114 protein-coding genes, 3 tRNA genes and 5 pseudogenes (2 of these 122 cut by a window edge) are annotated in these 111,926 nt (G+C 59.5%); 45 read left to right on the top strand and 77 right to left on the bottom strand.

The window, feature by feature from the left end:
- The 3 genes in view from trpE to trpD are tightly spaced (each overlapping or abutting the next) and all read right to left on the bottom strand, a layout consistent with a single transcriptional unit that may run on beyond the window.
- On the bottom strand, positions 1-696 hold the start of the coding sequence (gene trpE / locus SG26_RS02925) for an anthranilate synthase component I (protein WP_050036793.1). 909 nt of this gene lie to the left of the window's left edge; only the first 696 of its 1,605 coding nucleotides appear in the window; its start codon is at positions 694-696; its stop codon lies off the left edge, out of view.
- Positions 693-1,337, bottom strand: a complete 645-nt coding sequence (locus SG26_RS02930) for a phosphoribosylanthranilate isomerase (RefSeq protein ID WP_050036794.1) — start codon at positions 1,335-1,337, stop codon at positions 693-695. The genes trpE and SG26_RS02930 overlap by 4 nt, the downstream gene beginning before the upstream one ends.
- Positions 1,334-2,329: an anthranilate phosphoribosyltransferase gene (gene trpD, locus SG26_RS02935; protein ID WP_044952246.1), complete on the bottom strand. Its 996-nt coding sequence runs from the start codon at positions 2,327-2,329 to the stop codon at positions 1,334-1,336. Before trpD ends, SG26_RS02930 begins: the two co-directional genes overlap by 4 nt.
- 178 nt (positions 2,330-2,507) lie before the next feature.
- On the opposite strand from trpD, the gene SG26_RS02940 reads away from it, so the two are divergent.
- A tRNA-Val gene (locus tag SG26_RS02940) sits at positions 2,508-2,582 on the top strand.
- Between the two features lie 283 nt (positions 2,583-2,865).
- Complete coding sequence (locus tag SG26_RS02945; RefSeq protein WP_050007161.1) at positions 2,866-3,219, top strand: hypothetical protein; 354 nt, start codon at positions 2,866-2,868, stop codon at positions 3,217-3,219.
- A gap of 11 nt (positions 3,220-3,230) precedes the next feature.
- On the opposite strand, the gene SG26_RS02950 is transcribed toward SG26_RS02945, so the two are convergent.
- Positions 3,231-3,722: an HTH domain-containing protein gene (locus tag SG26_RS02950; RefSeq protein ID WP_050036795.1), complete on the bottom strand. Its 492-nt coding sequence runs from the start codon at positions 3,720-3,722 to the stop codon at positions 3,231-3,233.
- 181 nt (positions 3,723-3,903) lie between these two features.
- Entirely contained in the window at positions 3,904-4,224 is a 321-nt protein-coding gene (locus SG26_RS02955; RefSeq protein ID WP_050036796.1) for a lycopene cyclase domain-containing protein, read from the bottom strand.
- 108 nt (positions 4,225-4,332) lie between these two features.
- Here SG26_RS02955 and SG26_RS02960 point away from each other — a divergent pair, with 108 nt between their 5' ends.
- Complete coding sequence (locus tag SG26_RS02960) at positions 4,333-5,475, top strand: CBS domain-containing protein (RefSeq protein ID WP_050007162.1); 1,143 nt, start codon at positions 4,333-4,335, stop codon at positions 5,473-5,475.
- 17 nt (positions 5,476-5,492) lie between these two features.
- Here SG26_RS02960 and SG26_RS02965 read toward each other — a convergent pair whose 3' ends face one another.
- Complete coding sequence (locus tag SG26_RS02965; protein WP_050038238.1) at positions 5,493-6,506, bottom strand: NADP-dependent oxidoreductase; 1,014 nt, start codon at positions 6,504-6,506, stop codon at positions 5,493-5,495.
- A 188-nt stretch (positions 6,507-6,694) separates the two neighbouring features.
- On the bottom strand, positions 6,695-8,920 hold the full coding sequence (locus SG26_RS02970; RefSeq protein WP_008311543.1) for a CDC48 family AAA ATPase: 2,226 nt from the start codon (positions 8,918-8,920) through the stop codon (positions 6,695-6,697).
- A 200-nt stretch (positions 8,921-9,120) separates the two neighbouring features.
- Here SG26_RS02970 and SG26_RS02975 point away from each other — a divergent pair, with 200 nt between their 5' ends.
- The gene (locus SG26_RS02975) at positions 9,121-9,537 is read left to right on the top strand and encodes a universal stress protein (protein ID WP_050036797.1); all 417 of its coding nucleotides are present in this window, start codon (positions 9,121-9,123) and stop codon (positions 9,535-9,537) included.
- Between the two features lie 75 nt (positions 9,538-9,612).
- Positions 9,613-10,934, top strand: a pseudogene (larC, locus tag SG26_RS02980) (nickel pincer cofactor biosynthesis protein LarC).
- 55 nt (positions 10,935-10,989) lie between these two features.
- Here larC and SG26_RS02985 read toward each other — a convergent pair.
- Positions 10,990-11,739 (bottom strand): annotated as a pseudogene (locus tag SG26_RS02985) (hypothetical protein); the annotation flags it as partial.
- Positions 11,740-11,902: 163 nt separating this feature from the next.
- Here SG26_RS02985 and SG26_RS02990 point away from each other — a divergent pair.
- Together SG26_RS02990 and radB are read left to right on the top strand one after the other, a co-directional pair.
- A complete protein-coding gene (locus tag SG26_RS02990; protein WP_050036798.1) occupies positions 11,903-12,733 on the top strand; it encodes a hypothetical protein in 831 nt (276 codons plus the stop codon).
- A gap of 54 nt (positions 12,734-12,787) precedes the next feature.
- Positions 12,788-13,498 (top strand): DNA repair and recombination protein RadB, encoded by a 711-nt coding sequence (gene radB, locus SG26_RS02995; RefSeq protein WP_008311538.1) that lies wholly within the window; start codon positions 12,788-12,790, stop codon positions 13,496-13,498.
- A gap of 308 nt (positions 13,499-13,806) precedes the next feature.
- Here radB and phoU read toward each other — a convergent pair whose 3' ends face one another.
- The 7 genes from phoU to SG26_RS03025 form a co-directional block, all read right to left on the bottom strand.
- Complete coding sequence (gene phoU / locus SG26_RS03000; RefSeq protein ID WP_050036799.1) at positions 13,807-14,487, bottom strand: phosphate signaling complex protein PhoU; 681 nt, start codon at positions 14,485-14,487, stop codon at positions 13,807-13,809.
- Positions 14,488-14,612: 125 nt separating this feature from the next.
- On the bottom strand, positions 14,613-14,924 hold the full coding sequence (locus SG26_RS03005; protein WP_050007164.1) for a hypothetical protein: 312 nt from the start codon (positions 14,922-14,924) through the stop codon (positions 14,613-14,615).
- A gap of 57 nt (positions 14,925-14,981) precedes the next feature.
- A complete protein-coding gene (gene trkA / locus SG26_RS03010) occupies positions 14,982-16,313 on the bottom strand; it encodes a Trk system potassium transporter TrkA (protein WP_050036800.1) in 1,332 nt (443 codons plus the stop codon).
- 159 nt (positions 16,314-16,472) lie between these two features.
- Positions 16,473-16,601: a hypothetical protein gene (locus SG26_RS21860; RefSeq protein ID WP_255355535.1), complete on the bottom strand. Its 129-nt coding sequence runs from the start codon at positions 16,599-16,601 to the stop codon at positions 16,473-16,475.
- Between the two features lie 396 nt (positions 16,602-16,997).
- Positions 16,998-17,711, bottom strand: coding sequence for a hypothetical protein (locus SG26_RS03015; protein WP_050007171.1), 714 nt, complete (start codon positions 17,709-17,711; stop codon positions 16,998-17,000).
- Between the two features lie 485 nt (positions 17,712-18,196).
- A complete protein-coding gene (locus SG26_RS03020; protein ID WP_050036801.1) occupies positions 18,197-19,900 on the bottom strand; it encodes a hypothetical protein in 1,704 nt (567 codons plus the stop codon).
- A 108-nt stretch (positions 19,901-20,008) separates the two neighbouring features.
- Complete coding sequence (locus SG26_RS03025) at positions 20,009-20,767, bottom strand: helix-turn-helix domain-containing protein (protein ID WP_050038239.1); 759 nt, start codon at positions 20,765-20,767, stop codon at positions 20,009-20,011.
- Positions 20,768-21,305: 538 nt separating this feature from the next.
- Between SG26_RS03025 and SG26_RS21770 the strand changes: the two genes are divergently transcribed.
- The 3 genes from SG26_RS21770 (at position 21,306) to SG26_RS03035 (ending at position 23,553) form a co-directional block, all read left to right on the top strand.
- On the top strand, positions 21,306-21,419 hold the full coding sequence (locus SG26_RS21770; protein WP_218587543.1) for a DUF2089 domain-containing protein: 114 nt from the start codon (positions 21,306-21,308) through the stop codon (positions 21,417-21,419).
- 222 nt (positions 21,420-21,641) lie between these two features.
- Complete coding sequence (locus SG26_RS03030; RefSeq protein ID WP_050036802.1) at positions 21,642-23,057, top strand: DUF4330 family protein; 1,416 nt, start codon at positions 21,642-21,644, stop codon at positions 23,055-23,057.
- A 49-nt stretch (positions 23,058-23,106) separates the two neighbouring features.
- Positions 23,107-23,553 (top strand): hypothetical protein, encoded by a 447-nt coding sequence (locus SG26_RS03035; RefSeq protein WP_050036803.1) that lies wholly within the window; start codon positions 23,107-23,109, stop codon positions 23,551-23,553.
- Positions 23,554-24,216: 663 nt separating this feature from the next.
- Here the strand turns inward: SG26_RS03035 and SG26_RS03040 are convergent.
- The 3 genes from SG26_RS03040 to SG26_RS03050 form a co-directional block, all read right to left on the bottom strand.
- A complete protein-coding gene (locus tag SG26_RS03040) occupies positions 24,217-25,326 on the bottom strand; it encodes a glycosyltransferase (protein ID WP_050036804.1) in 1,110 nt (369 codons plus the stop codon).
- A 162-nt stretch (positions 25,327-25,488) separates the two neighbouring features.
- Positions 25,489-25,896: a hypothetical protein gene (locus SG26_RS03045; RefSeq protein ID WP_050036805.1), complete on the bottom strand. Its 408-nt coding sequence runs from the start codon at positions 25,894-25,896 to the stop codon at positions 25,489-25,491.
- Between the two features lie 76 nt (positions 25,897-25,972).
- Positions 25,973-26,794, bottom strand: a complete 822-nt coding sequence (locus SG26_RS03050) for an IS5 family transposase (RefSeq protein ID WP_050036806.1) — start codon at positions 26,792-26,794, stop codon at positions 25,973-25,975.
- A gap of 165 nt (positions 26,795-26,959) precedes the next feature.
- On the opposite strand from SG26_RS03050, the gene SG26_RS20665 reads away from it, so the two are divergent.
- Together SG26_RS20665 and SG26_RS03070 are read left to right on the top strand one after the other, a co-directional pair.
- Positions 26,960-28,078 carry a glycosyltransferase gene (locus SG26_RS20665; RefSeq protein WP_079980797.1) on the top strand — a complete coding sequence of 373 codons (1,119 nt, stop codon included), beginning with the start codon at positions 26,960-26,962 and terminating at the stop codon, positions 28,076-28,078.
- Positions 28,075-28,845 carry a polysaccharide deacetylase family protein gene (locus SG26_RS03070; protein ID WP_050036810.1) on the top strand — a complete coding sequence of 257 codons (771 nt, stop codon included), beginning with the start codon at positions 28,075-28,077 and terminating at the stop codon, positions 28,843-28,845. Before SG26_RS20665 ends, SG26_RS03070 begins: the two co-directional genes overlap by 4 nt.
- On the opposite strand, the gene SG26_RS20670 is transcribed toward SG26_RS03070, so the two are convergent.
- Both SG26_RS20670 and SG26_RS03075 read right to left on the bottom strand, forming a co-directional pair.
- The gene (locus SG26_RS20670; RefSeq protein ID WP_079980798.1) at positions 28,833-29,468 is read right to left on the bottom strand and encodes an IS6 family transposase; all 636 of its coding nucleotides are present in this window, start codon (positions 29,466-29,468) and stop codon (positions 28,833-28,835) included. The genes SG26_RS03070 and SG26_RS20670 overlap by 13 nt on opposite strands.
- A 307-nt stretch (positions 29,469-29,775) precedes the next feature.
- Complete coding sequence (locus tag SG26_RS03075) at positions 29,776-31,191, bottom strand: sulfatase-like hydrolase/transferase (RefSeq protein WP_058990832.1); 1,416 nt, start codon at positions 31,189-31,191, stop codon at positions 29,776-29,778.
- 80 nt (positions 31,192-31,271) lie between these two features.
- On the opposite strand from SG26_RS03075, the gene SG26_RS03080 reads away from it, so the two are divergent.
- Positions 31,272-32,090, top strand: a complete 819-nt coding sequence (locus SG26_RS03080) for an NAD(P)-dependent oxidoreductase (protein ID WP_050036812.1) — start codon at positions 31,272-31,274, stop codon at positions 32,088-32,090.
- A gap of 62 nt (positions 32,091-32,152) precedes the next feature.
- On the top strand, positions 32,153-33,952 hold the full coding sequence (locus SG26_RS03085; RefSeq protein WP_050036813.1) for an ABC transporter ATP-binding protein: 1,800 nt from the start codon (positions 32,153-32,155) through the stop codon (positions 33,950-33,952).
- Positions 33,953-34,082: 130 nt separating this feature from the next.
- Here SG26_RS03085 and SG26_RS03090 read toward each other — a convergent pair whose 3' ends face one another.
- Genes SG26_RS03090 through SG26_RS03105 form a run of 4 tightly spaced genes read right to left on the bottom strand, consistent with a single transcriptional unit; the run spans position 34,083 to position 37,660 of the window.
- Complete coding sequence (locus tag SG26_RS03090) at positions 34,083-34,412, bottom strand: hypothetical protein (RefSeq protein ID WP_050036814.1); 330 nt, start codon at positions 34,410-34,412, stop codon at positions 34,083-34,085.
- A 3-nt stretch (positions 34,413-34,415) separates the two neighbouring features.
- Complete coding sequence (locus SG26_RS03095; RefSeq protein ID WP_050036815.1) at positions 34,416-35,654, bottom strand: DUF563 domain-containing protein; 1,239 nt, start codon at positions 35,652-35,654, stop codon at positions 34,416-34,418.
- A 51-nt stretch (positions 35,655-35,705) separates the two neighbouring features.
- The gene (locus SG26_RS03100) at positions 35,706-36,659 is read right to left on the bottom strand and encodes a GDP-mannose 4,6-dehydratase (protein ID WP_050036816.1); all 954 of its coding nucleotides are present in this window, start codon (positions 36,657-36,659) and stop codon (positions 35,706-35,708) included.
- The gene (locus SG26_RS03105) at positions 36,656-37,660 is read right to left on the bottom strand and encodes a sugar nucleotidyltransferase (RefSeq protein ID WP_050036817.1); all 1,005 of its coding nucleotides are present in this window, start codon (positions 37,658-37,660) and stop codon (positions 36,656-36,658) included. The genes SG26_RS03100 and SG26_RS03105 overlap by 4 nt, the downstream gene beginning before the upstream one ends.
- A gap of 111 nt (positions 37,661-37,771) precedes the next feature.
- Here SG26_RS03105 and SG26_RS03110 point away from each other — a divergent pair, with 111 nt between their 5' ends.
- A complete protein-coding gene (locus SG26_RS03110; protein WP_050036818.1) occupies positions 37,772-38,770 on the top strand; it encodes an FkbM family methyltransferase in 999 nt (332 codons plus the stop codon).
- Positions 38,771-38,784: 14 nt separating this feature from the next.
- Here SG26_RS03110 and SG26_RS21495 read toward each other — a convergent pair whose 3' ends face one another.
- The 5 genes from SG26_RS21495 to SG26_RS03135 form a co-directional block, all read right to left on the bottom strand.
- Positions 38,785-39,546, bottom strand: a complete 762-nt coding sequence (locus SG26_RS21495) for a DUF563 domain-containing protein (protein ID WP_175055139.1) — start codon at positions 39,544-39,546, stop codon at positions 38,785-38,787.
- A gap of 460 nt (positions 39,547-40,006) precedes the next feature.
- Positions 40,007-41,395 (bottom strand): glycosyltransferase family 2 protein, encoded by a 1,389-nt coding sequence (locus SG26_RS03120; RefSeq protein ID WP_050036820.1) that lies wholly within the window; start codon positions 41,393-41,395, stop codon positions 40,007-40,009.
- An 82-nt stretch (positions 41,396-41,477) separates the two neighbouring features.
- Entirely contained in the window at positions 41,478-42,176 is a 699-nt protein-coding gene (locus SG26_RS03125) for a cytidylyltransferase domain-containing protein (RefSeq protein ID WP_050036821.1), read from the bottom strand.
- 3 nt (positions 42,177-42,179) lie between these two features.
- The gene (locus tag SG26_RS03130; RefSeq protein ID WP_050036822.1) at positions 42,180-43,250 is read right to left on the bottom strand and encodes an Ldh family oxidoreductase; all 1,071 of its coding nucleotides are present in this window, start codon (positions 43,248-43,250) and stop codon (positions 42,180-42,182) included.
- 51 nt (positions 43,251-43,301) lie between these two features.
- Positions 43,302-44,516 (bottom strand): glycosyltransferase family 4 protein, encoded by a 1,215-nt coding sequence (locus tag SG26_RS03135; RefSeq protein ID WP_050036823.1) that lies wholly within the window; start codon positions 44,514-44,516, stop codon positions 43,302-43,304.
- Positions 44,517-44,631: 115 nt separating this feature from the next.
- On the opposite strand from SG26_RS03135, the gene SG26_RS03140 reads away from it, so the two are divergent.
- A complete protein-coding gene (locus SG26_RS03140; protein WP_050036824.1) occupies positions 44,632-46,338 on the top strand; it encodes a DUF6716 putative glycosyltransferase in 1,707 nt (568 codons plus the stop codon).
- Positions 46,339-46,343: 5 nt separating this feature from the next.
- On the opposite strand, the gene SG26_RS03145 is transcribed toward SG26_RS03140, so the two are convergent.
- Positions 46,344-47,231: a hypothetical protein gene (locus SG26_RS03145; protein ID WP_050038240.1), complete on the bottom strand. Its 888-nt coding sequence runs from the start codon at positions 47,229-47,231 to the stop codon at positions 46,344-46,346.
- 499 nt (positions 47,232-47,730) lie between these two features.
- Here SG26_RS03145 and SG26_RS20675 point away from each other — a divergent pair, with 499 nt between their 5' ends.
- Positions 47,731-48,666, top strand: coding sequence for a glycosyltransferase family 2 protein (locus SG26_RS20675; protein WP_079980801.1), 936 nt, complete (start codon positions 47,731-47,733; stop codon positions 48,664-48,666).
- Positions 48,667-48,793: 127 nt separating this feature from the next.
- Here the strand turns inward: SG26_RS20675 and SG26_RS20680 are convergent.
- Both SG26_RS20680 and SG26_RS03160 read right to left on the bottom strand, forming a co-directional pair.
- Positions 48,794-49,637: pseudogene (locus tag SG26_RS20680) on the bottom strand (IS1595 family transposase).
- A 187-nt stretch (positions 49,638-49,824) separates the two neighbouring features.
- Positions 49,825-51,009 carry an O-antigen ligase gene (locus tag SG26_RS03160; RefSeq protein WP_079980802.1) on the bottom strand — a complete coding sequence of 395 codons (1,185 nt, stop codon included), beginning with the start codon at positions 51,007-51,009 and terminating at the stop codon, positions 49,825-49,827.
- Between the two features lie 250 nt (positions 51,010-51,259).
- Here SG26_RS03160 and SG26_RS03165 point away from each other — a divergent pair, with 250 nt between their 5' ends.
- From SG26_RS03165 to SG26_RS21075, 4 genes and pseudogenes are all read left to right on the top strand, one after another.
- Complete coding sequence (locus SG26_RS03165) at positions 51,260-52,252, top strand: IS5-like element ISHma6 family transposase (RefSeq protein ID WP_050036828.1); 993 nt, start codon at positions 51,260-51,262, stop codon at positions 52,250-52,252.
- Positions 52,253-52,365: 113 nt separating this feature from the next.
- Positions 52,366-53,001, top strand: a pseudogene (locus tag SG26_RS20685) (IS6 family transposase).
- A 288-nt stretch (positions 53,002-53,289) separates the two neighbouring features.
- Positions 53,290-54,174: an IS1595-like element ISHja1 family transposase gene (locus SG26_RS03175; protein ID WP_050038241.1), complete on the top strand. Its 885-nt coding sequence runs from the start codon at positions 53,290-53,292 to the stop codon at positions 54,172-54,174.
- Between the two features lie 37 nt (positions 54,175-54,211).
- Complete coding sequence (locus SG26_RS21075) at positions 54,212-54,376, top strand: hypothetical protein (protein WP_154020787.1); 165 nt, start codon at positions 54,212-54,214, stop codon at positions 54,374-54,376.
- Between the two features lie 30 nt (positions 54,377-54,406).
- On the opposite strand, the gene SG26_RS03180 is transcribed toward SG26_RS21075, so the two are convergent.
- On the bottom strand, positions 54,407-55,228 hold the full coding sequence (locus SG26_RS03180) for an IS5 family transposase (RefSeq protein WP_050036830.1): 822 nt from the start codon (positions 55,226-55,228) through the stop codon (positions 54,407-54,409).
- Between the two features lie 173 nt (positions 55,229-55,401).
- Positions 55,402-56,412, bottom strand: coding sequence for a glycosyltransferase family 4 protein (locus SG26_RS20690; RefSeq protein WP_175055140.1), 1,011 nt, complete (start codon positions 56,410-56,412; stop codon positions 55,402-55,404).
- A gap of 175 nt (positions 56,413-56,587) precedes the next feature.
- Between SG26_RS20690 and SG26_RS03190 the strand changes: the two genes are divergently transcribed.
- From SG26_RS03190 to SG26_RS03200, 3 genes are all read left to right on the top strand, one after another.
- A complete protein-coding gene (locus tag SG26_RS03190; protein WP_050038241.1) occupies positions 56,588-57,472 on the top strand; it encodes an IS1595-like element ISHja1 family transposase in 885 nt (294 codons plus the stop codon).
- 242 nt (positions 57,473-57,714) lie between these two features.
- Positions 57,715-58,752, top strand: a complete 1,038-nt coding sequence (locus SG26_RS03195; RefSeq protein ID WP_050036832.1) for a glycosyltransferase family 4 protein — start codon at positions 57,715-57,717, stop codon at positions 58,750-58,752.
- Between the two features lie 37 nt (positions 58,753-58,789).
- Positions 58,790-60,322: an alkaline phosphatase family protein gene (locus SG26_RS03200; RefSeq protein ID WP_050036833.1), complete on the top strand. Its 1,533-nt coding sequence runs from the start codon at positions 58,790-58,792 to the stop codon at positions 60,320-60,322.
- Here the strand turns inward: SG26_RS03200 and SG26_RS03205 are convergent, their stop codons facing one another.
- Positions 60,323-60,505, bottom strand: a complete 183-nt coding sequence (locus SG26_RS03205) for a hypothetical protein (protein ID WP_050036834.1) — start codon at positions 60,503-60,505, stop codon at positions 60,323-60,325.
- A gap of 101 nt (positions 60,506-60,606) precedes the next feature.
- Between SG26_RS03205 and SG26_RS20695 the strand changes: the two are divergent.
- Positions 60,607-61,241, top strand: a pseudogene (locus tag SG26_RS20695) (IS6 family transposase).
- Positions 61,242-61,546: 305 nt separating this feature from the next.
- Here the strand turns inward: SG26_RS20695 and SG26_RS22190 are convergent.
- From SG26_RS22190 to SG26_RS03340, 27 genes are all read right to left on the bottom strand, one after another.
- Positions 61,547-61,888 (bottom strand): transposase, encoded by a 342-nt coding sequence (locus SG26_RS22190; protein ID WP_079980805.1) that lies wholly within the window; start codon positions 61,886-61,888, stop codon positions 61,547-61,549.
- A 392-nt stretch (positions 61,889-62,280) separates the two neighbouring features.
- Positions 62,281-63,102: an IS5 family transposase gene (locus SG26_RS03215; protein ID WP_050036835.1), complete on the bottom strand. Its 822-nt coding sequence runs from the start codon at positions 63,100-63,102 to the stop codon at positions 62,281-62,283.
- Positions 63,103-63,195: 93 nt separating this feature from the next.
- Positions 63,196-64,659, bottom strand: coding sequence for a preprotein translocase subunit SecY (secY, locus tag SG26_RS03220; RefSeq protein ID WP_050036836.1), 1,464 nt, complete (start codon positions 64,657-64,659; stop codon positions 63,196-63,198).
- A gap of 6 nt (positions 64,660-64,665) precedes the next feature.
- Positions 64,666-65,163, bottom strand: coding sequence for an uL15m family ribosomal protein (locus SG26_RS03225; protein ID WP_008312927.1), 498 nt, complete (start codon positions 65,161-65,163; stop codon positions 64,666-64,668).
- Positions 65,163-65,627, bottom strand: a complete 465-nt coding sequence (gene rpmD / locus SG26_RS03230) for a 50S ribosomal protein L30 (protein ID WP_050036837.1) — start codon at positions 65,625-65,627, stop codon at positions 65,163-65,165. Before rpmD ends, SG26_RS03225 begins: the two co-directional genes overlap by 1 nt.
- The gene (locus tag SG26_RS03235) at positions 65,627-66,265 is read right to left on the bottom strand and encodes a 30S ribosomal protein S5 (RefSeq protein WP_004957374.1); all 639 of its coding nucleotides are present in this window, start codon (positions 66,263-66,265) and stop codon (positions 65,627-65,629) included. Before SG26_RS03235 ends, rpmD begins: the two co-directional genes overlap by 1 nt.
- Positions 66,262-66,825 carry a 50S ribosomal protein L18 gene (locus SG26_RS03240; protein WP_023843357.1) on the bottom strand — a complete coding sequence of 188 codons (564 nt, stop codon included), beginning with the start codon at positions 66,823-66,825 and terminating at the stop codon, positions 66,262-66,264. The genes SG26_RS03235 and SG26_RS03240 overlap by 4 nt, the downstream gene beginning before the upstream one ends.
- Complete coding sequence (locus SG26_RS03245) at positions 66,825-67,274, bottom strand: 50S ribosomal protein L19e (RefSeq protein ID WP_014040870.1); 450 nt, start codon at positions 67,272-67,274, stop codon at positions 66,825-66,827. Before SG26_RS03245 ends, SG26_RS03240 begins: the two co-directional genes overlap by 1 nt.
- Entirely contained in the window at positions 67,274-67,999 is a 726-nt protein-coding gene (locus SG26_RS03250; RefSeq protein WP_008312922.1) for a 50S ribosomal protein L32e, read from the bottom strand. Before SG26_RS03250 ends, SG26_RS03245 begins: the two co-directional genes overlap by 1 nt.
- The gene (locus SG26_RS03255) at positions 67,999-68,535 is read right to left on the bottom strand and encodes a 50S ribosomal protein L6 (RefSeq protein ID WP_050036838.1); all 537 of its coding nucleotides are present in this window, start codon (positions 68,533-68,535) and stop codon (positions 67,999-68,001) included. The genes SG26_RS03250 and SG26_RS03255 overlap by 1 nt, the downstream gene beginning before the upstream one ends.
- Before the next feature lie 2 nt (positions 68,536-68,537).
- Positions 68,538-68,930: a 30S ribosomal protein S8 gene (locus SG26_RS03260; RefSeq protein ID WP_004516956.1), complete on the bottom strand. Its 393-nt coding sequence runs from the start codon at positions 68,928-68,930 to the stop codon at positions 68,538-68,540.
- A 2-nt stretch (positions 68,931-68,932) separates the two neighbouring features.
- Complete coding sequence (locus tag SG26_RS03265; protein ID WP_008312921.1) at positions 68,933-69,118, bottom strand: 30S ribosomal protein S14; 186 nt, start codon at positions 69,116-69,118, stop codon at positions 68,933-68,935.
- Positions 69,115-69,648, bottom strand: a complete 534-nt coding sequence (locus SG26_RS03270) for a 50S ribosomal protein L5 (protein WP_004591562.1) — start codon at positions 69,646-69,648, stop codon at positions 69,115-69,117. The genes SG26_RS03265 and SG26_RS03270 overlap by 4 nt, the downstream gene beginning before the upstream one ends.
- Positions 69,645-70,391 (bottom strand): 30S ribosomal protein S4e, encoded by a 747-nt coding sequence (locus SG26_RS03275; RefSeq protein ID WP_050036839.1) that lies wholly within the window; start codon positions 70,389-70,391, stop codon positions 69,645-69,647. Before SG26_RS03275 ends, SG26_RS03270 begins: the two co-directional genes overlap by 4 nt.
- On the bottom strand, positions 70,388-70,750 hold the full coding sequence (rplX, locus tag SG26_RS03280; RefSeq protein ID WP_050036840.1) for a 50S ribosomal protein L24: 363 nt from the start codon (positions 70,748-70,750) through the stop codon (positions 70,388-70,390). Before rplX ends, SG26_RS03275 begins: the two co-directional genes overlap by 4 nt.
- A 4-nt stretch (positions 70,751-70,754) precedes the next feature.
- On the bottom strand, positions 70,755-71,153 hold the full coding sequence (locus tag SG26_RS03285; RefSeq protein WP_004516961.1) for a 50S ribosomal protein L14: 399 nt from the start codon (positions 71,151-71,153) through the stop codon (positions 70,755-70,757).
- Entirely contained in the window at positions 71,153-71,506 is a 354-nt protein-coding gene (locus SG26_RS03290) for a 30S ribosomal protein S17 (protein WP_008312918.1), read from the bottom strand. Before SG26_RS03290 ends, SG26_RS03285 begins: the two co-directional genes overlap by 1 nt.
- The gene (locus SG26_RS03295) at positions 71,497-71,781 is read right to left on the bottom strand and encodes a ribonuclease P protein component 1 (protein ID WP_050036841.1); all 285 of its coding nucleotides are present in this window, start codon (positions 71,779-71,781) and stop codon (positions 71,497-71,499) included. Before SG26_RS03295 ends, SG26_RS03290 begins: the two co-directional genes overlap by 10 nt.
- Positions 71,781-71,996 carry a 50S ribosomal protein L29 gene (rpmC, locus tag SG26_RS03300; RefSeq protein ID WP_004516964.1) on the bottom strand — a complete coding sequence of 72 codons (216 nt, stop codon included), beginning with the start codon at positions 71,994-71,996 and terminating at the stop codon, positions 71,781-71,783. Before rpmC ends, SG26_RS03295 begins: the two co-directional genes overlap by 1 nt.
- Complete coding sequence (locus tag SG26_RS03305) at positions 71,993-72,907, bottom strand: 30S ribosomal protein S3 (protein WP_050007738.1); 915 nt, start codon at positions 72,905-72,907, stop codon at positions 71,993-71,995. Before SG26_RS03305 ends, rpmC begins: the two co-directional genes overlap by 4 nt.
- Positions 72,907-73,374 carry a 50S ribosomal protein L22 gene (locus tag SG26_RS03310; RefSeq protein ID WP_014040875.1) on the bottom strand — a complete coding sequence of 156 codons (468 nt, stop codon included), beginning with the start codon at positions 73,372-73,374 and terminating at the stop codon, positions 72,907-72,909. The genes SG26_RS03305 and SG26_RS03310 overlap by 1 nt, the downstream gene beginning before the upstream one ends.
- Before the next feature lie 2 nt (positions 73,375-73,376).
- Positions 73,377-73,799, bottom strand: coding sequence for a 30S ribosomal protein S19 (locus SG26_RS03315; protein ID WP_004516967.1), 423 nt, complete (start codon positions 73,797-73,799; stop codon positions 73,377-73,379).
- Entirely contained in the window at positions 73,796-74,518 is a 723-nt protein-coding gene (locus SG26_RS03320; RefSeq protein WP_004957415.1) for a 50S ribosomal protein L2, read from the bottom strand. Before SG26_RS03320 ends, SG26_RS03315 begins: the two co-directional genes overlap by 4 nt.
- Before the next feature lie 2 nt (positions 74,519-74,520).
- Positions 74,521-74,778 (bottom strand): 50S ribosomal protein L23, encoded by a 258-nt coding sequence (locus tag SG26_RS03325; RefSeq protein WP_004591553.1) that lies wholly within the window; start codon positions 74,776-74,778, stop codon positions 74,521-74,523.
- On the bottom strand, positions 74,775-75,515 hold the full coding sequence (rpl4p, locus tag SG26_RS03330) for a 50S ribosomal protein L4 (RefSeq protein WP_050036842.1): 741 nt from the start codon (positions 75,513-75,515) through the stop codon (positions 74,775-74,777). The genes SG26_RS03325 and rpl4p overlap by 4 nt, the downstream gene beginning before the upstream one ends.
- Before the next feature lie 3 nt (positions 75,516-75,518).
- Complete coding sequence (gene rpl3p / locus SG26_RS03335) at positions 75,519-76,535, bottom strand: 50S ribosomal protein L3 (protein WP_004957423.1); 1,017 nt, start codon at positions 76,533-76,535, stop codon at positions 75,519-75,521.
- Positions 76,536-76,539: 4 nt separating this feature from the next.
- Complete coding sequence (locus tag SG26_RS03340; RefSeq protein WP_004957426.1) at positions 76,540-77,385, bottom strand: putative RNA uridine N3 methyltransferase; 846 nt, start codon at positions 77,383-77,385, stop codon at positions 76,540-76,542.
- 349 nt (positions 77,386-77,734) lie between these two features.
- Between SG26_RS03340 and SG26_RS03345 the strand changes: the two genes are divergently transcribed.
- The 6 genes from SG26_RS03345 to SG26_RS03370 all read left to right on the top strand — a co-directional run bounded on the left by SG26_RS03345 (position 77,735) and on the right by SG26_RS03370 (position 82,369).
- Positions 77,735-77,806 (top strand) — tRNA-Gly (locus SG26_RS03345).
- A gap of 283 nt (positions 77,807-78,089) precedes the next feature.
- On the top strand, positions 78,090-79,493 hold the full coding sequence (locus SG26_RS03350) for a hybrid sensor histidine kinase/response regulator (protein ID WP_050036843.1): 1,404 nt from the start codon (positions 78,090-78,092) through the stop codon (positions 79,491-79,493).
- 349 nt (positions 79,494-79,842) lie between these two features.
- The gene (locus SG26_RS03355) at positions 79,843-80,493 is read left to right on the top strand and encodes an HVO_2922 family protein (RefSeq protein ID WP_050007733.1); all 651 of its coding nucleotides are present in this window, start codon (positions 79,843-79,845) and stop codon (positions 80,491-80,493) included.
- Positions 80,494-80,575: 82 nt separating this feature from the next.
- Positions 80,576-80,908, top strand: a complete 333-nt coding sequence (locus SG26_RS03360; protein ID WP_014040878.1) for an MTH1187 family thiamine-binding protein — start codon at positions 80,576-80,578, stop codon at positions 80,906-80,908.
- A 24-nt stretch (positions 80,909-80,932) separates the two neighbouring features.
- Positions 80,933-81,865 carry a methenyltetrahydromethanopterin cyclohydrolase gene (gene mch / locus SG26_RS03365; protein WP_050036844.1) on the top strand — a complete coding sequence of 311 codons (933 nt, stop codon included), beginning with the start codon at positions 80,933-80,935 and terminating at the stop codon, positions 81,863-81,865.
- Between the two features lie 6 nt (positions 81,866-81,871).
- Positions 81,872-82,369 carry a hypothetical protein gene (locus SG26_RS03370; RefSeq protein ID WP_014040880.1) on the top strand — a complete coding sequence of 166 codons (498 nt, stop codon included), beginning with the start codon at positions 81,872-81,874 and terminating at the stop codon, positions 82,367-82,369.
- 12 nt (positions 82,370-82,381) lie between these two features.
- Here the strand turns inward: SG26_RS03370 and SG26_RS03375 are convergent, their stop codons facing one another.
- The 3 genes from SG26_RS03375 to SG26_RS03385 all read right to left on the bottom strand — a co-directional run bounded on the left by SG26_RS03375 (position 82,382) and on the right by SG26_RS03385 (position 85,570).
- The gene (locus SG26_RS03375) at positions 82,382-84,013 is read right to left on the bottom strand and encodes a GTPBP1 family GTP-binding protein (protein WP_050036845.1); all 1,632 of its coding nucleotides are present in this window, start codon (positions 84,011-84,013) and stop codon (positions 82,382-82,384) included.
- Between the two features lie 266 nt (positions 84,014-84,279).
- A complete protein-coding gene (locus SG26_RS03380) occupies positions 84,280-84,963 on the bottom strand; it encodes a phosphoglycolate phosphatase (RefSeq protein ID WP_050036846.1) in 684 nt (227 codons plus the stop codon).
- Between the two features lie 37 nt (positions 84,964-85,000).
- A complete protein-coding gene (locus SG26_RS03385) occupies positions 85,001-85,570 on the bottom strand; it encodes a J domain-containing protein (protein ID WP_014040883.1) in 570 nt (189 codons plus the stop codon).
- 574 nt (positions 85,571-86,144) lie between these two features.
- Between SG26_RS03385 and SG26_RS03390 the strand changes: the two genes are divergently transcribed.
- Both SG26_RS03390 and SG26_RS21080 read left to right on the top strand, forming a co-directional pair.
- Positions 86,145-89,246 carry an adenosylcobalamin-dependent ribonucleoside-diphosphate reductase gene (locus SG26_RS03390; RefSeq protein ID WP_050036847.1) on the top strand — a complete coding sequence of 1,034 codons (3,102 nt, stop codon included), beginning with the start codon at positions 86,145-86,147 and terminating at the stop codon, positions 89,244-89,246.
- A gap of 261 nt (positions 89,247-89,507) precedes the next feature.
- Complete coding sequence (locus SG26_RS21080; protein ID WP_154020788.1) at positions 89,508-89,939, top strand: hypothetical protein; 432 nt, start codon at positions 89,508-89,510, stop codon at positions 89,937-89,939.
- Between the two features lie 61 nt (positions 89,940-90,000).
- Here SG26_RS21080 and SG26_RS03395 read toward each other — a convergent pair whose 3' ends face one another.
- On the bottom strand, positions 90,001-90,291 hold the full coding sequence (locus SG26_RS03395; protein WP_014040885.1) for a hypothetical protein: 291 nt from the start codon (positions 90,289-90,291) through the stop codon (positions 90,001-90,003).
- 43 nt (positions 90,292-90,334) lie between these two features.
- Complete coding sequence (locus SG26_RS03400) at positions 90,335-91,855, bottom strand: sulfite oxidase (RefSeq protein WP_050036848.1); 1,521 nt, start codon at positions 91,853-91,855, stop codon at positions 90,335-90,337.
- Between the two features lie 105 nt (positions 91,856-91,960).
- Here SG26_RS03400 and SG26_RS22115 point away from each other — a divergent pair, with 105 nt between their 5' ends.
- Both SG26_RS22115 and SG26_RS03405 read left to right on the top strand, forming a co-directional pair.
- The gene (locus SG26_RS22115; RefSeq protein ID WP_004591539.1) at positions 91,961-92,083 is read left to right on the top strand and encodes an HVO_2523 family zinc finger protein; all 123 of its coding nucleotides are present in this window, start codon (positions 91,961-91,963) and stop codon (positions 92,081-92,083) included.
- Positions 92,084-92,129: 46 nt separating this feature from the next.
- Complete coding sequence (locus SG26_RS03405) at positions 92,130-94,709, top strand: PAS domain S-box protein (RefSeq protein ID WP_014040887.1); 2,580 nt, start codon at positions 92,130-92,132, stop codon at positions 94,707-94,709.
- On the opposite strand, the gene SG26_RS03410 is transcribed toward SG26_RS03405, so the two are convergent.
- Positions 94,687-95,346, bottom strand: coding sequence for a TVP38/TMEM64 family protein (locus SG26_RS03410; RefSeq protein ID WP_050036849.1), 660 nt, complete (start codon positions 95,344-95,346; stop codon positions 94,687-94,689). The two genes, SG26_RS03405 and SG26_RS03410, sit on opposite strands and share 23 nt — an antisense overlap.
- Positions 95,347-95,397: 51 nt before the next feature.
- On the opposite strand from SG26_RS03410, the gene SG26_RS03415 reads away from it, so the two are divergent.
- Positions 95,398-95,787, top strand: a complete 390-nt coding sequence (locus SG26_RS03415; RefSeq protein WP_008312872.1) for a DUF5830 family protein — start codon at positions 95,398-95,400, stop codon at positions 95,785-95,787.
- A gap of 129 nt (positions 95,788-95,916) precedes the next feature.
- On the opposite strand, the gene SG26_RS03420 is transcribed toward SG26_RS03415, so the two are convergent.
- Positions 95,917-96,927, bottom strand: coding sequence for a hypothetical protein (locus tag SG26_RS03420; protein ID WP_014040890.1), 1,011 nt, complete (start codon positions 96,925-96,927; stop codon positions 95,917-95,919).
- A gap of 145 nt (positions 96,928-97,072) precedes the next feature.
- Here SG26_RS03420 and SG26_RS03425 point away from each other — a divergent pair.
- Positions 97,073-97,217 (top strand) — tRNA-Met (locus SG26_RS03425).
- Positions 97,218-97,412: 195 nt separating this feature from the next.
- Here SG26_RS03425 and SG26_RS03430 read toward each other — a convergent pair.
- Positions 97,413-98,003, bottom strand: a complete 591-nt coding sequence (locus SG26_RS03430) for a HalX domain-containing protein (protein ID WP_014040891.1) — start codon at positions 98,001-98,003, stop codon at positions 97,413-97,415.
- A 193-nt stretch (positions 98,004-98,196) separates the two neighbouring features.
- Between SG26_RS03430 and SG26_RS03435 the strand changes: the two genes are divergently transcribed.
- The 4 genes from SG26_RS03435 to SG26_RS03450 all read left to right on the top strand — a co-directional run bounded on the left by SG26_RS03435 (position 98,197) and on the right by SG26_RS03450 (position 100,341).
- Positions 98,197-98,634, top strand: coding sequence for a pyridoxamine 5'-phosphate oxidase (locus SG26_RS03435; RefSeq protein WP_050036850.1), 438 nt, complete (start codon positions 98,197-98,199; stop codon positions 98,632-98,634).
- Between the two features lie 33 nt (positions 98,635-98,667).
- Positions 98,668-99,078, top strand: coding sequence for a hypothetical protein (locus SG26_RS03440; RefSeq protein WP_014040893.1), 411 nt, complete (start codon positions 98,668-98,670; stop codon positions 99,076-99,078).
- A 213-nt stretch (positions 99,079-99,291) separates the two neighbouring features.
- Positions 99,292-99,537 carry a hypothetical protein gene (locus SG26_RS03445; protein ID WP_014040894.1) on the top strand — a complete coding sequence of 82 codons (246 nt, stop codon included), beginning with the start codon at positions 99,292-99,294 and terminating at the stop codon, positions 99,535-99,537.
- A 105-nt stretch (positions 99,538-99,642) separates the two neighbouring features.
- Positions 99,643-100,341, top strand: a complete 699-nt coding sequence (locus SG26_RS03450; RefSeq protein WP_050036851.1) for an SDR family NAD(P)-dependent oxidoreductase — start codon at positions 99,643-99,645, stop codon at positions 100,339-100,341.
- A gap of 20 nt (positions 100,342-100,361) precedes the next feature.
- Here SG26_RS03450 and SG26_RS03455 read toward each other — a convergent pair whose 3' ends face one another.
- The gene (locus SG26_RS03455; RefSeq protein WP_014040896.1) at positions 100,362-100,613 is read right to left on the bottom strand and encodes a hypothetical protein; all 252 of its coding nucleotides are present in this window, start codon (positions 100,611-100,613) and stop codon (positions 100,362-100,364) included.
- A 94-nt stretch (positions 100,614-100,707) separates the two neighbouring features.
- Between SG26_RS03455 and SG26_RS03460 the strand changes: the two genes are divergently transcribed.
- On the top strand, positions 100,708-100,944 hold the full coding sequence (locus SG26_RS03460; RefSeq protein ID WP_014040897.1) for a hypothetical protein: 237 nt from the start codon (positions 100,708-100,710) through the stop codon (positions 100,942-100,944).
- Between the two features lie 48 nt (positions 100,945-100,992).
- Positions 100,993-101,643: a hypothetical protein gene (locus SG26_RS03465; protein WP_050036852.1), complete on the top strand. Its 651-nt coding sequence runs from the start codon at positions 100,993-100,995 to the stop codon at positions 101,641-101,643.
- 32 nt (positions 101,644-101,675) lie between these two features.
- Here the strand turns inward: SG26_RS03465 and SG26_RS03470 are convergent, their stop codons facing one another.
- The 4 genes from SG26_RS03470 to SG26_RS03485 all read right to left on the bottom strand — a co-directional run bounded on the left by SG26_RS03470 (position 101,676) and on the right by SG26_RS03485 (position 107,736).
- Positions 101,676-102,779: a site-2 protease family protein gene (locus SG26_RS03470; protein WP_050036853.1), complete on the bottom strand. Its 1,104-nt coding sequence runs from the start codon at positions 102,777-102,779 to the stop codon at positions 101,676-101,678.
- An 87-nt stretch (positions 102,780-102,866) separates the two neighbouring features.
- Positions 102,867-103,832, bottom strand: a complete 966-nt coding sequence (locus SG26_RS03475) for a ScpA family protein (protein ID WP_014040900.1) — start codon at positions 103,830-103,832, stop codon at positions 102,867-102,869.
- A complete protein-coding gene (gene smc, locus SG26_RS03480; protein ID WP_050036854.1) occupies positions 103,825-107,412 on the bottom strand; it encodes a chromosome segregation protein SMC in 3,588 nt (1,195 codons plus the stop codon). The genes SG26_RS03475 and smc overlap by 8 nt, the downstream gene beginning before the upstream one ends.
- A gap of 21 nt (positions 107,413-107,433) precedes the next feature.
- The gene (locus tag SG26_RS03485) at positions 107,434-107,736 is read right to left on the bottom strand and encodes a hypothetical protein (RefSeq protein ID WP_008312751.1); all 303 of its coding nucleotides are present in this window, start codon (positions 107,734-107,736) and stop codon (positions 107,434-107,436) included.
- 143 nt (positions 107,737-107,879) lie between these two features.
- Between SG26_RS03485 and gatB the strand changes: the two genes are divergently transcribed.
- Positions 107,880-109,397 (top strand): Asp-tRNA(Asn)/Glu-tRNA(Gln) amidotransferase subunit GatB, encoded by a 1,518-nt coding sequence (gene gatB / locus SG26_RS03490; RefSeq protein WP_050036855.1) that lies wholly within the window; start codon positions 107,880-107,882, stop codon positions 109,395-109,397.
- Positions 109,398-109,440: 43 nt separating this feature from the next.
- Here gatB and SG26_RS03495 read toward each other — a convergent pair whose 3' ends face one another.
- Together SG26_RS03495 and SG26_RS03500 are read right to left on the bottom strand one after the other, a co-directional pair.
- Complete coding sequence (locus tag SG26_RS03495) at positions 109,441-109,737, bottom strand: hypothetical protein (protein WP_050038242.1); 297 nt, start codon at positions 109,735-109,737, stop codon at positions 109,441-109,443.
- A 170-nt stretch (positions 109,738-109,907) separates the two neighbouring features.
- On the bottom strand, positions 109,908-110,453 hold the full coding sequence (locus SG26_RS03500; RefSeq protein ID WP_050036856.1) for a hypothetical protein: 546 nt from the start codon (positions 110,451-110,453) through the stop codon (positions 109,908-109,910).
- Between the two features lie 223 nt (positions 110,454-110,676).
- On the opposite strand from SG26_RS03500, the gene SG26_RS03505 reads away from it, so the two are divergent.
- On the top strand, positions 110,677-111,926 hold the 5' end (the start) of the coding sequence (locus SG26_RS03505; RefSeq protein WP_050036857.1) for a DNA topoisomerase I. It continues 1,276 nt past the right edge of the window; the window shows 1,250 of its 2,526 coding nt (coding positions 1-1,250); the start codon lies at positions 110,677-110,679; the stop codon falls past the right edge of the window.

The following is a 111,926-nucleotide window of genomic DNA, read 5'->3' on the forward strand; positions in this document are numbered from 1 at the left end:
GGCGAGGTCCGAGAGGATGCCTTCGACGCGCTCGGCCTCGGTGACCAGTTCGTCGTAGCGGTCACCGGCGTCCTCGCCCTGGCGGACGACCGGCGTGAACACAAGCGAGACAGTGTCCTCGACGTGGTCGAAGCGGACCGTCGATGTCGTGAGCACGAACTGGGCGTCAGGGAACCGCGAGTCGGGCCGGTCCAGACCGACTTCATCGAGCCAGAGGTCGTAGACTGCGTCGTACGAGAGGAAGCCGACGAGGCCGCCTTCGAGGTGCTGGCGGTCCATCTCCGGGAAGTTCCGCAGCGCCACGTCAGGCATCGCCGCCCGGAGGTCGTCGACCACGTCGCCGCCGTCAGTCGTCACGAGGTCGGCGTAGCGGTCGTCGAACGCCTCGACTTCGCTCTCGTCGCCGGTCACGGTGACCACGGCGCGCGGGTCGTAGCCGACGAAGGAGAAGCGGGCGTGGCGGTCGTCGGTCTCCGGCGCGAACGCGCCGTCGGGGTCGCTTGAGGCGACCTTCTCGGCGCTTTCCAGCAGGAACGTGTAGTCGTTTGCGGCCACGTCGCTCGTGCGGCCGGTCAGCGCCGAATACGCGGTCAACGGCTCCACGTCGACAGCCAGCTCTGCGGCGGTGCGGACGACGACCGGGCGGTCGGCCTTGGCGTGTTCGACGAACTCCGCGCGGGAGATATCGAGGGTCATACCCCACCCTCCGACGCTCGCGTGGCGTTCCGGACGAACCGCTCGACGGCGTCGTGGTCTTTCGTGCCGCCCGAGGACTCGACGCCGCTCGCCACGTCGACGGCGAACGGCTTGACAGTCTCGACGGCCTCAGCCACGTTCTCGGGAGTCAATCCGCCGGCCAGCACGACGGGGACGTCCAGCGAGTCGACGAGGTCGCGCGTACGCTCCCAGTCGTGTGTCTCGCCCGTGCCACCGCCGCCGTCGGCGTCGACCGAATCGACGAGCAAGGCGTCGACGTGGTCGGCGTAGTCTTCGATGGCCGGCGCGTCTGCCTCGACCACGGAGACGATGTCCTGAGTGATTCGGCTGGCGAGAGCCCCGAGCTCGGCCGGTGAGAGGCCGTCGTGGACCTGCACTGCGTCGGGTTCGACCCTGTCGATGCGCCTGACGGCCTCCTGAACCGTCGTCGGCATCGTCACCAGCACGCTCGTCACGAACGGCGGGACGCCATCGACGAGCGTCGTGGCTGTCTTCTCGTCGACCTCTCGGGGCGTGTCGACCGGGACGCCGTGGATGACGCCGACCGCATCAGCGCCAGCCGCGATAACGGCGTCGCGGTCCTTGTTGTCCGTCACGCCACAGATCTTCACGCGCGTCATGCCCCGATCAGGTCGTCGAGTTTGTCGGCCGCCGCGCCCGATTCAATGGCCTGTCGGGCCTGTTCGACCCCCGCTTCGTGCGTGTCGGCGACGCCGGCGACGTAGATGGCCGCGCCGGCGTTCGCGAGAATGATATCCCGCTTTGCACCGGTCACGTCGCCAGTGACGATGCCACGGAGGTCGGCGGCGTTCTCCTCGGGCGATCCCCCGGAGATGGTCTCGATGTCGTGCATTTCAAGCCCTATATCCTCCGGAGTGATGGTGTACTCCTCGATCCGGTCGCCGGTGACCTCCGCGACAGCCGTCTCGCCGTGGATAGCGATCTCGTCGAGGCCGTCACCGTGGACGACCAGCGCTCGTTCGACGTCCAGTCGGGCCAGCGCCTCTGCCATCACGGGCACGAGGTCCGGGTCGTAGACACCAAGCACCTGCGCGTCCGCGTCAGCGGGGTTCGTCAGCGGGCCGAGAATATTGAAGACTGTCCGCATCCCGAGCTCCTGGCGCGGGCCGATGACGGCCTTCATGGCCGGGTGGAACACGGGAGCGAGCATGAAACCGATGCCGTCTCGTTCGATAGTCTCCTCGACGGCCGGCGGTTCGGCCTCGATGTCGACGCCGACTTCTTCGAGCACATCGGCACTCCCCGAAGATGAAGAAACAGAGTAGTTGCCGTGTTTGGCGATGGGGACGCCAGCCCCGGCAGCGACGATGGCGCTCGTTGTCGAGACGTTGATCGTGTTGTAGTCGTCGCCGCCGGTCCCGCAGGTGTCGACAAGCCCCTCGCGGTCCGGTCGAATGGTCCGTGCGGCGTCACGCATCCCCTCGGCGAAGCCGGCGATCTCGGCCTCCGTCTCCCCCTTCGCCCGCAGTGCCGTCAGGAGCGCACCGATCTGTGCCTCTGTCGCATCCTCGAAGACAGTCGTCGCAACGGCTCGGGCCTCGTCCTGTGTCAGGTCGTCACCGTCAGTGACGCGTTCAATATACTCTTTCATTGTATTCACCAATGGACTTTTTCGTGTTGTGATGTACAAATCCGTACATTGACTTAAGCCTATCGGGACCCCTGCTCGCCGACGAGTATGTGTGGGCAATCAACAGACAACGTGGTGATACGGAATTCGAAACCTTCAATTATACCCATCGGAAACAATGTGGTGTACCTCGCAGTGAGGGTTCGTGGTCTAGGTCGGTTATGACACCTCCTTGACATGGAGGAGGCCGGCGGTTCAAATCCGCCCGAACCCACTACTTCTGTCGCAAGCAAACCGCGAGCGACGAATCTACGCGTGAGTGCGGATTTGAACCCTGAAAGACGAACGAAGTGAGTCTTTCTCTGGTTCACAATCCGCCCGAACCCATTTCTGACGACGTAGCCGACGAGCGTAGCCAGTCGCGTTCGTCGTCTGTCTCTACTATCGTCGAGTAAGTGATTCCGACGGATGTGCGTTTCAACAGAATCGGAATGAGATCACCGGACCGACAGAGTCGTCCCATAGTTTCTTGCCCCAACCGCGTTAGAGTCATCTATATGAGAGATCAGGTCCAGTCGGCGGACGCGTTCGAACAGTTCGTGCTACTGGCGGTTGCAGAACTCGAAACGGCCGGCGAAACGCCGGCCCACTCCTATCATGTGACCCAGACGGCGAAGGCACATCTCGCGGATATCGACCGACAGCCGTTCGGCGGCGTCGAGCGCCAGAAGGTCATATCGGCGCTGGGCCAGCTCGCCGACAAGGGGCTGTTACGAACCGAACAGACGGAGTCACCGACGGGGAAAGGACGGCCTGGGTACGAACTGGCTGGCGACCCGGACGAAGTGCTCGAAGTGCTGTCGGCGACAGACGAGTTCACGTCGTATATCGAAACGGTCCGGTCCTCGTAACCGATCCCTCGTTAGACGACGCTCACCCCGCCGTGCTCCTGATCAAGGGCGGGTGGCTGGCCCGCTTCGAGGCGTTCGAGCCGGTCCGTAATCGTGTGGACGACATCGCCTTTCGTACAGGGTGCGACGTGGACGAGTTCGTTGCCGTCGTACTCAGCCAGCCCCATGACTGGTAGCGCCATGGTGTCGTACGCCGATTCCGCCACTTCTGAGTCAACGGTCGTGTCCTGATAGAAGGATTCCAGCGAGACGTTGTTGGTCAGCGCCCACTGCTTGAACTCGGCGACGCGGTTCAGGATGTACGTCCCTTCCTCCGTCCGTGCGGCGGCCGACTGGGGTGCGATCTGCTTGCCCCAGACGATGACGTTGAACCCGTCGATGTGGTCGTTCTCGTCGAGCGTCTGGAGACGGTCGATGACCGCCTCCTGTCGTTCGTGTGCGCCGTCGGGCAGCATCGACCGAACGTACAGCTCGATGTGAGGTGTCGGGATAGTATCACTCATAGCTATCAGACAGCACTCCCGGCTGACACATATAGGTACTGTGAGAGATGTCTGCATAGGACAGATTGTGTCTTCAGGCCCTGATACGCACGAAATCCCCATTTCTTGTGAGATGGTCTACTTCCAGTTGTAACGCTAACGCAGGAGTAGTTAACAACTGAAACCAGTATTCGATTACTGACTATTCGGCGTTTGACCCGGACGAAAGACCGTGGAGGTTCTCGTGGATGCCGAGGATGAGCGCGGGAACCACGATCATGAAGATGTGCTCTTCGATGGGAATCCCGAGCAGGTCGACACCGGTCCGGAGTTTGATCGCGAAGACACCGACGGTGAGGGTGTACCAGTCCCAGACGTAGGCAATCGGATAGAGCACGACGATGGTCTTGGCCGCCATCCGGAGGGCGTTCGCACGCCAGAGCAGCACGAGGGCAATACTCCCCCAGACCACCTCTGTGACAAGATATGTGTAGGGACCGAAGACGCCAATGTCGGGCAGCATACACTGACCTTAGACCCAAGGGCCTAAAGCTTAGTTCGTCTCTCGGTTTCCGGGGACTAAACCAACCTTGATAACCCCACACGTCGAATCTACGAACTGTGAAGAACGATGGATATTGCTGATATCGCCACCAGAGAGTTTGTCGAGGTTGACGCCAACAAGCGCCTGGGGAAAGTCCGGTCTATCTTCGAACGCGAGAACCCCAAGGGTATCATCGTCACGGAAGACGGTGACTACGCTGGCGTTATCACGCAGAAACAGCTGGTCCAGTCCCACGTCGAGGACAACGCGAAAGCGGGGGCGATGACGCGCTCGGCACCGAAAGTCGAGCGCACCGACGACGTGCGCGAAGTCGCGCGCGTCTTGGTCGAGGGTGGAGTCAAGCTCGCGCCGGTGTTCGAGGCGGACGAGCTCTGGGGCATCGTCACCGAGGACGATATCCTCGACGCGGTTCTCGACAACCTCGACGCGCTGAGCGTCGAGGACATCTACACGCGAGATGTCATCACGGTGTCCGAGGATACCAACGTCGGGCAAGTCGTCAATCTCCTCCGGAAACACGGCATCTCCCGGCTGCCGGTGCTCGGTGACGACGACGGCCTGACCGGAATGGTCACGCGCCACGACATCGTCGACGTCGTCGTCCGGGACATGAACAAGACGACGCGGGGCGACCGCTCCGGCGAGATCGAGCGCGTGCTCGACATGCCCGTCTACGACGTGATGAGTAGTCCGGTAGAGACGGCGAAGCTCGGCGACTCCGTCGAGGACGCCGTCGCGCGGATGCTGGAAAACGACTTCGCCGGGCTCGTCGTCACGCCGGAAGACGACGACACCCACGTCGCCGGCATCCTCACGAAAACCGACGTGCTCCGCGCGCTGACCTACACCGAGGAGGAACACATGGACGTCCAGATTACGAACATCAAACTGCTTGACACCATCTCCCGTGCGGACATCCGGTCCGACATCGAGGCGGTCGCGGACAAGTACGGGGCGATGCAGGTCCAGCACGCCCACGTCCGGTTCCACGAGCACAAGGAGAAGCTCCGTGGCACGCCGCTCATACAGTGTCAGATCCGCCTGCGAACCAACAAAGGCCAGGCGGCCGGCTCCGGCGAAGGCTACGGCGCTGAAACCGCGTTCAACGTCGCGCTCGACAAGCTAGAGCGCAACGTCCTCGAACTGAAAGGCGTCCAGGCCGACGAGGAGTACCGCGGCCAACTCCTCCGTAAGCTCGGCGAACTATAACCGGATACTCGCTTTTTCTATCGCTCGGCGACCTGCACGAGCTGCTTGCCGATGTTCTCGCCCTCGAACAGCCCGAGGAACGCGTCGGGCGCGTTCTCGATGCCTTCGGTGACGGTTTCTCGGTAGGAGATGTCGCCCGAGGCGACCCACTGACCGAGCTGCTTCGTCGCTTCCTCGAACCGCGGCTCGAAGTCGGAGACGAGAAGCCCTTCGACGGTCGCCCGGGACTGGATGACCTGAGTCAGCTTGCGCGGCCCCATCGGGACTTCCTCGCTGTTGTACAGCGAGATCTGTCCGCAGACGGCGACACGCGCGTCGGTGTTGAGTCGCGTGAACACCGCGTCGGTAATCGGTCCGCCGACGTTGTCGAAGTAGGCGTCGACGCCGTCCGGTGCGGCCTCGTCCAGCGCGGCCCGATAATCGTCGGTCGTCTTGTAGTTGATCCCCTCGTCGAAGCCCAGGTCGTCTTCGAGGAACGAGACCTTCTCGTCGGAGCCGGCGAAGCCGACGACGCGTGCGCCCTGGAGCTTGGCGAGCTGGCCCGCCACGGAGCCGACGGCCCCGGCAGCCCCGGTGACGACGAACGTGTCGCCGGCCGAGGGCTGTGCCACGTCTCGGGTGCCGAAGTACGCTGTCAGGCCCGGCATCCCCAGAACACCGAGAGCCGTCGAAATCGGTGCGAGTTCCGGATTGACCTCTGTCAGTACCGGTCCGGGTGCCGTGGCGTACTCCGCCCATTCTAGCTCGCCGGTGACGACGTCGCCCTCGTCAAACCGCGCACCGTTGGATTCGACGACCTCACCGACGACGGCACCGCGGAGCGCGTCGCCCACGTCCCACGGCTCCTCGTACGATTCGCTGTCGCGCATCCGGTCGCGCATATACGGGTCCACAGAGAGGTACAGCGTCTTGATGAGCACCTCGCCAGGCCCCGGTTCCGGGATCTCTTCCTCGGAAAGCTCGAACGTATCGTGGTCGGGAGTCCCTTCGGGCCGCTTTGCTAGCCTGTAAACGCGGTTAGTGTTCGACATCATCCCCTATACACTTGGGACCCGAAAGGGGGCTTCGAAAGGAGAAACAAACACCGGTTGTATAGTTTATCTAATAATTATCCACAGGTGTTGTGCGGCCGGCGGCAGGGGCATCGCTGATCGGGGACAGCAAAACCGAAAAATCGCGCTCGAATCACAGCGAGGAGCAGGAACCGTGAGCGCCGGAGTTACTGGAAGCCGATCCGGCCGCCGGTCCCGGCCTGGCGCTGCGGACTGGAACCGCCTCTGAACTCCTCTTCCATCTGCTCGTAGTACTCCCGGATGTCGTCGGTGATGGTTGGCCGCACGCTGTCCATCGCCTGCCGGAAGTGACGCATCTCGACTTCCTCCGCGTCGTCGTCCTCGCGGAGCGCCTCGATGGCGGCTTCGCGGGCGATGGATTCGAGGTCCGACCCGACGAACCCGTCGCTGACTTCGGCCAGTTCGCGCAGGCTCACGTCGGGCGACAGCGGCGTGTCGTCCGTGTGAATTTTCAGGATTTGCTCGCGGCCCTCGACGTCGGGCTCGCCGATCATCACCAGGCGGTCGAACCGGCCCGAGCGGATGAGCGCCGGGTCGATCATGTCCGGCCGGTTGGTCGCGCCGATGACCATCACGTCCTCCATCTCTTCGAGCCCGTCGAGTTCGGTCAGGAGCTGATTGACGACGCGCTCGGAGACGTTCGACCCCATCTCGCCGCCCCGACCCGGTGCCAGCGAGTCGAGTTCGTCGAAGAAGATGATGGTCGGGGCGACCTGGCGGGCCTTCCGGAACGTCTGCCGGATGGCCTTCTCGCTCTCGCCGACCCACTTCGAGAGCAGTTGCGGGCCACGGACTGAGATAAAGTTCGCGTCGGTCTCGTTGGCGACGGCTTTCGCCATGAGTGTCTTTCCGGTGCCGGGCGGGCCGTACAGCAACACCCCCGAGGGCGGCGTCACGCCCATGCGCTCGAACTTCTCCGGGGAGTTCATCGGCCACTCGACGGCCTCCTGGACCTGCTCTTTGGGGCCGCTGAGGCCGCCGACGTTGTCCCAGGACATCTTCGGGAGCTCGACCAGCACCTCCCGCATCGCCGACGGACTCACCTCGTTGAGTGCGCCCTTGAAGTCGTCCCGCTTGATGATCATCCGGTCGATGAGGCTCGGCGGGATGTCCTCCTCGTCCAGATCGATCTCGGGAAGGTAGCGCCGGAGCGCCTTCATCGCGGCCTCCTTCGTGAGACTCTCGATGTCGGCTCCGACGAAGCCGTGCGTGTCCGTCGCCAGCTTCGCCAGATTCACGTCGTCCGACAGCGGCATGCCGCGGGTGTGAATCTGGAGGATCTCCTCGCGACCGACTTCGTCCGGGACGCCGATCTCGATCTCGCGGTCGAAGCGGCCCGGGCGACGCAGCGCCGGGTCCACGCTGTCGACGCGGTTCGTCGCGGCGATGACGATGACCTGCCCCCGCGATTCGAGGCCGTCCATCATCGTCAGCAGCTGGGCGACGACCCGGCGCTCGACCTCGCCGGTCACGTCCTCACGCTTGGGCGCGATGGAGTCCAGCTCGTCGATGAAGATGATCGAGGGCGATTCCTCGCTCGCGTCCTCGAATATCTCGCGTAACTGCTGTTCGCTTTCCCCGTAGTACTTCGAGATTATCTCGGGGCCGGCGATAGAGAAGAAACTGGCAGAGGTTTCATTGGCGACGGCCTTCGCAAGCAGCGTCTTCCCGGTGCCGGGCGGGCCGTGGAGCAGGACCCCCTGTGGCGGCTCGATGCCGAGCTTCTTGAAGATCTGGGGGTGTTTCATCGGCAACTCGACCATCTCTCGCACCCGCTGGATCTCGTTTTGCAGCCCGCCGATATCCTCGTAGGTGATGCCGCCGCCGGTCTTCTCGAAGCCGGAGATCGGTTCCTCGCGGAGTTCCACCTCGGTGTCTTCGGTGATGAGACAGACGCCCTCGGGCTCGGTCTCGACGGCGATGAGCGGGATGGCCTGTCCGGGCGAGCGCATGAACGGGTGGTTCGTCGAGGACATCACCGGGACGATGTCGCGCTCGACGACCGGCCGTTTCAATATCTGCCGCTTAACCATGCCAGCGGCGTCGGAGCCGAACTGGACCGACGCTTCCTCGGGCGGCGCGAGAACGAGCTTGTCGGCCTTCTCGGCCTCGGCCTTCCGGATTGTGACGCGCTCACCAATACCCACGTCAGCATTCTGGCGCGTGAAGCCGTCGATGCGAACAGTGTCAGTGTTCCAGTCCTGCCGGTCGGCCCGCCACACCTTGGCCGCGGTCGTGTCGCTCCCCTCTATCTCGATGATGTCTCCGGGGGAGAGCTTGAGATGCAACAACGTATCGGGGTCGAGTCTGGCGATACCGCGTCCCGAGTCGTTCGGGTACGCCTTCGCCACTTCCAATTGAACTTCGTTCATAGTAGAGCCTGCTTACAATGAACTCGGGTAGCCCCGGAGATATGCTTTATGCTACCGGCGGCCAAGACGCAGGGCGACGGGTTTATATGATACCTAATAGCACACCGCACAGTAGGGGGTAATAGCCACCGGTCTGGGTTGCCGTGACACAGGCTGCCGCCATCGCCGCGTTTCATAAGGCTGGACGCGATAGCGCCGGTATGGTATTTCTCGTTCCCTTCGATGGGTCACCGCTTGCAGATGCGGCACTCAACCGCGCCGTCACCTACGCTGAAGCGCTTGACGAGGACGTCGTCGCTGTCGCGTTTATTCCGACTGGCGCCGACTACGCCGAGCGCCGCCGCCGCGTCGACCCGACCGAGGACTTCGCCGCCGAGACCGCTGCGGACGACCTCCGGCGCAAAATCGAGGAGGCGACCGACGACTCCGAACTCCGCTACGACGACGTGAGCGCCCACTCCACCAGCGAACTGTCGACGACGATCAGACAGACTGCCCGCGACGTCGACGCCAGCGTCGTGTTCCTCGGCAGCGACGACACCGAGGACATCGTCGTCCCTATCGACGAAGTCACCGACGGCGAGACCTACGACATCCACATCGTCCGTCAGGCCTGAGCGGTTCAGCGACTCGACACGCTGGGTGGAATCGTAGTATGAGGGCTTTTACTCGCGGGGCGCGACGCCCCGTGTATGCGAACACTCGCTTTCGACGGCCGGATGGGCGCAGCCGGCGATATGCTTCTGGGGGCGCTACTGGCTGCCGGGGCCGACCGCGACGCCCTGGCGCCGGTCGAGGACGCACTCGCTATCGAGTACGCCGTCTCCGAGGTGGACCGATGCGGCATCGCCGCCACGCGCGTCGAGGTACTGCTGACCGACGCTGATAGCGACGGCGCTGGGGGCCACGACCACTCACATTCTCACTCCCACGACCATGACGAGGAGCGCAGCCACGCTGAAGACGCCCACTCACATTCCCACGATCACGGCGACGATAAGCACGACCACACCCACGCCGAGGGCCACGGCCCGAGCCGAACGTACGCCGAGGTGGTCGAACTCGTCGAGGAGATGGACCTCTCGAAGTCCGTCAAGGCGGACGCGCTGGCCATCTTCGAGATCCTCGGCGAGGCCGAGGCGTCGGTCCACGGGACGGACCTCGACGGGACGCACTTCCACGAGGTCGGGGCCGACGACGCCATCGCCGACATCGTCGGTGCCTGTCTCCTGCTGGATGACCTCGACGTCGAGCGGGTCGTAACGACGCCGCTGGCGACGGGCGGCGGGAGCGTGGAGATGAGCCACGGCACCTACCCGGTTCCGACTCCCGCGGTAGTCGAGATCGCCGAGCGGGCCGACTGGTCGCTGCAAGGCGGCCCTATCGACAGGGAACTGGTGACGCCGACCGGCGCGGCGATTCTCGCCCACATCGCGGACGGCACTGAGTCGCTGCCACCGCTCGATATCGACGCGTCGGGCTACGGCGCCGGCGGGTGGGACCTCGACGACCGGCCCAACGTCCTGCGGGCGCTGGTCGGCGACGGCGCGGGCGGCTCCGCCGCGACGAAATCACGGTCCTCGAAACGAACGTCGACGACGCCCCGCCCGAGGTACTCGGCGACCTCCAACGTTCGCTTTCAGAGGTCGGCGCACGCGACGTGTCGATCGTGCCGACGACGATGAAGAAGTCCCGGCCCGGCCACATCGTCAAAGTCATCTGCAGACCGGACGACGCCGAACGGGTCGCGCGTCGGCTTGCCGAGGAAACCGGGACGCTCGGCGTCCGCGAGTCCGGGGCCGGTCACCGCTGGGTCGCCGACCGCGAGTACGAGACGGCCGCGCTCTCCGTCGACGGCGAGGAGTTCGAGGTCACGGTCAAGATCGCAAGCGACACCGACGGTACGGTGTTCGACGTGAGTACGGAGTACGACGACGCCGCGGCTGTCGCGGATGCGACCGGACTTCCCGTCCGTGAAGTGATGCAGCGGGCCGAGCGGATGGTTTCGCGTTAACCGCTCTCGTCGGCTGCTTCGTCTTCTGAATGGGCCGCTTCCTCGCCGGCTTCCCCTCGCTCTCGTCGGCCGGGCTATCGCTGTCGTGTTCCGCCAGCGCCTCCTCGACGGTGAGCGAGCCAGTCGCGACCTGCCGGGCGAGGTCCTCGCTGATCGCCCGGTTCGTGTCGCTTTCCTCCCGGGAGCGGTCCTTGATCTTCTGGAGTTCTCCAGCCGTGGGCTCGATAGTCCGACTCTCGATTTCTTCGCCGTCGAGGCGGGCGATGTTGACCGCAGCCAACACGTCGCCCATCCCGCGCGCCCCGGAGCCGAGATACGGCGTCGTCCCCGTTTCGTCGACCAGTTCCACCGGCACGGATTGGATGTCGTCGATGATGCGCGCGCCGACGAGCCGTGCGCCGTCGCCGATGCGAACGACCGGATTGACAGCGTCTTCGACCTCCTCGCGGACGATTTCGCCGACCTCCGCCGCGGGCACCTGAAACGCTGCCACGACCATGTCACCGTGGAGAATCGCGACGCCCGGTCGCTCGCCGGGGTCGATGCCGATGACGGTGCGACCGTCGCCACCGCGGAGTGTCGAAATAACGGCTTCGACGGCCCGCCGCGGCGCGTCCGGGTCCGCCTGCACGACGTCGACGCCGTCAGGGATCTCGACCGACTCCCCGGCTGCGATGACCGCGACGTCGGCCCCCTCGGGCCACTCGTCGCCCGGTTCGATAGTCGTGAACGCTACGCCGCGGTCGCGGAGTTCGTTGACGACGCCGTGGTACACTTCGAAGTCCTCGGTGGCGACGACAATCACGACCGGATTTCGGCCGCCGATTACTTACAAATGTGGGGGTACAGTGGTCCGCGTATATGTTGCAGATAATTACGAGGTACTTGATAATACATCCAGATAAGAATCTCCCCGATCCCTATTACGTTTGACAGGATTTTTATAACAGCTAACTGGAGTGTCAGTGATGGGTCCAGCGGCCAGCACTGATGGAGAAGACGCGGCGTCAGACCCACTGTTCGGTGGTGTCAGTGGTGCCTATCTGGGCTTAATTCTAGCACCGCCAGTCATACCGCTCATCGAGCGTGTCGGCGTCACCGAAGCCTGGACGCTGTATCTGGCACTGATCGTGACGTTCGGGCTTGTAACCACCGGGACGGCCTGGATACTCACCAGTCGACCGACAGTGGCTGTTACACTCGGCGCGACTCGCGCACGCTGGCTTCTGCCGGTGATTGCGGTTGGGTACGCTGTCGTCGGCTTTGCGTCGCTGGAGACGACTGGAATCAGTGGCGTGCTGGCGTTCTTCTTCGGCCTGCTGGCCTTTTTACTCGGAGTTGCTATCGCGACCATGGCACAGACGCGGTACGCCGCTGCGGTCACCGCAGACACGAACGAGCTGACCCGCTGGCGAGCGAGCTGGCCCGAGTCTGCACAGCGCCGGCGGTTGCACGTCGGCGGAGCCATCGCTGGCGTCGCGACCATTGGCTTCGCCGTCGGTGCGGTGTTCGATATCGCCCTGCTCCAGTACTCCGGCCAGGTGCTGTTCCCCGCTGGGTTCGTCCTCCTCTCGACGGGCGGGTCCCGAACCGCCGTTGCGACCGAACGTGGTCTGGAAATCAGACTGCCGGTCGCCAGGCGGTTCTATGCCTGGGAAGACCTGGAATCCTACGACCTCGACGCCGAATCGCTCGTCGTCACCCGCAAATGGGGGTCGGACCTGCGGTTTGCGACGGCCGAAATCGACGATGTGTCGCTCGTCGAATGGACGCTGGCCGAGCGGCTTTCGGACGACTGACAGTAGCGCTGCCAGGTACCAGCGTTTTTATCGGAACCTGCCCAACCCTTGCCCGTGAGCGAGTACGTCCCGACCGGGTGTGATGCAATCGACGACCTCCTGGGTGGTGGGCTGGAACGCGGCGCGGTCACGCAGGTGTACGGCCCGCCAGCGGCCGGGAAGACTAACTTCGCCCTCTCGGCGGTGATGGAAGTCGCCGCCGCAGGCGACGCGGCGCTGTACATCGACACTGAGGGGCTCTCCGCAGACCGCATGGAGCAGGTCGCCAAAGGTCGCGCACGCGGGACGGCCCAGACGGTGGACGACCTCGCTGGCCGACTCATCATCACCGAGGCGCTGGACTACGACGAGCAGGCCGAGGCCGTTCAGGACGCCGCCGAGTTCGCGGCCGAGGTCGAACTCATCGTGCTGGACAGCGCGACCGGGTTCTATCGGCTCCGCCGGGACGACGAGGACGGCGGCGAGACGCTGCGGGACGTGGCCCGCCAGATCACCCACCTGCTCTCGCTGGCCCGCAAACACGACATTGCCGTCTTGTACACGAACCAGGTGTTCACCGACCCGGACAGCGACCGCTCGACGGCGCTTGGCGGCCACACCCTGAACCACTGGTCGGGCGCAATCGTCCGTCTGGACCGGTTCCGCGGCGGCAACCGTCGCGCCACGCTGGAGAAACACCGTGCCAAACCGGCCGGCGACACGGCCCAGTTCCGCATCACCGACGCGGGACTCGTGGGCGACGACACGCCCGAGACGCCGAAGTAGGCTTTTCGTCGAGAAGCAGTGCTGTCAGGCGCGCGCCGTCGCGGCGACGGCCGCGTCGTAAGCGCGAGGGACGAGTCGCACAGGCGAGCGGAGCGAGCCGAGCAACGCAGTCGGCTGGGGAGGCGTGTGGCTGTCGCGGTTTTGTGGCTGTCGTAATTAATGCATACCGCGCGAGCGGAGCAAGCGCGGTTTCGCTCCGAGCGCGGCCCTGGCCGCGACTCGGAGGTCGTTTTTAGCGTAGATTTTTGCAAAGGGGGTTCCCGCAGCGCCGCAGGCGCGAGGAAACCCCCTGCAGTAAAAAGGTACTCTCAGTAGATGAGGTCGTCGTCGTTCTCGACCATGTACAGCGTCCGCGCGGCGATGTTGACAGCGTGGTCCCCGACCCGCTCGATGTCCCGAATCGTCAGCAGCAGGCGGGATACGTCGGCCATCAACTGCTCGATTTCGGCCTCGCTGGAGTCGGCGTCGATCTCACGCTCGATGAGGTCGCGTACGACCGTCTCGGAGGCGGCCTCACAGCGTTCGTCCACCTCGTCGTCGATGTCGGCGATAGCGTAGCACTGGTCGGCGCTCTCGTCGCCGTAGGCTTCCATGGCGTTCTCGACCATCTCGATGGTCACGTCGGCGACCTCCTGAATGTCGACCTCGGGGTACACGTCGCGTTCGGCCTCCAAGGAGTACTCGCCGAGGTTCGTGGCGAGGTCACCGATACGTTCGAGGTCGGTGATGATCTTGAACGACGCGGCGATAAAGCGGAGGTCGGACGCGACCGGCTGTTGCAGCGCCAGCAGGTCGATACAGTCCTGTTCGAGGTCGAGATACAGCTGATTGATCTCGTGGTCACCCTCGATGACCTCCCGGGCCATCTCCTCGTCTTTCTGTTCGAGCGCATCCAGGCCAAGCCGGAGCCGCTCGAGGACGATCTCTGACATATAGAGGACATCCTCGCGGAGCGAGTTCAGTCCCTCCTGATAGGAATCGCGTGGCATAGTCCGGAATGTGCTAGTGGTATGCATCAGCCTTTCCCTTCTCCCAATATCTCCCGATACCGACCGGCGCGACGGTTGCAGCCGGCGTGCTATGCGGGGACAGGGAGCTCGACAGCGAGAACCGGCTACTGTGGCACCGTCTCGGCGTCGTCACGGGGACGAACGTCCAGCGTCGTCGCGTCGCCGAGTGCTGTCCCGCCCTCGACGCGCTCGACGCGCAACACCACGTCCTGTGGCGTTGCACAGCCACAGCTGACGAACTCGTCCCACTCATCGCCAACAGCCACTGGGCCGCCGTGGGCGCGTCGGAGGTACTGTTGATAGGTGTCCCCGCGGAGTTCGTCGGCTATCCACTCGGTATCGACGCCTGACCACGGGTCCCCATCGGCGATGCTGGGGGCAAACGAGAGCACGAGACGGTCCGCAACGGGAGCCATACACTGGCTGAGGCGGGAGACAGGCTTAGTCCCTTGGGAGCGACCGCCTCGGCGCGGCTACAGTTTGTCGTTGACCGCTTCCAAGCAGTCGGCGTCGACGAACACCACGACGTGATCGCCGGGTTCGATGACGGTGTCACCACGGGGGATGACCAGTTCGCCGCCGCGGCTGATGGCCCCGATGACCACGCCGGTCGGCAGTTCCTGCACCGATTCCTGAATCGGCCGCCCGGCGAGGACGCTGTCGGCGGCTACCTCGATTTCCAGCACCTCGGCGCGGTCGGATTCGATGATAGCAACCTTCGTCGCGTCGTACTCCCGGGTGAACCGCGTAATCTCTTCGGCGGTCGTCTCGCGGGGATTGACGGCCACGTCGACGCCGACGGCCTCGAACAGGTCGACGTACTCGCCGGAGTTGACGACGGCGACGGTTCGCTCCGCGCCGAGCCGCTTGGCCAGCAGCGTCACCAGGAGGTTCTTTTCGTCGCTGTCGAGCGTCGCAACCACGGCGTCGGCGTCTGAGACGTGTTCGCGCTCGAGGAACTCGCTATCCGTTGCATCACTCTCAAGCACGGTGGTTCCCTGCAGGTCCTCCGCGAGTTCGCGCGCTCTGTCGTGGTCTTGCTCGATGAGCCGTGGCTTGATGCCGCGATCCTGGAGCAGTCGTGCGGTGTGATAGCCGACATCACTCCCCCCGACGATGAGGACGTTCTGGGTCGCCTCCGACTCCGGTGCGATCTCGGTCGCGAACTGGCGAACGCTCTCGCAGCTGCCGATGACGACGAGATCGTCGCCTGCTTTGATGACTGTCTCCCCACGCGGGATGATGACTTCGTCGTCACGCAATACGGCAGCGAAGGTCAGGGATTCGTAGCGGTCAGCCTCCGCGACGGTCAGGTTCGTGATTGGACTAGACTCACGAACCTCGAACTCCCCCATCTGGACCTGCCCGTCGACAAACGTTTCCACGTCACGCGCGCCGGGGAGCCCGATGACGCGAGCGATGTTCTCCGCGGTGAGCAGGTTCGTCGCAACCATGTGGTCCACGCCGAAGGCGCCACCGGACTTCTCCCAAGTCCGGAGGAACTTCGCGCTCTTGACGCGGGAAATCGTGAACGGGTCGGCGGCCGTTACCGCCGTCCCGCAGGTGACGATGTTCGTCTCGTCGTCGTCGGTACTGGCGATGAGTACGTCGGCTTTCTCGATACCGGCCTCTGCGAGCGTGTCGAGTTCCGCGCCATCTCCTTCGACGCCGAGCACGTCAGCCTCGTACATCAGGGCCTCCACACGGTCAGGGTCGATATCCACAACGGCGACTTCGTGGCTTTCGGCGAGGCTCTCGGCGATGTTCGAACCGACCTCGCCCGCACCGACGATTACGATATACACGGCTGTGCCTCCGCCTGATACATGTGCATCAGCTTTCCACCGATAGGTGAAGTGTATTTTCATCCGGCTGGCAGGCCAACTCCATCGGGGCGGCCGGGCTATCGAACCCGGCGATGAACGAGTGCTGATCTATCGGTGAAGATGCAGCCTTCGAGCCACTTACGGCTCATCTCGGAGCGGCACGTCTAACCAGGGACAGAGGGCTGACCGACGCTGGAACCGTTCGACCGCATCGAACGACTCTTTCGTCTCTTCGATAGCCTTTCGCATACTGGCGTAGTCGGTCATACACACTTCCTCTGTCGCCCCACCGTTTGATTATATGCTTCTTTACGCCCGCTACCTGGCCGGTAGACACGTACTTCTGTCGGTCGCTCGCGTCGGTCTGTTCGTCGAACCGACCTCGGCGACTGCGACGCGATAGCTACACAGATCTTGTCCAAGATTCTGGCCAACGCGTGGCGGACACTTGGCGGACCGTTCGCTTAGTAGCAGGTGACTACTCTCCCGTCGCTAGTCGGCGTGACTGCCACTCACCGTCACGCTGGCAGCTTAGTGACTATTTGTAGACGTGGCTGTGGACGCGAGTACGAGAAGATGGACTGCACTAGATCTGACTGTCGGCAGCAAGCGTTATCCGCCTCCGGGTGTGCCACTGTGTCACGCATCTCTCCAGTACGTAGCTTATTTCTCCGTATCGAGAGCGGCCCGCAGACGGTCAGCAAGTGACTGTGGTGCCGACAGTGAGAGCCGATGGCTCACCGCCAGTGCTACAAACACCACGCTCACGACGAGCGCGACGGCGATGCCCGGCACTGTGACCCCGCTAAGTGCGAGTCCGCCGACCGTAATCAGTGTGGCACACGCGGTCCCGAGATACCGACCTGACCACCGCTCATCGGCCGAGGTGTGAGCACCTGTCCGGTCGTGATCGATGACGGACTCAGTCGACGGCGTCGACTCCGCGTCCGGCGTCGACAGGAGCGATGGTTCCTCGTCGAGATACCCGTCGAAGGAGTCCGCGAGTGCGGTCGCTTCGACGAGTCCGCGGTCCTGATTGTAGTTGATGACGCCCGCGTCGTCCATCTTCGGGAGGTGGGACTGGTACAGCGCGATGTAGACGCGCTGGCGCTGTTTCGAGCGGAGCGAGTCGACTGTCGTGTCGTGTTCCAGCGCCGCGATGTGTTCTGCGATATCGCTCATATCGGCCGGCTCGTCGCCGGGGTGTTCGTGGAGGTACTTGAGGACTAAGCGGCGGCGACGACACTGGAGGACGTGGAAGAGGTCGTCGCGGGTGAGTTCGTCGCTCGATGTGGACTCCGAAGACGACGACTCCTCTGTCGCGGACTCCTCGGCCTCAGTTGTCGTGGGGTCGGAAGTCGTTTCAGCTATGGACATGTTCGCTCGTTCCTTTTCCAGCAACCGACATATACCGGGTCGACTGTTCCGCCGATTGCGACTGTTTCACCGATTTAACGGGTCGATAATGGCCGACTTACCCGGGGCCAACGTGCGATAAAATAACGTTCTGAAGTGCCTACACCTATTTGCTGGGGGTTTCGGGTCAAGAACTCTGTTCCACGGCTGTTTCACACAGCATACTAAATTGTTTCATCACTACGACGGTAAATAATGTCTACAAATACACATATGTGCAGTTGCGGTAGGCGTTGTTTCTCGGGCTAATTCTGCCGTTTGTCGGCCATAGAAGGGTCAGAGGGCGAAAGTTATCGTTTCTATGTGTCTGTCGGCTATCGGTGTGGCTTCAGTTGCGACTGTCGTGACAGTGGCGAATAGTTTCACTTGGCGGAGACACACCCGAAAAACGCCGGTAGTGAACAGTGATGCCACTATCGACCCGGCTATCCGAGCCGTGAGCCAGTTTATCCGCCGGGCGTCGGTGGCTTGATATCGCCTGCGTGTGGCGAGTTCGCGGCTGCGGGTTTCGCCCGCTCCAGACAGATGAGGTTCTCCCTGCCGAGACGGATCTTGACGACCTCGTCGTCGTTGACCATCCGCGAAAGGAGGCGGCTGACCTTCGCTTTCGACCAGTCCGTCGCCTCGACGATGTCGGTCTGGTGCATACGGCCGTTCTCGACTTGCAGCATCAGTTTCACGAGCCGCGCGTCAGGGGTGAGTTCCCAGTCGGCTTGCTCGAAGGCTTCAGCCGCGGTGTCCGCGTCGATGTCTGCACGGTCAGCTTCGGCCACCCTGTCCGTCGCCTCGATTTCACGGTTGACCTCGATAATCTCTCGGTCCAGTTCGAGGCGGCGATAGATGTACAGTCTGGCCGCCACGGAAAGCTCCGTGACCCAGCCACGCCTGATCGCCGCGATTGCCACCCCGATCCCAATGAGGAACCCAAGAAGCGAACTCGTCACCCAGACTGGCGTCAGCATGCTGTTCGGATTCGTTCCCCAGGCGACTTCCTGGCGATCGGTCAGGAAGTCACCGTCCGAATCGGCCGCGAGCGGGTCCGTTCCGAGGTCCGAAACCTCGCGCCCGTCGCTGAGACCATCGCCGTCGGTATCAGCGGTGGTCGGGGACGTGCCAGCCGCCAGTTCCTTTCCGTCGTCGAGGCCGTCATCGTCCGTATCGCTCTCGGTAGGTGCGGTGCCCGTTTCGAGTTCTGTCCCGTCTGTTACCCCATCTCCGTCAGTGTCTGCGACTGTCGGGTCCGTGCCTATGGCCAGCTCTCGCCCGTCGGCGACCTCATCGGCGTCAGTGTCAGCCTGTACTGGGTTCGTGCCAATTTCCAGCTCCCGACCGTCGAGAACACCGTCGTCGTCCGTGTCTGCGTCGGTCGGGTCGGTCTTGCCGGACGCCTCTCGCTGGTCGGACAGCCCATCGCCGTCAGTATCGGCGACGGTCGGATTCGTCCCAAGTGACAGTTCGCGCTCGTCCGACAACCCGTCGCCGTCCGTGTCGCTCTGTCGCGGGTCGGTACCCTGTTGAAGCTCAGTCCTGTCGGCGACACCGTCTTCGTCAGTGTCTTCGGCCGCTGGGTCCGTCCCGTGCTGGTGGACTTCCGCACCGTCCGTCAGCCCGTCTCCGTCAGTGTCAGCATCAGTGAAATTTGTCCCCTGAGAGACCTCGTTGCTGTTGTTGAGCCCGTCGTCGTCAATATCACCGGCACGCTGAATCGGCTGTAGAGACACCGACTGCCGATCTAGCGTGGTGTTAGAGCTCGTGTTGGAGAGCGAGATAGAGAGATCATCGAGCCCCGCCGTTCCGGGGGTTGTGAGGGCTGCGGTTCCGTTCGGGCCGACCGACGTACATGTCGCCGACCCGTTCGCACGCGCACAGACTGAGAGGTTTTCCTGCGGCGAACTGACAGTCACTGCGATCCGATACCCGCTGACCCGCTCGCCGTCTATCCGTTCCCAGACGAACGCGGTTCCGTTCGGCCCGTCCGCAGCAGCCTGTGTGGGCTCGGCCGACTGTATCGCCGGCGCTGTTTCGTTGCCCGCCGCTGTGTATTCAGCATACTGCCCGGCGTCCGCTGCGGTAGCGACACCTACGGAGACAGACGCGACTGTCAAGAGGAGGAGTAAAGCGCAGATCCCGCTCACGATCCGGTGTCTCATACAGTACGAGTGTCACAGCGGGACAATATCCTTTTTGGCACATAGTCTCCTTGTCACTTCTAGACACACCTGATAATTCAATGATGGTTTCGGCTGCGTCCCAACTACTTACTCATCGGATAACCCGAGCTCCGACCCAACGACCTGATCCATCCCCCGCCGAATCCGCTGTGACATCGCCGATGGCGAAATGTCGAGTTTGTCCGCCAGCTCAGCCTGTGAGATGCCACGGGGCACGTCGAAGTACCCCTCTCTGTGTGCCGTCTCGAGCGCGACTTGCTGGTCTGCGGTCAGTCCGCATACGCCGGTGTTTGCCTCCCCAGAGGTCCAGTACAGTCGATCAAGTCTAAACGTGATACTCCGTTCAGAGCACTCAGATCGGAACTGCGACAGTGCCGCTCGCGACCGAAACTGCGCCTGTACCTGCCACTGTCCACCCGTCCCTTCGATGTCGAGCACCCGTCCACCGGCTCGGACGAGCGAGGGCGTGAGTCGGATGGCGCTGTCGGCCACCCTAACCCGATAGACGCGGTTCGTCTCCGTCCAGTCTAACACGACAGGCTCGTATACCGTACTATCCCTCTCCAGTTCTGCTTCGAACTGGTCAAGGCCCTCACCGACGGCTTCTATCACCAGAAAGCTCGACGTCCCGTCGTCGACCATCTGTTCCGGACGGACTGTTATGTCCGGCGTGCTCTCGACTGCCTCCGTCAGAACCAGCTCCGGATGACTCAGACACAGATCGACACCGAGGCTGTTCTCCCGTGGTGTCCCATCCGTCTCCGATGGGCTTGCCGGCCCGTGTCCAGCACCATCGACTGGCTGGTCTGCCTCGGTTGCCGATCCCTGGTCGCCGGTGTTGCGCATGTAGACACCAATCGAATCGGGCACAAGGACATTATCACTATATAGATAGTGTCTGATAATAAAGAGACTATACTAATAGCCACTCTGTGGGTCCGGTGTTTGACCACCTGTCGAGACAGAACAGTATCTTCCAATAGCAGGTTTCGCTGGGACAACTCAAACTGAATGAAATAAGTCCTACTTCACGGTGGTTCCGGACTGGCTTCGAGTAGGGTGCTGTCCCACGAAATCAGCCATATTGGCCGATCAGATACGGCATACGCCGGCTGGGTCATCCACCGATCTAGTCAGATACGACAGCGGTCATTCACCTTGTTCCGGTGGTGTTGACGTGGGGTGGACACCCGCAGATTGGCAAAGGACGGTGTTCGGTCGGTTTGTCGGTCTCAGCTGGTCTATTCCACCCTTGCAAGTCATACGAAACGGAGGGGTCGGTGCAGTCGAGCAGTGGTTGCCGGTTGCTATACTTGCAACTTCGCTGCGTTGACTGGCCGCAGTCGGGGCAACGTTCTCAATCCATTGGAATGTATAGACGATTATGGGCGACCCAGCGTGTTACCGCGACTACTGTCCTGCATGTGACGCGCAGGTAACGATCACTGACGGTGAGTGTCCGGACTGTGGCACGAGCTTAGAGTCGTACGAGGCATAGAACCGATTGAGATTTCACTCGTTGTGGGGTCTCCATAGTTCAGTTGGAGCGAGACCTGAATGATTGTGACGACTAACTACACTCGGCCCGGGAGATGAGGAATCAGTCAGAACGGTATCTTTACTGACGGACTGGAATTACTTAGAGAAGTGCAAATTGAGAGGTGCACAGTCATAGTAGTACAACGAAACAGCCAAACCACTCCGAAAAAATGCCTACAGTATGGCAGATAGTCGTTCGCCGGCCCTCCTCGACGAGGATGGAAACCTCTTCGGCCTCGTCAACGTCGTCGATGCACTGGCCGTCCTGCTCGTCATTGCGGTCGTTGTGGCAGGCGCCGCACTTGTCCTCCAACCGGAGCCAGAGCCACCTGATCCAAATACTACCAACGTCACCCTCGATCTCGGGACACAACCCTCATACATCGTCTCAGAAATCACCGAGGGAGATACGTACAGTCCAAGCGGTAATTCACAGCTCACGATCACAGACGTCCATCTGACACCGCAGGGCAACCAGACACGTGTCATCTTACGCGCTACGCTTCAGGGACCGCCTGACGGGGACAGTCTCACATATGCGAATGCGCCCCCGCGCCTCGGACGACCGCTGACCATCGCGACGAGTCGATACGAAGTAGACGGTCAGATCCGTGCAGTGGGTGGTGACAACAGCTTCATTCAGGAAGACACGACGGTGGTTCTCAGAGACACCATGGCCACCGCCGAAGCGCGAGACGTCACTCCCGGTGATGAGATCCGACTCAGCGGACGCACTGTCGCGACTATCGAAGATGTCGCCGCGTACGCGACCAGTGATTCAACCGAACAGACCGTCTTCGTCGAAGCAGAACTCGACACACACAGACAGCAGTCTGACCGTCGGTTCGGCGGCACACAGATGCGGCGCGGGCAGACGGTCACGCTCCCGGCCGAAGACTACACCTTCGATGGTCGCATTGAAAAGGTGGATAGCGGCCTCCAGCCAACGACTACCGATGTGCTCCTCGAGACAACCGTCGATGCAGAAACGGCTGGCCGTATCGCTGCCGGCGACGTCACTACCGTCGCCGGGTACGAGGCAGCCGAAGTACGAACGGTTACCACGTACGCGACACAGAACCCCGACCGCAAACGCGTGCTCGTGGGGCTCTCGTTGGCCACTCTCGAAAACGCCGGTCGTCAGCAGTTCGGTAGCGCCGCCGTCCAGCGTGGGAACAACATCACTATTTCGACCGAAAGCTACGAACTCTCCGGCACCATCGAACGTGTTGGCGCACTCGAACCGCGTGGAACGCTCACCAATCGGACGGTAACCCTGCGGATGACCGACATGCGTGCGGACATGGCGGATGCGATCGAACCCGGCATGACCGAGACCAGTGGTGGCGAAACAATCGCTCGCGTCAGCCGCGTCAATACCGAGCCATCTGTCATCATTACGACGGGCGATAACGGCACGGTAAACGTCGCTGATCATCCGTACTTGCGTGATATCACTATCACGACTGAACTCCGGGTCCGCGAGTCGACAAGCGGTGTCCAGTTCAAAGGCGAGTCTCTCCAGCAGGGCTCGACAGTTGTGATCAATCTGGGGACAATCACTATTGAAGCGACGGTCGTGAGTGTTGGGCTCTGAACAACATCATAAACGGTATGGTAGATCACTCAAACCAGTATGTAATCGGATGTCCGAGGAATCCGGGTCGCTAAACCCTGACACTGTCGGAGAGAAAATCAGCGCGATTAGCGACGGGTCACAGGTCATCAGCACCGGGCGAGCGATCGGCACTCGTGTAAGTGAGTTCGTTCGGGAGTCGTATTGCTATCGCTGGCTCACGAAGGAACCTGACCCAGACATCATCGTTATCGATCTTCGAGAGACGTACACTGTCGGTCCGTTTATTACGCTGCTGGATACGCTTATTCCACATATTGAAGACGCTTGGAATCAGTCGCGTGTGGAGTCTGCCGCGAGCCGAGTGTTTGAACGGCTTAGTGAGGAGGTGTTTGACCCGCTTGCCGAGACGCGTGGCTACAAACTCGTAGTCTCGGTCTTGGCACCACCGGAGCCTCCGGAACGAGAACGCACCGTAGCGGATGATCCGGAGCCTGACGAAGACGAACCGTCCTGACTTTCCAGAACATTCCGTTCAGTACTCTACCATGCCGGCATTTCGAGTCCCTCAAAAAACAGCACCGACAAAGTAAGCGGATGACAACCTATTGGTTCCGAATCAAGTTCGGGTACGAACCGACTTCGCTTTGGCGTGATATCGTCCACAGGTCAAACAAGTAGTCAAACGAGAGATAACGACGATCCTCCGAGACACGCGGAACGGCGTCCGTGGGCGTTCGACTGCTACCCTGTCGAAACACGCGACGTGACTCTTTTCCCCCGGCGGCTACACTGTGACGGCAAAGCGTAAAGCCCATTGCAGTGATATCATATAACATGCCGAGGCAGATGAATACCGTCGTCTCGGGTGACGAGTCGGAGATTCATGACGAGCCCCACATTCGGGACCGGCGAATCGATTCGATTGACCTATGAACATATGTGACCGGATTCCCCAGTTGTGATGACCCCGGATTCGTAGCACTCGGAAACCAACATTCGAAATAGTTGCTGCACTGCAAGGATCTACATGTGAGGGGAGAGTACGGGGACGTGACGAATCAAATGGCATGGTAATCAGGTGTGGATAAAAATAGAAAATAAACATATTCAGTTATAATTTCCACCATCTGTATAACACTCTGTCCTTAGTGAAAACCATCTTCAATTTAAATAGGTATTAACTATTAATAGTGAGTTCTTGTCGATAGATGGTTTGGATTTTCTCCAGCATTTGATTACGAGTGAAAGATCTTTCAATCCGTTTTCGCGCTTGTGCACCATAGCGGCGGCGTTTAGCATCATCTTCAAGCAGAGTGTTCACTGCTTCAGCTAAAGCAACGCTATTACGTGGCGGGACGGTGAGCCCTGTTTTCCCGTCCTGACTTACCCACGGTACTCCTGTCGGAAGCGACGTATTCACCACGGGAAGGCCTCGAGCCATCGCCTCAAGCTGAACGATTCCAAATGCCTCACTGGGCTCGGTAGAGGGAAGGACAAAGACATCGGCCGCTCGATAGGCACTTGCCAGTTGTGAATCAGGGACGTATCCGAGGAAGTGAATTTGGCTAGCAACACCCTGTTTTTGCGCGCGCTGCTCTAGTTCTGATTTCTTATTTCCGTCTCCAGCAATCAACAGTGTTGCATCAATCTGTTTCATGGCGTCAACCAGATACTCAACGCCCTTGTAGTAGTTGAGCCGCCCGACGAACAGGATAACTGGACTGGTAGTGTCTATACCAAGTGGTTGCGGATTCTCAGCATCTATAGTATCGAGATCGATTGAAAGAGGAATAACATCACATTTTTCTTTATATTGATCGAGTATTGTTGAGTGGTCGAGCATGGGCTCAGATGTAACGAGAATACGGTCAACACGGTTGAGAAACCGTTCGAGAATGGGTCGATACGCTTTGAGTGCAGTTGCTTGTCGAACTATGTCGCTGTGATACGTTGCGATAACTGCTGCATCGCCAGTCCCGGCGGTCAGTTGTGAAACAGTCGAAAGGGGATTTGGAAGATGATGGTGGACAATATCGGCGTTTCTAGCTGCAACCCGTAGTTGCACTGGAAATGTTGGTGCAAGTGGAACCGACATAGTGACTCCAAGACTTGATGTCTTTGTTACACTAATCCCGTTATGTCGTTCTTTGCCTCCAAATCCCTTTGGGCGTGCGGCTAAAACGCGTGTTGTATACGAACTTGGGAGCCCTTCAGCAATGTTTTGGACGACGTTTTCGATACCACCCACCTCTGGGTAGTAGAATTTATTAACTTGAAGAATGTCCATGTTTAGTAGTGAGATTTTGTGGTGATTGTCTATGTCTTGACACAGCAGGCTCAAAACAGGTTCGATATCTCTCTTGTTTAGGGAATTCCAAGTTTATGGCTCTGTTGAAATCCTATTCTTCAGACACAACACAGCATGAAACAGCCGTTCGCTGAAGAGTGGTTATCTATCGGCCACAAATCGGAGGGTTCGGCCGATCGCATAGCCGGTTACACCAATCGGGAGACCGAATAGCAGAGCCAAACCAAAAGCCTCGGGCACAGATGGATGCGACGGGCCACTCATTCCGAAGAGGGAGAGAGAAAGGTAGTATCCGATCGCGGGAGCTACTGCGAGTATGACTGAAATGAGGAGACCGCGGTTGCTGTATGCCTGAAACCCTGAGAAAATCAACATCACCGCGACTACTCCGAGATGCCACCTGACTGGAAGCGTGACCCAATCTATCTGACCAACAAGAACGAACCCACCAAAGAACAGTACAGCAAGGGCTACAGCGACGCCAGAATATAGTGTGCTGGTCGGTCGGTCGTCGCCAGCGACCAAGCGGGTCACACTAATTTCGACCATACTACATCATACCAATTAGTGGAGGATATCTTTTGTGCCCAGCACTCGTGATACAACAACCAACTATACTAACCGTTTAGAGTGATCGGTCAATATTGTGACTGAGACAGGCGATAGTGAGTTCACGGAACTGCTTCCACCATCGTCGTGAGCGGACGAATGCACCGTACTTCCGCTTGAGTGTTGAGTTGACAGTCTCTGATTGACTCCGTTGGCCGTAGAGATCAGCGTCTAAGCGTGCGTTCCATGCTCGGTGGAGTGACGTGAACTCACGATGCTTAATCAGTGGACGAACCTCGTGTTGACGGGCCAGTCGCCTGATTTTTTGGTCGTCGTACCCTTTGTCTCCGAGCAGAATATCGATGCTTTCGGGGTTGCGCTTGATCAAAGATGGGGCGATCTGGCTATCGTGCTTTCGTGTCGTCGTCACGTGTAGATCGAGAATTGCGTTCACTTTCGTATCGACCAGCAGTGTCACCTTGAGCTGCTGAATCGTGAGTTCGGCTCGTTTCGTGTAGTGTTTCGAGGCGTGACTGCGATCGAATCCTGACGCATCAACCCCAACAACGCCGCTTGTCGGAAGCAAAGTGGCTGAGAGAGTCAATATGACACGCCACACAGCCATATCAAGCCGGTTGAATGCCTTACAGAGAGTTGATGGCGTAGGAAGTTCGGCTAGTCCGAGAACACGACGGATGCGTGGCATCTCGATCAATTCGTCAAGCAGACCACGGTAGGTCGTATTCTTCCGAATTTTGAGGCACAACAAAACAACATGTTGAGGGAGTGTATAGCGGTGTTTGGAGAACTTCGAGGAGTATCGAGAGACGGCTCGGCGTGCCAGATGGATCGCCTTCTCAGTAAAACGGAGAATCTGCGACTTCGGGAGGGCCTTCATCTCGTGGAATTACAGAACGAACATGTATCTCTCTGAGGATTTCAACAGAGCCAAGTTTATCATAGATAACTCTGCGATTGAGGTAGGTGATCCAATCAAAGTGGGTATCTCCCTACTTCATACGACTCAGAAACACTCAAATATCCCCGAAATATAGCCGAACCCATGCACCTTCTCGTCTTCACCGAGGATTTTTATCCAAGCGTAAGCGGTGGGGCACACGCACGATGGCGATTTGCTCAAATTGCCACTCGACGCGGTCATGATGTTTCTGTAGTTACTCCCCGCCGTCCAAATACTTCTGCATTCGAATTCGTTGACGGTATTGAGATCACTCGTCCTTTCCCTGCTCATCCGCGCTCAATTCCACCAGCATCGCCGGTATCGACTACAACTCGACTCTTTCACTCAGGAGCATTATTTGCCTGGCTGCAATGGTGGGCTCGTGATCGGCAGTTCGATGCCGTCTATTCGGCGTCGAACACACTTCACTGGGTGGCCTCGGCATTCGGACATCAGCAAGAGATTCCAAATATCTCGTTCGTCGGCTATACGCCGTCAATGCGTCCAGAAGCGCAATCCCGTCTTCGGCTAGTTCTTGAACGACTTAACTTCACATACGGTCTGGCTGACACTGTCTTTTGTCGTCTCCCAGAGATTCGGGATCTGATTAAGCGGCATTCTGACGCTGATGTACGATTGATTCACGGGATACTGAATGAGGATCGCATCCGGGGTGCGTATACACGTGCTCAAGAGACCGACGTTCGCTCGGAATATGCTGGCCCCGATGAGCGACTTTTTGTTTTTGCCGGACGGTTGAGTGAGGAGAAAAACGTTCCCGGGGCAGTCAAGATCCTTTCGGAGCTTCCCCCATCGTATCGACTGGTAGTAATCGGCGACGGACCAGAGCGTGAAGCTGTACAACGTGCGATCGAGACCGAAGGGATGCAAGAACAGGTGATGATGTGTGGTCAACTCTCACATGAAGAGACACTGTCGGTCATTGCTGCGTCTGATGGGCTACTGTTACCTTCAGATGCCGAATCGTACGGTGCTGTCATATTCGAAGGGCTTGCGCTCGGTTGTACTGTCTTCGCGACACCCGTCGGCATTCTTCCTGAAATTGACCATCCACGTCTCCATCTGAACTCCGTAGAGAAGCTAAGTGACACGATTCAAGAAGCACAGCTCAAACAAACACGAGAAATCGACGAAGAAACGCTAGAACTGTATTCGATGGAGCGATTTGCAGACCAAATCCTAGGAGCGATCGCGACATGACCGACCGAACACCCTTTCTTATTACCGTCGATGTTGAGGGAGCTGTTGAATCCGGATCTTACCATAACGTCGGGCTGCTCGCCCAGACGCTTTCAAACTTAGCACTTCCCGCGACGCTGTTCGTCACACCCGATGTGATCCGAGAGAAAACATCAACCGTCGAACAATGGCTTGCTGATGGCCACGCGGTGGGTCTTCATATCCACCCCGAACGGCTGGGCGGGGACGAGGTATGGCTCGGAGAATATCATCAGGACACGGTTGAGTCTTTTCTTTATCAGGGAATCGATGTCTTTGAGTCGCATCTTGGGGAGCGCCCGCAACTCTTTCGGGCTGGACGGTGGTCATTCTCTGAGACGCTTCTGCGGGCTCTGGCTGCAACCGGTTTCGAGTATGACGCATCCCACCGACCGATTGAACATCGCGAGCCATATCGGATTCACGGCTTGGTTGAATTCCCGCTCTCAGTGTATGGTTCTCGGCTCTTCCGGAGTCGCTTCCTCTCGTGGAATGTCGAAACATTGCCACTCTCGATTGACGCGCTCCTAAGGAGTACACCCCGATGTCTCGCCTGTTACGCTGCGACTTGGCGAATCTTGGCTGCTAATCCGTCATATCTCATGGTTGGATTTCACGACTATGACCTCTCCGAACCCCCCGTGAGGCAACGTATTGAGCGGTATCTGGCTAGGGTTGGCGAGTTCACCGAGCCGGTGTCTCTAAACGGGTTGGCTGTTCGCTCCGACCATCGTGTTCAGATAAGCTGATTCCATGCGAAGCTGAACGATCTGAGCCAATCATCGGCTGTTTCCGCTTCGGCGTTGCTGAAACAGTTTGAGAAACAGACAGTTCGTCGTTTTATTTCTCTGAAGACACGTTCAACAGCATTCCGATTTCCATGTTTTTCGTATCTGAAATCGAAGCCATGTCGTTGACATCCAGCTTGTAACGATCTGGAGCCATCGACGAGAAACACGGCGTCGTCGACGTCGTGTTTCTCAGAGAGTTCGATGAGAAATGCATGGGCGAGAACCTTCGTTGTAGTTGGTCTAAGATTCGTATGGAGTAATTTGTTCGTTTGTGGATCGACAGCGGCGTACAGCCAATATCTCTCACCGTTGAGTTGGATCACAGTTTCGTCAACCGCAACGTGATCCGGTGACTGTCCATCTTTGGGCTGTAAATCTGCTTTGTGAACCCAATTATAGACCGTTGATCGAGCGCGTTGGACACCGAATACCTCAAGAACTGAGACAGTATTCGAAAGTGATAGTCCAGCCAAATGCAATTGAATACTCAGCTTCATCAGCAGTCGCGGTGTCGCTTCTCGCTCCACAAAATCTAAGTCGGTTTGGTCGATACTACCGCCGAGGCCGGCGTTTTTGGGCATAGACACTTCAAAACCGCCGTGCCTCACTCTTCAATCCTTATCTGAACACTATGCATTTTTTACGGAGGCAGCATTATATGGCGGAGATGCGTTCAAAACCTTTCGATATGGATCTTGACATCTGTAATTAACAACGGAATAACAGGCCAATCATAGCTAGAACAAAAGAGTATGAAGACAGAGCATAGGATCAAACTGAGGTGAAGTTTGCCGAAACCCGTGCAAAAATCAGACCGTCGTCAACGAATTCGCCGCCGCTACGCCGACTGCTTGTAGTCTGTTGTGAGGCCTCCCTCGCTCCGTCATATCACAGGTAACCGAGTTCCCGCAGACGATCCTCCGTTGTCTCGCTCACGTCAATTCCGGCCGAGTCGATGTCGGCGAATGTTCCGATCGGAGCGTCGAACGCTGTTTGTTCAACCTCTGGTGGCGAATTAAGTGACCGAACATGTGTCTGTCTTGTGGGTTTGTCTGGGTCAACCGTGTACTCATCACAGTGCCCGTTCGAGTCCCATACAAAACGTGTCTGACTGTCCCACAGCGAGCGGACAGCACGGTTAAGATGGGGTATATCTTCACTATCGGACCGTTTAATACCGCCGGCTCGTAGCACCTCTGCGAACACGCGGTCGCGTCCAATAGACTCGGGAACAGGGCAGTCGTTTGCAAACTCAACGAGGAGGTCACCAACATCTAAGTGAGATGTGTACTCGTCGATCAGTTCTGGCGACGAATCAGGAGGGTTTACGACGACGAAGGGGACATGAGCGATTGCCTCACACAGGTTTGAATGCCCGATCATGTACTCATCGTCCGGATAGCCGAGACTCTCACCGTGATCAGCCGTCACGACAACTGTCGTCTCATGATTGGCGGTATCGACGAGCCACCGGATGAACGGTTCAAGCGTTCGATCCAAATAGTCGATTGAGTTCGCATACAGGTCACGGTAGTAGTCACGGTCCTGTTGGTGGTCATCGAATGGCTCCGGGGTGATACGTACGTCGGTCGGTAGGGTGTCGCTGTGCCATTCGTTGGGGACGTCGTAAGGCCCTTCAGAAAAGAAGTTTTCGTCAGTGAATGGGGAGTGAGCGTCCATGTAGTTCATAAACAGAAAGTACGGCTCATCAGTGTTTGTTACGAGTTGGCGAGCCGTCTGTGACATCCTTGTGGCATCACCCCCTGACACAGTGACCCCGGGAAGGGCCGAGAGGAGCCAACGGCCCGCTGCCACCTTTGAATACACGCCGTTACCCAGCGTCCGAAGTGGGTACGGTTCGGAAAGTGACGTGCGAACGAACGCAGCGTATCGACGTATGGCACTGTCGATAGCGGGGTCGACAATGTCGCTGCGTAATTGACCACGCTGGAAAAGTTTGTATCCGGAGTAGGTAATGAAGTCGTCGAAGTACTGATCAAACGCAAATGCCTCGCTAGCAAAAGTGTTGCCGGAAACACCGATTTTCATGTGATTGGGGAGTCGTGACAGAAACGTCTCCGACAGCGGCAGTGCTTCGAATGTTTGCTGTCCTTTCGGAGAGATGCCGTGCTGGTGTGCCAATGTGCCGCTGAGAAGACTCGCGTGGCTTGGGAGACTCCAACCACTCGGCGCACGACACTGCTCAAACGATGTGTCTGCAAGCGCCGCTAGCCGTGGCGCATACTCGTCAAAGTAGTCCTTCCGAACAGAGTCGAGATAAATGAAGACGACGTTACGTGACATACTTGGTAACAAGCCCAGTTCGGACATCAAGGTTGTTGTTTCCCGGAAGCTTATCGGGCGACCAGCTAATATCTTGATCTATGAGTGTCCTGCTAACAGGTGCGTTCGGCCGTGTCGGGAGCGCATTTCTCGAACACCAAACCAACTCTTTCAATTGTACGTGCTTCGACCGTACGACTCATCCCGAGCACGAGAGCATCGTCGGGGACGTCGCTTCTTACCCCGACTTCGACGAGGCCGCTGAGGGTGTCGATGACATCATCCACCTCGCAGCGGCGTCGCGCGTCGATGCTGATTGGCCTAGTGTACTTCAGAGTAACGTCGTCGGCAGCTACAACTGCCTCGAAGTGGCCAAGCGAAATGGTGTCGACAGCGTCGTCCTGGCGTCGACCAATCATGTGATCGGAATGTCCGAACAGGAGCGTGCGCCCGAACTGTACAGTTTGGACTACGACTGGACTGCCGACAGGTCAACCCAGGTCCGGCCGGACTCGCTGTACGGTTCGTCGAAGGTGTTCCTGGAGGGAATGGGCCGCTACTACGTCGAAAACTTCGAGTCACCGGAACGAGTATACGTCCTGCGTATCGGCAGTGTTCGAGGACCGAGCGAGGACCACCCCTACGCTGACGCAGAGCGCGATGTCAGCGAAGGGGTATACGATCGCGAGAGCGAGGCATACCGACAGGCCGTCCGTCGGATGAAATCGACCTGGCAGTCGAGGCGTGACATCGCGTCGATGATCGCAGCCTGTCTCAACGACGACACAGTCGAGTATGATATATTCTACGGCGTCAGTGACAACGACCGGCGGTGGATGGACATCGAACACGCGAAAACAGTGCTGGGGTACGAACCTGTCGACAACGGTGACGAGTGGGCCGAGCCCCCAACGGCATAGTACACTGGCCCCGCGGAGTCGACAGATATTAGATGACTATCCCATTCTTGAGAATTAAACAGATGAGCGAGGACATAGCGGTTACACGCCGAGAAAAAATAGAGAGCCTGTTACGGGCAAGCAGATACAATCTGCCACTCCTCGGTGCGGTTCTGCTATTCAATTTGATTGCGGCTACCCTCGAAGGGTTCGGTCTCGGATTCATAGTCCCGATCATCGAACTCACGCGAGATCCCGCTAGCAGTGACATATCCGGTGTGACGGGGCTGTTCTTCGATTTGTTTGAGGTGATCGGTGTGCCGTTCACACTCGAATACATCATCCTTGGCGTCTCGGTCGTCCTGTTCACCCGGTACGCAGCGACGTTTATGGCGACGTGGCTCCGTGAGCGATTGCGAGTGCATTTCATGACGGATCTGAAACGACGGACGTTCGACAAAGCGCTCGCTGCGCCTGTCGAGTTTTATGACCGACACGGCAGTGACGAAGTGCTCAACGACATCATCACACACAACCGCAACGCTGGGAGTGCTCTCCAGAACACCATGTCGCTGATCCAGATAGTGACTATCTCTCTGGTCTATCTCGGCATCGCACTGTATCTTGCCCCCCTGCTGACCGTACTTGCAGTCGTGCTGCTCGGGGTACTCACGGTCGTGGTCCGCGTGGGACTCGAATCCGGATACGCTATCGGTGGTCGCCTTGCCGACGCCAACGAGGACGCACACAGGTACGCACAGGAAGGTGTTCAAGGGATCAGGGCAGTGAAGTTGTACGGTGTCAGCGATCACTTCAGGAGCCTGTTCGACGATGCCCTCTCCCGGTTTTCCGAGAACAAGATCAAAAAGCGTCGGAACGTCGCTGCGATACAGAACGTCTATCAGCTTTCGAGTGCAGTAACAGTGTTCTTTCTCGTCTACGCGGGGATTAGGTGGACATCGCTCTCGTTCGGGGAACTCGGGATGTTCCTGTTCGCCATGTTCCGGTTGGCACCGAACGCGAGTGCGCTGAACAACAAGTTCTACAATCTTGAATCTGATCTTCCGCATCTGGTTCGGTCGTACCGATTCGAGGAGACACTCAGCACGGTGGTGCTGTCCAGTGGCAACGGGAAACAAGTCCCAGAACGAGTACAGCGTATCGAGTATCAGGACGTGTCGTTCGCGTACGAACCGAACGAACCGGTACTTAACGGTGTCTCTTTTGCGGCAGAGCGTGGTGAATTCGTCGCCTTCGTCGGACAGTCTGGAGCCGGGAAGTCGACTATCGCCTCGCTATTGATCCGGATGTACGACCCCGACAGCGGGCAGATACTGGCAGACGACACACCAATCACGGAGTTCGATATCCAGTCATGGCGCGAAGAGATTGCATTCGTCAGACAGGACCCGTACATATTCAACGGGACACTGTGGTTCAACCTCACTATCGGAGCCGACGACCCGACAGAAGAGGAAGTCAACCGGGTGTGCGAGATCGCCAGAGTCTCTGAGTTTTTCGATGATCTGAACGACGGCTACCAGACAAAACTCGGCGAAGACGGTGTCCAGTTGTCCGGTGGACAGCGCCAGCGTGTTGCGCTCGCGAGGGCGTTGCTGAAAGACGCCTCCGTGTTGTTGCTCGACGAAGCGACCAGCGACCTCGATACGGGAATCGAACAGGACGTCCAGCGGTCGATCGAATCGATGGATCAGGATTATCTAGTGGTCGCCATCGCTCACCGCCTCTCGACGGTGAAAAATGCCGACCGAATCTACACTATCAAGCAGGGTGAGATTTCCGAGGTCGGTCCGCACGATGACCTCATCGACAACGGTGGAACGTACGCCGACCTGTACCAGTCACAGATTGCGTCCAATTGATCTCATCCGGCGGGGTTCTCAGGAAAGTATTAACATTCTGTGTTTATTCGAGTCTCAAAAGACGCTTTCGTATAATTTGAATGGGAGGTTGTCCGGTTATGACGCTAGGCGTACTTTGCAGCGCGGGCCGTCAGTCGACACTGTCCACTAACTCCCGTTGGCTGGCGGCCGACATCGGCGTCTTTACCGCGGCGATGGTCCCCGTACCGGTTTTCACCTCCACGACCCACCGTCGTCGCGGACTGAGATACGTACTATCGGCGTCCAAGCAACGGACGGCTTCGACAGCGCCAGCGATTACGTTGCCGAGAGCAGCATCGCCGAGCATCGAGACGCAGGCGACATCCGCCAAGCGCCGGAACTCGACCACGTCCAGATTGTCTTCTTTGTAGTACATGCTGACGTAGTCGAGTGCCTTACGCTTCAGTTCGTCATCGGACAGTATCGGATTCGCAGACATAGTTTAGTTCTCCTCGAGTCGTTCGTCGACCGCGTTACACAGAGCTGTGACGTCTATATCCACGCCGTCAACCCCACCCTTGGCAGTAATGAAGTCGTAGTCGTATCCGAGATTTCGTGCGAGACAATAGTAAGTCGGTCCCTGCAGATTCGTCAGTTTGTCTTCGGGGATCACTTCGATGATATGCGGATCATCCGACCATATCATGTTTGTGAGTCCGGCGCCGTGAATCCCTGCGACGACATCAGCACTGGCGAACATCGTCACCTGATCTTTGAACGACATTTCGCCAGGAGTTACCGACTTGAATCCGCGTTCAGAGAGAGCCTCGATAACTGCATCAGAGTTTGTGGCTTTTCTCACAGTAGCATCCTGTCGTGACACCCACACACGACTAGGGGCGTCTGCAGCGTCGACATTGTCGACAGTACAATCACGTAGCCACTCGTATCCAGAGGGATGCGGCTCGTACCGACCGCCGACATTGTGTCGACGATGAGTACATGCCACGAGCCGGTCGACTGCACTGATCCCCGTCGACGACATCGCCCACTCGTAGGAGTCGAAGCCAAGCAGTTCAAGCGACTCAGTCATGTACGAAGGGGGATCAGGACGCAACAATAGAGTCGGCTTGAGGCCGGTCTCGTCTACGTATGTCTTGACGCCTCGAAGTTTCGGAAGGTGCTCTGTTACCCATGTGTAGTAGTTCTCAGGGTCGGCCACCATCTGAAACACGACACTGTATGTCACATCTGGCGACCCTACCGACGGAAAAAGATACCGGGACCGTTCACGGATCCCGCCACTGCCCCCGGCAACGACTTCGTTGGCACGGACGAGTAGATTATGATGGTGGTTTCGAGCAAGATTTAGGAGTATGTCACCCTCGGCGTTGAATCCAATCGCTTCCTTTCCGATCAGTCGGCAGTTGGGGATTTCATAGAGATACGACGATCCTTCATCGTACACCCGTTCCCACTGGCGGAAATTCCACGGTAGTTTCTCCGACTCACGCACCGGGGTAACAGACGCTTCCCGTCCATTTTCGTACTGCCAGACACGACCGGTCGTTTGCGAGTACTTGTGGAGGTCATCTGAACGGAGAATCCGCTCCTCGGGAAAAAAGTACGGGCTAAAAATGAAGCGGCTGAGTAAAAACGGGGGGATCGCTGTAGCAACGCTCTCAGGTCCTTCGGCCAGGAATTTGGCTTTGGCAGCAGTAAACAGTTTCTGGAGATCCATCTTCGAAGATTCGAAGATGATCCGCGTATTTAAAACCAACGAGAGTGGCGGTTACGAACGGAAGTAATCGATAGTCCGTTCTAGTCCGTTTTCAAACTCAACTTTCGGTTCCCAACCTATGAGGTGCCGGGCTCGGTCGATATCTGGTCTACGGCGCTGTGGGTCGTCTTCCGGAAGCGGTTCGTACGTGATCTCGCTCTCAGTATTGACCAGTGACATGACATTCTCGGCTAGAGATTCTATTGTCACCTCCGACGTGGAGCCGAGGTTCAAGACCTGACCGTCAAGTCCGTCGCAGTCCATCGTTTCGGCGAGTCCCTGGCAAAGGTCACTCACATACAGGAACGACCGTGTCTGCTGCCCATCACCGTACACGGTCAAGTCCTCACCGGCGAGCGCCTGTGTCACGAACGTTGGGATGACTCGTCCGTCGTCTGCTTGCATCCGTGGCCCGTACGTATTGAACAGTCGAACAGTCCTGACGTCGACGCCATACTGACGGTGATATACGCCCGTGAGCATTTCTCCGAATCGTTTACCTTCGTCGTAGCACGCACGCGGCCCACGCGGGTTGACGTTCCCGTAGTACTCCTCGTGTTGAGGGTGGACTTCCGGGTCACCGTACACCTCACTGGTACTCGCGAAAAGGGCTCGCGCACCGGTATCAGCACAGAATTCTAGAATGAGACGTGTCCCTTCACTGTTGACGCGAGCGATGTCCAGCGGATGTTCTTTGAAATCAACCGGGGATGCGCGCGAAGCCAGATGGTAGAGTCGGTCGACCGACGCCGGATCACAATTGCCTTGACGGAGGACCGTCTCAACGCCGTCCAGTATATCGCCTTCGACGAAGGTGAACCGGCCATGGGAATGGAACTCGTCGAGGTTCTCGACTCTGCCGCTACTGCAGTTGTCGATACAGACGACTTCGCGTCCATCCTTGAGCAGGTGTTCACAGAGGTGACTTCCGACGAACCCAGCCCCGCCAACGACGACGCTCTTCATAGCTCCACCTCACTCCAGTCACCAATGTTGAGAGAGTTCGAGACGCCACTCACCTCAGAGTGGTCGCCGACGATACTGTCCGCGATGTTGGTCTCTCTCACACTCGATTCTTCGCCGATGATAGAGCATTTGATGCGACTGTCGACAATCTTAGCACCGGCGTCGATACTGACATCCGGTCCAACGACACTATGAACTACGTCGGCATCATCTGCGATGTCGACTGGCGGGATGACGACGCTAGACTCGGGTTCGGTGTCGTCTGTCCCGTTCCGCCGCAACAGTAGCTGGTTGGCTTTGAGTAGTGTCTCCGGGCGCCCACAGTCATACCAATCGTTGACCTCAAAAGTACGCAGGTTCAGTCCCGAGTCAACCATCCGACTGAGAGCATCTGTCAACTGGTACTCGCCGCCCGTACCGCGAATGTCCGACTCGATCAGAAACGCCAATTCCTCGAATAGGGCCGCAGAATCCTCGATACAGTAGACGCCACTGATGGCGAGGTCTGAGTCGGGATCGGTCGGCTTCTCGACGAGGTCAACAATCTGACCTTCCTCGTCAAGCGTCACGATGCCGTAGCTTGTCGGGTTGTCGACCTGCTTGACTCCCACAGTGCCAGCACAGTCCTCAATCCGCTCGTGGGCCTGCAGAAACGACTCATAGGTGTTATCGAACAGCATGTCTCCCAGAAGGATACAAATCGGTTCATCATCGACCACGGGGCGAGCTTGGTAGACACTGTGCCCAAGTCCTTCCGTCTGCTTCTGGTCGACGAAACTGAGTGTGAACAAGTCACTGTAGTTCTCTTCGACGTAATCAACGACCATGTCCCGCATCACGCCGACGATGATGATGACGTCGTCAATGCGACTCTCAACGAGGTTGTCCAGAATGTGACCGAGAAGTGGCTTCCCAGCAATGCATACCAGCGGCTTCGGTTTCGTGTACGTTTGTGGATAGAGACGTGTTCCCTGCCCTGCTGCCGGAATAACTGCCTTCATTATGTTTGCCCTCGTGAGGGGTATACAAATGGTTGTCGTCATTTATTATTCCAGAGAGCGACTGTTCTAGGAGGGGATACGTATATCTATGAATCCGGTTTTAACAAAAGTATGGCTCCGAGCCTACTGCAGGTCATCAAAGCGGTGTTCCGACCTATCTTGCGTCCGATTTTCGGTCAGATACCAACTCCAATCAAGAAGCACTGGCAGATACTCACCGTGAACGAGGGATATCTCGCACTAGATACCCACGACTACCAGAGGGAGTACGAACGTATAATACAACGCATATACGACAATTCAGACCTGCCGTCACCGACGATACATGTGCTCGATATCGGGGCTCGGGACGGACCGAAAGCACGCCTCGAAATCCTCGACACTCTCGGAAAATTAGAGTACACAGGAATCGAACCGGATACCGAAGAGTGTGCTGCACTGAACGAGCGCTATCCTGACTACGATTTCTACCCAATCGCGTTTGCCGAGCGTGAAGGCAAGCGGACGCTGTACCTGACACAGATGCGGAGTTGGTCGAGTCTGTACAAACCTAACGAGGACCTACTCACTCAATTTGACTCCTACGAGGGTCAAGGCGAAGTCGAGGATACTATGACCGTTGACGTAGATTCCGTCGATGCCTTCTGTAACTCTAACAACAAACGATTCGATTTTGTCCAAATGGACGTACAGGGGAGTGAAGGTGATGTCATTAGGGGTGCGGACGATACGTTGTCCGACATAATGGGGATAGAATTTGAAACACACTTCAAACCCGTGTACGTCGGTCAGAACCTCATCTGGGACATCCAAGAGACCCTTGACGCCTACGATGTGACGATCATCGATATAGACCCCCATTCGACCCCCTCCGGAAACCCAGCCAGTGAGGTAATAAATCCGGACGGGGAGTTACTCGAGGCCGACATTCAGTACCTCAAGCTCAGTGCCGAAACGAGGCCGAAAGTTTACAAACAACTAATATTATCGCTATTACTGCGAAAGAGGACTGTGGCGACACGGATACTGAAGAAAAACGAGTCGCTGATACCGGAGCCTGAACGGAAGGAAGTTCTAGACTTATTAGACGATATATCTCCACGTCGGTGACGACACCACCGTACTCACCGCCCCCGATCAGCCACACGGCGTATCGTCTCTGCCATTCTGTCTGTGTCCACTTTGACGCTCCGATACTTCTGACGTGGGTGGTCATCGAGAGACACGACAGTCATGTTTTGATACCTGAAACCAAGCGACCGGGCGAGACAGGCGAAGTGCGCCCGTCGGTATGCTTCTGGAACGAGTTCGATGACCGTCGGATTTCGGGCGAACAGCATATTGGCGAGTCCCGCTCCGTGAACGCCGACGAGTATCTCACACTCACGCATCAATCGAACCTGGTCTCGGAACGACAGTTGTGCCATCTGAACAGATTTGAAACCCAGCGATTCGAGCGTGTCGACTACTTCATTTTCGTTGACAACTGTTCGCCGGCTTGCGTCGGCCCGAGAAATGTACACCCGGTTGTATCCGGACGAGTCATCCACACGTTGGTCGATGTTGTCGCGAATCCACTGGTATCCCCTCGGATTGGGCGTGTAGTTGTAGCCAGCACTGGGGACAGGAAAGTTGTACATATCCTCGAGATTGTGGTAGTAGTGTGTCGAGACGGCGAGTGTCTCTGGACGAATCGGGTCACCACTGAACCGCCGTATCCTGTCGTACCCTAGAACTGATAGAGATTGTACCATCCACTCTGGTGGGTCCTGTTTGATCAAGAGTTCTGGGGTTATACCAGTTCGCTCGACGTACTGATCGTACGCCCATAGCTTCGGAAGATACTCGACGATCCAGGCGAAGTATGATGTGGTCGAGTCAACCATGTGAAACAGCGGGGTCTCGACCGGTACAGCGTCCGGGGTGTACACGCCTGCTGCAGTTCCCACGAACGACAGTTGGGTCCTGAGATCTAGCTTCGAGAGGGCCTTAAACAAGCGCTCCTGACTTCCGGAAATCGTGTCGAGCAGAACACAACCGTCAAGTCGGCCGATACAATGTTTGCCCGCTAGTCGTGGTTCACTCACCTCATAGATCCGATTCGGGTCGACCGTGTATGAACCGAGAAGTTCACTGAATTCATCAGGAAATCCGGAACATCGCTTCAGTGTAACCGTGTGTGCAGCGTCGATTTCCCATGACCGGCCCCTCGCCATGACGGCATCTCCGCCTAGCGAATTTGACAATACGTACTGTTTCGGCACTCGCAGAAGTTTCGATTGAAGACGTGTTATCAGACTCATTGAACCACGTTTGCCCAGCAGTCGTTGGCCAAATCAAGGGAGCTCATGGAATTATGCTACTGACATCTTTCAGCCGCTCCCAGTGTTCAAGGTCGTCACTGGAACGAATCTCGATGGTCGCGATCGGGTTCTCTACCTCGTAGATACCGGTGTCCTCAGCTGTCCGTCGACCACGTCGAATCTGGTCGGGATACGTGACACAGCCTAGGCTTGTGAGCCCAATCTGGACTGGATCGCGGTCCGCTCTGAATTGCGTGTCTTCGTTGATCCGGTCTAACTCGCCGTCTTCTGATTGAAGCCAGCACGGCCGGAACTCGGGAAAGCTTGCGACGACACTATCGTGGCCTTCTCGGACAAGTTGTTCGATGAGGCCGTCAAGCATCCCTCGCGGCCGAAACGGGTGCGTAACCTCTAGCGGGACGACAAGGTCAGGATACCGGTCACTGGCCTCGAGTTGCTTCAGCGAATATTTGAACACCTCGATGACGGGAACGTCTTTGGCCGACAGTTCGTCGGGCCGAAGGAACGGGGCTTTGGCACCCCACTCAGACGCTCTGTCAGCGACAGCCTCCGTATCGGTCGAGAGAACGATATCGTCAATGTATGTTGACTCGGCTGCAGCGTCGATAGTCCGTCTAACGAGTGACTCGTTAAGGTCGACGACCGAGTTGCCGTGATGTCTCACCGGGACCACAGCGACAATATCGAGTTCCTCAGGATCAAGTGGGTTTCCGTGGAGGTCCTGACTCAGCTTGTCTTCGGGCTGAATCTCATTGTTCTCCATCGTTCGGACGACGCTTTTGGTCCGTCCACGGTCGTTGCCTTGATTGATTCCGTGGTGGTGATAAACTGCAGCGTCCGGTTCGTAGACAAGCGTGTAGCCAGCGTCGATCACCTCGTTACCCCATATCTGGTCCTCGATATTCGGGACATCCTCCTTGAATGGATACTCCTCCCACACCTCTCGGCGGAGCACACTGTTGGCGTTGTGAAAAAAGGTGTCCCGGTCCTGCAAACGCCGCTCAAGACCGAAAGTCCGGATCAAGTCCCGCTTGTCGACCGGGTCCGACGCCTCTACGGGAACCTGACGGCCATACACGCCGGCCACGTTCGCCTCGTGATCGAAGTTGTCCACGAGTGTCTGTAGCCATTGATCGTCAACGGGGATACAGTGGGCCGACAGACAAACGATGTACTCGCCGCCCGAGGCACGGATCCCCTCGTTGAGCGCCCAGCCGGGCATGTAGTCGGATATCTCGACCAGTGTCAACTCGGGATAGACATGGGTGGCCTTCTCGACGGTCTTGTCGGTACTCTGGTTGTCGACGAGGATGACTTCTGTCTCCTGGTCGACCTCCTGTTTCTGGACCGTTCGTAAACACTGGCCGATCCACTTCTCTTCGTTGTAGGTCCGGATAATAAGTGATATCATAGTAGCTCGAACCGTGGTAGTAGTCTTTTAGTCTCTTGCGGTCGGGATAGTATCTGTCGTTTGCTGGGTCGTGTCTGTCCAGCTATATGCCGTCCGAAGGTGGGTTCTCCGTGAGCAGACGGGCTAACTCAAGATCACGTGGCGCGTCGACATCGACCGATCTCCATTCTGGCATCTCGACGTAACCAATCGACCCCCCAATCCGACAGCCAGTCTCCATCAAGAGATCACGGTCCATTGCGTAGACGGCCTTGTTCTCTACCCACTGGTTCCAGTCTTCTTTCTGGCGCGGGCCTCGCTTTTTCGGGTCGTAGTTCGTCGGCGAAACGGTCTCTCCGCCGCGCTCCCAGAGATAGCTGTCGTCTTCGTACAGCGTCAGCGCCGAGTCGTGGCCGTCGTCGACGACCCGTGAGACAGTCTCTTCGACGGTTTCGACAGTTCGGAGCGGTGCCGTGGGATACAGAAGGACGACGACGTCTATCTCTGGCCCCTCCGCTTCGAGTTCCTCGACACACCACTGCAAGAGTCGGTCGACCTCCTGAACGGAGTCGTCCTGTGTAAACCGCTCTGGACGGTCCATGATATCGGCACCGTACTCCTCGCCTGCCGCTCTGATCTCGGGGTGGTCGCTGTTGACGACCGTTCGGTTGATGTTGTCGGCCTCGAGACCGTGGCGGGCGGCGATGCCAACCAGTGGATCATCATTTATCTCCTTGATGTTCTTCAGCGGGATACCCTGCGAACCGCCGCGTGCCGGAATGATAGCTGTGACGTTCGTCATCGGTCAGTACTCCTCGACGAGCGGTTCAAGGTCGAACTCCTCGGCGATGTCGTCGAACCGTTCGAGCGTATGCTTGGGAACCGGAATGCCCTCTTCGATCCGTTCAGCTTTGGCCTCTTTTTCCGGGTCACCCGGGACGTGTACTGGCGTGTCCGAGTCCTTACGCGGTTCCTCGCGGATATCTTCGGCCAGTTCTTGGAGGTCTTGTTTAAACTCCTCGACGTCGACGAACGCGTCGACCTGTACCGCCGAAAAGTAGTGGCCGAGCCGTCGGTGCTCGTCCATCGGATCGCCGAACATGCTCGATATGTCACGACCTACTGGCATCCCCGAGAGAAGTCCGTTCATGATATCTCCGACCATCGCCAGCCCGAACCCTTTGTAGTCCCCGATGGGGAGCAGTTGCGTCGCCTCGTGTGGGTCGAGAGTCTCCTCACCGTTCTCGTCGGCCGCCGCACTCGGCGGGAGCTGCTGGCCGCTGTCACGCCGTTGTTTGACCTCGTTGAACGTGATCGGCGTGATGGCGGCATCGAAACAGAACGGCTCCTCGTCGGCCATCGGGGCCGTGACACAGATCGGATTGTTCCCGAAGAACGGTCGCGTCGAGTTCGGCGTCTTTGTATTTGACGTCGAGTGTGTACTCGCGTACCCGATCATGTCCTCCTCGGCGGCGTCCAGCCCGAAGTACGCCATCGACCCGCAGTGACTGGAGTTGGCGACGACGACGTGACCGGCCCCGACCTCATCAGCCATCTCGATTGCGTGTTCCATCGCCCGCTTGCCGGCGGCGTGGCCGAAGGCGTGATCGGCGTTGAGGCGACCGATGGCACCGGCCATCTGCTCGAATTCGAACTCTGGTGAGGGGTTGATACGCCCGCCCTGTACTTCCTCGATGTAGTGGGGAAGCAATCGGATTCCGTGAGAGTCAACACCGCGGATCGAGGCAAACCACATCCCGCGTGCGGTGTCCTTGGCGACACCTTCGTCGACACCAGCGCTGACGAACGCGTCGCGGACGTACTCGTAGGCCTCCTGTTCGGGAACCAAAACTGCATCCTCGTCGGTTACTTCCATGGGTAGAATCTCCCGATTCCCGGGAAATAAACATTGTGTATCAACCGTTTCTCACGGGGTGAGTTCGGCGTATACGTCTTCAAGTTGATCGACGATGACCGGCCACGCGTAGTTGTCCAGCACGTACTCCCGGCCGACCTGTGCCATCCGGTCGGCCTCCTCTGGGTTGTTGAGAACCCACTCGATCTGATCGGCGAGCATGGTTATCTTCTCCGGTGGGAGCGTCTTTGGCCCCTTCCGCATGTACGACCCACGCGGGAACAGTTCGGCGACCCGCCCTCGCTCGTTGTCGCCCAGCAGATCATCAATGCCACCGACAGGCGTCGCCACGACTGGGCACTCTGTCGCCATCGCCTCCAGCGTCGAGATGCTCGTCGATTCCCCGCTGGAGGGGATCAACGCCATATCGGCCGCCCGGAGATACTCCCGAACGACCTCCTCGTCGAAGACGGCGCCGGCGAAGTGGAGGTGATCACGGACGCCACGCTCCTCGGCGATATCCTCGAGTACTGTCTTCCAGGTCCCGTCACCGACGATCACGTAGTGGGTGTCCGGGTACGCCTCAAGTACTTCCGGCAGCGCCTGCACGACGTACTGCATTCCCTTCACTCGTTTTATCATGTTCACCGAGAGGAGCACGTTCGCGTCGGGGCCCAGCGAGTCTAGCACGTCCAGATTGCTCCTGTCAGCAGGGATGGGTGTGAAGAAGTCGGTATCGATGCCGTTTGGGATCGAACGGATCTTCGAACGTGGAATGTATCGAGTCGCTATATCAGTGAAGTAGGGGCAAGTCGACACGACGACGTCAGCGAGACGAAGCAGCAGCCATCGATTGACGTTGTGAGGGATACGGCGATGCGTCGACAGATCCGGGAGGTCGACGATACCACCTCCATGGACAGTCAGCACGATGGGTGTCGAGGAGAGCTCTGCGACGAGTTCTGCGATAACAGTGAACATCCGCTTCGATGAGTGGACGTGGATGAGGTCACACGTACGGCTTAGCCTGCGCGCTGCTCGGACGACCTCGATCATCCGTAGCGGCTGGGGGATGGGAACGGTTCGTTTGAGCGTCCGTGGGGCCGTAATTCGCGTAATCTCCATTGAGTCGTCGATTGACGACGTCTCCGTCACGGTCGTCAGGCCCTTGATTTCGTACCCACGGCGCTGGAGTTCGGCCGATATCTCGGCAATATGTCCCTGAACGCCTCCAATAGATGGCGGAAAATAACAAGATACCATCCCGATATGGAGAGACTTACTCATGCTGTTGGCTTCCCAGATCCGGGTAATAAGTCTCATCATCGATGCCGTACTCGGTTGTTAGCCACTGATTCGCGAACTACACAGTTTAAATACGGTCATCGCGGTATGCTTGACAATGGCGAAGTCGAGGACACATCTATACATCACCGATGAGTACATTAGCGATCCGGCGGCGAACGTCGTCTCACTGCCTGCAGTGGTCTCAAGTATCGAGTACGACCGTTACTACGAACTCAAGCAACAACTCGAAACAATAGAGGACGATACCCCAACCCGAATCCCGATACTTGATTCTCTGTGGAAGCACATCTTGCTCGAGAAGAAAGGTTCTCTGTTCGAGCTTGCGCTGTTGTATGACCCCCTGGTCGATCGGATACACGATGCTGACCCGAGTGTCGTCGTCACCGACATCTCCGATCCGAAGTACGATGCCTTGCTGGCCGATATCGAGGCGACACAGGAGTTCGACATCCGGAGCGCGGGCGAGAGCAACGGTGAGGCTTCGACCGAAAGGCGGCAGGCGTGGGCGCAGGACATACTGTCGACTGTAGTGTTGCTCGCCAGTCAGTTCGTGTGGCTGCTGCTCGGAATTGTCGGTCGAGGCAACACCGTCGAACAGGCCGAGACGGTGGTGTTTCCGTACTCAGGACGCGAGTCCAGTACACGTCCAGTCGTCGAGGGGTTACAGCGCTCGTTCCTTGTCGTGGTCCGCGCACCGATTTTCTTCAACAACAGTCTCGATAAATGGAGCGACACCGATGCAGCAAGTCTCTCATCACTTGTCGACGGACACACGTTCCTCTGCGAGGTCGGATTCTTAGTACGCTTCGGTAAGGAGTTTCTGATTGACCGGCAGACTGAACGCCAGTTGCGCGACGCGCTACAGGTGAAGGTAGGGGTACAGCTTACCCACTCAGTCCGGTACGCGTTTGTGAGTGGCTGTCGCGGGAATATCCACAACTTCCTCTTCGCAACCAGTGCGGCTGGCGCGTTCTCTCGAACCGGATGTGAACGGGTTGTCGTCGGTGGCAACAGTCCGGAAGATCGGGCTATACTGGCACTCGCAAGGGAATGCGGACTCAGTACGTACTACGTTCCCCACTCGATCGCTCATCCCAAGGAACGGATGTACCTCCACCACCCTGAAACGACGATGTTCCTCGCAAGCAACTTTGACCAGGGCTACCTCGATGCGTCGTTCGACAATGAGCGACTACCGACACTCGTCCCTGCAGGGCGGCCGTACCTACAGGAGACGCTCGACGAGGAGATGACCACGACAGCACACAAGAAAGAGCGACTCAAAATCGTTCTCGCGACACAAGATGGTCCAGATAACGTCCGCGAAAGGTTCTGTATAGCGGTTCTAAAGGGTATCGAAGCGTGCCCGATACAAGATCAAGAGGTAGTGATCAAGATCCATCCGGACGAGCGGGTAGCGTTCTACGAGTCACTGCTGGACTCGCTTGACTTGGACGTAGTTGCGGACACAATGGTCGAAACCGAAGGGCTTCGAACCCATCTCCGGACAGCAGATCTGGTCGTCACAATAAACTCGAACGTCGGGCTCGAAGGGATGTACGTCGGGACACCGTGTGTCTGTGTCAACTTATGGGAGCCACTCATCTCGACGTACCCCTATAGCAGTGAGGGTCCAGCGCCTGTCTGTCGGACCGTCAAGGAAGTTAACGACTTGTTCCAGAGGCTCACATGGGATAAAATTCAACAAATCACGGAGCAACAGCGACGATTCGCCGAGTCATATCGATATGAGTACGACACAGGCGAAAGGATTGCTGCACACATCGAAGGGCGACACTGAAGCGGTCAGATTTTGTACCCGAGTGCTTCTAATTGGTTGTCAACGGTTGCGTCGTTAACTGCAATAGTATTTGACCGACAACCATCAGCGATTTCTTTGCGCTGGTTGGACTCGACGATGAACCAAGGCACTTTCAAGAGCGGTTTGACATACGTTCCACGGGGGTGACCGTATCGACGTACCGGGAGTGGGCGGGCGCGGCTGCCGAAGAGTTCACCGTGGTCTGCAGTAATCACCGTCTGCCCGGTGAGGTCGTTAAGCAATTCCTCGACAGATGACAGTGTCAACGCCAGAGTGTCTCGATACGCTTTGATAATATCGTCACGATTGTGTGGTTGATTTCGGAGATCACGCGGGAAGCGGGCGCCGAGTCGAAACTTTTCACCCTCGTCATCGAAATACGGCTGGTGTGGCTGAAGATAGTGGATAATAAGCCGTTTATTCGGGTATCGTTCGTTAGCGTCGCGAGCAGCCGCCGTGACCGTAGCGGGATGGCTCGTCTCGCCGTTGAATGCGTCTCTTTCAACCGGCATAAACTCATGGATAGTGGCGTCAATCTCGTCATGCAGCTTTGCGTACCACAGGTTCGATGAAACGTATACCGTGTCCGTTGCTGATTGCCCACTAAAGTTCCCGCGCACGAATTCTTCGCTCATACTTCCCCGTGACAGGCGTGACTCCAAGACGCCGTCAAACTCACACGCACGTTCAAACTCGTCATACCGGCATGCGTCGAGGATAATAAGATTGTCCCAGTCCTCAGTGAAAATATCGACACCGTCTGGATAGAACTGAACGCCATGATACCAATAGGCAAGTCGCCTGTTCGTTTCAGAAAGGGTACGCAGAATCGCGTCGGGAACCGCATTCGGGTTCCTAAGTGCTGTCTTCATCTTCTTTGCAAGTGTTCGTATCGGATACATTGGAAGGCTATTGTTATCTATGGAACTGTCGTGGATGTATTGAGCGTTTTGATACTGCAATAATTATTATCAGTATCTCACAAAAACGTGCTTGATGGCACGAGATACTGAGCGGTCTCACGCGCCCTATCTTGATTCACGCTCTCATAGAGAGTAGCGTTTCCATCGAGTCACAAAGCGTCTTCGGCTAACTGGTCCTAGCGGTAAGTTCGTTCACGAAACAGTAGCTGGACGGGCGGTTGACGCTGACTCCAGATCCAGGATGTCACGAAGCTGTTGGAGTCAGCAACGGAGCCGACCCGACAGCGTTGCCACTACCAGAGGGCCCGTCCCAGTCGGTGATTACCGCTCGAACGATCGTCATATGGACGGGTCGCTGGGTTTGACCGCCTCACTTTTGACGCCTAACTAAACACCGTCCATCAATCAGACAGTACGTTTAATAGACACACGTATCGTGTTGGTGAATATGCCGGATTCGGACCCGATGGTATCAGTTATAATTCCTACATATCATCGGAACGATTTGCTTCTGCAAGCTATTAAGAGCGTCTACAACCAGTCATACAGGCCCATTGAGGTCATTGTAGTTGACGATTCTGGCGAAGAGCATGCACGGCCGACTGTTGAATCATGTGAGTACCACGGGCTCCGTTACGTACCTCTTGAAAAAAATCGTGGCCAGAATGCTGCGCTTAATCGTGGACTTGATGAAGTCTCTGGACGCTACGTACAGTTTCTTGACGATGATGACGAAATCATCGGAGAGAAGTTCTCGAAACAGGTTTTTCTTTTAGAAAGTCAAGATGAAGTTGGTGTAGTGTACTGTGGGTTACGGAACGACAACGGAACTATCCATCTCCCTAGAGAGGCTGGCCGAGGGGATGTGTTGGAACAAGCACTTCAGTTTAATCTGTTCTCTTGTGTAACGTCAACAATGTTGATAGATATAGATGTGTTGTCTTCGACAGCTCCGCTTCCTACACCACCTGGCTCAACAGATATCTATATGAAAATCGAATTCGCTCAATCGACAAATTTCGATTTTGTACCCGAACCAGGGATTCTAAAGCGTGACGTGTCAGGTTCGGTCAGTTCCTCTTGGGGCGCAATTGTTGGCCATAAACGAATATTCAAAAAATACCGATGTCTGTATAATCAATTCCCAGAAGAAGTGCAACGAACTGCACTTGCAAGGTTCTACAACCGGAAAGGATCGTATCTCGTAGGAACACATTCATGGTCGCCAAAAGCCAGCTATGCATTTGCGAAGGCAGTGTACTATCATCCCCAAATATCCCTTCCGTATCTCGGGCGATTATTCGGGTCTATTTTTGGCCGTCCAGGGGTGACTGTCGTTGAACAATTGATGGCGAAAATCGGATGTATTCGGTGTTCAGAGTGATATTTTACCTTCACTCATCTGTAGACATCAATTCACAAGATTTTCTCGAACCAGTCGTCGGTGGCGAGGGTCAAACTGTAGAAGTTTAGATGGCCCTACATGAATAGATGGAGGGTTGTTGGTAGCATCATAGCGCAGTTTCGATGATGGTTTTGAGCGCTTCGTCGCTGGGCTTATGGCGGACGCGTTTTCGAAACTGTTCCGCTCTGAGATAGAGTATGAGTTTGCCTTTAGAGATCCTCCGTGCAGCGAAAGCCACCATCGCGCCGCCAACGCGTGGATCTCGCATATGTTTATGTGCACGTCTCCATTAGCGTATTCACCCGCCGTGGACGACGTACTAGCGATTGAATTCATCGTCCTCGTTGAGTGACTCGTACGCTCGAAAGCTGTCAGTATAGGATGTCTCTTTGCGGTCGTCAAGCAAGAGTTGAAATGTTGGCTCATCGGCGCTTCTCGCTGGATGACCGTATATTTCTCCCGGGTCAACAAGGATTAACACAGCCGACTTGTCTTCGTGATACGTTCAACGATCGCGTATAGATAGGCCACGCGAGCGCGACATCGTCGTGCTCGCGGCCCTTCTTCCCTGTGTTGACGTATATTCGCAGTGGGGCTTTGAACTGTGGCTTAGACGCGTCCTGCGCCTGTAGGAAGCGCTGGACGCGCCAGTAGACCGTCTTGTACGATACGACAAGTTTAGGATTGAATTATCGAATGACCGTGTTCAGCCGGATATAGCTGTAGACGGCGAGATACCACCCCATGAGCGGTGTCGCTGAGTATTTGAAGACCGTGCTGGACTTGTTATTGAGTTTGCAGCTGAAATTTTCACATAAGTAATAATAAAATAAACTACAGCTGCCGTACCGAATCGCTGATTCGGCACGCAGCGCAAGCAATAAATGCCGTTACCTCAATGAATGTGCCACCAAATTCACGGCTTGACGCTCCGATACGAGCGTCTTCAATGGGAGGAGGCTTCGTCGGGTGGCGCGGCCGCGCCGCCCCTGCCTGCTGTAACTTCCAGCTACTGCTACAGCTCATCAACAGTCTTCTGAAAAAGAACGTACCTTCGATTCCGGATTAGTTACTTTCTGCATCTCTTTTGTTTACGAGTGGTTGTGGCCGCAAACGAAAAATTCCCACTCATATGAATTAATTACCGTGTGGGGACATCGCGAGATCTAGTTTGAGCGCATATCCGAGCACGAGACCTTGTAGTACTGATGTGATTCCCGGTGTAAAAAAGAGGGGACTCTCAAAAAGTATATAGACTGATATACCAAGGACGAGCGTAACCGGATAGATGTTGATATTCTGACTCCGCACGGCATGAAGGCTCCCGAGAAAATACACCGTGAAGTGCAAGAGCAAACCAGCTATTCCGAACCTAACAAGCATTTGAAGGTAGGCGTTATGAAGTCCGGTGACTTTCTGTTCTGGGGCAATGTATTCAGCGAGAAGATCAGGCGGAGAAATGTAGCCCTGACCCACAACAAGATTAAAAAATGACGAGTCTCTGATAGCTTGGCCAGCAGCGTCCCAGATTACTAACCGGCCAGAAAAGTTAATTAAAAAAAATTCTGATGGTAGCGGTAAGATACCAAGGACAGCCGATAAGAACAATCCAATTCCAACGAAATGCGGGATGACAATGTATGGAAGTGCTGTTCTATTAAACACACGTGCCACAAGAAGATACCCGAGGGCAACACTGAGACCCAGCATCGGCGAACGGGCTCTGGACATATAAAGGGCACTTACCCCGACGATAGTAAGTACAATTGGCTGCCAGTGTTTTGTTTGGGTGTACTCATATATCGCTGCGAATGTCCCTATCATCATGACGAATCCGAAAGTATTCGGATTCGTTAGCAGCGAACTCATAATGAGTCGGTTTGGTTTCCAAGGGGTAAGCTCGTACAGACCAAGATCAATACCCCCAGTCACCAGTATAATCGCACCGAGGATGGCAAGCGCCGTCCCAAGCCGACTCACGATCTGACAGAAGCGAAGCCAAGTGAAGAGTTTCGGAATCGCAATGAAGTTCCCCACTAAAAATAGACCAGTGTACACAGGGAACAGCAGTAATGATGGAGAATTGATGGGGGAAGGAATCAAGCGAATAGCGAAAAAGGTGGGCAATAAAACCACAGATAAAAGAATATTTGGATGGATTTTGAAAGTATAACCCCAACGAGATAGGGAAATTAATATAATGAATGTGTAGATGATTATTAAGGCTCCGGTCGTCAGTTTTGATGACAATTGAAGTTGTGATTGCCCAACGATCGAAAGAAGTAGAATTCCAATCAAGGCAGCTAAATTTTCCTTTTTCATAGTTTAGTGTGTATTTAATGGGAGTGTTATTTTGTGATTAAACATCTTATCATTAAAACAGTGGTGTTCGAATGAGATCTTAATACTTTGTTGAAATCATTTTCAAATATGTATGCCAAAAAAGTCCTCCACTGGTTGTTAAATACTTCGATCTATTCAAGTTAGATTTGATTAGGCAAAAAATAACATTATATAGAGGGTGTCATAGAACAGTTACCACACCAAAGAGCAGGGTGAATGCTGAGGTGGTATGGACTCAGCGACCCTGCAGAATGAGCCTTCGGTAGAGTCGTTCTTCAATGTCGCGGAGACCGAGACGTTAGCGTTGTTTGAGCATCTCTCCTTCGAGTTTCTTGGCGAGTTCGACGTGTTCGCCCTGGCGGAGACGGGGCGAACACGAGAACATAAACCACCAGAGATGCTGCGTGGGTTCCTCCACTGCTATTACCGTGATATCTACGGAATTCGTCCTGCTGAGCGGGAGCTTCAGAACACGGTTGTCTGGCTGAGCTGTGGCTTCGATCGACCGCCGTCAAGAGACGCGGTCGATCGGTTCCTTACTGACCTCGAACACGTCGTCGACGAAGTCTTTGACCACCTCGTCGAGCAGGCCGCCCAGCGCGGCCTGCTCGACTTGACCTACTGCATCGATTCAACCGACGTGAGGGCGATGCCCGCTGACCAAGATGCGTCGAAATGCTACGATCCAACCGATGAAGAGTACTACTACGGCTACGGCTGTACGATTGTTTCGACCGGACAAAAAATACCGATTGCAGCGGAGTTCACCGAGAGCAAACAAGCGCCAGAAGAGACGGCGATGCGCGTCACCTGTGACGCGCTCGCCGTCGCCAAGCCGATTTGGATGGTCGGTGACAGCGCCTACGACACTCTCGACTGGCACGACCACCTGCTGGCCGCAGGGGTCGTGCCAGTCGCCCCGTACAATGCTAGAAACGCTGACGACCCGAAAGATATCGAATACAGGGTCGAGGACCGCATTGAGAAACACAGCGAGGATGTACAGCTGAAACAATCGATACTAAACCAGACGTACAATCGCCGCACTGGAGTGGAACGAACCAACGAATCAGTGAAGGACTGCGGCCTCGGGCGAACGCACGACCGAGGCCGCGCCCACGCACGAGCGCAGGTCTTCCTCGCACTGTGTCTTCGCCTGGTCGTCGCAATCACCAATTACGAACGCGGAGACAATCCGGGAAGCACGATCATCACGGTGTGAGAAGAGTTCTATGACACCCTCTTATATAGTTTATGAAGATCAGTGTTTAGGTTAACCTTGCTGATATAGTAGTTAAGCGTGAAAAGTGAGGCGGACGGATTTCTTGCTGGTTCATGGCAGAAATCAGCCGCCTCAGCGGGCATAGAGACTGGATTGATTTGGATTTTGTGGAGCGTGAGCGGACACCCGAGTCAGCGATGGCGTTGGGTATTCAATCGCACGTTGCGGGATTGTCACTGTCGAATACCGTCGAATTACTCGAAGATCTGGGTGTCCAACGCAGTCGCAAAGCCATCCACGATTGGGTTCAGAAAGCCGATTTACAGCCAGAGTCCGGGAAAGAGCCGAATCAGATTGCGCTCGACGAAACAGTGATTCGGATCAACGATCAGTAATTCTGGCTGTACGCGGCCGCCGATCCGCAGTCGAACGAACTGATTCACGTCCGGCTGTTTGTGATGACTACGACCGCCCTCACGGAAGTTTTCCTGCGCGAACTTCGGCAAAAACACGATGCCGAAACTGCTGTCTTTCTCGTCAACGGCGCTCAACACCTCCAAGCTACATTTCAACGAGCTGGACTCTGATTTCAAATATGTCGCCACGGAAATCGGAACGCTGTCGAACGGATTTTTCGAGAGCTGAAGTGTCGAACCTCGTCGTTTTCAAACTGCTTCAGTCACGCCGAGCCGGAAACCGCTGAAAACCGGTTGCAGAACTTCGCTCGATGGCTCAATGCCCCTAACTAAACACCATCAATCCAACCCAGCACGGACCCTTATATCGATTACCATACTTGTGGCTATTTTAGGGACTAGTATCTTTCGTTCATCATTATTTAATTCCCCACTCGCAGGCTCTGTTGAAATCCTATTAGCTCGTCATATCTGTCGATAGAACCTGTATCTGGAGTGGGGCGAAAGAAACAATTGAGCATCTGGATAATGTCTCAACGCTCTTGCGAAGGAGATTGTTGATAGCGAGAGCTGCGGCTGAAAGTCGAAGAGGGCAAGGGCACCGCGCCAGCGGTGCCCGATATGTTCCCAATAAGCCGGTTCGTGTCGGAATCGGCTGCAGCGGACCTGTTGCAGCAGGTTCGCTGGCGTGATGGCGTCGAGTGCCCCCGCTGCCGTTCTGACCTGGCGGTCAGAAACGGCAGCTATCGGGAGTATCAGCGGTATCTGTGTAAGAATTGCGGCCGGACGTTCAACGACAAGACCGGCACGATCTTCGCTCATTCGAAGCTCTCGCTGAAAGAGTGGTACTTCACGATATACGTGTTCTTACGGTTCAACACGAGTATTCGCCAGATCGAGGCGGAGCTCGATCTTTCGTACAGAACGGTGAGACGGCGCGTCGAGCGCTTCGCCAGCGCGCTCGACGCGCCTTCGATCACACTGTCTGGACCGGTCGAAATCGACGAAGTGTACGTCTCTGCCGGTCTCAAAGGCCGCGAGCGCGACCAGGAGTCGCGCTCGCGTGGCCTGTCCACGCGTGGACGAGGCTCGTACGACGGCGACAAACCGCCGGTGTTCACGCTGGTCGATCGTGGCTCGGACGATCGATACGTCGTGCCAGCGAAATCCGCTGGTGAATCGACTATTCGACTCCTGCTTGCTGACCACGATGAGGAGTTGCTGACCGTCTATACGGACGGATTTCGAGCGTACGAGCTGCTCGAAGAAGACGACGCATTCTCCCGCGAATACGTCGTCCACGGCGACGGTGAATACGCTGATGGCGAAGTACACGTCAACGGTTGCGAGAGCCACGCGTCGCTGACGCGACGGTGGCTCTCGCCCCATCGAGGAGTGTCAAAGGACAAGCTAACACCGTATCTCAGAGCCTTTCAGCTCCGCTGCGAACTCTACAGAAAACCAGGTGACGAAGCGCTCAAACATGCTCTTGATGCTGCCCTCTGAAAATCAACAACGTGCTTCACAAGAGCGATGTCTCAATATGAGCCCTGAAGTCTGGTTTATTCTCTTCCTGTTCGTGGTCGTTACCGTACCTGTATTCATCGGGGTAGTCGCCTTCATTAACCGTGCTACGGGCGAAGAAACAGATGAGGAGTTAGAGGAACTGAAACAACGGGTCGAAGAATTAGAGGCACAGCAGGACTAATGTTCTGTCGGTGTTTTTCGCTTGATCCAGTCAGAGTGTCTGATCAAGATTGTGAGTAAGACAGCCAATAGCGAGTTCACGGAATTGCTTCCACCAGTATCGAGACCAGACGAACACACCGTACTTCCGCTTAAGACGTGAGTTCACTGTCTCGTTTTGACTTCGTTGACCGTACAACTCCGAATCTAATCGTGCATTCCATGCCTTGTGGAGCGACGAAAATTCTCGGTGCTTGATTAGCGGGCGAACACCAGCCTCACGGGCTAACGCGCGAATCTTCTGGTCGTCGTATCCCTTATGTCCAAGGAGAACCGCTACTTCACCGGTATTCCGCTTGATGAGTGATGGCGCGATCTTCGAGTCGTGTTTTCTGGTCGTCGTCACGTGGAGATCAAGGATAGCATTCGCTCTCGTGTCCACGAGAAGTGTGACTTTCAGCTGCTGAATTGTCAGCTTTGTTCGCTTTGAGTAGTGTTTTGAGACGTGACTGCGGTCGAACCCGGACGCATCAATCCCGACGACACTGTTAGTCGGGAGGAGTGTAACCGAGAGGTTGAGCAGAACGCGACAAACAGCCATATTGAGTTGATTGAACGCCTTACACAACGTCGAAGGAGTAGGGAGCTCCTCCAATTCGATGGCTCTCCGAATCCGAGGCATCTCGATGAGTTCGTCAAGCAAGGTTCGGTACGTCGTGTTCTTCCGCACCTTGAGACAAAGCAAGACGATGTGCTGGTGGAGTGTGTACCGTCGTTTCGAAAACTTCGAAGAGTAGCGAGCGACAGCTCGGCGGGCCAAGTGAAATGCCTGCTCGACAAACCTGAGCAACCGTGATTTTGGGAGGGCTTGCATCCGGTCAGACTACCGGGCGCACCTGTAGCTCTCTGAGGATTTCAACAGAGCCCATTCGCATTATATTTTTGGCTGTTCTTTGCTATCGGATGTCAGCAATTCGAATTGTGAAGTAAGTTATATTAATAACTATTCGAGTTAGAATTAACTTCTGGAATCTATATTCTTTTGTATTATAGAATATTGGTATACAGTTGTTCGTATTGGTTGGCGATGTCTTCCCAAGAATATACTTTAGCTACCTGTCGCGGGTGTAAATCAACGTTATCAGATCGTATTTGATCCAACTTGTTTGTCCACTCATTGCCATTCAACGTCTCACATAACATACCTCCCTTCTCCCCTATGAGATGGGGTAGATTGCCATCATTAAAGCCAAGCACGGGCGTTCCTGAGGCCATAGACTCTAACACAACCATTCCAAACCCTTCTTGTTCATACGGAGCAAGCAGAACGGCAGCACGAGAGTATAGCTTTGCCAGTTTGTCTTCAGACAACCGGTCGACAAATTCCAGATTCTTTGGTGCCCGAGCAGTCAAGAACTCCTTTAATGGCCCTTTTCCACGAATGAGAAAACGGAGGTTGGAATATTTTTCGGCTATTTGTAAGACCAGTTCTGGATGCTTTCTATCAACCAACCGACCAACAAACAAAGCAATCGAGGGGTCTGTGTCTGCATTCTCTGGAGAGAATCGACTGAGATCCACGCCGTTTGGTATAGTAGCTACCGCTGGATTATTGAGATCTTCGGCAACCCAGTCGCTGACGTATCGACTCACGGCGGTCACGCTATCGGCATGCTTCGCGTACCACTGCTGTTGAGCCTTATTCGACGGGGTCGTTGTGTGATGGGTATGAACGATCCGACTACCACGGAGACTCGCGATTCTCGCCAGCGTCGTAGCGTTTTTTGTCCCACCCATACCGGTATGTACAAGATCATGGCCGCGAGCAAACTCTCGACAAACTGGGAGGGCTTTTTTCATTTTATTATCAGTCGCATCAAGCTCAATAACCCGATCGGCAAATGATCTGACAGTGCCGGGATTCTCTGCAAAAGTAGTAATAAAGAATGAATCAGATAACCGTCGTGCAACTTCCCTATGGACAGTCTGAATAGGATTTTGTAGGTCAAGCCGACATGGGTAAAGTACGGTTGTTTCCTTCTTCGGCCTATCTGTCATTGTATTAAGTATATCTCGGGACATCAATATATATCGTCACACCTATCGATAGCCACTATCTATGTGGAGATAATGCTATTTAATATTTCTTCGCTCTTGCGAAGGAGATTGTTGATAGCGAGAGCTGCGGCTGAAAGTCGAAGAGGGCAAGGGCACCGCGCCAGCGGTGCCCGATATGTTCCCAATAAGCCGGTTCGTGTCGGAATCGGCTGCAGCGGACCTGTTGCAGCAGGTTCGCTGGCGTGATGGCGTCGAGTGCCCCCGCTGCCGTTCTGACCTGGCGGTCAGAAACGGCAGCTATCGGGAGTATCAGCGGTATCTGTGTAAGAATTGCGGCCGGACGTTCAACGACAAGACCGGCACGATCTTCGCTCATTCGAAGCTCTCGCTGAAAGAGTGGTACTTCACGATATACGTGTTCTTACGGTTCAACACGAGTATTCGCCAGATCGAGGCGGAGCTCGATCTTTCGTACAGAACGGTGAGACGGCGCGTCGAGCGCTTCGCCAGCGCGCTCGACGCGCCTTCGATCACACTGTCTGGACCGGTCGAAATCGACGAAGTGTACGTCTCTGCCGGTCTCAAAGGCCGCGAGCGCGACCAGGAGTCGCGCTCGCGTGGCCTGTCCACGCGTGGACGAGGCTCGTACGACGGCGACAAACCGCCGGTGTTCACGCTGGTCGATCGTGGCTCGGACGATCGATACGTCGTGCCAGCGAAATCCGCTGGTGAATCGACTATTCGACTCCTGCTTGCTGACCACGATGAGGAGTTGCTGACCGTCTATACGGACGGATTTCGAGCGTACGAGCTGCTCGAAGAAGACGACGCATTCTCCCGCGAATACGTCGTCCACGGCGACGGTGAATACGCTGATGGCGAAGTACACGTCAACGGTTGCGAGAGCCACGCGTCGCTGACGCGACGGTGGCTCTCGCCCCATCGAGGAGTGTCAAAGGACAAGCTAACACCGTATCTCAGAGCCTTTCAGCTCCGCTGCGAACTCTACAGAAAACCAGGTGACGAAGCGCTCAAACATGCTCTTGATGCTGCCCTCTGAAAATCAACAACGTGCTTCACAAGAGCGTATTTCTTTTCAATGACGCACTATACTACCTGTCCCAGATATTTAACCGGTCAGATCGTCAACCGGTGGGTTTTCACAAGCCGTTGATTATCTCTCATTCGCACTCAGATATGTCTGGATTCTTTGGTTTATTACATGGTGGGACCAACGGCACAATCGAAAGGATCTGCTCATACCGAAATCAGTAATTATGATGAACAGAAACCTGAGTTTAGATGAGAGATTCTGGGCCTCTTGCTGTCTTTACCGGTTCGGCGACATCAGTCAACGTCAGTCACGTACTGGACGACATCGCGTCGATGGTTCCAGGAACTCACCACCTCGTTGCGACTGATACAGCCATTCTGGATACGCCCAATTACCAGATATTCGGCACGGACAACCCCAACAACATGTGCGGTCAGGCCAGTGCGCTCACAGAATATCTCAAGAAAAACTCCCCACGCGCTCTCCTTCAGATCACAGACCCTCCGTTGCACGGAACGATCGCTGGTTCTCTCGCAAACCGTCACGACATCCCATTCGTCTACCGGTACAGTGGTGACCGATTTTACGAGTACCGCGTCGCGAGAGGCCGCGAACGACTCACTGCGTTTGCACTCGGTGCCATCCTTGGTCGGGTTCCGATCCGACTCGCGACGCGCCACATCGCACTCGGGCCGGCCGGAAAGCGACGACTGATCGCACGGGGCGTACCCCCCGAACGAATCACTATCCTGCCGCCAGCTGTCAACCCGTCTCGATTCGACGATTCCGATCCTATCTCTCTCGACGTTCCGGACGATCGGAAACTCGTCCTGTTCGTCGGCCGCCTCTCACATCTCAAAGGAACTGAAACACTCGAACGCGTCATTCCATCGATAGTAGAACGACGTGACGATCTGCAGTTCGTCTTCGTCGGCAGCGTCGAACGAGATCTCGACGTTCCGAAACACGTTCGAGATCACGTGACGCTAGTCGGCAAAGTGTCACCAGACGCTGTCTCCGACTACATGGCTGCTGCGAACCTTCTGGTGCATCCAACGCTTACTGAGGGAGTCCCCCGTGTCTTGCTCGAGTCGCTCGCAGCTGGGACACCGGTTCTCGCCAGGGATGTGGGGGACGTCGCATCGGTGACGGACAATACATTCGACTCGAACAAGGAACTTGAGGATCAACTCACGAACCTCGAATCGATCCCACTCGAAGATGTCTCATCGTTCACACCGGAACATCTGGGACCGGCATATCGGGACTTTTTCCGGGACCGCTAACAGACGACTTTTATCGAACCGAGCTAATGACGAGTCAATGACTGACCATCCCACCGTCGTCTTCGGTATCGACGGAGCCCATTTCGAATTACTCGGGCCCTGGATCGAAGCTGGTCATCTCCCAAACATCGAGCGGGCAATCGACAGCGGCGTCAGTGCAGATCTAGAGTCCGTCTTACCTCCAGTTACCTCACCGAATTGGAAAGCCTATGCGACGGGCAAGAATCCTGGGAAGATTGGTATCTTCTGGTGGGAGAACATTGATGTCGAGAACCAGCGCGTTCACTATCCGTCCGAACGCAAGCATGTCAACACCGAATTCTGGGAGTACATCGCTGAGAACGAACCTGTCGGTGTACTCGGTGTCCCGACCACCTATCCCCCCAAAGATGTCGGCGAGTTCCTTGTTGCCGGTCCCCCAGACGGGAAAAACACCGGGTACGCTCATCCATCCGGACTGGAATCGCGACTCAAGGAAGAATTTGACTACCGCGTCCGAAAGCACAATCGCCTCGACGGCGACAGAAAGGCCGCCGCAGAGGAGATCCTCGAGTTGATTGACAGCCGGTTCACCGTTTCGGAAATGCTTCGCGAGGAGTATGATGTCTCATTCCTCCAGGTGACGACCTTCTACATCAACTCCCTGCAACACTACCTCTGGGACGACGAGTACACACGCCGAGGATGGCAGATTATCGACGAACACCTCGGCCAGTTCCTTGATGCAAACTGCAATATCGTTCTGATGAGCGATCACGGGTCGAATCCCATCGAAACGGTGTTTCACGTTAACTCCTGGTTGGAGAGCAACACGTACCTCAAAACAAACACTGACATTGCGGACACGTTCTATCGCCTCGGCATCAACAAAGACCGGCTCATACAGTTAACAAATAAGCTCGGACTCACCCAATTCGCCAAACATGTCACTCCCCGGGAGATACTTCAATATCTACCGGACACCAGCGGAGCGGTGAACAAAGAAGGAAAGACAGACGCAGTAGACTGGCAGGAAACCAGCGCAATCGCCAGTGGACAGGGGCCGATATATCTGACTGCTGAGCATGGAACTGACGAATACAACCGAATCAGAGATCAATTACAGACCGAACTTGAATCTATGTCAGATCCTGACGGCAATCCAATTGCTGACGCAGTCTACAAAGGTGAAGACGTTTACTCGGGAAGATACGTGGATGAAGCACCGGATCTAGTAATTGATCAGGCCAAAGGTGTCCACATTCCGGGTGGAATAGGTCGCGAAACTGTGTTCACTAAGCCGACAGACGACGGATGGAACGCCGAAAATAAGCGCCAAGGCCTGTTCGTCGCAACGGGGCCGGACTTCACCACCGGAACGCACGACCCGATATCGATTCTGGATCTCGCCCCGACGTTGCTACATCTCCACGACCGACCGGTGCCAGCAGACATGGATGGGACCGTACAACAGTCAGTATTCGCTACCGACAGCAAGCCAGCAAACAGGAAGGTCAAACGGGCAAATGTCTCCGAGAGAGATCAAGAAAAAGCTAGGATCCGTACTATAGCACGAAATATTGACCTATAATCACAGGTAACCCAGGTCCTCTAGACGATCACGTACGTTGTCATCCTCCTTTCCCTCCAGTTCGTCAAGAACAGTCGTAATCATGACCGTGGCGTACTCCGCAGGGGTGTCAAACTCGTGCCGTTTCGCCCGCGATTCGAGCCGCTCATACACGTCGTCGTCGAGGTCAACCGTGAGTTCCATGTTCGTGCCATCGTCTTTGAGAGAGTTAGTGGTTCGGTTCGTCGGAGCCGTAGTGTTCAGATAAGGATTGAAGAGTGAGGCACGGCGGTTTTGAAGTGTCTATGCCCAAAAACGCCGGCCTCGGCGGTAGTATCGACCAAATCGACTTAGATTTTGTGGAGCGAGAAGCGACACCGCGACTGCTGATGAAGCTGAGTATTCAATTGCATTTGGCTGGACTATCACTTTCGAATACTGTCTCAGTTCTTGAGGTATTCGGTGTCCAACGCGCTCGATCAACGGTCTATAATTGGGTTCACAAAGCAGATTTACAGCCCAAAGATGGACAGTCACCGGATCACGTTGCGGTTGACGAAACTGTGATCCAACTCAACGGTGAGAGATATTGGCTGTACGCCGCTGTCGATCCACAAACGAACAAATTGCTCCATACGAAGCTTAGACCAACTACAACGAAGGTTCTCGCCCATGCATTTCTCACCGAACTCTCTGAGAAACACGACGTCGACGACGCCGTGTTTCTCGTCGATGGCTCCAGATCGTTACAAGCTGGGTGTCAACGACATGGCTTCGATTTCAGATACGAAAAACATGGAAATCGGAATGCTGTTGAACGTGTCTTCAGAGAAATAAAACGACGTACTGTCTGTTTCTCAAACTGTTTCAGCAACGCCGAAGCGGAAACAGCCGACATTGGCTCAGATCGTTCAGCTTCGCATGGAATCAGCTTCTCTGAATACGATGAAAAAATGTCTCCAAGTTTCTTTCCGTCTGGAATCAATTATCTAATCAACGACGTCATAGGCCAAGTTTCAATACTCGTAGTGATTTGATCTGGTCCGCTATCCGTCACGTTCTCAAACAACTTAATTTCAGACATAAGTTGTGAATTTGATTCGTGATTGAGAGTTGAAACTTACCCTCAAAGACATAAAGACGTACAACCATTTGAAGGTAGACAATACCAAGCGCAGCAAATGTATCCTCACGGAGTTCATCTAATGTGTCGAAGAGATGGTTTCTAAGGGCCTGACCGAGGTATCACCAACACTCTTCGGCGGAGTTCACCGGACCTGAACCCCGCCGATAGTAATACAGTCCGATTGGTATCGCCTCGACAAAGTCCTGTACTGCATTGGCCGTGAAATACGATGTGTTGTCCAAGACGACGCAGACTTTCTCGCCGAATTCAGTCTGGAGAGCGTCTAGCAAGCAAATCGTCGTGTCGCTGGTGAAGTTCTTGGCACAGGATAGAAGAACGTCTGGCCGGAATGTCCCACGCATCTCGATGCTGTCCCACATGCCTGTCACCGACAGTGACAGGCGATTACCTTCGGGAAACGACGCATAGAGATCCGCGATGAAAGTGTGAATATATCTGATAGATGGTCAGGATCGTGTATTTGTCGTCCAAGTTGTCGCGCTTTTTTGAATCTGTCTTGCCAGACTTCTTAGGCATCTTAACTGATTTTTGACATATCCGACTGAGCTGACTTCTAGGACAGCCCAGAGCCGGACATCAGTCGATAAACGCGGCGTTCGCAGTACTCCATGTCGAATTCCTCGGAGAGGTAGTGACGTGCCAGTGGTAACGACCCAGTACGGGTTCAGACCATACTCGGTGAAAATAAGATTGCCCTCACATTCGTTTGGGCAGTCGAAATATGGCTCGCACCAAACCTCAACGAAGGAAGGTTGACAACGGAGCAGCCGCTCAGCAGTATTGATAAAATAAAGAAAGGTGGCTCTGTAGTTTCGATACACTGCGCTGCATTTCACGGATATCGGACGCTCCGGCGGAGGTTGTAGACGGTGGCTTTGAGAATGATTTCACGGAATTCAAGCCACCAGCTTCGCGCACGCACGGCACCGCCGAGCGTGCGCTTGATGCTTGAGAAGACTGTTTCAGACATGGATCGTTGATGGTACCGATCACTGTCCATGCGGGCGTTGTGAGCGTGATCGAGTGAGTTGAACAGACGGTGTTTGATCAGCGGGCGGATGCCGTTTTGACGGAGTTCGTCACGGAAGGCTTTCGCGTCGTATCCTTTGTCAGCAGCGAGGCTCCGCAGGTCGCCCGCATTCCGGCGGGCGACCTGCGGGCCGATCTTAGCGTCGTGTTTCTTCGAGGTAGTTGAGTGGATGTCGGTGATGTACAGCGTTTCGACATCCACCAGCGCAGTCACTTTCAACGCTCGGACGCGGTAGTCTGTGCGGTTGGCGTGGTGTCGGCTTGGTTGGTCACGGTCAAAGCCAGTTGCGTCAATCGAAGCGTGGCCTGTGCGTTTCTCGGCCGACGCGCCGAGAAACGCACGCCAGGTCTCGGTCGGAATCCGTTCAAACCATGTGCGGAGAACCGTATAATGTGGAAGTCGCGTGAGGCCAATTTCCTCTAATACACCGGGCATCTCACTTAGCAAATCAACTGCGACGCGGTAGGATTTTGCCAGTTCGATACGGAGCGCATGGAGCGTCAGCATCGCCCATTCGGCGAACCCGCCACCCCCTTCGGGGTCGGCGGGTTCGTTCGGGTTAGCAACAACTGATTTAGACTTAGCGACCGTAACACGGGTGAAGAGACGGATTTCGGATGTCAAACCAATCTGTCTCTTCGCTTTCTACGGCAATAACGCAATCGCGGTGCTCTCGCCTAGCGAAACTACAGTGCCAGAAAGGTAGCTTCCGCAGTTCTACCCAAACATCTGGCGCATCATCGGATGCATCTCCATGAGCTGCTCTTCGGCGATCTCCTCGTACAGCTTGTACGTAATGGAGACCGTCAGTAGCAGCCCGGTACCGGAGACGCCGCCGATGGTACCCAGCATGTTGGCCATCACGGCGAGCAACCCAACCAAGGCGCCGCCGATGACAGTCACTTGCGGGATATACCGCTCGAGGACTTTCTCGATGACGCCGACGTTCTGTCGGAAGCCGGGGATCTGCATCCCGGAGTTGTGGATCTGCTTGGCCGTTGCTTCCGGACCCATGTCAGTGGTTTCGACCCAGAAGACGGCGAAGATGCCGCCGCCGACGATCATCACGAACAGGTCAATCCCGACACGGGTCAGGATCTGCCAGACCGGCTGAGCAGTCCCTTCCAGCCACCACATCCAGTCGCCACGGCTCTGGACGGGAGCGAGGAAGTAGAACAGGCCGCCGGTCGGCTGGCCGTTGGCGTACGTGCCGAGGAACGACGGCATCGAGCCCAGTTGGGCGTTCAGGATACGGCCCAGGAACTGGATGTTCGCCTGCAGTGCCCGGACGAGGATCATCGGCAGGACGCTCGCGTAGATGAGCTTGACCGGGAAGCGGCCACGGGCTCCTTTCACGCGGGCGTTCGACAGCGGGATCTCCACGCGGACCGATTCGGCGTAGACGACCACTGCGAAGATGAGGACCGTCGTGAACAGTCCCAGCAGTTCGCCCTGCAGCAACACGGTCTGGAGGCCATCAGCGGCCAGCACTGGCCCGGTGCCGCGCTCGCCGGTGATGAACAGATACCAGGTGTAGATGATCCCTTCGTTGTTGCCGATAAACGGTGTCGTCAGGATGCCACCGATGAGTCGCTGGCTCACGCCGGCGACAATGAACAGACCGATACCGGAGCCGACGCCCCATTTGGAGATGACCTCGTCCATGAACAGGATGAGGACACCGCCGACGAACATCTGGCCGAAGATGAGCCACTGGACACCGGCCGTGCCGATACCCAGTGAGTTCGCGACCGCCGTGTCAGCCGGGAGGAAGCCGCCGGCAAACACCATCGGGAGCCCGGTGAGACAGATCATCACGAGTACCAGCAGCTTCTGGAGCCCCTGATAGAGGATCTGGTCACGCGGGTCGTCTTGGGTGTTCAGCCCGAGCAGGTCCGCCCCACCGAGGAGCTGTAACACGATGGACGCCGTGACGATCGGACCGATACCCAGCTGCATGATGCTCCCCTGGCCAGAGGCCAGAATCGAGGAGAAGCGCCCGAACACCTGTTGACTGGCGTCGATGTCCAGCCCGAACAGCTTCACGTTCGTCAGGAAGAAATACAGCAGGAGCACGCCTCCTGTCCAGGTGAGCTTGCGCTTGAACGGAACGTGTCCGTCCGGCCGCTGGACTGCGGGCATCCGGACAAGCAGTGGTTCGGCGGTGTCCTTCCAGCTCATCGTTCGTTATTCCTCGTCCGCGTCCGCGTCTTCGTCTGTCTCGGCCTCGGCCTGGCGCTCCTGGCCGAGGTCGGTCAGTTCGACGCTCCCGCCTGCGGCTTCGACTTTCTCGCGAGCGCCCTCGGAGAAGTCGTCGGCGATGAGCGTGAGTTCGTGGCGAACCTGGCCGGCACCGAGTACCTTCACGTAATCGGCGTCGTCGGCGTCTTCGACCACATCACGGACATCGACGCGGAAGCCACCGTCTTCGACTTCGGCGACGTCGTCGGCGGCCAGCAGCGTCACGTTCTCGTCGATCTCGCGAACGTCGATAGTGGCGGCCTCTTCCTGCACCTTCTGCGGGCGCTTGAAGCCGCTCTTGCCGAGCGGTTCGTGGTTGTGGAACTCGTGCTTGTCACGGCCTGCGGCACCGCGACCACCGCGGTGGCCGGCACCACGTCGGTTCTTGTGCGAGCCGCCGCCGTGCGTGCGCGAGCCGCGCTGTCGTTTCTTTTTGCTCGTCATTATCGCATCGCCTCCAGGAGTTCGTCGATTCCCTCGGTGTCGTGTTTCCCGAGCTGCCCGCCCTCCTTGACGGGGTGTTTGACGCCGTCGTGGCCGCCACGGGGCGGGTGCAGACGGAGCGTCGGGGACAGTCCCTGCTCGCGTAGCGTCGTCTCCTCGGAGAGGAGCGCGAACGCGAGCCCGGAGATGTCGTCGTAGTCCGTGTTCTCGGCGACCCACTCGTCGTCCACGTCGGCGTCGCCCTCGAGCGGCTCGGCGCGCGTCGCCAGGACTGTCTCCAGCGTCTCCTGGCTCGGCTCACCGAAGGCGACGAAGTCGTTGACCTTCGTCACCATGCCGCGGTAGGCGTCCGTCTCGGGGACGAGCGTGCAGTGGTTCACGTGGTGGATGTTGAGCATCTCCAGCGTGTCCTGGATGTCGGTGTGCATGTTGACTTCGCCACGGAGCTGGACGAGCGCGTGCATCACTCGATCACCTCTCGTTTCTCGAAGGTCCGTTCGGGGACGCGCGCCTCGGCCGTGTTCTGCAGGGCGTTGAACGTCGCCTTCGCGAAGTTGACCGTGGTGCGCGTGTTCCCGCTACTGCGTGTCCAGATGTCTTCGATACCGGCGAGTTCGAGCACCTTGCGGACGGTCTCTCCGCCCGCGAGGCCCAGCCCGCGCGGGGCCGGCTGCAGCTCGACTTCGACGCTCCCGGCCTTGCCCTCGGTGCGCAGCGCGACCGTGTGCGGACGGCCACAGCCACACTCCCAGGACCCGCAGCCGCGGGAGACGTCGATGATGTTCAGCTTTGCGATGTCGATGGCTTTCTGGATGGCACCGCCGACCTGGTCGTCACGCCCCTCGGCGTAGCCGATGAGGCCGTCGCGGTTGCCAACGGCGACCACGCAGCGGAACTTAACGCGGCGGCCGGAGTCTGTCATCCGCTGGACCATGTTGATGTCCAGCACTTCGTCTTCCAGGTCGGGAACGAGCTGGTCGACGACTTCCGATTCTTTCAGCGGGAGCCCGGAGTTCAGCGCCTCCTGCATGGAGTCGATTTCGCCCTCGACGACCTGCTTGCCGAGGCGTGTCCGTGGCTCCCATCCGTTGTTAGCACTCATAGTTCGATGTCACCGTCCAGTAGGGTCTCTCGGAGCTCGTCGAAGTGCTCCGGGAGGTCTGCAGCGTCGAAGTCACCGCTGTACAGCGGCTCCTCGAGCTGCTCGTCGTACTCGGCGATGTGGGCACCGCGCGTGCGCTGCCAGTCGGCGAGTACGTCGTCGTTGTGCGGAATGTCCAGGCCGGCGTCGATTGCGCCTTCCTGTATTGCGAATACTTTGCTTCCGGGGGTCGGGCTGTTGAGTCCGATGTCGAGCACTGCCTCCTCGATGCCCGCTTCCTGCGCGCGAAGCCCGGCGAGCAGACCGGTGAGGTAGGCCGAGGGCATGTTGCCCGTCGGGGCCTCCCAGCCGTACTCGGCGAGGTCGCTCGAGTGAGCGGACGCGAGAGTGTCGTCGCCGTTGGGGCCAAGCGTCACCAGCTGCGCCCTGACGTGTTTATTGCTCTTTCGAGCAACGAGACGTGGCTTACCGGATTTCAACAGGCGCAACCGCTGATGGTAATCGGTTCTGGCCTCGCGGCGTCGCCGCATCGGTACTTTGTATCGTGGTCCTGTCGCCATTATGCGTCACCGTGGTTTGCGTCGATGTAACGTTCGAGATCGGCAACGCTGTCGAACTCGCCACCGCCGGCCTTGTCGTACAGGTCGCGGTACTGCGAACTCGAAAGCGTTCCCTCGTCACGCAGTTCGCGCAGCTTCGTCCGCTGTGCGCGGATGCGTGACTCCCAGTCCTCCTTGGAGTTCTGCCGTGCGCCTGCCTTGCCCTTCCGGGAACCGGCTCCCTTCTGGTGGCCGTACGCACGCTTCTTCTGGCGCTCCCGGGCGCGTCCGCGGGAGTTGCCTTTCTTGTCTTTCGCCTGAATGGCGCCCTCATCGACCAGTTCGCGAACGTCCTCGCGGGTAATCGCATCGGCGATGTCGCCCTGTCGCTCGGGGTCGAACCAGACGCGGTTCTTCCCGACGTCGAGGACGTCCGACGCGAGTCGCTTCTGTGCGGAGAGGTCTGTCATCACTCACTCACCTCGACTTCGACGTAGGTGGGGTTGAGCACGCGGATGCCCGCGTCCTCGGCTTCCTCTTCGATTCGCTCGCGCTTGCGAGCGCCGACCTTCGAGGCAATACGGACGGCTTCCGTGTCCCCGTCGACGCCTTCGAGGTCGTCCACGTTGTGCACGCGGACCTCCTCGAAGCCCGAGGGGTGCTTGCCGCGAACCGCGGTCGGCGAGCGGAAGCCCGCCTCGACCGTGTCGCCCTTGCCCTTGATGCCGCGGCGCTGCTTCGAGAGCTGGCCGCGGGGCTTGCGCCACGAGGTCGAGACGCGCTTTTTCTTGTGGTGGTCCTGGCGGTTGAACTGCGGCTTGCCGACCCGGTGTCGCTGGGTCAGGAGCCGCGCGTCCTCGTCGGAGAGGTCCGGCGTCTTGTCGGTGAGCCCGCGGGCCTGGAGTTCCGTCTCCACGTCCTCGTCGGGCGCTTCCTCGCCGCCTTCCTCTTCGACTTCGGCTTCGGTCTCGGACTCGACTTCGAGTCCGCCGACGTCGGCCTTGATTCGGGCGGCCAGCGCGTTCCCGATACCGCTGACATCGGCGAGCGCGGACTGGTCGGCACCGCGAACGTCTTCGACCGATTCGAAGCCGGCCTCGCGGAGCGACTCCGCCTTGGACGGGCCGACGCCGCTGATGTCAGTCAGTTCGGTGTACTCTTCCTCTGCTTCGACGTCTTCTTCGTTATCCGCCATCAGGCGTCACCTCGGTTCGGTTTGCGGGTGATGTACACCCCGTCCTGGAACACGCGCACGTCCTTGTCGTTGATGCGCGTGAGCTGCTCGATGTCCGCGGCGGTCTGGCCGACGGCTTCGATGTCGGGACCGCTGATGGTCAGCTCCTCACCGTCGATTTCGACGTCCGTTTCGCCGTGGATCGTCGTGCGGCGGGGGGCCTTCTCGCCCAGGAAGTTCTCGATGACGACTTCGTCACCCTCGACGTCGACCTGCATCGGGAAGTGGGAGTAAAAGACTTCCATCCCGTACTCCCAGCCCTCGGTAACGCCGTGGAACATGTTCTCGATGTGGCTCTGGAAGGTACCGATCGTCGACATCGTCTTGGCGTTGTCCTCATCGGATTCGATGGTGACTGTGTCGCCGTCGACAGACACGTCGATGTCAGGGTACCAGAGCCGACGTGTGACGCTGCCGTTGTCCCCCTCGACGGTGATGTCAAGGTGGTCCTGCTCGGCGTCTACGTCCTCCGGAATCTCCAGTTCTACTCGTGGCATTGTTAGTATACGTACGCGATGACTTGGCCACCGACGCCCTGCTCACGAGCCTCGTAGTGGCTCATGATGCCGTGACTGGTCGTGACGACGAGGGTCCCGTAGTCACGGGCGGGGAGGAACCGCTTCTCCCACTTCTCGAACTCGTCAGCGCCCGCAGAGTAGCGGGGCTTGACCGGGCCACACTCGTTGATGGCTCCTTTCAGTTCGACTTCGAACTCGCCGGCTTTGCCGTCGTCGACGAAACTGAATCCGTCGATGTACCCGCGGTCGTAGAAGACCTCGAGGACGCTGCCGATCTCGTTCGAAGCGGGCGATACTGTCTGCTCTAGGTGCCCGACGCTTTCGGCGTTGTTAAGCGCCGACAGTGCGTTGGCAAATGGGTCGTTCCCTGTCATTGTTAGCTGTACTTCTTGAAGCCCATGCCCCGCGAAATCTCGCGGAAGCACTGGCGGCACAGCCAGATGTCGTACTTGCCGACGAGTCCCTGTTCGCGACCGCAGCGCTGACAGGACTCGAGCTGGCCAGTTCGCTCACTGGTTGCCGTCTCGGAATCGGGCTCGTCTGTGGTTTCACTTTCGCTCATTCGCTCACCTCCACGTCGTAGGTCGACTCGATGAAGGCGACCGCGTCCGCCGGGTTGAGTCGATGTTTCGTCGGAATCGAGCGCGACGCCTTGTCGCGCTTTGCGACGCGGTAGCCGGGGCGGACGAGGTTGACCGTCACGTCCAGCCCGTAGATTCCGATGCTCGGGTCGTACTCCTGGCTCGGGAACTCGGTGTGTTCCTCGACGCCGAAGCTGAAGTTGCCGGTGTCGTCGAACTGACTCGTCGCCAGTTCGGCCAGCGGCAGCGCCGTCTGGAGGAACTCTTCGGCCATCTCGTCGCGGAGCGTGACCTTCGCACCGATTGGGTCACCCTCGCGGATGTCGAACTCGCCGACGGTCCGCTTGGCCTTCGTTCGTACCGGCGTCTGCCCGGTGATTTCCCCGAGGATGTCCTCTGCGTTGGCGAGGTCGCGGCCACCGTGGCCGATACCCATGTGAACGACGACCTTCTCGATGCGCGGTTCGCGCATCTCGTGGAAGTCGCCGCCGGACTCACTCTCGGAGCTCATTCGTCATCACCCGTGAAGTTCTCGTCGATGACGACGACGTACTCTTCGACCGTCTCGAAGCCACCGGCGGCTTCGCCGCCTTCCGAGGCTTCGTCGGAAGCCTCGCTGCCCCCCTCCTGGGAGACGATGACGTTGTTCTGTGCCGAACCCGGCGTCACCTGAATCTCCTCGATCTCGCCGACTTCGCCCGCGTGGGCGCCGTCGACGGCGGTGACGAGCGCGCCCTCTTCGTACTCGAAGTGGGCGACGATTTCGCCGTCCTCGTTGCCGACGACGATGGAGTCGCCAGCGTCGTAGGTCTGGTCGTCCTCGACGATGAGCGTCTCACCGTCGTGGAGGCCCAGCTGGACGTCGCCACCGGAGACGTGGGTCTTGGTGACGATTTTACCGAGCTTGGACTCGGCCGCGTCCGGGTCGATTGCGGTCAGCGCCAGCCGACCACCCTCGCCGGGGAACACGCGGTAGTACTCCTCGCGCTCGGTGAAGGCCAGGATGTCGAACATCCCGACGGGGCGTTCCTCGTCGGAGATGGCCTTCCCGTTGATGAGGACGTTGTCCTCGTTGAGAGCGTAGCGGGCTTCTTTGCGGTTGTCGGCGTAGCCGAGCACGTCCCGAAGGACGATGAGTAGGGGAACCCCATCCTCACCGTGCGGGCCGGCACCGGCTTTCACCGTAAACGTCGCGGTCTTGCGCTCTACGGGCCAACTGTTCGGCACCGAGAGTCGCTTCTGGTGGTTACTCATGCGGAATCATCCTCCGATTCGAGACGCGCCTCGCGCTTCTCGTCTTCGAGGTCCAGGTCCGTCACGCGGACGTTCGAGGTGTCAAGCGGTCGCGGGACTTCCTCGCCGTCCGTCTTCTCGAGCGTGACGTCTTCGACGTGGATGACGGCCTTGTCGAGGTCCACCTTGAGGACTTCGCCTTCCTCGCCGGCGAAGTCGCCACGGAGCACCTCGACGGTGTCACCAGCGTTGACGCGGACGTTGCGCTGGCCGTACTCCTCGCGGAGGTCGGCCGAAAGCGTCGCCCGGACCTGCTTGTGCCGCTCGTGAAGCGGGGCACGTCGTTGACTCTTGCGTTGTTTGTCTGGTTGCTTGCTCATGGTTCTATACGATCATCGTCGCTGCTGATGCCACACTGCCGAATCGCTGTGCGACTTCCCGTGCGATAGGACCTTTCAGCTCGGTCCCGCGCGGGTCCTCGTTCTCGTCGACGATGACGGCCGCGTTGTCTTCGAACTTGACGCGGGTGCCGTCGGGTCGACGGATCGGCTTTCGCTGGCGGACGACGACGGCTTCGAGCACCTGGCGACGCATTTCGGGCGTCCCCTTGGTGACCGAGACCGTGATCTTGTCGCCCAGCCCAGCTTTGGGGTGGCGGTTCTTCGTTCCCGAGTAGCCGTGGACGGAAATGACCTTGAGTTCGCGCGCTCCCGTGTTGTCCGCACACGTAATGAGCGAGCCCTTTTCAAGGCCTTGCGTGACGTCAGCACCGAGTGCTTCCATCAGGCATCACCGTCCTGTTCGTCGTTCGCGGCCTCGTCCGAGCCCGCGCTAACGACGACGTGGCTTTTCGTTTTCGAGAGCGGTCGACACTCTGCTATCGTGACCGTGTCACCGACCGCGAGGTCGAGACAATCGGGTGCGTGAGCCGGAACGCGGCTCCGCCGCTTCATGAAGCGGTCGTATTTCGGCACCTTCACGTCGTACTCGCGCTCGACGACAACGGTCTTCTCCATGTCAGTGGAGGCTACCTCGCCGTTCAGTGTCTGTCCGCGCACGGAGAGCTCTCCGTGGAACGGGCAGTTCTGATCGGCACAGGTTTCCTCCGGTTCCTGTACGTTCAGTCCTAGCGCCATAGTGAATCTCCTGTGTTCTCTGTGCGACGAGCGGGACGCGCGACGAGTCGGTCGCCGTCGACCCGGACTCGCTGTCCGTCGACGGCGAACGAAAAGGTCGCGCTGTCCTTCGGCACGTGCCACACCCGGTCGGCCCCCTCGACCGTCAGCATCTGTGTCGTCTCCATGACGACAGTTCCGCTGATACCGACAGCGTCCGGATTGGACGCTGCGACGACCTCGCAGTCGAGGCCGACGAGTTCGTGTCGTGGGAGCGTCTCGGGTGTCAGTGGCATTATTCGTTCTCCTGCAGGTCGCCTTCTTCGCCCTGAATCGTCTTGATGCGGGCGATGGCCTTCCGCAGCTCCTTGATGCGACCGGGGTTTTCCGGCGCACCACCCGCGGCCTGCACGGCCCGGGCGTTCAGCAGTTCGGTCTTCAGGTCGTCGAGTTCCGCCTCGCGCTCGGCGGGCGTCATGTCCCGAATCTCCTGGACGTGGAGGACGGTCATTCGTCGTCAGCCTCCTCGTCCATTTCGTCCATCAGCTCTTCGGCTTCCGCCTCGACGTCCTCGTCGAGTTCCTCGTCGACAGCGTCTTCGAGTTCGTCGACGTCGACGTCCTCGACATCGTCGTCAGTCGGGACCTCGACGTCTTCCTCGACGATTTCCTCGTCGACGAACTCCTCGTCAGCCTCGGAGTCGTCGTCGGCCCCGGTGGCCACGTCTTCGTCGAGTTCCTCGGCCGTCTCGCTGTCTTCAGGCTCGCCTTCGAGGAGTTCCTCGACGGACTCGCCGTCGGTGTCGGCCACGTAGTCCTCGACGTCGACATCCTCGTAGATCTCGAAGTCGTCGGGGAGCTCCGCGTCCGGCGGGATGATCTTGACTCGGACCCCGATGGTACCGAGCTTCATCACGGCGACGCCGACACCGCTGTCGACGATCTCCTCTGCGGGTTCGCCGTTGTGCTTGACGTAGCCGCGGTTGAACTTCTCCACGCGCGAGCGTGCACCCGTGACCTTCCCGGAGAGGACGATCTCTGCACCGAGTGCGCCCGACTCCATGATGCGGTCGATGGTGGTGTGGCCCGCTTTGCGGAAGTACCAGCCACGCTCGAGTGCGTTGGCCAGTCGGTCCGCGACGATGCGGGCGTTGAGGTCCGGCTCGTCGACTTCCTGCACGTCGACTTGCGGGTCGTCGAGGTTGAATCGGTCCTCGAGTTCCGTCGTGATCTTCCGGATGTTCTTCCCGCCCTTGCCGATGACCATCCCTGGCTTCTCGGCTTTGAGCACGATCTGGGTTCCCATCGGCGTCTTGGCGACGTCCATGCCGCCGTAGCCAGCGCGACCGAGTTCTTCTGCGAAGAACTCGTCTATCTGGGTCCGCTGAAGTCCGTCCTCGATGAACTGTTGTTCGTCGGCCATTAGTCTTCGACCTCCGGCTCTTCGAGGATGAGTTCGACGTCGACCTGCGGGCTGTTCCACGCCGAGGCACGCCCCATCGCGCGGGGCTTGCGACCCTGCTGCTCGCCGACCTTGTGGGCGGCGACGTGCGTGATCGTCATGGCCTCACCGTCGAAGCCCTGGTGGTCGGCGTTGCCGACCGCGTTCTCGAGCAGGTCGAGGAAGGCCTTGCTGGCCTTCTCCGGGTATCGTCCGGCGTCCCAGCCGTCGACCTTGCTTTTGTGGCCGACGCCCGAGTTGTGCTGTTTGAACGGAACGGGCTGGTCGCCCTCGATAACCGCCTCGAGGTAGTCGACAGCCTCGCCGGCCGTTTTGCCCTTGATTTCGCGGGCGATGGCCTTGCTGTGCTTGAAGCTCATCTGCCGCTCCCGGAGCATCGCTTTGGCCGTCGTGTCCGGGTCGGCTTCGACTGAGTAACTGATTCCCATGATTATTTGAGCGGTACGAACTTCGAGGAGCGTGTCGCTCCGATACCGGCCTGACCGTGTTCGACACTACTCCGGGTGAGCTGGAACTCACCGAGGTAGTGGCCGAGCATCTCGGGCTCGACTTTGACACGCTCGAAGTTCTGGCCGTCGTGGACGGCGAAGGTCAGCCCGACCATCTCCGGGACCACCGGCATGTCGCGCAGGTGCGTCCGGATCGGGTCGTTGGCTGTCTCCTCTTCGCCGGCCTCGCGGGCCTTCTCGAGGAGCTTGTGTTTCTCCTCGGTCAGGCCGCGTACGATACTTCGCCGCTGTCGAGCGGGGAGCAGTTCCGCGACTTCCTCGAGCTCCATCTCCTGCAGCTCGTCGAGCGTGTGGCCGCGGAAGGAGAACTCTCCTTCGTGGCCGATTTGATATTCTGAGCTCATTCGTTGCCACCTCGACCTGTTCGCTTCGAGGCGATGTCCCCGACCTTACGGCCAGGCGGGGCGTTCCGCGAGATGGACTTGGGCTTGCCGGGGTGCTGGCGGCCGCCACCACCGAACGGGTGGTCGACGGCGTTCATCGCCACACCGCGGACGTTGGGCCACTTCGTCCCTCGCGCTTTCATCTTGTGATGCTTGTTGCCAGCCTTCACGAACGGCTTGTCAGTTCGGCCGCCACCGGCGACGACGCCGATGGTAGCACGACACTGCGGGTCAAGCCGCTTCATCTCCCCGGAGGGGAGCTTGACGACCGCGACGTTGCGGTCGTGGGTGAGCAGCTGGGCGTTGACACCCGACGCGCGGGCGAACTTCCCACCGTCACCGGGGCTGGATTCGACGTTGCACACCGGGACCCCCTCTGGGATCTCGGCCAGCGGGAGCGTGTTCCCGGGTGCGATCTCGGCGCTGACGCCGACCTGTAGCTCGTCGCCTACCCCGACGCCTTCCGGCGCGAGGATAAGTCGTCGGTCGCCGTCTTCGAACTCGACGGCAGCGACCGGAGCCGAGCGGGCAGGGTCGTGCTCAATGTCGACGACCGTGCCGGCGATGACGTCGCCGTCCTCGACCTTGCGGTGCTCCAGATCAGCCTTGTAACGGTGCGACGGAGCACGGAACGTGGAGGTCCCGCGGCCGCGCCGTTGTCCTTGGATTCGTCGTCCCATCGTTAGAACACCCCAATTCTGGAGGCGACTTCCTGGGCGTCGTCGTCCTCAGAGAGGCGAACGACGGCCTTCTTTTCGCCGTCCATCGTGTTCTGCGTGTTGACCTGTTCGACTGTCACGTCGTACTGCTCCTCGACGGCGTCGGCGACTTCGCCCTTGGAGGCGCGGTCGTCGACGGCGAACTGGAGCTTGTTCTGGAAGTCCATGTCGTTCATGGCCTTCTCCGTGACGTGTGGGTGTTTGATGACATCCCAGCTCATCGCTCGGCCACCTCCGCGAGTGCGGATTCCGTGAAGACGGTGAGTCGACCGGGCGCGCCGCCGGGCGCGAGGTCTTCCGTGTTGACCTCGCTGGCGGTCGCCACGTCGGCCCCCGCGAGGTTGCGGGCGGCCGTCGACGGCTCGTCGCTGGTCACGAAGAGGATCGAGGCGGGACGACGGTACTTCCGTCCACGGGCCGAACCCTGTCCAGCCTTGATCTTCGTCTCGTCGGCGCGGTCGATGTCCGCGTGGACGTCGAGCGCCTCCAGCAGCGAGACGACTTCCTGCGTCTTGACGAGGTCCTCGAAGTCGTCGGAGACGACGACGGGCACTTCGTCACGGTCGAACTCGTGGCCGCGGTCGGCGACGAGGTCGGCGTCGGCCGTCGCGGCCAGCGCCGAGCGAACGGCCAGCTGCCGTTCCTTGTCGTTGAGGTCGAGCGAGCGGTCCTTCTCGGCTTTCGGCGGGTGGGCGCTTCGTCCCTTGACCGCCTGCGGGACGCGGCGGGCACGGCCGTCCTGCTTCGGGACGTGTGCCTGGCCGCGGCCGCTACCGAAGGACTCGGCCGGCGTTCGGAGGCCGGCGTACTCGTCGGACCCGTAGTCCTGCTTTCGGTTGGCCTGTGCGGCACGTACAGCTTTGCCGATGAGGTCGGTCCGAACCGGCGTCTCGAAGACGTCCGGCAGGTCGACCTCGCCGTCTGTGGTGCCGTCCAGGTCGTAGATTGTTGCCTGCATAGGTTATCCCTGGTTCGATTCGTTGGAGACGTAGCGCACCTCGGGGTCGAGGCGCGGCTGGTCGTTCGGACGCACCGCGGGCCGGAAGCGCACCAGGCGCTTGTCCGGACCGGGCACGGAGCCCTTCACGAGCGTGTACGGCCCATCGACTTCGCCGTAGTTGACGAAGCCGCCATCGACGGTGGGCTCGTCGCCCTCGCCAATGTCGATGAGGCGCTTGTTGAGCTCGGTGCGCTGGTGGTAGCCGGTCTGCCCCTGCTGGGGGACCGTCGAGCGCACGCGGGACGGGTTCCACGGACCGAGGTTGCCGATCCGTCGGCGCCATCCCTGGCGGGCGTGCTTGCCTTTCCGTTTCTGGACGCCCCACCGCTTGACGGGACCCTGCGTCCCTTTGCCTTTCGTGACACCGGCCACGTCGGCGTACTCGCCGGCGCGGAAGATGTCGTTCATGGCGTGTTCGCCACCGTCCTCGACAATGTCAAGGGCGTGGTCGAGGCGGTCCGAAACGGACCCACCGCCGACGCGAGTCTCCATCACGTCGGGCTTTTTCTTCGGGACGCTCGGGACGGCGTCGGGGACGGTGTGCGTAATGAGTCGCAGGTCCCCGAGGTCACCGGCCTCGTGTGCGTCGCGTATCTGTTCCTCAGCAGCGTCCGGGTCGTGGTCCTCCGGAACGTCCAGGGTCCGGTCGAGCTCCGAGTGGAACTCGTCGGTCCAGACTTCCGTCAGCGGACGCTGACCGTACGGCGTGTCTTCGTACGCTCGCAGGGCGACGGCGCGCATCGGCGGCGTCTCGATGACTGTCACCGGGACAGTCTCCTCCATCCCTTCGCGGGGGGAGTTAGGTTCGTCGTTGACAAGCACAACGTGAGTCATGCCTGCCTTGTAGCCGGCGAACCCTTGGACGCCCGGCTGCCCGTCGTCAGACGGCCAGCTGTTGAAGCGAGGCGTCTCGCTCGTCGAGCGCTTGCGCGGGCCGAAGCCCAGCGAGCCTTTGCGTGGTCTGCTTGGTTGTGGCATTCGTTTACTCCGTGAGGGTTAGACAGGTGAGGGAGGCGAACAGAGCTTCTTCCGTTCGCACAACCTCACTGCCCTGGTTCGGAACCGTATTCAGCCAGAGGTCGAACCCTTCTGGTTCGTCGCTCGTCTGGTCTCCCCCGACGGCGTCCGGGGCAACGTCGAGTATCGACGGTAACCCGCGCTCGGGTGCCCCGAAGGCGACGGTCATGCCGCCCTCGGCGTCGCGCCGCTCGGCCAACTGGCCGAGACGGGTCGACGTTACCGGCTCGCCGTATCGCGAGGACGCGATAGTGAGCCCGGCATCGTCGCGCGAGAGTGCCGCATCGAGGTCCGCGGCGACAACGTCGAATCCCGTTGTGGGGGCGTCGACGAGTTTCGCCCGGACCGGCCGTCGCGAAGAGACCCTGACGGTCACGCGCTCTCCCTGTTCCACGTCCATATCCGCTGGGACGGGAAGGGAGATCGGGTGTTGCATGCCGCAATTGACCCGGACGCGCCCATCAGCTCCGACCTCGGTCACGATTCCCTGTCTTAACGACCCCGAACCCTCAGATCCGGAGCCGGTCTGTGAACGCACGCGGAGCGGCGGCAGGACGCCGACGTACTCCAGTTCGTCCCGCTTACCCCACATTTCCTTTCGGAGGTGCGGGGGCGTCGCGGCGTACCGCAGCACGGTTTCGACGAACCCGTCTTCCCACTTGCCCGCCCCGTCAGGGTCGGGGTACACTGTCAGCCGATCAACCCGGTAGACCGCGGCCGCGCGGGCCACGTAACCGAGCTTGCGAGTTGCCTCGCGTCTGTCTTCGGCTTCCCGTGCGAGGGAAGACGGCACGAGTACGCTGGTCGTCATGCCGTGACGCTTCCACGTCGCGCCACTAGACTGTGCCGATATCTCCCCTTCCCGGGCTTAAAAAGGCCCCGTTTCGCGTTCGCGATGCGTCGCGTTCACATGGTCCGTCATGCCGGTTCGGGACCGATGGGACCGTTCACTGGATTGCCGCTTCCGAAAGGCCATGCCCCGTGAAGTCATCACACGATACGGCTCTCAGACGGGGCGGCGATTGCCCTCACTTCCCATGGTTTTCCCCGGAAAACGGAAGGCTTTTTACTCTCACCCCCGCCAGATTTGATTGCAACGAGGCGTTGCGCGCTGGTACCGAGCGGCCGACGGCCGTGAGGGTCAGTGCAGAACGAAGCGAGCGCTGGTAGTGTAGTTGGTATCACGTGACCTTGCCATGGTCACAACCTGGGTTCAAATCCCAGCCAGCGCATTTCTCTTCATCCAAACTCCTGAGCGGTGCGTTTTATCGCGCCGCGTACTGGATGCTGTAATCGCACTGGATTTGAGCCCTGCCAGTCGCAGCGCCCACAACGAGCGTAGCGAGTGAGGACACGGGTCTGTTTTTCCGTCCAGTTCCCTCAGTGAATGTCTGTCAGCAACCACCGTTTCGTGGGCCTCACCATTTGTGCGTCCGAGTTCTCACTGTGTAGAGTTATCATCTATCCGCAACAAAACCCGGCAGTTAACAGTCTGCAAGCCAGTTAGAGGGTACGATGGATTCTGCTGGGGATATCAGTGTACTCGTCGTTGATGACAGTGATTTCTTTGTCGAGATAGCGTCGGAAAAGCTCAGTGACGCACACGGCTTCACCACCAAAACGGCAAGTACAGGACAGGAAGCGCTTGCGTCGTTACGAGAGCAGCGTGTCGACTGTGTCGTCAGCGACTACAAGATGCCAGGCATGGACGGGCTGGAGCTGTGTACCGAGGTGAGTGAGGAGTTTGATATACCGTTTATTCTACTAACCGGGCAAGGCGGGGAGGACGTAGCCAGTGACGCAATCGGGACCGGTGTCGATGATTACCTTCAGAAGAAGAAAATCATAGACGGAGAACGACTCCAGTTGCTCGCCACGCGGATACGCAACGTTGTCGGGCAACACCGTGCACAACGGAAGTACGAGAAACTGGTCGACAATACACCGGACGAAATCGTGGAGGTCTCCACCGACGGGCGAATCCGTGCAGCGAACAAGTCGATGGCGCGGGCACACGATACCACGCGCCCGGAACTCATCGACTCGCAGTTGTCGGACGCACTCCCGGCCGAAATAGCGTCCGACCGCCTCGAATACGGTCAACGCGCCATTACCGCCGGGAGCGCGGTGACGTTTCAGGATTCCATTGGGGTCCGTCACTATCACAACATTGTCACGCCGCTCAGCGAGACTGGGGACACAAACACTGTCCAGTTCATCTCCAGAGAGATTACACAGCAGAAACACGACGAGCAGAAACTCAAAAAGACAAAGCGAGAGCTCGAACAGTCCAACGAGAAACTGGACAAGTTCGCGAGCGTCGTCTCGCATGACCTCCGGAATCCGTTGATGGTTACGAGGGCCAGAGTGGATTTCGTCCGAGATGATGCGCCCACGGAGCACGTCGAGACGATGGAGAGGAACCTCGACCGGATGGAAACGATGATAGACGAATTGCTGACACTCGCTCGTGTGGGCGAGAGCATCACCGACTTGTCTCGGGTCGCACTCGCTGCCGTCGCTGAGGACGCGTGGGAACACACCCAGACAGACGGCGGGACGCTCGAACTGAACCTTACAAGAGATGTCGCGGTTGAGACAGACCGTGACCGCCTGCTACAGGTTTTCGAGAATCTCTTTCGGAACGCGTTCGACCACAACGACACGCCGCTGACTATTCGAGTGGGGACACTCGACGATGCGGACGAAACTGAGCTTTCGGGCTTCTATATCGAAGATGACGGCCGCGGCATCCCCCCAGAGGACCGGACGACTGTTCTTGAACACGGGTACACGACGAGCAACGACGGGTCCGGATTCGGACTCTCTATTGTCACGGACATCGTCACCGCCCACGGCTGGGAAATCACCATCAGTGAGGGCCGCGACGGCGGGGCACGCTTCGACATTTCTCTCTGATTCTGTAATGCCCTACGTGGCGGATTCGTCCCACAGGTGCCACTCGTTGTTATGCTATCGAAATCGACAGTGTCAGTGCCTGACGAGTAGCGGCGAATTCACACAGCGTACTTCTCTGTCCCGAATTGGAAGGAACCTGTCGCATGGGGTCGCGTAGCCCCTCGTACACACCCGTCAGTCGTCGTTCCGGTTCGACGACCTATTACGTGCCGTCGCGGGAGAGCTGTCCACCAGAGGGTGTATCGTGCCAGCCGAGACCCTGTTATTTCGGTCAGCTGTTCTGAGGAGGTCGGGTGCCGTTTTGAGTATGGAGTACCATTATTTGTTGTCCCATCGTCAGTCCGGTTGTATGACAGACGAGACGGTCCACGAGTCACAGGAAACGCGGAGCCGAAGAGGAATTGCGTCGTACTTCCGACGGCTGGCGAACAGGCTCAGCCGCGGTGAGCCGGCCCCGGCAGATGAGGAACAGACTGTGACGGTCACGCCGCCGGCCGAATCCGAGTTCGAGGTTGAGGTCGAGCAGGAAGACGGCACTGTCACACTTGAAATCGATATGCAGTGGGACGAAGACGAGGGGGAGGTAGCGACTGACGTGGCTGCGAGCAAGGCGACCTTCGAGGTGTACGAGGACAATGCCGAGCAGTACCGCTGGCGGCTCGTCCACGACAACGGAAACATCATCGCCGACAGCGGGGAAGGCTACGCCTCCAAGCAGAAGGCCGAACAGGGGCTCGAAAGCGTCAAATCCAACGCACCCGGCGCGTACGTCGTCGACGAGTCCAAAGACGACGACGGTGTTGTCGAAGAGGGGGGCAGCAAAGCGACGTTCGAACTCTTCAAAGACAGCGAGGGCAAGGCGCGCTGGCGGCTCCGCCACGACAACGGGGAGATAATCGCGGACTGCGGGCAGGGCTATGCCTCCAAGCAGAAGGCGAAGCAGGGACTCCAGAGCGTGAAGACGAACGCTCGCGGGGCTCCGGTCGAGGAAGGCGAGTAAGCGCTTCGAACGGGAGTTTCTTCGGTCCAGTCCCCAGGCGAGTACCACAGCGGTTAGGTCGCGGGCACGCGTCGGAACCGGTATGACCTGCATAGGGTTTCTCTCGGTCGCACCGGTCATCGAAGGGAGCATGTCTTCCTACGTCGCCGACGCCGTCGCAGCGCTGGAAGCGTTCGACGTCGAATACGAGACGACGCCGATGGGGACCATCATCGAAGCGGAGGACAGCGAGGAGCTGTTCGCGGCCACCCACGCGGCTCACGAGGCCGTCGGCGAGCAGAGCGACCGCGTGAGCACGTTCCTGAAGATCGACGACAAGCGGACCGTCGACCAGCAGGCGCGGGACAAGGTCGACGCCGTTGAGGAGCATCTGGGTCGGGCAGCCAGAAGCGACGCGGCCGAAGGCGGAGATTAAAGGGAAGGGTGCCAAAGACGGCGTATGGACAGTCTCAATCGGATGGCCACGGAACTCGTTGACGAGGCCATCGACTTCGCCGACGAACTCACGATAGACGTACACGCGCTGGAGGGCGACGCCGCGGTGCTGGACTTCGGCGTCGAGGTCCCCGGCGCTGTCGAAGCCGGCATGCTACTCGCGGAAATCCAGACGGCCGGGCTGGCGACGGTCCAGTCCACGATGGCCACCGTCGACGGTGCGCCGCTGAACCACGTCGAACTGTCGACGGACCACCCGGCGCTGGCCCTGCTGTGCTCGCAGAAGGGCGGCTGGGAACTGACTGTCGACGACTTTCAGGCACTCGGGAGCGGTCCCGCACGCGCGCTCGTCGCTGAGGAGGAGGCCTTCCAGCGCATCGGCTACCGCGAGGACGCCGACTTCGCCGTGCTGGCCCTGGAAACCGACGAACTGCCGGACGAGGACGTTGCGAGCCAGGTCGCCGAGCGCACCGGCGTCCCCGAGACGGGCGTGTTCCTGCCGTCGTTCGCAACCGCGAGTGTCACCGGGAGCGTCGTCGCCGCGGCCCGGGCCGCCGAACTGGCCGTCTTCCGGCTGGCCGAACTCGGCTTCGACCCGGTGTCGGTGCTGTCGGCCAGCGGCCGCGCGCCGGTCGCGCCGGTCGCCGGCGACGAAGCGACCGCGATGGCCCGGACCACGGACGCGCTCGCCTACGGCAGCGAGGTCCACCTCACTGTCGACGAATCCTTCGACCGCTTCGACGAGGTCCCGTCCGTCGCAGCCGAAGAGTACGGCAAGCCACTGGAGGGCGTCTTCGAGGGCGTGGACTGGGACTTCGCGGAGCTCCCCGTCGAACTGTTCGGCCCCGCGGCGGTCACCATCGACGTGGTCGGCGGCGACACGCACGTCGTCGGTGGGACGAGCGAGGGCGTCTTGGCCGAGAGCTTCGGCCTGTAATCGGGTATGCGTTACAAGGTCGCGCCACCGGCCCGCTCGCACTCGTTTCTGGAGAGCGCCAGAGACGCGATTCCGCTCGTCCCCGACAGCGAGGCCGACTGCTGTCGCGCGATTCAGACGGCGACTGACGTGTCCGACCGCGAAACGGCCCAAAAATATCTGGTTTTCCTACAGGCGCTGGGACTGGTCGCCGAGAGCGACCGGGGCTACTACCGGACGCGGACCGACCACGACCAGGCGGCCCTCGCAACAGCGTTCGAGAAATCAGTCTTCGGCGTCGACGTGCTCGTTGAGGCTCTCAATTCGGAGCCGGTAGATACTGATGATGCGTTCGATGCCCTTCGGGCTGAGATTCCCCGCTGGGAGCGAGAGCGTCACGCTGACTGGGAAGCCGTCTGGCAGGAGCGCACGGCGAATCTGCTGGAGTGGGCCGTACTGTTCGGACTCGCCGAGAAAACGACTGACGGCTACAGACAGCCGACTGAAGACGGGAAAGACCAGTGAGACAGCGGACCGCTACTCCGCCGGGTCGATGTCGGTGACGGTCCCGACGCCCTTCGAACTCCCCTCGCGGAAGACGAACTTCTGGCCTTCCTCGACGAGGTAGGAACGGAACTTGAACCGAACCCGGGCCTTGCCCGCGTCGCCCGGGAGCAACTGCCCGCCCTCTGGATAGAAGGCCGCGGCCTCGCTGACCGTTTCGAGGTGGACGACGGGTTCGTAGCCGTCGCCGATGCGGGTCGGATGGTTCAGCACCATCACCTCGGCCTCGAATTCCCGGACGGGCGAGGGGTCGGCGTCGGCCGGGAGCAGGACCATCCCGCGCTCGATGTCCTGCTCGCGGACGCCTTTCAGTGCGATACCAACGATGCGACCGGCCTTTGCCTCGTCGACCCGGTGGTAGTGCATCTCGATGGACCGGACCTCGACCTCGCGGAAGCTCCCGTCCTGCATCGGGCCGAGTAGCAGTTCGTCGCCAGCTTCGACCTCGCCGGATTTGATGGTGCCCGAGGCGACCGCGCCGACTCCCTGGACGTTGTACGTCCGGTCGACGTACATGCGGAAGTCGCCCACTTCCCCGGCGGTCTTGGGTAACGCCTCGAACATCTCGTCGAGGTCGTCCAGCCCCTCCTTCGTGACGGCGCTTGTGGTGACGACGGGGACGACGGTCTCGGAGATTTCGTCGATGGCCGTGTCGACGCCGTGGCGCTTGACCCGAAGTGGCGTCTTGTCGACCTCCCGCAGTGCCTGTTCGACGTCCCGTTCGACTTCTGCGACCCGTTCCTCGTCCACCAGATCGGTCTTGGTGATGGCGACAATCGTCGGGAGGTCCGTCGCCAGCAGGATCCCGAGGTGTTCCCGCGTCGTCTCGGTCACCCCGTCGTCGGCCGCGACGGTCAGGAGGCCGTAGTCGAGTTTCTGCCCGACGAGGCCGCGGATCGTCGTCCGGAGCCACGGCTCGTGGCCCACAGTGTCGACGAAGGAAACGAGCCGGTCTGATGCTTCGACGACCCGCGCTCGATCGTCCTTCCGGTGCGGATTGTCCATGCGGATCGGCTCACCGTCCTCATCGAAGCCGTAGACGCCGTAGGAGAGGTCCGCCGAGAGACCTCGGTCGACTTCGTGTGGTTGCACGTCGAGGAAGCCGCGTGTCCCGCCTTCCCCGTCGTCTGCGTCACCAGTGACCAGCGACCCCACGAGCGTGGATTTGCCGTGGTCGACGTGGCCGGCGGTTCCGACGACGATGTGGTCGTCGTCCGCGAGGACCGATCCCTCCGAGACGGTCGCGACACCGACGATGCCATCGGAGGCTGTCGGCCCGTTCTCCGAGACGCCGTCGACGCCCCACGTTTTCACCTCTTCAATGTGTGCACCGGCTTCCTCTGCCAGCAGGCTGAGTACGTCCATCGACTCGGAGAACTCCGCCGGTGAGATGCCGGCCAGACCGCCGTCGTCGGTGACGCCGACGACGTACGTCGCCTCCCCATCCCCGGAGAGAACGCGGTGGCGGAGTTGCGCTGCGAGGGATTCGAGTCGCCCCTCTGACAGGTGGAGATCTTCGGTGAGCCGTTCTTTGAACTCGACGCTGCCGCCCTCCCGTTCACCGCGGTCAAGCGCGCGCCGGAGGACAGCCCGGTCGGGGCTCATACCCACCCGTTACTGTGGGGTAGATATAAGCCTTCCCCGGATTTACGGCTCCAGAGAACTCCTGAGAGCGGTGGCTGAGTGTATCTCTCACAGTATCAGTCGGACGGATATTTATACGCGAAGGCGCTGCCAGACCGGGTCGTGGACTGAGTCGCCACACGGAGTTTGCGGTTGTGTGACGCCGCTCCGTGTGCTGGGTTGCGCCGATGGCGTCACCTGTTTGCCCATCTGGTTAGCGACTGGTCTAAAAGTGAATCACACGACTGTCACTCCCGGTACGGCGCGACCGCTTCGAGAAAGCCGTCGCCGTAGGTCCCGTCGGTAACCCGGTCGGCGCGTTCGAGCGCTGTCTCGTCGGAATTGGCGACGGCCACGGCCTCTCCAGCCAGGTCGAACATCTGGGCGTCGTTCACTGAGTCGCCGACGGCGAGGAACGTCTCCGGAGCGAGGTCCAGTTCAGCACACACCGCTTCGAGGCCCGTCCCCTTGTCGACGACCGGGTCTGTAACGTGGTACGCGAAGCCGGTGTCGAGGACGACGAGCCCGCGTGCCGCGGCCAGGTTCTCCAGCGGTTCGAGCGGCTGGTCGAGCGACACGACGAGTTCCGTCTCGCGCCATCGGTTTGCCAAGTCGACCTGTCCGAATCCCAGGTCATGGCCCAGGTCGCGATAGGCCTCGCCGACCGCGAGCGCCGCCTCGTGGTCGCCTTCGAGCCTGAGCTCGTCGGTAGCTTCGACGAACACCACGCCGCCGTTCTCGGCGACGACCGTCCGTTCGATGCCGAGAAACTCACAGAGCGCAATTGGAAACGGCATCGCTTTTCCGGTCGCGATGACGACGCGTGCGGGCCACTCGCGAAGGACCGGCATGACGCGGGGGTCAATCGCTCGGCTTTCGTCAGTCAACGTTCCGTCGATGTCGACGATGAGCGGCGGCGTGTCGTTGTCCATACGTCCGGGTTCGGAGCGCTGCATATGGGAATTGCGGTCAGTCGTCAGTCAGCGTTTCGTAGGCCGCTTGCACCTGCTTGAATTCCCTTTCGCTCCCGCTGTCAGTGTCGGGGTGGACCTCCTTGACTTTCTCCCGGTAAGCCCGCTTGATCGTCCCCTGATCGGCGTCCGGCTCGATGCCGAGCCGCTGGTAGGCCTCCGCCGGACTCGGTCCCGACGACTGAACCCGCTGTCGGCGCTGCCGGCCGCCCGCTGCCTGGCGACGCTGTCGCTGCCGTCCCTGGCGACGACGCTGGCCACCCTGCGACGCTCGCGAGCGGCGCGCTCGGCGGCCGTCTCGCGGTGGTTCCCACTCCTCCCGTGGGCCGGCACCGAACCCACCGCGACGGGCGTTCCCCGTGTTCTGTGCCGCCTGTCGCTCGACCCGTTCGTAGAGGCTCGCGGCCATCTTCCCACTGAGGTGGTAGTACATGAAATACGTCGACACGCCGAACATGAGCGCCAGGAAGAGTACCGCGGGATTGATCACGAGGCCCACCGCTGTCAGGACGACTGTCAGGCCTCCAAACACCACTGCGATTCCCTTGGTGAGCCCGTCGTACTGCACGCACACTCCTTCGGTCCACAGACCTGTAAGCGTCCCGCCTCTCGCCTTCCATTCGGTCCGGCCTCGGACTGAATACCGGGCACGTTCCCGGATGGCACAGGGACGAACTGAGCTACCACCACACCATATCGACACCGCATGGACTGACAGGCCTGTTTTGCCAAAACCGCAGTACTGCGGTGCGTCTGACACAGCCTTACTCCCTCCCTACGCACTGTTAGCGAGCGTATATCACCACCCGCAAACCCCCGTCAGTTTCTACTGGATATCTCACTCACGTCTGGTGGTTCACAGGGACGGGGTTTCACTTTCACTTCGGTCTGGACAGTATTAAGGAGAATCGACGGCATCTATTCCGTTGTACGCGACTATCGTTTCACGCGTCACCAGCACAGTTCGTCGAGCACCGTAGCCGCGACTCCGGAGATTGCTACGGCCGCCGCCGAATCGCAGACAAGAAGGATTAAACGCTATCGATGAATACGTATTCGCCGCCAGAAATGACAGGATCACGGGTAGCTACGACGAGGGGTATCGACCGACAGACGGCCGCTGTCGGGAGGAGGAGCGGGCGATGAGTAACAGCGACCTTTCCGCCGACGAGATCACGCTCCCGATCAAACGTACCGACGGTGACACTATCGAAGAGCGACTCACAGGCAACGCCTACCACAACATCCTCCCGGCTCGCTACCTCCGGAAGGACGCCAACGGCGACCTCATCGAGGAACCCGAAGACCTCTTCGACCGTGTCGCAAAGAACATCGCGCTCGCCGAGGCCGTGTTCGAGGCCAACAAGCAGGACGTCGACGTACACGTCTCGCCGGACCAGCTGAAGCCCGACCACCCGCGCCGCGACGAACTCGCCGACGAAGTGTTCGGCAAGGGAACGTCCGTCGACGACGACGTCGAGACCGAGCTCTCTGTCTACAACGTCAACAAATTCGCCTACGAGACGGTCGTCCCGGAACTGCCCGAGGGTGTCCGCGACCACGTCGAATCGACCGCCGACGCATTCCAGGAGCAGATGGAGCAGCTCTCCTTCATGCCGAACTCGCCGACGCTGATGAACGCCGGCGACGAACTCCAGCAGCTCTCCGCCTGTTTCGTCGACTCACCGGCTGACGACATCGACGACATCCACCAGACCGCCAAGGAGGCCGCACAGGTCTTCCAGTCCGGCGGTGGCATGGGCTATGCGTTCTGGAAGCTCCGCCCGTACGGCGACCCCGTCGGCTCGACCGGCGGCATCGCCTCCGGTCCCATCACGTTCATGCGGACCTACGACCAGATGTGCGAGACCATCGCCCAAGGTGGCGCCCGCCGCGGTGCCCAGATGGGCGTCATGCGCGTCTCCCACCCGGACGTCATCCAGTTCATCCACGCCAAGAACAAGGACGTCTCGCTCGCCGAGACGCTGCGCCTGAACGACCCGGACGACTTCACGCACAACTCCTTCGCCGAGGCGCTGGAGGAGGCTCGCGAACTCATCGACGACGACGGAAAGGTGCCAAAGCACCTCCGCAACGCCGTCGAGGGCCACCTCTCGAACTTCAACATCTCCGTCGGCGTCACCGACGACTTCATGGAGGCGCTGAAGGCCGGTGAGGAGTTCACCTTCACCAACCCGCGGACGGGCGAGGCCCACATCGCCACCGAGGAGACGAAGGAACTGTACGACATGTTCGGTCTCGGCGAACACGTCGAGGTCGGTGAGGAACTCTCGATTCCGGCCGAGGAACTCTGGGACGACATCGTCGAGGGCGCTCACGAGAACGGCGAGCCCGGCGTCATCTACCTCGAACGGGTGAACAAGCAGCACTCCTTCGACGTGGAGGAGCACCCCGACCACGAGATTCTCGCCACGAACCCGTGTGGCGAACAGCCCCTCGAAGAGTACGAGGCCTGTAACCTCGGGCACATCAACCTCTCGACGCTGGCCGCCACGGACGCGCCGGACTGGCGCGTCTGGTCGGAGGCCCACGCCGACGAGTACGACTCGACGGAAGCCGCCATCGACGCGTTCCTCGAGGACGCCATCGACTGGGACGAGTTCGACCGCCGCATCGAACTGGGCACCCGCTTCCTCGAAAACGTCGTCACGATGTCGGACTTCCCGGTCGAGAAAATCGAGCAGAAGGTCCGGGAGATGCGCAAGATCGGCCTCGGTATCATGGGCCTCGCCCAGCTGTACATCCAGCTCGGCGTCGCCTACGGGACCGAGGAGGCCAACGAAATCGCCCGCCAAACGATGCGCCACATCAACCACGGGTCCAAGGCTGCGAGCCACGAGCTTGCGACCGAGCGCGGCACCTTCGAGGAGTGGGACAACTCCAAGTACGCGAACCCGACGGACTACCCCGACTGGTTCGAGAAGCAGACCGGCGAGGACGCGGCGGACTGGGAAGACGGCTACCCGATCCGTAACCACAACACCACGACCATCGCCCCGACCGGGACGACTTCGATGATCGGCAACACCACCGGCGGGTGCGAGCCCATCTACAACGTCGCCTACTACAAGAACGTCTCCGACGACGTGCAGGGCGACGAGATGCTCGTGGAGTTCGACGACTACTTCCTCCGCGCGCTGGAGGACAACGACATCGACGTCGAGGCCGTCAAACAGGAGGCCCAGGAGCAGATGGCCAACAACGAGTTCGACGGCGTCGACGGGCTGACGACCGTGCCCGACGCTATCGGCGAGCTGTTCGTCACTACTGGCGACCTCTCGGCGAAGCAGCACGCGGGCATCCAAGTTGCCTGTCAGGAAGGCGTCGACTCCGCTATCTCGAAGACGGTCAACGCCCCGAACGACTCCACGACCGAGGACGCCGCCGAAGTCTTCGAGTACATCTACGACCACGGCGGCAAGGGCGTCACCTACTACCGCGACGGCACCCGCAGCAAACAGGTGCTGACCACGCGTGCCCAGAACACCGAGTTCTCGGACATGGACGCCGACGAGATCGTCGCCCAGATCGAGGAGGTCTTCGGCGGTATCGAGGGCTTCCTCGAAGACGAAGCCGTGCAGGCGGCTATCGACGACTCCATCGAACAGGTACTTGGTGTCGCCGACGGGGACGCCGAGTACGCCGAGAAGCAGACTCGGCCGGACGTGCTCCACGGCGTGACCCAGCGCATCGACACCGGCTACGGGAAGCTCTACGTCAACATCAACGAGGACCCCGAAACCGACCGGCCGTTCGAGCTGTTCGCCAACATCGGCAACTCCGGCGGCTTCACTGCCTCCTTCACCGAGGCGTTGGCCAAGACCATCTCGACGGCGCTGCGCTCGGGCGTCGACCCCGAAGAGATCGCCGACGAACTGCAGGGCATCCGGTCGCCGAAGGTCGCCTGGGACAAGGGCGAGCAGATCCAGTCCATCCCGGACGCCATCGGCACGGCCCTGCGTCGCTACCTCGACGGCGACGTCGACAAGGCCTACCCCGACCAGACCACGCTGGAGGAGACTGCCGAGAAGGCCGACGGCGAGACCGCCACGCAGACCCAGACTGACGGCGGTGCGGCCGCCGCCGCATCTGACGCAGGTGGCGACCAGCAGGACATCATCGACGCCGGCGAGAGCCCGGAGTGTCCTGACTGTGGCTCGCTGTCGCTGTACTACTCGGAAGGCTGCAAGACCTGCGAGTCCTGTGGCTGGTCCGAGTGCTGAGTCGGTGACACACGGAGTCGGCTTTCACCGCGATTGACGCCGTTTCTTTTCTAGTAACAGCGTGTCATAGAACTATTCGCAAACCCCGTGTCGGTTATTGATAAATGGTCAATACAGATTACATACTGATTAAATCATCAAAAACTATTGGTTAATATTATCCGCTCTTTCTCAATGGTTCCGGCAAGAGTGTCCACCCGGTATGGGGCCTATATGAGTTGGATCACAAAGTATTCACTCGATAACACTAACCAAACTGTAATGGATTCCTCACGATCGGTCTTTCTGGCAGTACTTGTCCTATGTCTGGTTGGCGCGGGTTGTGTGTCTCCGAATAGTTCTGAGATCAGCACATCAACCGAGTCTTTACGTGAGGATACAACAACCGATGAGCAAACTCCTCAACTAGTGGTAAATAACAGTGCAAAAAAACGAGCACTATCCGCTGAGGAGGATTATATTTTTAATCAGCTACAAAATGCTTCTTGTGCAAGTGGTGCACCTGGAGGGCAAACTGGAACGAAATATGCTGAAATAATAAATGAGACAAATCGTGGAAAGTATGTTGAGGTAAACGTCCCGTATCACTACTCAACGAAAGAATTAGAAGCGGATTACGAATCAAAGGCCCTCTATCTAATTGATGGTGCGAATATAATGAGAGTTAATGGAGATGAGATTACCCCTTGCTGAATAAACATCAGTTATTCTTATCACTCTATGAAATATTTAGTGTCGGTATCCGGTGCGTCCGCTACCGGAATTCCGTGACGTCGTACACACCGGTAATCGTCGTTTCCTCGACAGCCGCCGTGATTTCCGCGCCCTCCTCGGCCGCCGAGTCCGCGACGAGCGTCACCGGCTCGATAGGCTGGCGGCGGAGAAAGGCCGCGATCCGTTCGAGCCACGATGGCTTCCCGCCCTTGCGACAGACGATGACGTAGCGTGAGTCCGCGAGCGACGCCATCTTGGGCTCGAAGTCGTAATCCTCGTGCTCGGCCGGCTCCACGACGTGAATGACCTCGCCCGCAATCGTCTCGTCCATACCTCAGGTAGCGACTACAGCGGTATGTGCCGCTCGCTTTGCACTACGAATACTGCTTCGACACCCAGCCCGAGGGACCGCTGGGATAGGAGTCCGTTTCTTCTTCGGGCTGCACCTCGCCGCGCTGGTCGACCATTCGGACGACGACGGTGTGGCCGCCCGAGGGCAGGTCGTAGGTGTACTCCCACTGTCGCCACGCGTCCTCTGCGGGGCCGTTGCCGTCGGCCGCCGGCAGTTGGTCCGAGAGCGTCGCGTCAGCCCACGTCTCGCCGCCGTCGGTGGAGACTTCGACGCGCTGGACGCCGTGCAGGCCGGCGTAGGCGTGGCCACCGATGCGGCGGCGGCCGTCCGAAAGCGTCGACTCGTGGTGGAGTTTGGCAACCGGATTGACGGGGCCGGTCCCCTGCCAACCGCGTTTCTCCCAGTAGCCGTCGGCCTCCTCGTCGAGAATTTCGATCTCTGAGAGCCACTTGACGTTGACCTCGCCCCAGTGGCCGGGGACCAGTGCTCGGACGGGGTAGCCGTGGCCCCGCGGGAGGACCTTTCCGTTCATGCCGTAGGCGAGCATCCCGCCCCGGAGCGCGTCGATGGGGAACTCCTCGTAGTAGTCGTCCTCAGCCCGGAGCATGACGCATTCACAGCCGCTCTGAACGCCGGCTTCTTTGAGGAGGCTGTCGACGGGAACGCCGGTCCACAGCGCGGTGTCCGTCTTGTAGCCGTTGAGGCGCTCGCCCACGCAACGGAGCGTAACGAACCGGTTTTCGGCATCCATCTCCAGCAGGTCCGCGTAGGTGAGCGTGACCTCCTCTTCGACAGCACCGGTGATAGAGAGCGACCAGTCCGCGGCCGAGAGCTCCGGGTCGATGGAGTTGATGTCGACCTCGTAGAAGTTTTCGCTGACCAGCGGGTCGATATCGCCGAGACCAAGGGAATAGTCTGCCGCGACGGCGAGCTTTTCGTCGACATCGTCGAGGTCCGCTCCCGGCGCATTCAGCACGGGCGCATCGTCACCCGTCGCGACGACCGACCGCTGGTTGCCAGTTGCGTAGCCGACCGTCGCCGCGCCGATGGCCGCGCCAACGGTCGAGAGGGCCCGCCGGCGTTTCGAGGAGATGGGCGTCATCGGACCGCCGAGTCCGTCCAGCGCCTGCGCGAGGCCGACCACGGCAGCGGCGGGAACCGCCGGACCGGCCGCGAGGACGACCTCGCCGGTGAGAACGACACTCACGGCCCAAGTTACGACGGCCGTTCCGACGACCGGGAGGGCGCGATTGTTCGCCAACTGGCCGGTGAGGATGGCCGCTCTGGCCGCCAGCGCGATGAACAGCCCCGCGAGGCCAATCGCGAGCAGGAGATTGAGTTGCTGACCGAGGCTACCGAGCGTCGAGATGGCAGTCGAGACGACGACGCCGGGCATCGACCGCGCGAGCGTCCGTTCGATTGGCGAGGCGATGAATGTGGGTGCGTAGCCGGTCACAGCGTAGGAGCCCGCCAGGCCTGCGACGGCGGCGGCAACGCTAACCAGCAGCCGACCGCCGGGCGAGTCAAGGAGGTCGTCAGTCATGACTCAATCGAGGGTCTACCTCGCAAAAGGGATTGTTCCAATTTCGTCCGGATTCCGTTCCGAAACTCCGGAAGACACAAGCGAGCGGAGCTGTTCTACGAAATCATGGACGAGCAGCCCGGGGGTCGGCCCTGCCCACTCTGTGAACGGGCAATGTACCACCGACACTGCAAGTACGTCTGTCCGGAGCACGGCGTCGTATATGACTGCGCTGACACGTTCTACTGACGATACGCTCGCGGGTTTAATATCTTGGAACAACGAAAGAAGTGATATGAGTGGCCACGGGGGAGAGATTTCAGTGCTGCACGTCGACGACGACCCCGACCTTGGCGATCTCGTTGCGGTCCATCTGGAGCAAACTCACAATGATATCTCCGTCTGTACCGTGCGAAGCGCGGCAGATGGGTTACAGCGGTTGTCCGAGCGTACGTTCGACTGTGTCGTCAGCGATCACGACATGCCGGGCATGGACGGACTCGAATTCCTGAAGGTCGTCCGCGAGGAGTACGAGGAGCTACCCTTTATTCTCTTTACTGGCAAAGGAAACGAGGAAATCGCGAGTGATGCCATCTCCGCTGGCGTCACCGAATACCTCCAGAAAGGAGTCGGGACGGACCAGTACACCGTCCTTGCCAACCGTATCGAGCGGGCTGTCGGGGAACGGCGGGCCAAGGTCGCGCTCGAAGAGTCCGAGCGGATGCTGTCGACGCTCATCTCGAACCTGCCGGGGATGGTGTATCGCGCACGGAACGTGCCCGATTGGCCGATGGAGTTCGTCAGCGACGGTGCGACGGAGTTAGTCGGCTACAGTTCGGAGGCGCTTGAGAGCGGCGACGTCTCCTGGGGGACGCTGATCAAAGAATCCGAGACGGAGCGTCTCTGGGAGACGGTCCAGACTTGTATCGCCGCCGACGAACCGTTCGAAGTCTCCTACCAGATCGAGACGGCCGACGGTGAGACCCGCTGGATGTGGGAGCGCGGGCGCGTCGTCGGCACTGACGACGACGGGGTCGAAATCCTCGAAGGGTTCATCACTGACGTAACCGCGCGCGAGGAGCGCGAGCGCGAACTCGCGAATCAGCGGGCATTTACCGAGAAGCTCATCGACTCCGTCGACGATATGTTCTACGTTGTCGGTCCCGATGGCAGTCTGGTCCGATGGAACGACACCGTCTCGTCGGTGACCGGCTACACAAACGAGAAGCTAGCGTCGATGGGCATTGGGGAACTCATCGTGGATTCCGACCACGAGAAATTATGGCGAGTGTTCGAGGAGACGCTGGAGACCGGATACGGAACCGTTGAAGCAGGTGTCGAGACGGCTGACGGCAGGGCGCTCCAGTACGAATTCAAGGGCTCGCTCATCGAAGACGAGCGCGGCGACCTGTTCGGGATTGCCGGTATCGGCCGGGATATTACGGAACGGAAACGCCGGGAACGGGAGCTCAGGGAGTACCGGACGCTGGTCGAAAACGTCGGGGACCCGATGTACGTCCTCGATACTGACGGGACAGTAGAGATGGTAAACGAGGCGATGGCCGCCCATCTGGGGTACGACCGCTCGGAAATCGTCGGCTCGGAACCAGTCCGTTTCATGCCCGAGACGGATGTCGAAAGAGCGACAGCACTCATCTGTAACCTGCTCGACGACGACGAGCGGACGTGGGGGGCCTACGAGATGCGGACGATATCCGCTGACGGGACAGTCCGGATCAACGAGGACAGGATCGCACCGCTGTTCGACGAGGACGGGAACTTCGACGGCTCGGTCGGCGTGATGCGCGAGACGACGGAGCGCAAGCAACGCGAACGGGAACTCGAACGCTACGAGACGATCATCGAGGCCGTCGGCGACCCGGTGTACACCCTCGACGACGAGGGTGTGTTCACCTACGTGAACGAGGCGATAGAGCAACTGACGGGGTTCGAACCGGACGAGCTGATCGGCGAGCACATCTCGACGATCATGACCGGCGAGGACATCAACCGCGGAAGCGAGCTCATCCGGACCATCCTGTCTGACCCGACCCGACAGAACGTGACCTTCGAAACGGATATCGTCGACCAGACCGGGAATCACACGCCTATCGAGATCCATATCGCGTTGCTTCCAGCCGCGGACGGGGAGTTCAACGGCACAGCGGGCGTCATCCGCGATATCAGCGACCGGAAAGACAGGGAGCGACAGCTTGCGGAGTTCGCGTCTGTCGTCAGCCACGACCTGCGAAACCCGCTGAACGTGGTCAAAGGGCGAATATCGGTCGCTCGGACGTCGGGCGACGTCTCGCACCTCGAAGCGGCAGAGTCCGCGGCCGACCGGATGGACGAACTCATAAACGACCTGTTGACGCTCGCCAGACAGGGCGATACGGTCGGCGAGACGACGATGGTCGACCTCGCTGCCCTCGCGAGCCAGGCCTGGATCGATGTCGAAACCGGCGAAGCCACGCTCGAAAAACACGGGACAGCGGCGGTCGAAGCCGACGCGGCACGGCTTCGCACGGTGTTCGAGAACCTGTTCCGGAACAGCGTAGAACACGGCTCCACGAGCAGTCGGACGGAGTCCGACGACAGTGTGGAACACGGACGTTGTGCAGACGGCGCAGCCCCGGTCACTGTCTCCGTCGGAACAACGGACGACGGATTTTACGTCGCCGACGACGGCGTGGGAATCCCACCGGAAGAGCGAGATGACGTGTTCGAGCGCGGCTACACCACGAGCGACACCGGGACCGGGTTCGGGCTGGCAATCGTCGTTGAGGTCGCACAGGCCCACGGCTGGTCTGTGTCGGTGACCGAAAGCGAGGACGGCGGCGCGCGGTTCGAGTTCACGACGAGTTCGGAGCGCTGACATGGCGGTAAGCCGGGCCGGCGAGTACCAGCACAGCCAGTGCCGCGGTGAACAACAGGACGTGCGGGAGCGCGTCGACACTGAGCCCCGTGAGCGTCAGCGACCGCAGCGACGCGCCCGCGGTGACCTCGACCGCGACCCACGGAATCTCGCCGAGGAACGTCCCGACCGCAAAGGAGCGCGGCGAGACGCGGGCGAACCCGGCTCCATAAGAGACGGGGTCCGCAGGCACCGGTGAGAGCCGTGCCGCGAGCACCCCCCGCGTCTCGCCGGTCACCTCGATAATCCGGCGGCCTGAGTCCCCCAGCCAGCCGAACATCCCGCCCTGTTCGCCGGCCCGGAGCGCGAACCGGTAGGGGATGAGGCAGGTGACGAGTGCGCCCATCAGTGCGACCGGGAAGCCGTATTTGACGCCGAGGACGAACCCGACGAACGCGGACAGCGGCATCGTCGGCCACGCGAAGAACGGGCGAACTAGGTACAGCCCGACGATGACGCCCGCGAGGTAGACAGGGTGGTCGGCGAGATGCGTCGTCTGGGCTACCACCCGCTCGGGGGTGAGCAGCGTTGTCGCGACGGCGACGACTACCACCAGCCCGGCGGTCCCGACCAGTTGTCGCTTCGCGAGGCGGTCCATCTACCCAATTGAGCGGTAGCAATCGACAAACGCTTTGTGGTATCTTTTAGGTTGTTCGGGGTTGAATCGGCGATTGTGTCCGAGAGGCGTGATCCGGTCGAACTCGGCGTCGAACTGCTCGCCCATCTGGAACACGGGGAGCTGTCCGTCGCCGACGCGCTCGACCGTATCGAGACAGTGACGACCAACCCACAGGTCCAGCGCGAGATACTCGATACTGCAGTGATGCGTGGCCTCATCGAGCGCGAGAACGGCGTCGTCCGCCCGCGGTCACAGGGGTCGTACGTGAACTTCGACAGCGACGTGGTCGTCCGCGAGGGGGAGTTCTCGTGTCAGCGCTGTGGCGCAGCTATCAGTACGGGCCACTTCGTCCAGTTCGACGGCGGCGAACTGGGACCGTTCGGGTCGACGTGTATTCGGAAAGTGTTAGGGCGGGAGTAGCGAGGGGCGCGAGCGAAGCGAGCGGCCCTCGGAATTACGAGCGGCGAACGAAGTGAGCCGCGAGTAGCGAAGTCGTGGACGGAGTGAGCGCCCCTCGTTGTGAAGGACAGGCAGTCAAAAACAGACCGTTCAGCGGCCCTGGCGGAGTTCCTTGATGAGCTGTTTGATGGTGCGCTCCTGCTTCTGGAGCTGTTCGTTCTGGGCCTCGACAGCGGCGGTCAGTTCGGCGACCTGTGCTTCGAGTTCAGCGATATCGGGGTCTGCCGAGGTGTCCGGCTCGACCGAGTCGGTGTCTACGCTGGTTACGTCACTGGATTGGGTATCCGTCGTGGCTTCGGCGGTGGTTCCCTGCTCGGTGGTCGCTGCAGTCGTGGCCTGTGTCCCGGCGCTCGCAGATTCAGCTTCGGAGCCGTCACCGCCCTCCTCGTCGTTGCTCACGAGCGGGTCGATACCGGATTCGAGGCCGAGACCGTTGCCGGATTCGTCAGCATTCTTCTCGGGGTCGGCCCCGACCTTGGCGTTGAGGTCGGCAAGCGAATCAACTTCGTGGTACGCGAAGAGAGCCTCTTCGAGTGTTTTCCGGACCATCGGTGCCTGCTCGGACGGGGCCTTGATGCGCTCTGGCCGCTCGTTGAACGAGAGCACGACAGCCGTGGCGACGCTGCCCTCCTCGAACTCCAGACCGGTCACGTCGTCGAAGGAGAACGCCTCGTAGTCGGCGTCCCAGGTGACGTTGCCGATGTGCTTGAGTAGCTGGCGGTCGGTGACGACCAGCGTCAGTTCGCTGAACCGGAACACGCCGGCGAGACTCTCGTCTGGGGCGATACCGCCCGAGACAGTGAGCTTCCCTTCGAGCAGCCGTTCGAGGACGGCATCGCCGCGGCTGCCGGGAACGGATAGTTCGAGCTTCTCACTGGTGTAGATGAGCGAGAACTTGGTCTTGCGGCGGCCTTCCGAAACCGTGAGCCGTTCGAAGTCGTGCGGATAGCTGGCGACCTTCTCGTCGCTGAGAAGGCCCTCACCGCGGTAGACGAGCGTCCGGGTCGGTGTGAAACAGGCCGCGTCTTCGTCGCCGAGGTTGACACCGCCCCGGATCTCCTCGTCCCCGAGTTCCTGCTGGACGAGGTCTGGTATCTCCATACTGCCTGCATACCTGCGTGGTGGCTTAAATCCGCGGGTCGATTATCAGCGCCGATCAGGCGGACAAAGCGTGGGACTGTGCCACAGTCCCGGCAGAGATGAGAACCTTCAAGACGGCTAACGGCCAACGGCTGAATGCACCCGCGCCCGGGTGGCTTAGCTGGACATAGCGCCGCACTCATAGGGTCTTTCGACTCATGCGGCAGTGCACCCGTCATGACCCCGGGGCGCTCGTCACGCCCCAGACCTGGGCCATGCGGAGATCGAGGGTTCGGAGCCCTCCCCGGGCATTTTCCAGATCACATCGGCCAGCAGCCAGCAGCATCGCTGACCCGTGTCGAACAAACGGTACGCGACTAGCCCGAGCAGGGCTGTTCCGAGCGAGCAGACGGTATCCTCGCCGAGTCGCTCCCGAACGCTGTCGTGCTTGTCACGACTGTTTGGAGACTTAGATGGTAATTTCGTGGGAAAAGAACCGCCAGCGGTCAGCCAGACGAGAGGCCGCCGCCGGGGAACTCCTGAAACACGGCCTCGAAGTCGTCGATCTCTGCGGCCGTGGAATCGGCTGTCTCGCGGAGTTCTTCGAGTCGCTCGCTGACAGTCCGGTACTCGTCGCTGGCTTCCAGTTGCGCGGTGTTCTTCTGCGTTTCAAGCGTCGCCTTCTTCGAGGCCACGGCGAAGTACTCCTGCACCTGATCGTCGTACGTGGTCCGGACGAGCATCTCCGAGACGGTGTCGAGGAGGTCCTCGCGGCTGACCGGCTTAGTCAGGTACTCGTCGAAGGGCATCTCGACGATGTCGAAGTCCGGGTCGACGGCCGTTACCATCACTACCGCCGGGTCGACACCCCGTTCTGCGATGGTATCGAGGACTTCGTCACCGCTCATATCGGGCATCTGCCGGTCCAGAAAGACAACGTCGACGGACGCGTCGACTAACTGGAGCGCTTCCGTACCGCTGTGTGCGGTCCGAACGTCGTGTGCGGTCAGCAGCCACGTCGAATACAGATCCGCGATATCTTGTTCATCGTCGACGACGAGAACCGTTGCCTCCTCCGTCTCAACACGCTTTTGCACTTGTTGTCCCTCCTGTCGACTCACGTACTGCTCTCACGGTGACTTTCCCGAACAGCAAGATAAAGGTACCCAGCATATTATCGATTCTGAGAACACTGGAGTTGGTCTGTTGACTTTTTCATGGAGGGGTGCTGTCACGAGGCAGTGACTCATGCCAGAGATGTTAACATAGCGGCGACCGTACGCTGTGTGTATGGTGACCGTCTCCGGACCGTGGACGAGCGGGGAGATGGAACAGTTTCTCAGCGCCGAAACGGTTCCACTCCGTCTCGGGTGCCGAACTCCAGCAGACAGGCCCTGGATGCTCTCGCTCTGGTACCGATTCGTTGACGGTGTCTTCGAGTGTGCGACCGGGGCAGACGCAGCGGTTGTCGACTACCTCGACTATGACGACGACGTGTCATTCGAAGTCTCGACGAACGAGCCGCCGTACCGCGGCGTCAGAGGTAATGGTACAGCGACGATGACAACAGACGAGGGCAAGACGGTGCTCACCGACCTGCTACACCGCTACCTCGGCGGGACCGACTCACCACTGGCCGAACGACTGCTCGCACCCGACCGCCGCGAGATCCAGATCACGATCACGCCCGACCGTCTCCACACCTGGGACTATAGCAACCGGATGTAACTGCCTGAACCAATGGGACACACAGACTCAGCCATGGAAACTGACCCGACAGACATCAAATCAATCGCGATAAGCGCCACCGACCTCGTCGCAGCTATTGAAGCGACTGCAGACGAATCAGAGACCGTGTTGCGCGTCACACCACCGTTCAGCGGCCGGATGCGGGCGCGTCTCCACGTCGTTCAGGCCGACGACGACGATGACACGGTTCACATCGAGCCCGACTCACTGCTGACTACGGATGCACCGTCGTATCCGACGCCCGATGACACCGCCGACGAACTCCGGGCCGCGGACGATGAGACGTACTCGGTGGAGCGCCATCGGACCTACCACGAGCAGCGACTCGCCGAGTGGCGGGAGTCGCTTCCGGACCACGTCGTCGATAGCACGACACTAAGCGACACAGCGCACGACGTAACTGTGTCACTACTCGGACCGTAATCGGTCGTACACGTCCACCGGAGGCGTCACCGGGACTGGGAGTGTTACAGTAGGTTATACCACAGTTACACCGCCGATAAAACGTCTAAGCGTCTTTCAGCCGGTAATAAAATGAACGGCTAGGGGCCGCTGTGCGTGAAACGAAGCGAAACGGGCGGAAACCTCTAGAGGTTATAAGCTATCTCCAGTAGAAGCCGTGGGTAGGTCCCCCATATGTCAAGTTCGTCCGCATACGAATTACTCGCCCAGTTTGATGAGTCCGTCCCGGAGTTCGACGAGTCGCTCGTCTCCGCCGTTCGAGGTATCGCGTTCTGGACGGCGATTGCACTCCCGTTTTTATATCTCCCGCTACTGATTACCGGCCTGAACTCCGGGGCGACGCGGATCGCGTTCGTCGCGCTCGTCGTCTTCAACGCCGTGGCGCTGCGTATCGGCCACGCACACGGAGGAGACGACTGACACGGAACCCTGCGGTGCCGGTCACCACCATGGATATTGCGGCCCTCCACTCCGCATTGCCGCTGTGACCATACTTTCATCCACCTAGTAGTCGTTCGTATGCATATGTCACGGACAGCAGTTATCGCAGGTGTCGGTCCGGGCCTCGGGGAGTCACTGGCCAAAACGTTCGTCGACGAAGGCTGTCAGGTCGGCCTGTTCGCCCGGTCGGCGTCGTATCTGGAGTCACTGTCGGCAGACCTCGGTGACAACGCGCTCGCAGTACAGACTGATATTACCATCCCGGACCAGGTCGCAGCAGGCTTCGAGCAGGTCCGGGACGAGTTCGGCCCCGTCGACGTGCTCGTGAACCACGCCAGCAGCGGTGCGTGGAAGGGGACACAGGAGATCACACACGACGAGTTCCAGCGCGCGCTCGCCGTCGGTCCGGCGGGCGGGCTGGCCTGTTCCCAGGAGGCTGTCGACGACATGCTGACGGGTGACGGAGGGACGATAATCTTCACCGGTGCGACATCCGCCGTCCGGGGCCGCGACGGCGCAGTTGGGTTCAGCGCCGCCAAGTTCGCCGTCCGCGGGCTGGCCGAATCGATGGCCCGGGAACTCGGTCCCGAAGGCATCCACGTCGCCCACGTCGTCATCGATGGCCAGATTCTCCCGACGAACGCCGCCGACGCAGCTGACCGCGACACTCAGTCGTATCTTGACCCGGACGAAATCGCACAGTCGTACTGGCACCTCGTCGAACAGGACCGCTCGGCGTGGACGCTGGAACTCGACCTCCGCCCCCACGTCGAGGCGTTCTGAGCGTCTCACCTCCGTTCCGGCTATTCTTCGAGGAGGTCAACCCACTCTCTGAGCGGCCCCCGAATACCGTCGACTGAGATCGTCACGTCGCCGTCGAACCGCCACGTCGCTTGCGGGGAGTCCGAACCGAACCGCATCGGAATAGAGACCGAAATATCGTCGGCCGTAACGTGGAGCGCCTCGTCGCGGTCGACCGTCTCGTCGAGCAACCGTTCAACGGCCAGGCGGAGCTGTTCCGGGTCCGGGTCTGGAAGGTCTGTGGATTGACTCATACCTGTGGCTTGGAACCGAGGCTACCTCCGTGTTGCGTCGAACCGGTCGGTTCACCCCTGCTATTTACGGGTGTGTGGGACTCAGACGGTTTCGATGGAGCTGGAAACGCCGTACGCCCTCGGGGGGACCTACTACGTCGAGACGGTATCCGTCGGAAAACGGACGGACGACGAGACGGTGCGCGATTGCGTGGTCTGTGGCGGCCACGTCTACGCCGACGACTGGCACCTCGTCGTCGGAGTTCTGGATACGGCCGGCGGACGACAGCGCCACCACCACTGTAGCGACGACTGCCTGACCGAGTGGCTCAAGCTCGTGGCGGGTGCCTGAGCAGCGGTGAGTCCGCGGAGTCTTGACGGTGGAACCCGTCGGGAAGATATGGACGAGCGTACGGGCGTATTCAGGGTCTACCGCGTCGTCGAAGCGGTCCCGCACATCAATCTATTCGACACCGACGCGACGCGGCTCTACACCGTGTACCAGTCCGGCTACGGCGAACGCCAACCGGCAGTCGACGGCCTCCGAACGGGAGCCCTCGTCGAGGCGACGCTCGGCGGTGATCCCGACGATTCGGACGAGGCCTGGTCGCTACTTTCCTTCGAGCGGCTCGACCGCGTCGCGATGGACTTTGCTGTGGATGCTGAAGTCCCAGAAGTGGCGGCAGACCTCTGGGAACCGGGCCTCGAACGCCCGGCAAGCGCCGTGCTCGAAGAGGACGGCGAGCCGGTCGCGGAGTGTTTCGTGCAGCCGCGCGCGCCGCTGCCCGGCGGCGCGTTCGTCCCGAGCGTGCTCACCGGCCTCCTGCCGATGGAATCACTGCTGACCGAGCTCCCGGACATTGGCGAGCCGCCGACGGACGCCATCTTTATCGACCCCGATGCCCCGGACGCGGACGGCTACTCCCGACCCTACGGCGTCGCTGTGCTGTTCACCGCCGAGGCTGACGAGCTTCTTACTGAGTTCCGGGAGCGCTACGACCTCCCTGCCGACGCCGACAACAGGCCCGAATACGATCCCTACGGGCTGTGAGCCGCTGACTGAGAAGGCGGCTGCGTGAGTCGCTACATCGTGATGACCAGCGGCACCGGAACGAAACAGAGCATGCCGAGAACGAACGTTACCAGGCCGATTGCCCAGCGGCCCGGTCCCAGCGGCGTCTCATCGAGCGGCGTCGCCGAGCCGAGCCGACCGAACACCAGTGCTAGCAGCCCCCAGAATACCCACAGTCCGGCCGCTCGGCCCCCCTCAAAGGCGACGAGGTAGCCCGCGAGCCCGAACAGTGCGACGGGGACGGCTAGCTGGACCAGCGACAGTCGGTCGCCGAACAGCGACCGGGCGACGTGCGCGCCGTCGAGTTGACCGACCGGCAGGAGGTTCAGGAAGGTCACGAACGCCCCCACCCAGCCGCCGATGACGACCGGGTTCGGGAGGAGTTGCGGGTTCGCGTACTCCAGTTGTTCACCCATCACCGCCGCGATGCCCTGCAGCAACAGCGGGTAGCCGAGTTCGATGTTCGTGACGATCCCACGGGTTACCTCCACCGGCGGGAGCGTCACGCCGATGGCGGTCACGACGACAGTCGCGGCGAGGCCCGCCAGCGGGCCGGCAACGCCGATGTCGAACAGCGCCTTCCGGTCGGGGATGTGGTCGTTCATGCTGATGACCGCACCCAGCGTCCCGAGCACGTTCGGAAACGGCAGGAAGTACGGCAGGCTCGCCTCAACCTCGTGGTAGCGGCTCATGACGTAGTGGCCGAACTCGTGAATCGCAAGGATTCCCAGTGCAGCGGCGGCGAAGGGCCACGCCTCGAGCATGGCTGTCGGGTCGTCGAGAACAGACAGCCCGTACCAGCGGGTCCCGGCGTACAGTGTCGACAACAGCGTCAGGACGGCGAGTCCGACGTTCAGCCACGGGACGCCGTCGACGCCGAGGGACCGCTCCCGCGCGATCAGGACCCACTCGCCCATCTCCCGCTTGAGCGCGACGCGATACCCGCGCTGACGGAACGCCGGTGCGATGCGGTGGATGACCTGTTCTGACTCGGTCATCGGCTCGCCGTAATACCGGACGCCGTCCTCGGCGGTCCTGTCGACCTCGTAGACGTAGAACGTGTCTGCGAGCGCTTCCGGGTCCGGTAACTCCGGCGGCGAGGACTGGGTCGCCATTACCTACGTTTAGGGTTCGACCCGTTTGAACCTGTTTGCCGCGGCACTAGAAGAGGGGCACACCGCCCATAGAGGACTCGGAGGGCGTTAGTCCGCGACGGCCTCGTCCGACCCGGTCGCGGCGCTGGGGTCCTGAATCCAGAGGTCGCCGAAAAGGTCGTCCTGCTGGAGGCGGACCTGGCCGCGATGGGCAAGAAAGAGCAGTCCGAGGAACGTCTCGACGCGGGTCCCGCCGGCGGTGTCGACCTCGCGGTACAGCACCTCCTCGCGGCCCTGGTCGTACTGCTCGCGGACGGCGTCGTGGACATCGGCGATGATGTCGTCGATGTTCTCGGCGTGAGCCGTCCCGGTCACATCCGCCGCTGACGGCTCCTCGTCCAGTCGCATGTCGTCGGCCCCGCGGTAATCCAGTTCCTGCGTCCCGCGGTCGTACCCGCTCGGGGAGTCGCTGGTGTCGTATTCCCGGGACTCCTTCCACCACGACTCCCGCTCGGCGTCCCGGAGGTCCCGAACGAGTTCGTCGAGCGTCTGTGGCATCCCACGGGCACGCCGGCGTTCGAGCCGGCGGTCCATCTCCGATTCCAGCGCGGCGAAGGGATCCGGGTCCTCGATGGGTGCGTCCTCGTGCATCGCCTGCTCCCACGGCTCGACGGGGTCCTCCTCGTCGTCGCCCTCGCCCAGCATCGCGTCGCTTTTCATCCGGATCAGAACGCTCGCGTAGAACAGCGCCCGGCCCGACGTGCGCAAGTCCGCGTCGTCGATGCGCTGGAGGAACTTGTCGGTGACCCGCACCACGTCGATGTCCCAGGGGTCGATTTCGCCGTCGTCGGCGAGCTGGACCAGAACCTCGACCGGTTCGACGTCCTCGTCGTCGCTGTCGTCGTCCGAGTCGCTTTCGGGGCCGTCCTGCTCGGGAGAGGGATCATCTGAATCGGGGGATTCGCCCAGCAGCGCCGCCGCATCGCCCGACTCACCGGGCGGGTCGCGGTCCTCGTGGCCGGTAATGTTGAGTGGAATGTCATCCGCTTGACTTTCAACCCCTTCATCAGTCATCAGCCGGCACCTCCTCGTCACCGTCACCCTCACCGCTGAGATCAATCCCAGTAACCGCACTCACGTTGTCGCCCTGCATCATCACGCCGATGGCGCGCTCGGACCGCTCCAGCATGGCCGAGCGGTGCGAGACGACGACGAACTGGGCGTCGCCGGCGAGTTCGTCGACCAGTTCGCCGACGAGGTCGGCGTTGGCCGCGTCGAGGAAGGCGTCCACTTCGTCGAGCGCGTAGAACGGCGCGGGGTTGTGCCGCTGGATGGCGAAGATGAACGCCAGCGCCGTCAGCGACTTCTCGCCGCCGGACATCGCGTTCAGCCGCTGAATCGGCTTGTCGCCCGGCTGGGCCTTCATCGTCAGCCCGCCCTCGAAGGGGTCGTCCTCGTCTTCGAGGTGAAGGTGCCCGGTGCCGTTCGAGAGCCGCTCGAAGATGTTCTGGAACTGGTCGTTGATCTCCGTGAACGACTCCATGAACGTCTCCTTCTTGCGGGCCTCGTAGGTGTCGATGCGCTCGCGGATGCCGTCGGCCTCCTCGACCAGCGTCGCCTTTTTGTCTTCGAGTTCCTGCAGGTCGTCGTTGACGCGGTCGTACTCCTCGATAGCCCGCATGTTGACCGGTTCCAGTTTCTCCATCTCCGTCTCCAGCCGGTCGATCTCCCGCTCGACCGTGTCGTGGTCGGGCACGTCCTCCGGGTCGTAGTCGCCGACCTGCGCTTCGAGTTCATCGATTTCCCACTCCAGACGCTCCTGAGTTTCCTGCTCAGATTCGAGGTCGCGCTCGATTTCGGAGACCGCGGCCTGTTGCTCGTCGCGGGCTTCCTTGGCTTCCTGCAGGTCGGCTTTCAGGTCTTCGCGCTCGGACTTGAGTTCGGCCAGTTCCTCTTCGAGGTCGGCGACGGCCTGCTCTTTCTCGGCTTTCAGCTCCTGTTTCTCGGTGACTTTCGCTTCGAGGTCGTCGATACGCTCCTCGTGTTCGGCCTTGCGGTTCTGGGCCGCCTCGATGTCGTCGTGGAGGTCCTCGATGGCGTCCTCGGCGTACTGCTTTTCGAGTTCGTACTCGTTGAGTTCGGCGTCGAGTTCGCCCTGGCGGTCTTCGAGCCCGTCGATGTCGTCCTTGATGGACTCACGCTGGTCCGTCAGGTCCGGCAGTTCCGAGTCCTCAACCTCGGCTTCTAGCTCGTCGATATCGCGCTGGAGCGCGTCGATCTCCTCGGTCTTTTCCTCGATGTCGGCCTCCAGTTCGTCCATCTGGTCGGCCACGTCTTCGCGTTCCGCGGCGATGTCTTCGAGGTCGGCTTCCAGCTGATCGATGCGGTCACGGGTGTCTTCCAGTTTGCTCTGCTTGCGTTCGATGCTCGTCTCGATGTCGCGGAGCTGCTCGGTCGCGTCGGACTCGCGGTCGCGGGCGTCGTCGAGGCGCTCCTCCACGTCCCGGAGGTCCTCACGCACGTCCGCACGCTCGTCTTCGAGTTCGTTGATGCGCGTGGCGACACGTTCGAGCTTGCCCGCGCCGCCCGAAAAGGAGTAGCGTGTGCCCGAGGAGGAGCCGCCGGTCATCGCCCCGGACTTCTCGACGAGGTCGCCGTCGAGCGTGACCATCCGGTAGTCGCCCATCAGGTCGCGAGCGGTGTCCATGCTGTCGACGACGACGGTGTCACCGAGCACGTACGAGAAGATGCCCGCGTACTCGCGGTCGAAGTCGACGAGGTTGTACGCGAAGTCGATGACGCCGTCAGCGCTGGGCAGCGATCCCAGCGAGCGGTTCTGCATCTGCGTTATCGGGAGGAACGTCGCCCGGCCGGCGCTGCGTGATTTGAGGTACTCGATACAGCGCTGACCAACGCTGTCGTCGTCGACGACGACGTGTGCGAGCCGCCCGCCAGCCGCCGTCTCACAGGCCGTGGCGTACTCGGGGTCAACGCCACCCAGTTGGCCGACGGTACCGTGAACGCCGTCCTGACCGGCGTTGAGGATCGCTGTCACGGCACGCCCGTACGAGGAGTCCCCGTCCTCGCCGGCTTTCGCCTCTAGCTGGGCGTACTCCTGCTGTTTCGCGCTGATTTCGTCTTCGAGTTCGTCCAGGTCCGACTGGAGTTCCCGCTTCTCGGCCCGGAGGTCGTCGACGACCTCGCCGATGGTGGCCTTGTTCTGCTTGGCTTTCTCCAGTTCCGTCTGCAGGTCCTCGATGTCGGCTTCGAGGTCGGGGATCTCGGCTTCGGCTTCCTCAATAGCCGCTCGCTTCTCGTCCTCGGCGTTCGAGCGCCGGCGGGCCTCGTCGAGCAGGCGGTCCTGCTCGCGCTGGAGGTCGTTCTTCTCGCTTTTGAGCGTCTCCAGCCGCGAGCGCTTCGCCTCCAGTTCGTCCTTGACCTCCTGAAACTCCTCGCCGACCTCGTCGATGCGTTGCTGGACCTCCGCGAGTTCGGACTCCTTCTCGGCGATGTCGGCTTTGACGTTGGATTTGGCGACCTTCGTCTCGCGGATGTCGCTTTCGAGGTCGTCGATGGTCTCCTGCTTGCGGTCGATCTGGACGAACGCCTGCCGGCGCTCGTTCTCGGCGGCCTCGACGGTCTCCTCGGCGGACTCGATCTTGTCCTCCAGACGGGAGATGTCGCCTTTGATCTCCTCGATCTCGCGCTTGATGGCGAGCTGTTCGTCCTCGCCCTTGCGCTCGATCTCCTGATTGAGTTCGTGGAGCTCGTCTTCCAGCCGGATGACCGCGCCCTGGCGCTCGTCGAGTTCAGTCTGCAGTTCTTGGAGTTCCGCTTCCAGCTCGTCGATAGTTTCCTCGACGGCCGCCAGTTCCTCGCGTTTGTCTTCGAGTTCGGCGGCTTTGCGATAGCCTTCGTACTCCTCTTTCTCGTCACGGAGGTCCTGGTATTTGAGCGCCGTCTCCCGCTCGTCTTCGAGCTGGTCGAGGCGCTCCTGTTTCTCCTCGATGCGGAGCTCGGCCTCGTCGATGCGCTCTTGCACGACCTCTAGCTCGTCGAAGGCGTCGGCCTTCTTCGCGTCGAACTGGGCGACGCCGGCGATCTCGTCGATGATCTCCCGACGGGAGCCGGCGGTCATGTTGATGATCTCGGTCACGTCGCCCTGCATGACCACGTTGTACCCCTCCGGGGTCACGCCGGCCTGGGCGAGCAGGTCCTGAATGTCTGAGAGGTTGACCGAGCGACCGTTGATGTAGTAATAGGAGTAGTAGTTGTCCTCGGTCTCCTTGACCCGGCGTTTGATGGCGATCTCGTCCACGTCGCCCACGTCCTCCGTGCCGGCGGCGTTGACGACCTGTGAACGTGACAGCGTCCGGTCGTCGTTGGCCAGAATTACCTCGACGCTGGCCTGGCGTTCGCCGTCGTACTCGGCGTCTTCGTCGGCGTGGCCGGGGTTGTAGATGAGGTCAGTGAGTTTCTCGGCGCGGATACCCGAGGTGCGAGCGAGTCCGAGCGCGAACAAAATTGCGTCGATGATGTTGGACTTGCCCGAGCCGTTCGGGCCGCTAATAGTAGTGAAATCTTCGTAGAACGGGATTCGGGTCTTGCGTCCGAAGCTCTTGAAATTGTCGAGGACGAGCTCTTTGATATGCATGCGGTGGTGTGGCCGACAGCCCTACGCGACGATGATGTCGGACTCCGAGTCCTCCTCGGTCTCGGTCTCCGACGCGGCCTCGGCTTCCTCCCTGTTATCAACCTCGTCGGTATCCTCAGTGTTAGGTGTGTCGGCCTCCGTCGGGGTAGCGGCCGATTCCTCCGAGTCGGACTCGTCAGCGCTGAATCCGTTGTCTTCGTCGACGCTGGCTTCGAGTTCCCGGATGCGGACCTTGCATTCGACGAGTTCGTCGGTCAGTCCTTCGACCGACGCTTCCAGTTCTCTGACGCGCGTTTCGAGTTCCTCGACTCGGTTGCCGCACATATCCGTAACCCAGCCATTGTGGACACTTATACCTACGTCAGACATTGGCAGTCCGAGTGATACGTCCGCTCCGAAGGGCCGAGTCCGTCCCGACACTGTACAGGGTCGTTAGCCTTTAGCCACGCGCCACCGAATCCCGGACAATGACTGCGCAAGCGTCCGAAGCCCGCGAACTCGCGGCCGTCATCGGGCTGGAGGTCCACGTCCAGCTCGAGACGGAGACGAAGATCTTCTGTGGCTGTTCGACCGATGTGGCCGATTCCGAACCCAACACCCACACCTGCCCGGTGTGTCTGGGACTTCCCGGCGCGCTCCCGGTCGTCAACGAGGGGGCGGTCGAGGCCGCCGTGAAGGTCGGCAAGGCCATCGACGCCGATATTCCGGAGGAAACCACCTTCCACCGGAAGAACTACTACTACCCCGACCTCCCAAAGAACTTCCAGATCACGCAGTATGACTCGCCCATCTGCCAGGACGGGGAGCTGGAATTCTCCGTCGAGAGCGAGCGCCGCAGCGTCGACATCCGCCGGGCACACCTCGAAGAGGACCCCGGGTCAATCAAGCACGTCCGCGAGGGCTCGGGTCCGCTTGAGTCCCGGACCTGTTCCATCGAGCGCGCGGACTACACGCTCATCGACTACAACCGCGCCGGGACGCCGCTGATGGAGATCGTCACGGAGCCGGACTTCCGCGCGCCGGGCGAAGTCCGGTCGTTCCTCGAAAAGCTGGAGGAGGTACTGGAGTATCTGGGCGTGTTCGACGCGACGCGGGATGGCAGCCTTCGCATCGACGCGAACCTCTCCATGGTCGACGCCAGCGAGGTGGACGACGACGGTGACATCGACGAATCCGTCCTCGAAGACGCCAACCGCACCGAGGTCAAGAACATCTCAAGTCACAAGGGCGCGGAACAGGCGCTCTCCTTCGAGGCCTCCCGCCAGCGGAAGCTCATCCAGTCGGGCCGCGCCGTCGAGCAGGAGACCCGCCACTTCAACGAAACGCACGGCAACACGGTGTCGATGCGCTCGAAGGAAGAGGAGAAAGACTACCGCTACTTCCGGGAGGCCGACCTGCCGCCGCTTCGCGTGAGCCACTGGAAGGACGAGGTCCCGATTCCGGAACTCCCCGACGCCCGCCGCGAGCGGTTCGTCGCGGAGTACGGCCTCAGCGAGGAAGCCGCCTCGAAGCTCACGAGCACGAAGCAGGTGGCGGACTTCTTCGAGGACGTGGCCGAGCGCTTCGACGCCAACCTCGCTGCGACCTGGGTCGCCGACAATCTACTCGGCGAACTGAACTACCGCGACATGGCCATCACCGATATCGACGACCGCTTCGACGAAGTGACCCGGCTCGTCGAACTCGTCGCCGAGGACGATATCACGGCGAAAAACGCGCACGAGACCGTGCTCCGGGAGATGCTCGACACGGGTGACGGCCCCGACGCTGTCGTCGACCGCGAAGGGCTTGGCAAGACCTCCGGCGACGAGGTCCAGCAGGCTGTCGTGGAAGCCATCGACGAAAACCCCGACGCCGTCGAGGACTACCACAGCGGCGAGGACGGCGCAATCAACTTCCTCGTCGGGCAGGTCATGCAAAAGACCGGCGGGAGCGCCGACCCCGGCGACGTGAACGGGCTGCTTCGCGAGGAGTTGGAGAGCTAAGACAGCGTCCTACGCGGCCTGCGCGGCACAGTGGTTGTCACAGTCACTGCTGTGGCCAGTCGGCTGGCAGTTCATCAGCGTGGTTCTCGAGCAGGTCGAGCATCGGTTCGATTTCGTCGAATCGCTGGCCCCGAGATACTTCATCGGCCGCTCGGTCCCAGTCGATGTATGCCAGACTGGCCAGCCGCGGCAGGTCGTCGTGGCGGAGTTCGGTTTCAGTACTTCTGGCCCCGGCACTTCTGGGCAGAAAGTCGACAATCGGCCGTGGACTACTCTGTTTTACCATAAACAGAATCATTCGTCGACGGCGGGTAAACAACGCCTCGAACACCCGGTCCATCCCTGGGTCCCATATCACATCCGGGATAGAGGTTTCCATCCTGTAACAAGAGACATACTATTGATGATAAATGTCACGATACCGCCGTTTCCTTGCCGAATCGATCCTGAATCGTACAGGTGGATTTGATTTGAGAGGCCGGCCCGATAGCCGCTACGCTGAGCTGCGTGCTACGATTCGCTCGACGCGTTCGACTCGACGCTCTCGCGCCGCTCGCCCGGGATGATCGCGGGGTCCTTCCACAGCAGCGTGACGAATATCGCAGCGGCGAGGGCTTCGAGGGTCTTGATAGCTGATTCGGTCGGTTCAGTGTTGAAATGGTCTAGTATCAGCAACGCGGTACTCCCGCCGTGGTGTCCGCCGCCACCGGACGACGGTGCAGAGAACCCCTCGACGAGGAAGGCACCGTGTCCAGTAGCGTGCCAGAACACCCAGCCGGCGATGGACGCGATCATGAGGAGCGTCCCGGCGATGTAGGCGTTCCGCAGGCCGATGACGCCCCGGGTGATGAGATACGGGCCGGCGAACAACACCGCAGCGAAGGCCACAAACAAGAAGGGCCGAGGGTCCGGCGGGAGGCCTCGTCCGAAGAGTCCCTCGATCGCCTGCGCGTAGATGATGCTTCGCGGGAGTCCCCACCAGAGGTGAAACGTCGCCGTCGCGAAGACGAGTGCGGCGGCGGTTCCGCGGAGGAGTTTGGTCGTCCGGCGATCCATACCGGCAGTCGGGGTGGCAGTGGCAAGAGTGCATCGAAGTGATAAGTGCCGCCGGTCACGGCGGCAGTGCGGGACCGCTACCGAGTGGTAAGAGGCTACCTCCGCGCGAGCGCGAGCGGCCCCGCAAGCGCCCGCACACCCGCGCTGTCGCCTGATTTTCCCGAAAGCCTTTAGAACAACTGACTCCGTAGCGACGAGTAATGACAGAGACAGGTGGTGTCCCATGCGGCTGATTATCACCGAGAAAGACAACGCCGCCCGCCGCATCGCAGAGATCCTCTCCGAGGGGAGCGCGTCCGCGAGCAGGCAAAACGGCGTCAACGTCTATCGGTGGGGGAACACCCGCGTCGTCGGCCTCTCCGGGCACGTCGTCGGCGTCGACTTCCCCGAGGAGTACAACGACTGGCGCGACGTGGAGCCGGTCGAACTCATCGACGCCGACGTGACGAAGGAGCCGACCCAGGAGAACATCGTCACGACGCTGAAGCAACTGGCCCGGGAGGCCGACGAGGCCACCATCGCGACTGACTACGACCGCGAAGGGGAACTCATCGGCAAGGAGGCCTACGAACTCATCCGCGAGGAGACCGACGCGCCCGTCGACCGCGTGCGCTTCTCCTCGATCACCGAGCGGGAGGTCCGGGACGCCTTCGCCAACCCCGACGACATCGACTTCGACCTGGCGGCCGCGGGCGAGGCCCGCCAGATTATCGACCTCGTGTGGGGCGCGGCGCTGACGCGGTTCCTCTCGCTGTCGGCCCGACAACTGGGCGACGACTTCATTTCCGTTGGTCGGGTCCAGTCGCCGACGCTGAAGCTCATCGTCGACCGCGAGCGCGAGATCCAGGCCTTCGACCCCGAGGACTACTGGGAGATCTTCGCCGACCTCCAGAAGAACGGCTCGGGCTTCGAGGCCCAGTACTTCTACGACGACGACGGGAAAGAGGCCGAGCGGGTCTGGGTCGAGGACGACGCCGACGACGCCTACGCCGACCTGACGGGCGTCAACGCGGCGACGGTCACGAGCGTCCGCCGCCGAACCCGCACCGACAGCCCGCCGACGCCGTTCAACACCACCGCCTTCATCTCCGCCGCCAGTTCGCTGGGCTACTCCGCCCAGCAGGCGATGTCTATCGCCGAGGAACTGTACACCACCGGCTACATCACCTACCCGCGAACGGACAACACGGTCTACCCGGACGACCTCGAAGAGGACGCCCTGCTCGATGAGTTCGTCGGAGCCGGACACTTCGGCGAGGACGCCGAGAAGCTGCTGGAGCAAGACGACATCACCGCGACCGAGGGCGACGAGGAGACCACCGACCACCCGCCCATTCACCCGACGGGAGAGATTCCGCCGAAGGTCGACCTCTCGGACGACGAGTGGGAGATCTACGAACTGGTCGTCCGGCGCTTCTTCGCGACGGTCGCCGAGGCCGCGACGTGGGAGCACCTCCGCGTCGTCGCCGACGC

Source organism: Haloarcula sp. CBA1115, from assembly GCF_000827835.1.
GTDB lineage: Archaea > Halobacteriota > Halobacteria > Halobacteriales > Haloarculaceae > Haloarcula > Haloarcula hispanica.

Excerpts from the sequence above, each read along its gene's own strand:
- SG26_RS03400 (WP_050036848.1), bottom strand. The coding sequence starts at position 91,855 with ATGACTGACGACCTCCTTGACTCGCCCGGCGGTCGGCTGCTGGTTAGC.
- SG26_RS03270 (WP_004591562.1), bottom strand. The coding sequence starts at position 69,648 with ATGAGCTCCGAGAGTGAGTCCGGCGGCGACTTCCACGAGATGCGCGAA.
- SG26_RS02960 (WP_050007162.1), top strand. The coding sequence starts at position 4,333 with ATGGATATTGCTGATATCGCCACCAGAGAGTTTGTCGAGGTTGACGCC.
- SG26_RS03445 (WP_014040894.1), top strand. The coding sequence starts at position 99,292 with ATGTCAAGTTCGTCCGCATACGAATTACTCGCCCAGTTTGATGAGTCC.
- SG26_RS03375 (WP_050036845.1), bottom strand. The coding sequence starts at position 84,013 with ATGAGCCCCGACCGGGCTGTCCTCCGGCGCGCGCTTGACCGCGGTGAA.
- SG26_RS02970 (WP_008311543.1), bottom strand. The coding sequence starts at position 8,920 with ATGAACGAAGTTCAATTGGAAGTGGCGAAGGCGTACCCGAACGACTCG.
- rpl3p (WP_004957423.1), bottom strand. The coding sequence starts at position 76,535 with ATGCCACAACCAAGCAGACCACGCAAAGGCTCGCTGGGCTTCGGCCCG.
- SG26_RS03475 (WP_014040900.1), bottom strand. The coding sequence starts at position 103,832 with ATGACTGATGAAGGGGTTGAAAGTCAAGCGGATGACATTCCACTCAAC.
- SG26_RS03310 (WP_014040875.1), bottom strand. The coding sequence starts at position 73,374 with ATGGGAATCAGTTACTCAGTCGAAGCCGACCCGGACACGACGGCCAAA.
- smc (WP_050036854.1), bottom strand. The coding sequence starts at position 107,412 with ATGCATATCAAAGAGCTCGTCCTCGACAATTTCAAGAGCTTCGGACGC.
- SG26_RS03110 (WP_050036818.1), top strand. The coding sequence starts at position 37,772 with ATGGCTCCGAGCCTACTGCAGGTCATCAAAGCGGTGTTCCGACCTATC.
- SG26_RS03405 (WP_014040887.1), top strand. The coding sequence starts at position 92,130 with ATGAGTGGCCACGGGGGAGAGATTTCAGTGCTGCACGTCGACGACGAC.
- SG26_RS20670 (WP_079980798.1), bottom strand. The coding sequence starts at position 29,468 with ATGCCCAAAAACGCCGGCCTCGGCGGTAGTATCGACCAAACCGACTTA.
- SG26_RS03255 (WP_050036838.1), bottom strand. The coding sequence starts at position 68,535 with ATGCCACGAGTAGAACTGGAGATTCCGGAGGACGTAGACGCCGAGCAG.
- SG26_RS03145 (WP_050038240.1), bottom strand. The coding sequence starts at position 47,231 with ATGAAGACAGCACTTAGGAACCCGAATGCGGTTCCCGACGCGATTCTG.
- SG26_RS03390 (WP_050036847.1), top strand. The coding sequence starts at position 86,145 with ATGAGTAACAGCGACCTTTCCGCCGACGAGATCACGCTCCCGATCAAA.
- SG26_RS03305 (WP_050007738.1), bottom strand. The coding sequence starts at position 72,907 with ATGGCCGACGAACAACAGTTCATCGAGGACGGACTTCAGCGGACCCAG.
- SG26_RS03030 (WP_050036802.1), top strand. The coding sequence starts at position 21,642 with ATGGCAGATAGTCGTTCGCCGGCCCTCCTCGACGAGGATGGAAACCTC.
- SG26_RS03205 (WP_050036834.1), bottom strand. The coding sequence starts at position 60,505 with ATGGAACTCACGGTTGACCTCGACGACGACGTGTATGAGCGGCTCGAA.
- phoU (WP_050036799.1), bottom strand. The coding sequence starts at position 14,487 with ATGCCACGCGATTCCTATCAGGAGGGACTGAACTCGCTCCGCGAGGAT.
- SG26_RS03175 (WP_050038241.1), top strand. The coding sequence starts at position 53,290 with ATGTTCCCAATAAGCCGGTTCGTGTCGGAATCGGCTGCAGCGGACCTG.
- SG26_RS21860 (WP_255355535.1), bottom strand. The coding sequence starts at position 16,601 with ATGACCGACTACGCCAGTATGCGAAAGGCTATCGAAGAGACGAAAGAG.
- SG26_RS03075 (WP_058990832.1), bottom strand. The coding sequence starts at position 31,191 with ATGTCACGTAACGTCGTCTTCATTTATCTCGACTCTGTTCGGAAGGAC.
- SG26_RS03440 (WP_014040893.1), top strand. The coding sequence starts at position 98,668 with ATGGAAACTGACCCGACAGACATCAAATCAATCGCGATAAGCGCCACC.
- SG26_RS03495 (WP_050038242.1), bottom strand. The coding sequence starts at position 109,737 with ATGGACCGGGTGTTCGAGGCGTTGTTTACCCGCCGTCGACGAATGATT.
- SG26_RS20675 (WP_079980801.1), top strand. The coding sequence starts at position 47,731 with ATGCCGGATTCGGACCCGATGGTATCAGTTATAATTCCTACATATCAT.
- SG26_RS22115 (WP_004591539.1), top strand. The coding sequence starts at position 91,961 with ATGGACGAGCAGCCCGGGGGTCGGCCCTGCCCACTCTGTGAACGGGCA.
- SG26_RS03340 (WP_004957426.1), bottom strand. The coding sequence starts at position 77,385 with ATGACGACCAGCGTACTCGTGCCGTCTTCCCTCGCACGGGAAGCCGAA.
- SG26_RS03470 (WP_050036853.1), bottom strand. The coding sequence starts at position 102,779 with ATGGCGACCCAGTCCTCGCCGCCGGAGTTACCGGACCCGGAAGCGCTC.
- SG26_RS03190 (WP_050038241.1), top strand. The coding sequence starts at position 56,588 with ATGTTCCCAATAAGCCGGTTCGTGTCGGAATCGGCTGCAGCGGACCTG.
- SG26_RS03435 (WP_050036850.1), top strand. The coding sequence starts at position 98,197 with ATGGTGACCGTCTCCGGACCGTGGACGAGCGGGGAGATGGAACAGTTT.
- SG26_RS03050 (WP_050036806.1), bottom strand. The coding sequence starts at position 26,794 with ATGAAGGCCCTCCCGAAGTCGCAGATTCTCCGTTTTACTGAGAAGGCG.
- SG26_RS03395 (WP_014040885.1), bottom strand. The coding sequence starts at position 90,291 with ATGGACGAGACGATTGCGGGCGAGGTCATTCACGTCGTGGAGCCGGCC.
- SG26_RS03085 (WP_050036813.1), top strand. The coding sequence starts at position 32,153 with ATGAGCGAGGACATAGCGGTTACACGCCGAGAAAAAATAGAGAGCCTG.
- SG26_RS21495 (WP_175055139.1), bottom strand. The coding sequence starts at position 39,546 with ATGGTTGACTCGACCACATCATACTTCGCCTGGATCGTCGAGTATCTT.
- SG26_RS03320 (WP_004957415.1), bottom strand. The coding sequence starts at position 74,518 with ATGGGACGACGAATCCAAGGACAACGGCGCGGCCGCGGGACCTCCACG.
- SG26_RS03465 (WP_050036852.1), top strand. The coding sequence starts at position 100,993 with ATGGACGAGCGTACGGGCGTATTCAGGGTCTACCGCGTCGTCGAAGCG.
- SG26_RS03290 (WP_008312918.1), bottom strand. The coding sequence starts at position 71,506 with ATGGCGCTAGGACTGAACGTACAGGAACCGGAGGAAACCTGTGCCGAT.
- SG26_RS03120 (WP_050036820.1), bottom strand. The coding sequence starts at position 41,395 with ATGATATCACTTATTATCCGGACCTACAACGAAGAGAAGTGGATCGGC.
- SG26_RS03265 (WP_008312921.1), bottom strand. The coding sequence starts at position 69,118 with ATGAGCGAAAGTGAAACCACAGACGAGCCCGATTCCGAGACGGCAACC.
- SG26_RS03095 (WP_050036815.1), bottom strand. The coding sequence starts at position 35,654 with ATGGATCTCCAGAAACTGTTTACTGCTGCCAAAGCCAAATTCCTGGCC.
- SG26_RS21080 (WP_154020788.1), top strand. The coding sequence starts at position 89,508 with ATGGATTCCTCACGATCGGTCTTTCTGGCAGTACTTGTCCTATGTCTG.
- trpD (WP_044952246.1), bottom strand. The coding sequence starts at position 2,329 with ATGAAAGAGTATATTGAACGCGTCACTGACGGTGACGACCTGACACAG.
- SG26_RS03020 (WP_050036801.1), bottom strand. The coding sequence starts at position 19,900 with ATGAGACACCGGATCGTGAGCGGGATCTGCGCTTTACTCCTCCTCTTG.
- SG26_RS03245 (WP_014040870.1), bottom strand. The coding sequence starts at position 67,274 with ATGACAGACCTCTCCGCACAGAAGCGACTCGCGTCGGACGTCCTCGAC.
- SG26_RS03275 (WP_050036839.1), bottom strand. The coding sequence starts at position 70,391 with ATGAGTAACCACCAGAAGCGACTCTCGGTGCCGAACAGTTGGCCCGTA.
- SG26_RS03200 (WP_050036833.1), top strand. The coding sequence starts at position 58,790 with ATGACTGACCATCCCACCGTCGTCTTCGGTATCGACGGAGCCCATTTC.
- SG26_RS03455 (WP_014040896.1), bottom strand. The coding sequence starts at position 100,613 with ATGAGTCAATCCACAGACCTTCCAGACCCGGACCCGGAACAGCTCCGC.
- SG26_RS03235 (WP_004957374.1), bottom strand. The coding sequence starts at position 66,265 with ATGAGTGCTAACAACGGATGGGAGCCACGGACACGCCTCGGCAAGCAG.
- SG26_RS03260 (WP_004516956.1), bottom strand. The coding sequence starts at position 68,930 with ATGACAGGGAACGACCCATTTGCCAACGCACTGTCGGCGCTTAACAAC.
- SG26_RS03250 (WP_008312922.1), bottom strand. The coding sequence starts at position 67,999 with ATGGCGGATAACGAAGAAGACGTCGAAGCAGAGGAAGAGTACACCGAA.
- SG26_RS02975 (WP_050036797.1), top strand. The coding sequence starts at position 9,121 with ATGGTATTTCTCGTTCCCTTCGATGGGTCACCGCTTGCAGATGCGGCA.
- SG26_RS03040 (WP_050036804.1), bottom strand. The coding sequence starts at position 25,326 with ATGGACATTCTTCAAGTTAATAAATTCTACTACCCAGAGGTGGGTGGT.
- SG26_RS20690 (WP_175055140.1), bottom strand. The coding sequence starts at position 56,412 with ATGACAGATAGGCCGAAGAAGGAAACAACCGTACTTTACCCATGTCGG.
- SG26_RS03450 (WP_050036851.1), top strand. The coding sequence starts at position 99,643 with ATGTCACGGACAGCAGTTATCGCAGGTGTCGGTCCGGGCCTCGGGGAG.
- SG26_RS03485 (WP_008312751.1), bottom strand. The coding sequence starts at position 107,736 with ATGTGCGGCAACCGAGTCGAGGAACTCGAAACGCGCGTCAGAGAACTG.
- SG26_RS02950 (WP_050036795.1), bottom strand. The coding sequence starts at position 3,722 with ATGAGTGATACTATCCCGACACCTCACATCGAGCTGTACGTTCGGTCG.
- SG26_RS03420 (WP_014040890.1), bottom strand. The coding sequence starts at position 96,927 with ATGGAGATACCAGACCTCGTCCAGCAGGAACTCGGGGACGAGGAGATC.
- SG26_RS02945 (WP_050007161.1), top strand. The coding sequence starts at position 2,866 with ATGAGAGATCAGGTCCAGTCGGCGGACGCGTTCGAACAGTTCGTGCTA.
- SG26_RS21075 (WP_154020787.1), top strand. The coding sequence starts at position 54,212 with ATGAGCCCTGAAGTCTGGTTTATTCTCTTCCTGTTCGTGGTCGTTACC.
- SG26_RS03325 (WP_004591553.1), bottom strand. The coding sequence starts at position 74,778 with ATGAGCTGGGATGTCATCAAACACCCACACGTCACGGAGAAGGCCATG.
- SG26_RS03005 (WP_050007164.1), bottom strand. The coding sequence starts at position 14,924 with ATGGCTCCCGTTGCGGACCGTCTCGTGCTCTCGTTTGCCCCCAGCATC.
- rpmC (WP_004516964.1), bottom strand. The coding sequence starts at position 71,996 with ATGACCGTCCTCCACGTCCAGGAGATTCGGGACATGACGCCCGCCGAG.
- rpl4p (WP_050036842.1), bottom strand. The coding sequence starts at position 75,515 with ATGCAGGCAACAATCTACGACCTGGACGGCACCACAGACGGCGAGGTC.
- SG26_RS03225 (WP_008312927.1), bottom strand. The coding sequence starts at position 65,163 with ATGACGAGCAAAAAGAAACGACAGCGCGGCTCGCGCACGCACGGCGGC.
- SG26_RS03315 (WP_004516967.1), bottom strand. The coding sequence starts at position 73,799 with ATGAGCTCAGAATATCAAATCGGCCACGAAGGAGAGTTCTCCTTCCGC.
- SG26_RS03070 (WP_050036810.1), top strand. The coding sequence starts at position 28,075 with ATGACCGACCGAACACCCTTTCTTATTACCGTCGATGTTGAGGGAGCT.
- SG26_RS03350 (WP_050036843.1), top strand. The coding sequence starts at position 78,090 with ATGGATTCTGCTGGGGATATCAGTGTACTCGTCGTTGATGACAGTGAT.
- SG26_RS02990 (WP_050036798.1), top strand. The coding sequence starts at position 11,903 with ATGGGTCCAGCGGCCAGCACTGATGGAGAAGACGCGGCGTCAGACCCA.
- SG26_RS03410 (WP_050036849.1), bottom strand. The coding sequence starts at position 95,346 with ATGGACCGCCTCGCGAAGCGACAACTGGTCGGGACCGCCGGGCTGGTG.
- SG26_RS03380 (WP_050036846.1), bottom strand. The coding sequence starts at position 84,963 with ATGGACAACGACACGCCGCCGCTCATCGTCGACATCGACGGAACGTTG.
- SG26_RS03100 (WP_050036816.1), bottom strand. The coding sequence starts at position 36,659 with ATGAAGAGCGTCGTCGTTGGCGGGGCTGGGTTCGTCGGAAGTCACCTC.
- SG26_RS03160 (WP_079980802.1), bottom strand. The coding sequence starts at position 51,009 with ATGAAAAAGGAAAATTTAGCTGCCTTGATTGGAATTCTACTTCTTTCG.
- SG26_RS03460 (WP_014040897.1), top strand. The coding sequence starts at position 100,708 with ATGGAGCTGGAAACGCCGTACGCCCTCGGGGGGACCTACTACGTCGAG.
- SG26_RS20665 (WP_079980797.1), top strand. The coding sequence starts at position 26,960 with ATGCACCTTCTCGTCTTCACCGAGGATTTTTATCCAAGCGTAAGCGGT.
- SG26_RS03370 (WP_014040880.1), top strand. The coding sequence starts at position 81,872 with ATGCGTTACAAGGTCGCGCCACCGGCCCGCTCGCACTCGTTTCTGGAG.
- SG26_RS03135 (WP_050036823.1), bottom strand. The coding sequence starts at position 44,516 with ATGAGTAAGTCTCTCCATATCGGGATGGTATCTTGTTATTTTCCGCCA.
- SG26_RS03180 (WP_050036830.1), bottom strand. The coding sequence starts at position 55,228 with ATGCAAGCCCTCCCAAAATCACGGTTGCTCAGGTTTGTCGAGCAGGCA.
- mch (WP_050036844.1), top strand. The coding sequence starts at position 80,933 with ATGGACAGTCTCAATCGGATGGCCACGGAACTCGTTGACGAGGCCATC.
- SG26_RS03130 (WP_050036822.1), bottom strand. The coding sequence starts at position 43,250 with ATGGAAGTAACCGACGAGGATGCAGTTTTGGTTCCCGAACAGGAGGCC.
- SG26_RS03140 (WP_050036824.1), top strand. The coding sequence starts at position 44,632 with ATGGCGAAGTCGAGGACACATCTATACATCACCGATGAGTACATTAGC.
- SG26_RS03045 (WP_050036805.1), bottom strand. The coding sequence starts at position 25,896 with ATGGTCGAAATTAGTGTGACCCGCTTGGTCGCTGGCGACGACCGACCG.
- SG26_RS03295 (WP_050036841.1), bottom strand. The coding sequence starts at position 71,781 with ATGCCACTGACACCCGAGACGCTCCCACGACACGAACTCGTCGGCCTC.
- SG26_RS03025 (WP_050038239.1), bottom strand. The coding sequence starts at position 20,767 with ATGCGCAACACCGGCGACCAGGGATCGGCAACCGAGGCAGACCAGCCA.
- SG26_RS21770 (WP_218587543.1), top strand. The coding sequence starts at position 21,306 with ATGGGCGACCCAGCGTGTTACCGCGACTACTGTCCTGCATGTGACGCG.
- SG26_RS03355 (WP_050007733.1), top strand. The coding sequence starts at position 79,843 with ATGACAGACGAGACGGTCCACGAGTCACAGGAAACGCGGAGCCGAAGA.
- SG26_RS03125 (WP_050036821.1), bottom strand. The coding sequence starts at position 42,176 with ATGACGAACGTCACAGCTATCATTCCGGCACGCGGCGGTTCGCAGGGT.
- rplX (WP_050036840.1), bottom strand. The coding sequence starts at position 70,750 with ATGAGCAAGCAACCAGACAAACAACGCAAGAGTCAACGACGTGCCCCG.
- SG26_RS03195 (WP_050036832.1), top strand. The coding sequence starts at position 57,715 with ATGAGAGATTCTGGGCCTCTTGCTGTCTTTACCGGTTCGGCGACATCA.
- SG26_RS03500 (WP_050036856.1), bottom strand. The coding sequence starts at position 110,453 with ATGGATCGCCGGACGACCAAACTCCTCCGCGGAACCGCCGCCGCACTC.
- secY (WP_050036836.1), bottom strand. The coding sequence starts at position 64,659 with ATGAGCTGGAAGGACACCGCCGAACCACTGCTTGTCCGGATGCCCGCA.
- gatB (WP_050036855.1), top strand. The coding sequence starts at position 107,880 with ATGACTGCGCAAGCGTCCGAAGCCCGCGAACTCGCGGCCGTCATCGGG.
- SG26_RS03240 (WP_023843357.1), bottom strand. The coding sequence starts at position 66,825 with ATGGCGACAGGACCACGATACAAAGTACCGATGCGGCGACGCCGCGAG.
- SG26_RS03165 (WP_050036828.1), top strand. The coding sequence starts at position 51,260 with ATGGACTCAGCGACCCTGCAGAATGAGCCTTCGGTAGAGTCGTTCTTC.
- SG26_RS03105 (WP_050036817.1), bottom strand. The coding sequence starts at position 37,660 with ATGAAGGCAGTTATTCCGGCAGCAGGGCAGGGAACACGTCTCTATCCA.
- SG26_RS02955 (WP_050036796.1), bottom strand. The coding sequence starts at position 4,224 with ATGCTGCCCGACATTGGCGTCTTCGGTCCCTACACATATCTTGTCACA.
- SG26_RS03285 (WP_004516961.1), bottom strand. The coding sequence starts at position 71,153 with ATGGAAGCACTCGGTGCTGACGTCACGCAAGGCCTTGAAAAGGGCTCG.
- SG26_RS03090 (WP_050036814.1), bottom strand. The coding sequence starts at position 34,412 with ATGTCTGCGAATCCGATACTGTCCGATGACGAACTGAAGCGTAAGGCA.
- rpmD (WP_050036837.1), bottom strand. The coding sequence starts at position 65,627 with ATGCACGCGCTCGTCCAGCTCCGTGGCGAAGTCAACATGCACACCGAC.
- SG26_RS02965 (WP_050038238.1), bottom strand. The coding sequence starts at position 6,506 with ATGTCGAACACTAACCGCGTTTACAGGCTAGCAAAGCGGCCCGAAGGG.
- SG26_RS03080 (WP_050036812.1), top strand. The coding sequence starts at position 31,272 with ATGAGTGTCCTGCTAACAGGTGCGTTCGGCCGTGTCGGGAGCGCATTT.
- SG26_RS03035 (WP_050036803.1), top strand. The coding sequence starts at position 23,107 with ATGTCCGAGGAATCCGGGTCGCTAAACCCTGACACTGTCGGAGAGAAA.
- SG26_RS02930 (WP_050036794.1), bottom strand. The coding sequence starts at position 1,337 with ATGACGCGCGTGAAGATCTGTGGCGTGACGGACAACAAGGACCGCGAC.
- SG26_RS03360 (WP_014040878.1), top strand. The coding sequence starts at position 80,576 with ATGACCTGCATAGGGTTTCTCTCGGTCGCACCGGTCATCGAAGGGAGC.
- SG26_RS03015 (WP_050007171.1), bottom strand. The coding sequence starts at position 17,711 with ATGTCCATAGCTGAAACGACTTCCGACCCCACGACAACTGAGGCCGAG.